We start from the raw sequence: 111,220 nt of genomic DNA on the forward strand, positions 1-111,220 counted from the left end.
AAACGCTTCCACGCCATCGCCGAGGGCTTCGCTCTTGCAAATCCAAACTAATCCCCGCCAAATCAGATGTGTGCGCACGCTAGCCCCCTGTGGGAGAAGGTGGATCGGCGCGCAGCGCCGAGCCGGATGAGGGGTGCCGGAAGGAACTCAGCTCGAAAAAATAAAATGATTTGAAGGGGTTACATCTTCAATGCCGCGATCCGTCCAGCACCCCTCATCCGACCGAGCTTCGCTCGGCCACCTTCTCCCACAAGGGGAGAAGGGGTCACCGACGTCGCCGCCTTCACGCCGCCGGCAAAATTCGCTGCGGGCACTCTTGGTGATCCGGCCCGGCGCTGATAGTCTGGCGGCAACTTGAACATGTAAAAGCGCCTGCTGCGTCCGATCTCGGTTCGCGCGGCGCCGGAAGGAACGACAGTGGAAGACCACGACGCCGGCGCTGGCGCGCCGGAAGTGGGCGTGTCCAGGGGTTCGCCGACGCCGTCCGGCCAGGCAAGCCCATCCACCGGACGCTACGGCCGTCAAGTGCAGCCCCGGTCCGGCAATGGACAGGCTGGCGACACGTCCCACGATTACAAGGGTCAGAACGGCCCGCATCAGAACGGCAAGCCCAAGAAGCGGCGCAAGCGCCGGCGCGGGCGCAAGGTTTTCGCACGCGACGAGGCTCGTCCCGTGGCTGCCGGCACTTCGCTGCCCGTCGCCAACGAGGCCCCGGCGCGCCTACCCCAGCCAGCGGCTTCGATCGCGCCCCAGTCCTCGATCGCGCAATCGGCTTCGATCGCGCAATTGCCTCCAGCCTCGCCAAGGCCGGGGCAAGGTGCCCGCACACCGCCGCCGCTGCAGGAATTACCGGTCTTTGCCGCGCTCGACCTCGGCACCAACAATTGCCGCCTGCTGGTCGCGGTGCCGACGCGTCATGGCCAGTTCCGCGTCATCGATGCGTTCTCGCGCATTGTCAGGCTGGGCGAGGGCCTCACCGCCAATGGTCGGCTTGGCGACGCCGCAATGGACCGCGCGGTCGAGGCGCTGAAGATCTGCGGTGACAAATTGCGCAACCGCAAGGTCAGGAAGGCCAGGCTGATCGCCACCGAGGCCTGCCGAACCGCCGCCAACGGCGTCGAGTTCCTCGAGCGCGTCGAGCGCGAGGCCGGCCTGAAGCTCGAGATCATCGACCGCCAGACCGAGGCGCGGCTGGCGGTGTCGGGCTGCGGCTCGCTGGTCGAGCGCGACACGCAAGGCGTCGTGCTGTTCGACATCGGCGGCGGCTCGTCCGAAATCGCGCTGATCGACCTCACTGGTCAGCGCTCGCCAAGGCTTGCCAACCATATCGTCTCGTGGACGTCGCTGCCGGTCGGCGTCGTCTCGCTGGCCGAGCGTTTTGGCGGCCGCACGGTCACGCGCGAGATCTTTGGCGCCATGGTCGAGGATGTCGCAATGCGGCTGCGCGCCTTCGACGAGCGCGACCGGCTGAGCCACCTCCTGTCCAGCCCGAAATTCCATCTGCTCGGCACCTCGGGCACGGTGACGACTCTGGCCGGCGTCCATCTCGATCTCGAACGCTATGACCGCCGCCGCGTCGACGGGCTGTGGATGGATCGCGACAGCGTCGACCGCATGGTCGAAAAACTGGTCGGCTGGGATTTCCAGCAGCGCGTCGCCAACCCTTGCATCGGCGCCGACCGCGCCGACCTGGTTCTGGCCGGCTGCGCCATACTGGAGGCGATCCGTGCCGTCTGGCCGTCGGAGCGGCTGCGTGTCGCCGACCGTGGCCTGCGCGAGGGCATACTGAGCGAATTGATGGCCGATGACGGCGTCTGGCGCAACAGCGGGCGGGGCCGGCAATGACCAAAAAACCGGAAAGACCGAGCTCCGCCGGCATTCGCGTGCTGAAGACGAAGATCAAGAAGAAAAGCGGCTTGAAGGAATCGTCGCGCCGCTGGTTGCAGCGCCACATCAACGATCCCTATGTCCAGCGCTCGAAGGCCGACGGCTATCGCTCGCGCGCCGCCTACAAGCTGATCGAGATCGACGACAAGCACCATTTGCTCAAGCCCGGCATGAAGGTGATAGACCTTGGTGCGGCACCCGGCGGCTGGTGCCAGGTCGCCGCCGCGCGTACCAAGTCGACCGCGGAACACCCGAACGTCGTCGGCATCGACTATCTCGAGATGGACGCCGTGCCGGGCGCGCCGGTGCTGCTGATGGATTTCCTCGATCCGCAGGCACCCGAAAAGCTGGCCGAGACGCTGGGCGGCCAGCCCGACATCGTGCTCTCCGACATGGCTGCACCCACCACCGGCCACAAGCGGACCGACCACATCCGCACCATGCATCTTTGCGAGGTGGCGGCCGATTTCGCGCTGTCGGTATTGAAGCCTGGCGGACATTTCCTCGCCAAGACGTTTCAGGGCGGCGCCGAAAACGAATTGCTGGCCAGGCTGAAACGGAATTTCCGCTCGGTCCATCACGTCAAGCCGCCGGCCTCGCGCGACGAATCGGTGGAGCTGTATTTGCTGGCAAAGGATTTTAAGGGGTAGCGCCCTTCCCTTCTCCCCTTGTGGGAGAAGGTGGCCTCGCGAAGCGAGGTCGGATGAGGGGTGTTCCAGCTTGGCAACACGCTTGCAGTTATCATCGCCTCATTTCTTCCAACACCCCTCAACCGTCTCGGCGCTGCGCGCCGATCCACCTTCTCCCACAAGGGGAGAAGGGAAGGGGTCCTCAATTCCCCGGCGGGCTCACCGGCTCCAGCGTCTTCGGCGGCGTCAACCTGCCATGCCCCGACACGGCATTGCCGGCGTCCGGCGCCAGCCGCATGAACGACAGCGAGGCTGCCGCCGATACCGCCGCTACGATGAAGAAGGCGGTGTGGAAGTCGCTCAGCGTCAGCGGGCCGCCATGGATATTGGTCGACACTTCCAGGATGCCGCCGGCCAGCGCCACACCGAGTGCGATCGCCAACTGCTGGAACACCGCCGTGATCGGCGTCGCCTTGCTGGTGTCGGCCGCCGAAATCTCGGCGTAGGCTAGCGCATTGATGCCGGTGAAGAACATCGAACGGATGAAGCCCCCGGCGAGCAGCATGGCGAGGATCAGCCCGTAGGGCGTGTCGGGTGTGAACAGGCCGTTGATCGCGATGGACGCGGCAGCGATAAGCGAGCCTGAAATCAGCACCCGGCGGAAGCCGGCGACCCTGAAGATCAGGGCGGTAACGAATTTCATGCCTATGGCGCCGATTGCCGAGACGAAGGTGATCATGCCGGACTGAAATGGAGTCAGCCCGAAACCGATCTGGAACATCAGCGGCAACAGGAAAGGTACGGCACCAATGCCGATGCGGAACAGTCCGCCGCCGAGCACCGACGAGCGGAACACCCGATTGCGAAACAGCTCGAGCGCCAGCAGCGGATTCTTGGCGCGGCGCGCGTGCAGCAGGTAAAGCACCGCCGATGCCAGCCCGACGGCAACGGTGATAAAGCCGGCAACTGGCGGCAGAGCCGGCAGGCTGACCACCGACAGGCCGAACACAATGCCCGATGCCGCCAGCCCGCTTAGCACGAAACCGATGAGATCGAGCGGCGGCGTCTGCGCGGCGTCGGTCTTCGGCAGGAAACGCGTGGCCAGCCAGATGCCGATCAGCCCGATCGGCACATTGATCAGAAAAATCCAGTGCCAGGAGAAATAGGTCGTGATGAAGCCGCCGACCGGCGGGCCGACCAGGGGGCCGACCAGAGCCGGGACAGTCAGCCACGACATGGCGGCGACGAGCTCGCTTTTCGGCGTCGCGCGTACCAGCACCAGGCGTCCGACCGGCGTCATCATGGCGCCGCCAATGCCTTGCATGAAACGTGACACCACGAAAGCCGGCAGCGAATTGGAAATGGCGCACGCGACCGAACCGACGATGAACACGGCGATCGCGGCACGGAAGACATTCTTGGCGCCGAAGCGGTCGGCCATCCAGCCGCTTATCGGAATGAAGATCGCCAGCGATACCAGATAGGCGGTCAGCGCCAGCTTGAGCGCGATCGGGCTGGTGTGGATGTCGATGGCGATCGCCGGCAACGATGTCGCAATGACGGTCGAATCCATGTTTTCCATGAATAGAGCGACCGCCAGGATAAGCGGAATGGTGCGGTTCACGATGGATCCGGCCTTGAAATGTGCGTCGCGATTGCTTGCCGGCCTTGGGGGCCAAACCGACAGGTAGGGCGGTTATCATGGCTTGGCCCGGATGTCGCATTAATTTGCTGTCACGTTTGTGCGACCGCAAGTCTCGCAGCCCCTGGGGCAAAATGCAGCTTCGCCACTACACAACCATCGGCTTTTCAACGGCCACGGGACGTGTTACGAGCCAGCGCCAATCCTGAAAGGGAAGAAGACGAGTCGGCGCTGTCCATCAGGGCGAGCGCCTTTCCTGCATTCCGAGGGCTGGCCATGGCAAAAATCATCGAGACGTCCACCGGCGCATTGGCGCTGACCTTTGACGACGTGCTGCTGCAGCCGGGTCATTCCGAGGTCATGCCCGGCGAGACCGACATCCGCACCCGCATCGCCGGCGACATCGACCTCAACGTGCCGATCCTGTCGGCCGCCATGGACACGGTCACAGAGGCGCGGCTCGCCATCGCCATGGCCCAGGCCGGCGGCATTGGCGTCATCCACCGCAATTTCTCGCCGGCCGAACAGGCCGAGCAGGTGCGGCAGGTGAAGAAGTTCGAGTCCGGCATGGTGGTCAACCCGGTCACCATCGGTCCCGAAGCGACGCTTGCCGATGCGCTGGGTCTGATGCGCACCTACAGCATTTCGGGCATTCCGGTGGTCGAGAACGGCGGCACCGGCGGCCACACGGTCGGCCGGCTCGTCGGCATCCTGACCAACCGCGACGTCCGCTTCGCGTCCGATCCGGCGCAAAAGGTCTATGAGCTGATGACCCGCGAGAACCTGATCACGGTCAAGGAGAACGTCGATCAGGACGAGGCCAAGCGGCTGCTCCATCAGCACCGCATCGAGAAGCTTGTTGTGGTCGATCGGGACGGCAATTGCGTCGGGCTGATCACGGTCAAGGACATCGAGAAGTCGCAGCTCAACCCGCACGCCACCAAGGATGCGCAGGGGCGCTTGCGCGCCGCCGCCGCCACCAGCGTCGGCGATGACGGTTTCGAACGGGCCGAGCGCCTCATCGACGCCGGCGTCGACCTTCTGGTGATCGACACCGCGCACGGTCATTCGCAGCGCGTTCTGGATGCGGTGACGCGGGCCAAGAAGCTGTCCAACTCGGTTCGCATCCTGGCCGGCAACGTCGCCACCGCGGAAGGCACCTTGGCGCTGATCGATGCCGGCGCCGACGCGGTCAAGGTCGGCATCGGACCAGGCTCCATCTGCACCACCCGCATCGTCGCCGGCGTCGGCGTGCCGCAGCTCTCGGCGATCATGTCGGCGGTCGAGACGGCGCAGAAATCCGGCGTTTCGGTCATTGCCGATGGCGGCATCAAATATTCGGGCGATCTCGCCAAGGCACTGGCCGCCGGCGCCAGCGCGGCGATGATCGGCTCGCTGCTGGCCGGCACCGACGAGAGCCCGGGCGAGGTCTATCTGCACCAGGGCCGCTCCTTCAAAGCCTATCGCGGCATGGGCTCGGTCGGCGCGATGGCGCGCGGCTCCGCCGATCGTTATTTCCAGGCCGAGGTGCGCGACACGCTGAAACTGGTCCCCGAGGGCATCGAAGGGCAGGTGCCGTACAAAGGACCTGTGTCTGGCGTGCTGCACCAGCTTGCGGGCGGCCTGAAAGCCGCTATGGGTTATGTCGGTGGCCGCGACCTTGCCGATTTCCGCGAGCGCGCCACTTTTGTGCGGATATCCAATGCCGGACTTCGTGAAAGCCACGCCCATGACGTCACGATTACCCGCGAAAGCCCGAATTATCCTGGCGGAGCCTGATCGCCATGCGCTTTGGCGCAATCTGGCGGCAATGATCCTGCGGCTGTCGCGCCACGCGGCCGCACTCTGTGTCGCCACCGTGGCGGTTTTCATCATCATGACGGCGATGGAGTTCCTCTATTTTCGCCAATTGAGCGGCGGTCTGCCGTCGCTCGACATGCGCTATACCGGTTTCACCCCGGATGAGGGCATGGCCTGGCTAACAGCCCTCGGCCGGCGCGGCAGCGAAATTATTCTCGTCTGGCATTACCTGACCTTCGACCTGCTTTTTCCGGCGCTGCTATCGCTGACGATGGTCAGCCTGATCCTGGCCACGGGCCGGCGGCTGAAGAATTTCCGTGCACTGCCTGCGCAAACCCAGTCGATATTCGCGGTTGTGCTGGTGCTGCCTTACCTGCTTACCGACTATGCCCAGAATATCGCCGTGGCTCGTCTTTTGTCCGATTTTCTGTCGGCCAATCCGGATTCACTATCCTTCGCCTCGGCGCTGATCGTCACCAAATTCGCCCTACTGGCGATACCAGTGACTGTCATTGCGGCTTTCACTCTGATGGCTCAGAAACGGCCTTGAAGGCTGGGTGACAACGACAGGGGGCGTCTTGAACCAGACCGCGATCTTCTGGCCGATCCTGGCGCAGGTGCTGCTGGTCTATATCGTCTATATCGTAATGGGCCGGCGCCGCTATGGTGCGGTCAGGTCGGGCGAAGCCAAGACCGGCCAGTTCAAGACGCGCTCGACGGAGCCTGGGTCCAGTATCACCGTCGCCGACAATCTGAGCAACCAGTTCGAACTGCAGGTGCTTTTCTACGTCTTATGCTTGACGCTGCACGTGACCAATGGCGTCAATTATCTGACCTTGGCTCTGATGTGGATCTTTGTCGTCTCCCGCTATTTTCACGCGTCGGTCCACTTGACCAGGAATCGGCTAATCCTGCGCAGCAGGGCATTCTACCTGGGCGCGGTAGTTCTTGCACTTGGCTGGATATGGCTAGCGCTGCATCTGCTCGGCTTGGTCTGAGCAAGCTCAAGGCTACAAATCGAACACAGCGATCTTGCGCTTGTCGAACCTGATGGCGAGTTCACCGCGCACCAGCTTGAGCGCGGCCTCGCCGAAGACGGCACGCCGCCAGCCTTGCAATGCCGGCACGTCGGCTTCCTCGCCCTCGGCAGCGATGCGGTCGATGTCGTCACTGGAGGCGAGTACCTTCGATGCGACGCCTTCCTTTTCGGCAACGATCCGCAGCAGCACCTTCAGCAACTCCGCCGCGGCGCTCGACCCCTCCGGCGGCTGGAAGCTCTTCGGCAGCTTCGGCATCTCTTCCCTGGGCAGGGCAAGGGCAGCGTTTACCGCGCCAAGCAGTGCCGTCGCCGTCGACGAGCGCTCCCAGCCCTTTGGCGTGGTACGCAGCTTGCTCAGCGCCGCAGCGTCGCGCGGGGCCTGCTGCGCCACTTCGTAGATCGCATCGTCCTTGAGCACCCGGCCGCGCGGCACGTCGCGCTCGCGCGCTTCGCGTTCGCGCCAGGCGGCCACCGCCTGCACGATCGCCAGTTCCTGCGGCTTGCGCAGCCGCATCTTGAGCCGCTTCCAGGCATCCTCGGGATGCGGATCGTAGGTCTCGCGCGAGGTCAGCACGTCCATCTCCTCGTTCAGCCAGTGGGCGCGGTTTTCCCGCACCAACTCGGCGCTGAGATGCTTGTAGACCTCGATCAGGTGGGTGACGTCGGCGAGCGCGTAGTCGAGCTGCTTTTCGGACAGCGGACGGTGGCGCCAGTCGGTGAAGCGCGAGGACTTGTCGAGCCGCGCTCCGGTGATGCGCTGCACCAGTTGGTCGTAGGAGACGCTGTCGCCGAAGCCGCAGACCATTGCCGCGACCTGGGTGTCGAACACCGGATGCGGCACCAGATCGCCGAGATGCACGATGATTTCGATGTCCTGCCGCGCCGCATGGAAGACTTTGACGATCGCCTCGTTGGCCATCAGCCTGAAGAACGGTTTCAGGTCGATGTCGGGCGACAGCGGATCGATCAGCGCGGTCACCCCGGGCGCTGCCATCTGGATCAGGCACAGGATCGGCCAGAAGGTCGTTTCGCGAATGAATTCGGTATCGACGGTGACGAATTCCGCCTTTTCGAAAGCGGCAATAGCGGTCTCGAGTTCTTTCTGGGTGGTGATGACGTGCATCAAATCGCTTTTGGCAAGGGATAGGGTCTCTTTCAATTTCAGCCGCGCGCGCTTTCGTCAAGCGCAAGCACCTCTATCCAGGCTTTGCGGGTTCATCGGGATCGGCATTCCGCTTCGCCAACCGGGCAAAAACCGTCGACGTGCGCAACAGCGCCGTAAAACGGCTGCGATGGGTGGCCGGCACGGCGGAGCGCGCCTGCATCCGGTAAAGGATGACGGCCACGAAGATCGCATAGACGGTGGCGCTGAACACGAACAGCGCGCTCGGCCCGAAAAATTGCATCACCGTCGAGGCTGCAAACGGCCCGCCGATGGCGCCAAAGGAATAAAACAGCATCAAGGCAGCGTTGATCAGCACGAACTCGCCCTTGTCGGCGCGGTCGTTGGAATGCGCCGCTGACAACGAATAGAGCGGCATGGCGAAGCAGCCGAAGATGAAGACGAGCAGGAAGTTGAGAAACGGGCTGCCGCCTGCCACGAATGCCAGCGCCAGTGCCGCCACCATCGCACAGCACGTCGTCATCAGCAGCACCGAGCGCCGGTCCCAGCGGTCGGAGAGATAGCCAAGCGGGTATTGGATGATGGCGCCGCCGAAAATGCCGACGCTGACGAAGGTGACGACGTCGGCGACCGACATGCCGATCTGCTCGGCATAGACCGGCGACAGGGTGCGGAAGGCGCTGTTTGTGACGCCGACGGCGATACAGCCGAAGCAGCCGAGCGGCGAGATCCGCCAGACGCGCGCCAAATCGAGCTTGACGTCTTCCGGCGGCGTCGGATTGGAGCGGTCGCCAAGCGAAACCGGCACCAGCGAAACGGTGATCATCATCGATATGATGGCGAAGATGGCAAAGCCGCCGGCGCCAAAGATCGGGATCAGGAACTGGGCGCCCGTCACCGAGCCGATGTCGACCATCCGGTAGATGGCAAGCACCCGCGCCCGGTCGGTGTTGGTGACGCCGGAATTCAGCCAGGCTTCCATGATGGTGAACAGGCCGGCAAAGCAGAACCCGCCGGCAAAGCGCACGGCGCACCACATCACCGGATCGATGACCAGCACCAGAAGCAGCGTTCCCGCCGAGGCGATCGCCGCGAGTGCCGAAAAGGCGCGCACATGGCCGACGGACTTCATGATGCGGGTCACGGCAAGGCAGCCGAGCAGGAAGCCGGCGAAATAGAACGTGCCCATCAGGCCGATCGAGGAAGCGGGAAAACCTTCCTGCGCACCACGCAGCGCAATCAACGTGCTCTGCAGGCCGTTGCCGCCGAGCAGGATGCCGGCGGCGATCAGGAGGGGGATCAGCGGGCGGATGGAAGACATGAAGGAAAGCCTGTCGTTGATCCTTCTTGAACCATCGCCTTCGCCAATGCCAGCGGCAATTCCCGGTGGCGTTGGGGCCAGCCGGGGGCCTTAATGCATGTCGCGCAAAAGTGTGCAGCGGTTTTGCGATAACGACATGCATAAAAACAAGAACCTAAAGCGCGTCGCATGAGGCCGATCGAATGCGACACGCTTTAGGTGCATTACCGAGGGGGAACTTGCGCTACCGCGTGGCGCCGGACCCTCCGTGTTGGGAACCAAGGCGTATCTTTGTAGTTCAGTGCTGGTGGGCGAATACGCGTCTTGTGAGCTGCCGGTGTGCGGAGACGGTGTCAGGCATCGACGTCGTTTCTGCTGCCCGGCCTGAAGCTCCAAAGGGAGGTCCGCCATCATGAAATTTCATTCCGCATTTGCGGCATTTGCCGTGGCCGCAGTTCTGGCGGTCGGGCCGGCGCGGGCTGTCGACCTCGCCATGGTGTCCGGAGATACCGGCAACGGCCAGAGAATCCTTCGCGAGATCCTCGATCAATACGAGAAGAAGACCGGCAACAAGGTTAGCGTCGTTCCGCTGCCTCCCTCGGCGACGGACCAGTTTGGCCAATACCGGCTCTGGCTTGCCGCCGGAAGCAGCGACGTCGACGTCTATCAAACGGACATCATCTGGGCCCCCCAGCTTGCAAGGCAGTTCATCGACCTGACCGAAGCGACCAAGGATGTCGTTGGCGCCCATTTCCCATCGATCATCAAATCGCAGACCGTGGACGGCAAGCTCGTCGCCTTGCCGATATTCACCGACGCCCCGGCGCTCTACTACCGCAAGGATCTCCTCGACAAATACGGCGCCAGGGTCCCGGCCAGCTGGGCTGAACTTGCCGATACCGCCAAGCTTGTCATGGACAAGGAGCGCGCGGCCGGCAACAAGGACATGTGGGGTTTCGTTTTCCAGGGCAACGCCTATGAGGGGCTGACCTGCGATGCACTCGAATGGGTGAAGTCGAACGGCGGCGGCCAGATTATCGAGCCGGACGGCACGATCTCCATCAACAATCCGCAAGCAGCCGCGGCGCTGGAAATGGCGAGGAGCTGGGTGGGAACCATCTCGCCGCCCGGCGTTCTGGCCTACCAGGAAGAAGAGTCGCGCGGAGTCTGGCAGACCGGCAACGCCGTCTTCATGCGCAACTGGCCCTACGCCTACGCGCTTGGCAACAGCGAAAGCTCCCCCATCAAAGGCAAGTTCAAGGTGACCACGCTGCCGCCGGGGTCGGGTGAGGGCGCGCGCCCGGCAGCAACGCTTGGCGGCTGGAATCTCGCGGTTTCCAAATATTCGAAGAACCCGGATGCAGCGATCGAGCTGGTCAAATGGATCGCCTCGCCTCAGATGCAGAAGTACCGCGCCTTGAAGGGGGCATATCTGCCGACCATCCAGGCACTCTATGACGATGCCGACATCGCCAGCGCCCAGCCGGTGATTCCGCGCTGGAAGGAAGTCGTCCTCAACGCGGTGCCGCGTCCCTCGGCCCAGGCCAAGACCAGGTACAATGAGGCATCGAGCGAGTTCTGGACCGCCGTCCACAACACCATGTCCGGCGAGGGCACAGCCGCCGACAACCTTGCCGATCTGGAGTTCTCCTTGACCAGGCTCAAGGGCACCGCCTGGTGACCTCGCCGCGCTCAGGCTCGCTGCTGGCGCGTCAGCGTGTGCGCTCGGCATGGCTGCTGCTTGCTCCGATGCTCATCGTGCTCGCCGCCGTTGCCGCTTGGCCATTGATGCGCACGATCTATTTCGGCTTCACCGATGCCTCGCTCGCCGACCTCGAAGCCCGCCGCTGGGTTGGCTTCGCCAACTATTTCTCCGTCGTGCAAATGCCGAGCGGCCGCGTCGTCTATGACGGGCTGCTCGCCGATCCGGTCTGGTGGCGCGCCGTCTGGAACACGGTGCGCTTCGCGGTGATTTCGGTGACCTGCGAGACGGTGCTCGGCATGATCGTCGCGCTGGTGCTCAACGCCAAGTTTCGCGGCCGCGGCATCGTGCGCGCCGCGATCCTCATCCCTTGGGCGATCCCGACGATCGTCTCGGCGAAAATGTGGCAGTGGATGCTCAACGACCAGTTCGGCATCATCAACGACGTCCTGCTCAAGCTCGGCCTGGTCAGCACCAAGATCGCCTGGACGGCCAGCGCCGACACGGCGATGGTCGCCGTCCTTGTTGTCGACATCTGGAAGGCGACCCCCTTCATGGCGCTTCTCATTCTCGCCGGCCTCCAGATGCTTCCACAAGAAATCTACGAGGTCGCCAAGCTCGACGGCGTCGGCGCGTGGAGAATTTTCTGGAAGATCACCTTGCCGCTCATCCGACCGGCGTTGATGGTGGCCATGATCTTTCGCGGTCTCGATGCCCTGCGCATCTTCGATCTGATCTACGTGCTAACGCCAAACAACATACACACCAAGTCGATGTCGGTGTTTGCCCGCGAGAGCCTGTTTGAGTTCGACAAGTTCGCTTCCGGTTCCGCCGCCTCGACGCTGCTCTTCCTCATCCTCGCTCTGCTGACCATGCTCGTTCTGTGGCTCGGCCGGATAAGACTGGACAAGGACTATTGATCATGTGGGGCTGCTGACCATGTGGATCGTCAAGCGCACGGCTTTCTACCTCCTCGTCGCCGTTATCGTCGTCGTCGCGGTATTCCCATTTTACTACGCCATCATCACCAGCCTGAAATCCGGGACGGCGCTCTTCCAGATCGATTATTGGCCGAAGACGATTACCTTCAGCAATTACAAGACCGTTTTCACCGAGGGGACCTTCCTGCGCAACCTCGTGAACTCGCTGTTCATCTCGAGCGCCGTTGTCGTCATTTCGCTGTTCCTGGGCGTCACCGCTGCCTATGCGCTGGCGCGCATCCGCTTCAGAGGCCGCTCGGCTCTCCTCCTCATTATCCTGTCCGTCTCGATGTTCCCGCAATTGGCGGTGCTTGCCGGTCTTTTCGAGCTGATCCGCACCTTCGGCCTCTACAATTCGCCGTTCGCGCTGATCTTGTCCTACATGATCTTCACCTTGCCGTTCACCGTCTGGGTGCTCACCGCCTTCGTTCGCGACCTGCCGATCGAACTGGAGGAAGCGGCGATCCTCGATGGCGCCACGCCCTGGATCATCATCAGCCGCGTCTTCCTGCCGCTGATGTGGCCGGCGCTGGCGACCACCGGGCTACTCGCCTTCATCGGTGCTTGGAACGAGTTCCTGTTTGCCCTGACGTTTACCTCCAGCAACGAGCAGCGAACCGTGCCGGTCGCCATCGCCCTGCTCTCCGGCAGCTCTCAATTCGAGATCCCGTGGGGCAACATCATGGCCGCATCGGTGATCGTCACCGTGCCGCTCGTCGTCCTCGTTCTCATCTTCCAGCGCAAGATCGTCTCCGGCCTCACGGCGGGCGGGGTGAAGGGGTGAGTGCATAGTTGAACTGCCGGCACAGAGCAGCGAACTCAGATTGACGCCTCGAGCATAAATTGATGCCGGTGGGATAGGGCGGGAAGAACGCGAACTCGACCCGGCTGCCGCTTGCCTTGACAAATGCACCCTCTCATGTGCTTTTCGCGCAAATTTTCAGGCTGGGCCATCATGCCTCGGCCGCAACCCAACATCCGGACTTTAAGAATGACAATGCATCGTTACCGCAGCCATACCTGTGCCCAGTTGAGGAAGCTCGACGTCGGCTCGACCGTACGCCTGTCGGGCTGGGTGCATCGCGTGCGCGACCATGGCGGCCTGCTGTTCATCGATTTGCGCGACCATTACGGCCTGACCCAGATCGTTGCCGATCCGGATTCGCCGGCCTTCAAGATTGCCGAGACCCTGCGCGGCGAATGGGTCGTCCGCGTCGACGGCGAGGTCAAGGCGCGCCTCGCCGACACCGTGAATCCCAATTTGCCGACCGGCGAGATCGAAATCTTCGCGCGCGAGATCGAGGTGCTGTCGGCGGCCAAGGAATTGCCGCTGCCGGTCTTCGGCGAGCCGGATTACCCAGAGGACATCCGCCTCAAATACCGCTTTCTCGACCTGCGCCGCGACACGCTGCACAAGAACATCGTCGCGCGGACGAAAATCATCGCCGAGATGCGCAAGCTGATGGGCGACGTGGGCTTCACCGAATTCTCGACGCCGATCCTGACCGCCTCGTCGCCGGAAGGGGCGCGCGACTTCCTGGTGCCGTCGCGCATCCACCCCGGCACTTTCTATGCGCTGCCGCAGGCACCGCAGATATATAAGCAGCTGATCATGGTGTCCGGCTTCGACCGCTACTTCCAGATTGCGCCCTGCTTCCGCGACGAGGACCCGCGCGCCGACCGTCTGCCGGGTGAATTCTACCAGCTCGACGTTGAGATGAGCTTCGTCGAGCAGGAGGATGTGTTCACCACCATGGAGCCGGTGATGCGGGGGGTGTTCGAGACCTTTGCCGCCGGCAAGCCGGTGACGGAGAAGTTTCCGCGCATCGCCTATGATGTCGCCATGCGCAAATACGGCACCGACAAGCCGGACCTGCGCAACCCGATCGAGATGCAGGCCGTCTCGGATCATTTTCGCGACTCAGGCTTCAAGGTATTTGCCAACATCCTTGCCAACGATCCGAAGGCCGAGGTCTGGGCCATTCCGGCCAAGACCGGCGGGTCTCGCGCCTTCTGCGACCGCATGAACTCATGGGCGCAAAGCGAGGGCCAGCCCGGCCTCGGCTACATCTTCTGGCGCAAGGAGGGCGAGAAGCTTGAAGGCGCCGGGCCGCTGGCCAAGAACATCGGCGAGGAGCGCACCGACGCGATCCGACAACAACTCGGCCTTGCCGATGGCGATGCCGCCTTCTTCGTCGCCGGCGATCCGAAGAAATTCGTCTCCTTCGCGGGAGCGGCGCGCACCCGCGCCGGCGAGGAGCTCAATCTTGTCGACCGCGACCGCTTCGAATTGTGCTGGATCGTCGACTTCCCGTTCTTCGAATGGAACGAGGACGAGAAGAAGATCGATTTCGCGCACAATCCTTTCTCGATGCCGCAAGGCGGCATCGATGCGCTTAACGGCGAGGATCTGCTCGGCATCAAGGCGTTCCAGTACGACATGGTCTGTAACGGTTTCGAGATCGCCTCCGGCGGCATCCGCAACCATCTGCCCGAAACCATGGTCAAGGCGTTCGAAACCGTCGGGCTGGACCGCGCGACCATCGAAGAGCGCTTCGGCGGCCTTTATCGCGCCTTCCAGTATGGCGCGCCGCCGCATGGCGGCATGGCGGCCGGCATCGACCGCGTCGTCATGCTTCTGGTCGGCGCGAGGAACCTGCGCGAAGTGACCATGTTTCCGATGAACCAGCAGGCCTACGACCTGTTGATGAACGCGCCGTCGGAAGCCAGCCCGCAGCAGCTTCGCGAATTGTCGCTGCGCGTGGTGGCGACGAAGAAAGAGGTTTAGAAAACGCTCCGAACCGGTGCTGTTGATTCATAAAAAAGCCCGGCATCGCTGCCGGGCTTTTTGCTTGAAAGCTCGGTCAGTTTTCGTTCGCCGTAACCGTCACGCCGAGCGTTTTCGGCAGGTCGAGCGGGTTGGACATGGCGCCCGCCATGATCAGCGCGAACGGCACCGCTGCCGGCGGCTCGGCCGAGACCTCGATGCTTTGCGGGTCGTCGAGGAATTTGTTGACCGCGGCCGAAACCTGCGCGGTCAGTTCCGGATTGTTGAGCTGCGCCATGCCGAAGGGCACGATCGCCTTGGCCTGGTTGGCGATGTCCTTGCCGGACATGCCTTGCTGCTTGCCGGCATAATCGAGCACCTTTTTGGTCAGCGAATCGTCGTCGAAGCGGATCGAGGCGCTGTTGAACGAAAGCTGCTGCAGCAGCCCGAGCATGGCCATGCCTTGCGCCGAATTGTCCGCGCCTTCGGGCTGCGCTGCCATCTTCTTCTGCATCTCCTGCAGTGATTTGATGACGTCCAGCGTGTAGCCGCCGAGATCGAAGGTCATGCCGAGCGTGCCGGCATTGTCGACCGATATTTCGTATTTCGACAAGTCCATCCTGCCGTCGGTAGGCTGCCAGGTGCCTTCCATCTCAAGATTGCCTGATATGTTCTGGTAGCCGAGCGCGTTGATGACTTCCTTGGACTTCGGATCTTCGACCAGGGTCAGGTCGGCAGCGAATTTTTCCGTAGTGCCGGAAAACGCCATGGCCTTGCCGTCGGCCGGCGGCGTGATTGCGATGGCAAGCCCGTCCATCGAGAAAGCAGTTTTGTCAGCCACTTTGACTGTCATGTTGTCGAGCTCGGCCGATTTGTACATCATCAGCGAGCCCAGCGGACCGGTTGCGCCTTCGGCCGGAACCGTCATGTCGTGGATGACGAAGGGGCTGAGATTGAGCGTGACGCCATCTTCGCTGTGTTCGAACGGCGACGTCGATACGGTCGCGATTTGATAGCCGCCATTAGCTTCGGTCACACCTTCGAGCTTGACGTCGCCGATCTTGAGCGCCTCCTTTTCGGCCGCCGGTTTGACCGCTACGCCTTGCAGAACCATGCTGGAGGTGTCGCCGGTTACTCCGGTCCAGGAGAGGTCGACACCCTGCGCGGCGAGGGCAACCTTCAGCCGGTCGGCGACCGCGGTATCCTGCGCGAACGCCGCATTCAGCGGCAGCGTCAGCAAAAAGGTCGAAAAAGCCAGTCTCGTAATAAGTGTCGAGTGTCTGTTAATAAGTGTCGAGTGTCTGATCGTCATCGAGAGCTCCCCTGAGAGTGTCCTGAAATTCTTTTCAAATCGTCGCGTCGTCACCATTCGGTGACGAACTGGACCGGAAAAAGGCGGGACTCGGCACAATGGTCGAAAATCGCGGCCAAAGGCAAACCCGATCCATCAGCCTTGCGATAGAAGCAGGATGTAACGGATTGATGTTGGCCGGCGTCGCGACGCTTCCAATTCCTGTTGCATAATGGATGTCGCGCAAAAATGTGCAACGGTTTTGCGATAACGACATGCATCAAAACAAGGACCTAAAGCGTCGCATGGGGCCGGTCGAACGCGATGCGCTTTAGGAGCACGCATACCGGTGTGCCTCTTGCCGCGAATCACCCGCTCGGCTAGTGCCAGCCCATGGGAAAAAGGCTTTTGCCGCCTGAAACTGGCGGCGGCGACAATATCGAGCCGGTCGATCTGAAGAAGGCGCTGGAAGAGCGCTATCTCGCCTACGCGCTGTCGACCATCATGCATCGGGCGCTGCCGGACGTGCGCGACGGGTTGAAGCCGGTGCATCGCCGCATCATGCATGCCATGCGTCTGTTGCGGCTCAACCCCGACCAGGGCTTTGCCAAATGCGCCCGCATCGTCGGCGAGGTGATGGGCAAGTTCCATCCGCATGGCGACCAGTCGATTTATGACGCGTTGGTGCGGCTGGCGCAGGATTTTTCGATGCGCTACCCGCTGGTCGACGGCCAGGGCAATTTCGGCAATATCGACGGCGATAACGCCGCCGCCATGCGCTACACCGAAGCGCGCATGACCGAAGTGTCGACGCTGCTTTTGGAAGGCATCACCGAGGACGCGGTCGATTTCCGCCCGACCTATAACGAGGAAGACGAGGAGCCGGCCGTGCTGCCCGGCGCCTTCCCGAACCTGCTCGCCAACGGCTCGTCCGGCATCGCCGTCGGCATGGCGACCTCGATCCCGCCGCACAATGCGGCTGAGCTTTGCGATGCCGCGCTTCACCTGATCGATCATCCGGATGCGCCCGTCACCAAGCTGATGGATTTCGTGCAAGGTCCGGATTTCCCGACCGGCGGCATCATCGTCGACAGCCGTGCCTCGATCCTCGAAGCCTACGAAACGGGTCGCGGTGGTTTCCGCGTCAGGGCGAAGTGGAGCCAGGAGGACCAGGGCAGGGGCACCTGGAACATAGTCGTCACCGAAATCCCTTACGGCGTCCAGAAGGCCAGGCTGATCGAAAAGATCGCCGAGCTCTTGATGGCGCGCAAGCTGCCGCTGCTCGAGGATATCCGCGACGAGAGCGCCGAGGACATCCGCGTCGTGCTGGTGCCGAAAAGCCGCTCGGTCGATCCCGGCATCATGATGGAATCGCTGTTCAAGCTGACCGAGCTCGAAAGCCGCTTTCCGCTCAACATGAACGTGTTGTCGCGCGGCAAGGTGCCGAACGTGCTGTCGCTGAAAGGTGTGCTCAAGGAATGGCTGGAGCACCGCCGCGACGTCCTGATCCGCCGCTCCAAGCACCGCCTCGGCGAGATCGAAAGGCGGCTGGAGATCCTCGCCGGCTATTTGATCGCCTACCTCAACATCGACGAGGTGATCAGGATCATCCGCGAGGAGGACGAGCCCAAGCAGGTGATGATGGCCCGCTGGTCACTCACCGACACCCAGGCTGAAGCCATCCTCAACATGCGGCTGAGGGCGCTGCGCAAGCTCGAGGAATTCGAAATTCGCGAGGAATTCAATGGCCTGACCGGCGAGAAGAAGCAGATCGAGGCACTGCTTGCGTCCGACGCCAAGCAGTGGGCGACGATCAAGTGGGAAGTCGCCAATGTTCGCCAGAAATACGGGCCCGAGACCGACATCGGCAAGCGCCGCACCGAGTTCGCCGACGCACCCGAGCATGACCTGACCGATATCGCCCACGCCATGATCGAGCGCGAGCCGGTCACCGTGGTCGTTTCAGAAAAGGGCTGGCTGAGGGCCATGAAAGGTCATCTGACGGACCATTCGGCCCTGACCTTCAAGGAAGGCGACAGCCTCAAGCTCGCCTTCCACGCCCAGACGACCGACAAGGTGCTGGTCTCCACCACCGGCGGCAAGTTCTACACGATCGGCGCCGACCGGCTGCCTGGTGGGCGTGGCCACGGCGAGCCGATCCGCATCATCGTCGACATGGACAACGACCAGGATATCGTCACCGCCTTCGTCCATGATCCCAAGCGCAAGCTGCTGCTGGTGTCGCATGACGGCAACGGTTTCATCGTGCCGGAAGAAGAAGTCGTCGCCAACACCCGCAAGGGCAAGCAGGTGATGAACGTCAAGGCGCCCGACGAAGCCCAGCGCTGCATAAGCGTCGCCGGCGACCATCTCGCCATTGTCGGCGAGAATCGCAAGATGCTGGTATTCCCGCTGGCCGAGATCCCGGAGATGGGGCGCGGCAAGGGCGTGCGCCTGCAGAAATACAAAGATGGCGGCGTCCTCGACCTCAAGACCTTCACGCTCGCAAGCGGCCTGTCCTGGCAGGATTCGGCAGACCGCACCTTCACCAAATCGCGTGACGAGCTTGCCGAATGGATTGGCGCCCGCGCCTCGGCCGGCCGCATGGTGCCGAAGGGTTTCCCGAGGACTGGCAAGTTCGGGTGAAGCGGTAATCTCCCCCCTTGAGGGGGAGATGGCCGGCAGGCCAGAGGGGGTCCCCGCGCATGAAGCGCCAGCCTCCTTTGTTCGTGGTAAGGTCGCGTCAGGACGTCCCGACCCCCTCTGTCGCCTTCGGCGACATTCCCCCTCAAGGGGGGAGATTAGCAGCTCCACCCAAACATTTGGAATGTCGTCACGATTGCTGCACTATATCAGGGCATAAGCGATACGATGGGCCAGGGAGAGGTAGCCGCTTGAAGGAAGTCAGGATCCAGAAGCCGGAGCGGCAGCAGCGTCTGTTTGGCCTGTCGATGCCGCTCAGGGCCGCTGTCATTCCGCCGCTGTCGGCGGCGCGCTGGCTCCTGGTGCTGATCGTTGCCGCCGGCGTTTATTTCTTCCACGGCTTCCTGTTCCCGGTTCTTGCCGCCCTGGTTATCGCCTTCGCCAGCTGGCCGCTCTATCGGCGGCTGCTCGCCGGCGTCGGCGGCAACCGCACCATCGCTGCGACGCTTGCGATCTTGTTCATCCTGACTTTCCTGGTGGTGCCGATCGCGCTTGCCGGCACCTACGCCATCAATGAGGTGCGCGAGTGGGTCAACTGGGCGATCGAGACCAACCGCTACGGTGCGCCGACGCCGCACTGGATCGCCACCATGCCCGTGGTGGGCGAATGGCTCAATGAACAATGGACGGTCAACGTTGGCCACCCCGGCGGTATCGGCGAACTGATCCAGCTGATCAGTGGCGCCAATATCGGCAGCATCTATCGCGGCGTGCTTGCCGCCGGCGGCAGCGCCTTCGGCCTTTTGCTGACGCTGCTATTCATGATGATCGCGCTGTTCTTCGCCTATCGCGACGGCGAGCATTTCGCCGGACAGGTCGATCGCCTCGGCGAACGCATCCTGCCGGCCAGATGGGAACGGATCTCACGCGTGGTGCCTGCGACAATCTCCTCGACGGTGACCGGCATGACCGTTATCGCCATCGGCGAAGGGCTGGTGCTGGGTATCGCTTACTGGTTGGCCGGCGTGCCGTCGCCGGTGACGCTCGGCGCGCTGACCGGCATCATGGCGCTGATCCCCGGCGGCGCACCGCTGTCCTTCACGCTGGTGTCGATCTATCTCGCCGCCAGCGGCTCGCCGATGGCGGGGCTGGCGCTGTTCATCTGGGGCGCGGTCGAACTCTTCATCGTCGACAAGACATTGCGCCCGAAGCTGGTCGGCGGGCCGATAAAGCTGCCCTTCCTGCCAACCTTTTTCGGCCTGATTGGCGGCGTCAAGACAATGGGCTTTCTCGGCCTGTTCATTGGCCCGGTGCTGATGGCCCTGCTGGTCGCAATCTGGCGCGAATGGCTGCGCGAAGTGGAACTGACCGATGAGCTCGCTGCCGCCGAACCGGCGGAGCACGATGACGCACCGCCGCAGATCGAAATTGTCGCCGGACGCGCCGCCGCGAAAAAGAATCAGGCCGGGTGACTGACGGCGAACGTGGCGCGGCGCTTGCGCCCCTCGTGCAACTGCCAGAGCGAATGGCCGATCAAGGTCATGATGAGGATCGCGCCGCCGATCAGGCTGTTGCGCGACGGTGTTTCGGCGAAGATCATCCACACCCAGACCGGCGCCAGTACGGTTTCAAGCAGGTAGAACATCGCCACCTCCGGCCCGGAGATGTATTTCGGGCCGTTGGCGAGGCAGAAGAACGAGATCGGCATGATGACGGCACCGTTGAAGACGATCCACCATGGCGCGTTGACGTGAAAACCCACCTTGGAAACCATCAGGGTGGCGACGGCCAGCGGCAGGACGACTCCGATCAGCGCGGTGAAGCCCATATCCTTGCCGCTGGCGCGCGAGATGGTGATGGCCGCGGCGATCATGAAAGCCGAGCATAGCGCCATCAGGTCGCCGAAGAGATGTCCGGTTCCAACGGAATCGCCGACAATGATCGTCACGCCGACGATCATCAGTGCCAGCGCTGCAAGCGTCAGGGGCCGTGGCCTCTCCTTCAGGAACAGCCATGACAAAAGGCCCGCGAACATGGTTGTGAACGCCAGGATGAAAACGAGATTGGCTGTCGAGGTATTGTAGACACCGGTGATGAAGGCGATCGAGCCGAGCCCGTAGAGGCCGGCAACGATGAGCCCTGACCAGCCCGGCACAAGCTGCGGTGCCTTTGCGCTCAGCGAGCGCCAGGCGGCCCAGATGATAAGCGTGGCGACGAAGGTCGTGCCGGTGCGCAACAGCAGGATCGTCCACGCCTCGCCGTCGGCGAGCCGGATCAGCGGAATGTCGACGGTCAGCGTCAGCCCGCCGATGGCGGTGATCAGAAGGCCTCTCTGGTGGTCGTTGTGGGAAGACATGCGGCAATTCTCGCGTAGGCTTGGAGGCGCAAAATTGACCCGCCCGGTTTTCCAGCCGATCGGCCGGAAGCCCAGCGGCATCCTCCTCGAAACAATTTAAGAGTGAATACCGAAAGCGAAGATCAGCGCAAAACCGCTTCGTGATTGTAGCGTTCCCAGCCTTTCGGGCCGAGATGCTCCTGCGGCTGGAAGCGCATCTTATAATTCATCTTGCGCGAGCCGTTGACCCAGTAACCCAGGTAGACATGGGGCAGGCCCATCGCCCTGGCGCGGGCGATGTGGTCGAGGATCATGAAGGTGCCGAGCGAACGGTCCTCGAAGTCCGGATTGAAGTAGGAATAGACCATCGACAGGCCATCGGCCATCTTGTCGGTGAGCGCCACGGCGATCAGCTCGCCCTGGCCCTTGCCGGTGATGAAGCTGTCAGGTCCGCGGCGACGGTATTCGATGACCTTGGTGTCGACATGGGTATCCTCGACCATCATGGCGTAGTCGAGCACGGTCATGTCTGACATGCCGCCACGGCGGTGGCGGGCGTCGAGATAGCTGCGGAACAGCGAATACTGTTCGGTGGAGGGTTCGGCATCGTGCATGGCGCCGACCAGATCCGAATTATGCTGTATGACCCGTTTCATATTGCGGCTGGCGGTGAATTCCTGCGCCAGGATGCGCACCGACACACAGGCGCGGCAGGTCTCGCAGGCCGGCCTGTAGGCGATGTTCTGCGACCGCCTGAAACCGCCCTGCGTCAACAGATCGTTCATCTCCGGGGCCTTGTCGCCGACCAGGTGTGTGAACACCTTGCGCTCGAACTGGCCCTCGAGATAGGGACATGGCGAGGGCGCGGTCAGAAAGAACTGCGGCGACTGGGTCGGGTGCTGCGTCATCGAGCCTTGAAAACACTCCTGCGAATCGCTCTACCTTTGGCGCGGACGCCGAAAAATTCAACAGGATTGTGAAAGCCTGGTTGATTGGACGTCTTCACATTTGTGCGCAAAGGCTGCGGCCGCGCTTCAAAAGTCTGCTCAGCGGCCGCTGCGGCTGACGACGGTGCCGAGCAGCAGGTCGTGCAGCGTGCGCTTGCGGTCGGAAAACAGGCTCACCAGCAGGACCAGCGGCGAAAGGATGACATTGCCGGCCCAAAACAGCACCGAATGCACGACGGCGGTCAGCCCGTCGATGCGGCTGCCGTCGAGCCGGTCGAGCCGGATGCCCATCATCTTCATGCCGGTGGTGGCCTGGTCTTTACTGCCGAGCGTGTTCCAGATGTAGAGGATGGCGACGGCCGGCACGAGAATGGAAAACAGCATCCAGCCGAGGCCGAGCGTCAACAGCCCGAACAGGAACACCAGGATCGCGAATGGAATGGTGAGCAGCGCGACGATGAAATAATCGATGACAAAGGCGAGAATGCGCCGCGTGCGCACGCCCTCATAGGCGCGGACATCTTCGAGCCTGCTGGTGATGATTTCGCCGTCGAGAACGCGAGCGTTCATGTCATTTCCTCGTAATCGAACCCGGGTTAATGCACGGGGCCGCTTCTTGGTGAAATGGTGAAGGTTCGCGGCGGAATCAAGATCGAGCCTTTCGCCGCCGTGTAGATGGTGACGGAGTGCCTGGGGCCGTCTGACTTGTTGAATTCACGGCGCGGATAGCGTTAGTTTGCTGCGGCGCAACAAAGCGCGCCGAGCCGAGGGGACGGGGCGACATGGACTACGACATGCTGGTCATCGGCAGCGGCCCATCCGGGCGCCGCGCCGCGGTGCAGTCGGCCAAGCTCGGCAAGTCGGTGCTGGTGGTCGACAGAGGCCGGCGTCTCGGCGGCGTGTCGGTGCATACCGGCACCATACCGTCGAAGACGTTGCGCGAGACGGTGCTCAACCTCTCCGGCTGGCGTGAGCGCGGCTTTTATGGACGCGGCTACCGCGTCAAGCAGGACATTTCGGTCGGCGATCTGGTCGAGCGCCTGCACAAGACGCTCGACCATGAGGTCGAGGTGCTGCAGCATCAGTTCATGCGCAACACGGTCAAGAGCGCGCGCGCCGCGGCAAAATTCCTCGGCGCCAACAAGGTCAGCCTGACCACCGACACCGGCGACTACAGCGAGGCTGGCTTCTCCCATGCGCTGATCGCGGTCGGCACCCGGCCGCACCGGCCGCACGACGTGCCGTTCGACAAAACACGGATTTTCGACAGTGATGAGATGCTGGAGCTCGATCGCCTGCCGCGCACGCTGACGGTGATCGGCGCCGGTGTTATCGGTGTCGAGTATGCGACGATCTTTTCGGCGCTCGACGTGCCGGTGACGCTGGTCGAGCCGCGCAATACGATGTTGGATTTTGTCGACCGCGAGATCGTCGACGACTTCATCCATCAGATGCGCGACCGCGGCATGACCATCCGATTGGGCAGTGCCGTCAAGGAGATCGCCTCCAAACCCGACTATGCCGAGGTGACGCTGGCCGACGGCCGCACCATACGGTCCGAGATCGTGCTTTACGCCGCAGGGCGTACCGGCAATGTCGGCAGCCTGGGCTTGGAAACGGTCGGCATCGAGTCCGATTCCAGAGGCCGCATCAAGGTCGATCCGCAGACCTTCCAGACCAGCGCGTCCAACATCTATGCCGCCGGCGATGTTATCGGCTTTCCGAGCCTGGCCTCGACCTCGATGGAGCAGGGCAGGGTGGCCGCCTGCCATGCCTTCGGCGTGCCCTTGCCGCCGCCGCCCGAAACCTTTCCCTATGGCATCTACGCCGTGCCGGAAATCTCCACGGTCGGGCAATCCGAGGAGCAGGTGCGTGAGAGTGGTGCCGCCTACGAGGTCGGCGTGGCGCGGTTCCGCGAGACATCGCGCGGCCACATCATGGGCGTCAACACCGGCTTCCTGAAGCTTCTGTTCTCGATCGAAACACGCCGTCTGCTCGGCGCCCATATTGTCGGCGAGGGCGCGACCGAACTCATCCACATTGGCCAGGCGGTCATCAATCTCGGCGGCACCGTCGACTTCTTCGTCAACAACACCTTCAACTATCCGACGCTGGCCGAAGCCTACAAGATCGCCGGGCTGGACGCCTGGAACCGAATGGGGCGAGGGTAGACCATGATCCCGAATCGAAGGACCGCGTGGGCATCGGTTTTGCTGCGCGGACCTTCGGGATGGGGGCAGGACACTCAGCAGTGGCGCATTGCAACCGACATGGTGGCCGTTGCGTTTCAGCCAAACGGATTGCCGAACAGGGCAAAGCAATGACTGGGGCAGCGCCAAGGAAAACCTTCGCCTGGATTTCCCGAAACACGGTGCTTCTGGCGCTGGCGAGCCTGTTTGCCGACATTTCGACAGAGATGCTTTATCCGATCCTGCCGATCTTCCTAACCCAGACTCTGCACGCAAGCGGGAGCGTCGTCGGTCTGGTCGACGGAATCGCCCAGGCGACGCAGAACATCGTGCAAGGTTTTTCGGGCTGGCTCTCGGACAGGCTTCAGAAGCGGAAACCGATAGCCCTCATTGGCTATTTTCTGGCCTCTATCGCCAAACCGCTGATCGGCGTGGCCACGGTGTGGCCGATGGTCCTGGGCGCGCGGTTTGTGGATCGGCTCGGTGCAGGTTTCCGGTCCGCTCCGCGCGACGCGCTCCTTGCTTCGTCCGTGGCCGACGAGCACCGAGGCAAAGCATTCGGCCTAGAAGGCATTGGCGACAATCTGGGAGCGTTTCTGGGACCACTGCTCGCGGTGCTGCTTCTCATCGCGCTCAAAGTCGATATCCGCTGGATCTTCTATCTCGCGCTCATTCCCGGTCTCCTCGCCTTCCTCATGGTGGTGTTGGTGCACGAGCAGCCACTGGCCGTAGCCGCAAAGGCCAAGATCGACATCAATCTGCGGCAGTTTCCCAAAGCCTATTGGACCTATCTCTTGGTGACAGCTCTCTTCGGCATCGGCAATTCGAGCAATGCGTTTCTGATTCTGCAAACACAGGATATCGGTGCCTCTTTGGAGGCAACCATTCTTATCTATGCAGGCTTCAATCTCGTTGCGGCGCTGATTTCCTACCCGGCCGGCTTTCTATCGGACCGCTTCGGCCGCAAGGGCGTGTTACTGTCGTCCTTCGTCATCTTCCTGATCGCCTATCTCGGCTTCGTCTTGACCCGGAACATCTATCTGATCGGGTTGCTTTTTGCCTTCTACGGGTTCTATCAAGGCATCTTCCGCTCAGTCGGCAAGGCATTCGCCTCGGACTTCGTGCCGCAAGAGCTGCGTGCCAGCGGCATCGGCTGGTACAGCACCACGGTCGGCCTGCTGGAACTCGCGGCAAGCGTTGTCGCCGGACAGCTCTGGGATCGTGTAAGCCATGAGGCGGTGTTCATCTACGGCGCTGTCTTCGCCGTGGTCGGCAGTGCTGGTCTGCTTGCCCTGATCCCCTGGCGAACCGACGGTCATAGTGTGTCGGCGGCGTCGTAGTGCTGCCGGGGCGTTGCCGATGATGAGCAGCCTTTAATAAAACGTTCTACTCAAACTGAAAGGTCCCCGGTCATGACGCCCGTCAGTGTTCGCTATATTGTCGACGATGTCGCCGCTTCCATCGATTTCTACGTGAAGCATCTGGGCTTTGCCATTGAACGGGATGCGCGGCCGGCTTTCTGCTCGGTCACGCGCGGCGATCTGCGGCTTCTGCTGAGCGGGCCGGAGAGCTCGGGCGCACGGGCGATGCCGGATGGCCGCCGGCCGGTGCCGGGAGGGTGGAACCGCATCCTGCTGGTGGTGCCGGATCTGAAGCAAGAGGTTGCGCGCCTGAAGGGCGCCGGGCTCGCCTTCCGCAACGATATCATCAACGGCGTCGGCGGCTCGCAGACCCTGCTCGAAGACCCGTCCGGCAATGCGATCGAGCTATTCCAGCCCGCCGCACACTGACATTCGATGGTCGGGCCCGCGTTGTGCGTGCGCTCAATCCGCTCGTTCAGCGGTTGCCTGACCCCGCCAGCCACTGCCTGACGATTTCAGCATCCGCGTCGCCGATTTCATGGCCGGAGGCAATGGTGTGGGTCTCGACCTTGGCGCCATGCGAGCTCAGTAGAGCGGCCAACACGGGGGCGAAAGGCGCGTAGGTCAGGTCGGCGGCGCCGGCGACGATCAGAGCCCGCGCCTTCGACAGGTCGGCCGGCGGCACCTCGTCGAGCACCGGCATGGGGCGCAGCAATGCAGCGCGCTCGATGAGGCCCGGATGCAGCGGCATGACGCTTGAAACCAGATTGGCGCCGTTCGAATAGCCGAGAAAGGTCGCGCGGCGGAGATCGAGGCTGTGGCGCTTCGCGACGCCGGCGACGAAGCTTGCAAACGCATCTGCCTCCGCGCGGATACTTGCCTGCTCGAATCGCGTCGGGGTGATTCGCGTGAACCAGCGGAAACCGTCCTCCTGAGGGATGCGGCCACGGACCGTAACCAGCGCCGCATGCGGCGCGATTTGCCGACCAAGCGGCAGCAAGGTCGTCTCGTCGACACCCGATCCATGCAACAGGAACAGCCAGTCACCGGGTAAATTGGCGGATCGATGGAGCCGGTAGAAAAAGCCTGAATTCTCCTGCAAAATACCGTCTTCGAGGCTTTGCTCGGCCATAGTCACATCCTTTTGATTCCGCGTTACTTTCGTTAATTTGCCGGCTTCAAAACGGAATATTTTCAAGCTCCGCGAAAGTTGATTGAACCGGGCGCATTTCAGTCCGTTTCTTTGCCGATATAATCCCCGCGGGGGGATCGAAGCAGTGTGCGCCGGGTGGTCGCCCGAGGGATCGCATGCCGGGCATGAACAACCAGCTTTAAGGCCTTTTATCGATGACCATGCCAGTTTCGCCGGAACGCGATACGCGTATTGATGTGTTCCGGGCTCTCGCCCTCCTGACCATATTCGTCGACCACGTGCCTGGCACCGTTTTCGAAACCCTGACCTACAAGAATTTCGGGTTTTCGGATGCGGCCGAGGCCTTCGTGCTGATCTCCGGCATGTCCGTCGCTCTCGCCTACGGCACTAAGTTCCAGCCGGGAAACCGGCTGATTGCAACACTGAAAATGTGGCGCCGCGCCGGTGTGCTCTATGTCACCCACATCGTCACGACGATGGTGGTCATGGCTATCTTCTGCGCGGCGGCGGTGTTTGCGAAACGGCCGGATCTTCTGACGCTGATCAACATCGAGCCGCTCGTCAGGAACCCGCCACAAGTCCTGGTCGGCATCGTCACGCTCGGCCATCAGCTCGGTTACAACAACATACTGCCGGTCTATGCGGCGCTGCTGTTGATGGCTCCGGTCTTCCTGCTGTTCATCAGCTACCGGCCACTGGCGGCGCTCGCAGTATCCGCAGCCCTTTGGCTGATTGCCGGAATCTACCAGATCGCGCCGCCGAACTACCCGGAGCCCGGCTTCTGGTTCCTCAATCCGCTGTCATGGCAATTGCTGTTCAATATCGGCATGGCCAGCGTGTTGCATGTGCGGCGCGGCGGCACCATCCCTGTCAATCGCTGGCTGGTCGGCGCGGCCGCCGCCTATGTGCTGACGGCGCTCGTCTGGGTGCACAGCCCGCTGTGGGGGCATGTGTCGTGGCTCGACCTGCCGGTGGTGCTGACCGGTTTCGACAAGACGTTCCTGTCGTTGCCGCGGCTGCTGCACATCCTGGCGATGAGCTACCTAGTCGTCGCCTTGCCTTTCGTCTCGAACCTGTTCCGCACCGGCCGCGACAATCCGCTCGCCATATTGGGCAAACGCTCGCTGCCGGTTTTCATTGCCGGCACGGTGATTGCCATGGCGGCGCAGGTGATGAAGCTGGTCAACCCGGGCGGCTTTGCCTATGACAGTCTGCTGCTCGCCGCCGGCATCGCCATGCAGTTCGCGCTCGCCTTCTATCTGGAATGGCTGTCCGCTATCGGCTGGTCCGGCAAGGGCAAGCCGGTCCGCAACGAGGCGCCGCCGGTCCGTCCATCCTTTGGCATCGGTCCGATGGCGGCCAATCGATAAGATTTGGAGCCGATCTGCCCAGTCAACCTGTGCCTGGCGGCGGCCGGGACGACGCCCTGACGACAAGTTCGACGCCGAGCGTTTCTCGCCGCACCGTGCCGTCGAAGTCGAGGATTCTTCGCGCTGCCCGGCGGCCGATCTCGGCGATCGGCTGGGCGATGGTGGTGAGCGGAGGCTCGCAAATTGCGGCTTCAGGCACGCCGTCGAAGCCGACGACGGAAACATCGCGAGGAACCGCGATGCCCCGCGCGCTGAGCCATTCCAATGCTTCCATCGCGACCCGGTCCGACATCGCCAGGATGGCGGTCGGCGGTTCCGCCGAGGCGAAGAGGGTTTCGAGGCCGGCCTTTGTGCTGGCCTCATCGTTTTCAGTCTCGTAGACCGGCACCTTGGCGGTATCGACGCCGAACCGGGAAAGCTCTTCGAGATAGCCGAGGAGGCGGTCACGGGTTCCTGTATAGACTGCGGTCCGGACCTGCTCGGGCGAGACAAGTCCGGTGCTGTCGTCGGCGAAGGCCAGCGACAGCACGGCGAAGCGGCGATGTCCAAGTTCCGCCAGATGGCGCGCCGCGAGCCGGCCGCCGGCAACATTGTCGACGCCGATCGCGGAGACCGTGGCGTCCTGCGAGCCGAGCTCAAGCGCGACGAAGGGGAGCTTGCGTTCGCGCGTCAGCTCGACGAGGCGCGGACCGCCCTCGATGCAGAACAGGATGAAGCCGTCGACCAGGGCGCTCTGGATATTCCAGGCAAGTTTTTCCTCGTTGCCGGCCGACACGAGGGCTATTCCCGCGCCGGTGGCGTCGCATGCCTCCGAGATGCCGGCCATCATCACGCGCGCAAAGGGGTCGTCGAAGAAATAGGACAGCGGCTCGGTTGTGGCGACGCCGATCGCATTGACCTTGCCGGCGCGCAGCAGGCGGCCCTTTGGATCGGGGCCGGCGTAGCCCAGCGCCTCGGCCGCCGCCTTGACGCGCTCGCGGACTTCCTCACGCACGATTTCGGGACGGCTGAAGACATTGGAGGCGGTGCCGTGTGATACGCCCGCGGCTTTGGCGATGTCCGCCAGCCGGATGGGCCTCCTGCCTTCGGTGAGTGATGCCATTTGTTTGTCTCCGGGACTCCGGTCCAACAGTATCGCCGACTACCTAACACCTTCGTTGGATCGATTCAAATTTTTGCTTGACATTTGTGGTGCGATGCGTATTCTTTGAATCGATCCAAGAGCGGTTTTCGTCCCCAGATTGGATCGATACAAGAGGAGAGCGCCATGCACCCCGTCAATTATCTGTTCGAGGACATTTACCGGAACGACTGGAGCATCCGTTCGAGCGCGGAGGCCCGGAAGCGGCGAGACAGGACCGGTCCGTGGATTCGCGACCTGGGTTTCCTCGTAGGACGCAAGCGGAGCTGATCGGTGGCCTATTTTTGTGCCCGCTGATTGGATCGATTCAAAAAACTAGAGGAGATTAAGCCATGCACCCGATCAAGCATCTGTTCGAAGACATCTATCGCAATTATTGGGGCATCTCGCCGGCCACCGAACGGCCGGAGCGGCGGCGTGTAGTCAAGACGACCAACAGCGATGGCCAAGTCCGGCCCGAACGTCCGCGAGACTGAGCTGGCAAGACAGAGCTCGTGGATCGAGGGCGGCTGGCGAAGGAGCAGCGGCCGCCATTGGTTGCCGCATCAATGGCGGCGCGGGCGCACCAGCGCCGAGGCGGCCATCATCAGCCAGCCGCCGATGAGCAACGTGCCGCCGATCGGCGCCGACATCGGGAACAGCCGCGAGCCAAGGAAGTCGCGGGCCAAAAGATCTCCCGAGAATAGCAGAAGCCCGACGAGAAGGATGAGGCTTCCGGTTCGCAGGATGCTATTGCCACCGAGCAGCCCGACGGTAAGGAAGACCGGCGCATGCAAGAGCAGGAAGGATGCGGCCGTACCGACGAAAGCGCCGCCGAGATGTGCCGCCGCCGCCGAAAGCGCCACGCCGGTTGCGCCGCATAGGCCGCCGGCAAGAACCAGAATGCGGCCGCCTGCCGCGTGTTCATCCGTGCTCATTTCCACGCCTCCGTGATTCCTGGCGACCGCCTGAGATAGTGCCGCGAACCGTGTCAGGATTTGCCGGCTTCCGCCAGCATGTCGCGTTCGCGGCGCGACTGGACCAGCCAGTTATAGGCCGCTCCGCCCGCCATCAGAATGGATGTGCCGAGAAACACCGAGCGCATACCGAAATGGCCGCCGGCGAAGCCGCCGAGCAACGGTCCGGCGACCTGCCCGACATATTGCGCCGAGATCGACAAGCCCAGTACGTTGCCGCCGACCCCGTCGGGCACATTGTGGCGGATGACGCTGGTGATGCAGGGCAAAAGACCGCCAAGCGCCAGGCCCATCAGGAAACGCAGGCCGACGAGTTGCCAGCCCTGGGTAACGAAGGCCTGCGGGATCAGCAGCAGCGCCGAGACGGCGAGTGCGGCAACGATGACGTTCCAGTGGCCGATACGGTCGGCGAGCTTGCCGAGCCGCGACGCCGACAGGATGGCGCCGAGCGCTGCCGCGGACATGACGATGCCGGAGACCAGCGTGACCTGGCTCTGATCTTCGATGAGCTGCTGGACATAGACGGTGATGATCGGCTCGATCGACATGGTGGCGAAACTCAACAGCATGCCGGTCGCCAGCATGGCGACGACGCGGCGCTTGTCGGGAATCTGCGACCAGCCGTCTTTCACTTTTTCTTCTGACGCGGCCTTGGCGGCAACCGGGCGAGGGGCCTCCTTGATCAGCAAGGTGGTTGCCAGAAAAGCCAGGAAAATGACGCCGCCGGCGAGCAGGAATGTGGCGCGGATGCCAATCAGCGGCGGCAGCGCGCCGCCAAGCAGCGGACCGACCAGGGCACCGGCCGTGATTCCGGCCGACAGCACGCCCAGCGCCCAGCCGGAGCGATCCTTCGGCGTCTGCATGGCAACCAGGATGGTCGAGCCCGAAGAATAGCCGCCGGCAAAGCCTATCAGCAGGCGCAAGAGCACCAATTGCCAGACGGTCTGCACCATGCCGGTCAGCGACATGCACAGCGCCATGCCGAAACTGGCGCGCACCAGCATCAGTTTGCGGCCGTAGCGGTCGCCTAACCGCCCCCACAGCGGTGCGACCAGCGCGGCGGCAAGGAAGGTGGCGCCGTAGGCGATGCCCGACCACTGCACGATCGCCGCATGGCCCTTGGCGCCCAGCTGCTCGACGTAGAGCGGCAGGAAGGGCAACAGCAGCGTCATCGCCACAAGCGTGCTGAACGAGCCGGCAAAACACACGGCGAGATTGCGGCGCCAGTGAACGTTATATGTGCCTTGCACGGCGAGGGTGGCGTCTTGCGGCATGTCTGTCCTGTCCGGCCAGCTTGCATGAAAACTTGCTGTGGATACCGATTTGGGATACCAAGCTGGTATCTGTCATGAACGCAAGCCCCGTCGCTGTCAATGCGGGCCTCTCAAACATGATCGACAAAGGCCGGCGTGATCGGCCAACGCCGGCCAGTGACCCGATTGCCGGAACGAATGACCTGAACGGAACGCCAATGTCGCAGATGCAGAACGTCGAAAAGCAGCTTCGCGAGATGATCCTCGGGCTCGAGATCGGTCCCGGCGAGCGGCTGACGGAGCGCTGGGTTGAAAGCCGCTTCGGCGCCTCGCGCACGCCGGTCAGGGCTGCGTTGCTGCGGCTCGAGACCGAAGGCCTGATCTGCCGCGACGGCCGCGGCTGGATGGTCTCGCCCATCAATCTTGCCGAGCTGGAGCAGATCGCCGTCTATCGCGAGGCGGTCGAGGTCGCGGCACTCAGACTAACTTGCACCTTGCAGGACAGAAGTGCCGTCGAAATTATCGAGGCGATGCTCGATTCCTGCGACGACCAAACCCCGCGCGAGGAATGGCATCGTGTCGGCATGGATTTTCATATCGAGCTGGCACGCCTGTCAGGCAACGAGTTCCTGTTCAGAGCGGTTCGCGATGCGATGACGCGCCTGTCGCGCGCCCGCTGGCTCGAGGTTCGCGACGAGGCAGCGCTTGGCCGTGCCTGGGCCGAACACCATGCCATTCTGTCGGCGGTGCGGGCCGGCGATGCCGATAGCGCCGCCCGCCTGCTTTCGGCCCATATCATCGGCAGCCGCGACCGGCTGGTGACCTCGCTGCGCAACGACCGGCGCGGCCTGCGCGCCCGGGGATTTGCCGTCGTCGCCTGAGTGAGGATCGGCTGCCATTGATCACGAAAAGAGCAGATGAGCGAAGAATGCTACTTTCGGTCTCGCTTCGCAAATGCCGATGGCGTAAGAGCGGCGATGGAAAACAACCGATTTGACACACCCGTGACCGTCAAGGGCGCGGCGGGAAGCAATCAGCTCTTGCGTACGGCCCGCGAGGCTTCCGACTACCTCCTCAACAATTGGCCCGGCAAGCGCAGCCCCAAGCACCGCGAAGCGTTGCAAGCCTGTCATGATGCGCTGGCCGGCGACAAGCCGGCCATGAACGCAAGACGGGCCTTCATTGCCGCCGCTCGTGAAGTGAACGTCTTCGTTAGCGACAAGGCGCCCGCCTGAGGCATAGCGGGATTTGACCGAGGCCCGGACCGCCTGACAGGCCGGGCGTCATCACTCGGTCGTTTCGGTTTTGGTTTGGGACTCGCTCTCGCCCTCGGGCTTCGATCGCTCCTTGGCTGCGACCTTGGCAGCCTGCTTTTCCGCCTTCTTGGCAGCCTTCTGCCGGTCGCGTTCCTTGCGTTCCTGACCGTAGTTCGGTGCTCGTGCCATATCGGTTCCTTTCATTGTGCTTGGCCTTTGCCTAGGAGCATTGGACCGCAAACACAACACCGCAAGGCACGATCGGGCTCCATATCTCGGCGCAGTCCGGAGAGCCCGGCTTTTCAGGCGCCGTCGCGGTCGAGGACGAGATCGGCCGGACCGAACCGGTCCTTTGCGGTGAACTGCTGGTGCCAGTAGGGATAGAGCACGGGCGGCCTGCTGACCACGTCGAGGCGTGTGCGCTCCTCATCGCCAAGCACCAGGCTTGCAGCAGCGATATTGTCCTTGAACTGCGCTTCGGTTCGTCCGCCGATCACCAGCGAACTGACGGCGGGCCGACCAAGCAGCCAGGCAAGCGCCACTTGCGCTGCCGACACACCGTGGTTCTTGCCGATATCGATCAGCACGTCGACAATCCGCCACAGCCGGTCCTCGTCGCGGATCGGCGGTTCCGACCAGCCGCTGAGCTGGCGGGCGGTCGGCTGGTCACGGTGGTATTTGCCGGACAGCAACCCGCCGGCAAGCGGGCTCCAGACCAGCACGCCGAGCCCCTGGTCGACCGAGATCGGCAACAATTCGTACTCGGCCTCGCGCGCTTCCAGCGTGTAATGGATCTGCTGGGTGACGAAACGTGGCTGGTGCTGACGGTCGCTGATCCCCAGCCCCTTCATAACTTGCCAGCCGGAATAATTGGAGCAGCCGACATAACGGACCTTGCCCTGCGCGACCAGCGTGTCGAGCGCGGCGATGGTTTCCTCAAGCGGTGTCAGGCCATCCCACTCGTGCAGGAAATAGATGTCGATGACATCCGTCCTGAGCCGCTTAAGGCTCCTTTCGCATTCGCGGATCAGATGGTAGCGCGACAGGCCTTCATCATTGGGGCCTTTGCCGATCCGCATGCGCGCCTTGGAGGCGATCAGCACGTCGCCCTTGCGCTTGCCGCCGAGCGCCTCGCCAATGATCTCTTCCGACACCCCGTTCGAATAGACGTTGGCGGTGTCGATGACATTGACGCCGGCATCGATGCAAAGGTCGATCATCCGGCGCGCCTCGTCGAGGTCGGTCTTGCCGACCGCCGAAAACGCGCCGCCGCCGCCGAACGTCATGGTGCCCATGGTCAGCGTCGAAACCTTCAGCCCGGAACGGCCGAGAGTGCGGTATTCCATGTCGTATCCTCACGATTTATCGGGAAAGGGCGTTGCAGACGACAGCCCTCAATGAACCGGCTATTTGTAGGATAATTCGTTCCGCTTGTCGCCCGTTCCGCAGGACAAGCTCGATCACATCTTGCGGATTGAAACGCACAGCCAGCGCAGTAGTGGCTGCAATAAAACCGTCATTGCCGGCCTATACTAACATCGGTCCAGCGCTTCGATTTCCGGCCACCGGGCCGGGCGGCAGAGCGCCTGACAGCGGCCGGCAAGGCCTGTAAGCGGAGCAGCGCAAATGACCGAGATAAAACAGAATTCCCCGGCCAGGGACTGGCTGGAAGCGGAACTCGCCGACACGCTCGATGACGACTATGAGCTGGAAATCTCGGAGCCGGCGCTGTCGATGGAGATCGCCAAGATCTACAAGAATGCGCATCCGCCATCGATCGACCGCCTGCAGTATTTTCGCGATCTCATCACGCTGCAATCCGAATTGATCAAGCTGCAGTCCTGGGTCGCCTATCACAAGAAGAAGCTCGTTGTGGTCTTCGAGGGCCGCGACTCGGCGGGCAAGGGTGGCGTCATAAAGCGCATCACCCAGAGGCTTAATCCGCGCATCTGCCGCGTCGCAGCACTTCCGGCGCCGACCGAGCGCGAGAAGTCGCAATGGTATTTCCAGCGCTACGTTCCGCATCTGCCGGCCGGCGGCGAGATCGTGCTGTTCGACCGCTCCTGGTACAACCGCTCGGGCGTCGAGCGGGTAATGGGCTTTGCCCAGCCGGATCAGGTCGAGGAGTTCTTCCGTGACGTTCCGGATTTCGAACGCATGCTGGTCCGCTCAGGCATTACGCTTGTCAAATACTGGTTTTCGATCACTGACGAGGAGCAGCAGATGCGCTTTTTGAGGCGCATCCATGACCCGATGAAGCAATGGAAACTGTCGCCGATGGACCTCCAGTCGCGCGTGCGCTGGGAGCAGTACACCAAGGCCAAGGAAGAAACGTTCGCCCGCACCAATATCCCGGAAGCCCCGTGGTTCATCGTCGAGGGCAACGACAAGAAGCGGGCACGGCTGAACTGCATCGACCATCTCCTCAAGCAGATGCCCTATGAGGAGGTGCCGCACGAAGAGATCACACTGCCGGAGCGCGTCTTCAATCCCGAATACGAGCGCCAGGTACTGCCGCGCGAACTGTATGTGCCGGAGAAGTACTGACTAAAGCGGCGAGGAGGGCGGCGCCTCCATGGCGGCGCCCTGCAACAAGCTAGGTGCGCTCGATGATGACATGCGTGGCCTTCGGCGTCGCGACCTGCTCGCTGCAGCGATAGCCGAGCTTGGGCATGTCGATGCCGGCAAAAAGGCTCTCGCCGGCGCCTAGCAGGACCGGTGAGATCGCCAGATGCATTTCGTCGATGAGCTTTTCCTTGAGATATTGCCGGATCGTAGAAACGCCACCGCCCAGCCGTACATCCTTGCCGTCAGCCACTGCTTTCGCCTTCTCCAGCGCTGAGTGGATGCCGTCGGTCACGAAATAGAAGGTCGTGCCGCCCTCCATGACAATGGGATCACGTGGATGGTGCGTGAGCACGAAGACCGGCACATGGTAGGGCGGGTTGTCACCCCACCAGCCTTTCCAGCTGTCATCCGGCCATTCGCCGCGGATCGGCCCGAACATGTTGCGGCCCAGGATCCACGCGCCGATGTTTTCGAAGCTGTGCGCGGCGAACGCCTCGTCAGTGTCCGTGGTCCCGCCATCCTTGCCAAGGACCATCTTGCGGAAGGTGCGGGTGCCGAACATCCATTCGTGCAGGGCTTCTCCGCCAACACCCAGCGGGTTCTTCAGATCTTGGTCGGGACCGGCGCCGAAGCCGTCGATTGACAAGGTGAAAGCGCTGACGCGAAGTTTGGACATGAGAGCCTCCTCGATAACCAATTGTGAGATGCAAGCAGTTATCGGGGTAGCTTAACTGATTGTATTTTGCAAGCGGTATTTTGAATCGCCGACGGGGTAATCGCTTCCAAATCATGTTGGAATAACCAATCTCAATGTCGGCGCCGCCCGTCATCCGCCTGCCGGCAGCTTCTCCCCGTATAGTGACGGGGAGAAGGGGCTGGCCGCAACGTCGATGTTTTTGCAACGCTGGAGATTGGTGAAATCTTTTACGAACGCGTTTTTCTCCCTGCCACTTTACGGGGAGAAAATGCCCGGCAGGGCAACGAGGGGCAGCGTAAACTTGAAGCGATGTCCTGCGGCGTTCCATGTCGCGCTTTGGACGAACGAACACTGCTCGATGTAGACGCTACAAAGGCGCATCACCCCTTGAGCATCGCCGCCACTTCGGGCGCAAAGTAGGTGAGAATCCCGTCGCAGCCGGCGCGCTTGAAGGCGAGCAGCGATTCCAGCATCGCCTTTTCGCCGTCGATCCAGCCATTGGCGGCGGCGGCCCTGATCATCGAATATTCGCCCGAGACCTGATAGGCGAAGGTCGGCATCTGCAACTCGTCCTTCAGCCGCCGGATGATGTCGAGATAGGGCAGGCCGGGCTTGACCATCAGCATGTCGGCGCCCTCGGCGAGATCCTGCTCGGCCTCGCGCACCGCTTCGTCGGAATTGGCGTGATCGATATAATAGGTCTTCTTGTCGCCCTTGAGCAGGCCGGCGGTGCCGACCGCCTCACGATAGGGGCCGTAAAAAGCGGATGCGAACTTGGTCGCATAGGACATGATCGCTACATCCTGAAACCCATTGGCGTCGAGCGCATCGCGGATGGCACCGATACGGCCGTCCATCATGTCCGAGGGGGCAATGATGTCGGCCCCCGCCGCCGCCTGGATGACGGCCGCCGCCGTCACTTGCTCCACCGTTTCATCATTGACGATAATGCCTTCGCGCAAGATGCCGTCATGGCCATGCGAGGTGAACGGGTCAAGCGCGGCGTCGGTGATGATGCCGATCTCCGGCACTGCGTGCTTGATGGCGCGGGTGGCGCGGTTGATGATGTTTTCCGGATCGAGGATGTGCGAACCGGTCTGATCGCGCAGGCCGAGCTCCACATTGGGGAAAGTGGCGATCGCCGGAATGCCAAGCTTGGCCGCGCGCTCAGCCTCCTTGACGGCGAGGTCTAGCGACAGGCGGAACACGCCGGGCATGGCGGCGATCGGTTCGCGCAATTGTCTGCCGTCGACGACAAAGATCGGCCATATCAGATCGTCGACCGACAGCCGGTTCTCCTGGACAAGGCGGCGCGACCAATCGGCCTTGCGCATGCGCCGCAGCCGCCGGCTGCCGGTGATCTCGTCGACGCTGCGCGCGCCGGCAGGCTTTGCAGGGGTGAATTTGTTCATCGCAAAAACTCCGGATCGGGCGGCTTTTACCACGAGCCTGCGCTGCTGACCAATGCGACACGATTGTGCCAGCGGTCCTGTCGGGCGCTATTCTGGTTGGCCATTGCCCGACAGGATCTGCGCAGCACCCCGCATGGCGACGCGGAATGCCTCGTCGAAGCTGACGCCGCGCACTTGCCAATTGTAGCTCTTGCCATTCAAGGCAAGCCGCCAGTCGGCTATCCAGCCCAGTTCCTTGTCGCTCCAGACGATACTGCCGGCGAGCGCCTGGTCGGCTCCGGCCTTCCTGGCAAGCTGGTCCAGCGTCGTGATATCGGCATGGCGCAGGGCCTGGTCGTCAAGCTTCGAGGCCGACAGCAGCGACGCTTCGGGAAACACAATCCGCATGACCAGCGGACCGGTGGCATTGACGAAGGATTCGCGCATCGCCGCCCCGCGCTCATCGTCGGCGGTCAGCGCGAACTGCCTTGTGCCTTGCTCCGCCGCCAGGAAAATTGCCAGGCGTGGCCGCTCGCCAAGCCATGGTTTGCTGCCGAGCGTGGCAAGCACCGGATCGATAACGTCAGGCCTGTACAGACAAGTGAGATCATGCGGCCGGTCATGCGTGCCTTGTTCGTCATGGATTGGAATGCCTTCGAGACGGTCGCGATAGCGGAATTCGGCAACGAAGCTGCCGGCCTTGTCGCGCAGCGCCGCCATCTCAGTTTTCTTCGGCAGCCGCTGATCGCCGGACACACGAACCAGCACCGCATCGAGGCAGGCCTTGAAACCGATCTGCCTGTTGACCTCGCCCTGGCCGGTGACGATGGTCTGCGATTGATAGAGCTCGTCGACGGTTTCGGCCGATACGGGAGGAGTGTTCGCAGCGATCAGGCCGACCACCACAACAGCAAGGCGCGGCAACCAAGGCATGGTTCAACCTTCCGGTTCAAAGCGCCAGCATTAGCACTGGGTGACGCCGACGACCATGCAGCGGATTGGGCGCCGCCATTGACGCGGCCATGCGCCACGCTTTAGCACTTCACTCCCGGCGGGCGCGGGGAGGGATTCTCTGGCGATGGATTTTGGCGGAGGCGACGAGATTCGCTTCGAAAGATTGGGCAGGGCCGGCGTCGTCACGCTGACGCGGCCGCAGGCGCTCAATGCCGTAACCCACCGCATGGTCAAGGCGCTGGACAAGGCGCTGCGCAGTTGGGAGCGCGACGACGGCGTCGACGTTGTCGTCGTCAAGGCCGAGGGCAGGGCATTTTCGGCGGGCGGCGACATCCTCCACATCTACGAAGCCGGCCGCGCAGGAAGGCCTCCGGTCGATTTCTTCGCCGATGAATACCGGCTGAATGCCCGCATCGCCCGCTTCAAGAAACCCTATGTCGCGGTGATCGACGGCATCGTCATGGGCGGCGGCGTAGGTATCTCCTTCCATGGCTCGCAGCGAGTGCTGACCGAGAACGCCCAGTTTGCCATGCCCGAGGTCGGCATCGGCTTTTTCCCGGATGTCGGCGCCAGCCATCTGTTGCCGGATCTCGGCGGCAGCTTCGGCATGTATCTGGCGCTGACCGGCAACCGCATCCGCTATGGCGATGCTTTGTGGTCGGGCCTAGCCACCCATACGATCAAGGCGGAGGGCCAGGCCGGCTTCCTCGACCGTCTGGCGGAAAGCGGCGACCCGGAATCGGTGCTGCGCGGCTGCTTCGTCCCGGCCAGGCGCGAGACCGACAGGCCGACGCTGGAAGCCATCGCCCGGCATTTCGCGCAGCCGTCGCTGGCCGATATCGTCGCTAGCCTGGAGCGGGCAGCCGCTGCCGACGAGTTCGCGGCAAAGACGCTGGCCACCATCCGCACACGTTCACCGACCAGCTTGCATGTTGCATGGCGCCAGATCAGCGCCGGGCAGACGTTGTCGATGGACGAGTGCATGAAAATGGAGTTCCGTATCCTCAACCGCATGCTTGCCGGGCACGACTTCTATGAAGGTATCCGCGCCGCCATCATCGATAAAGGCTCGACGCCGCAATGGCGGCCGGCAGGCATCGATGACGTCAGCGCCGCCAACGTCGACGCCTATTTCGCACCGCTCGGCGAACGGGAACTGAAGCTGTGAGCGAGGTCGCCTCGAGACGCGTGGTGCTGCAGCCCTCGACGATCGAGGTCATCTTCGCCTGGTTCCAGCGCGTCATCGCCGGCTACTGTCTGCTGTTCGGCATCTTGTACTGGATCCGGCTGATCGGCTTTTACCCCGGCCCGTTGTGGCGCTTCGACCTGATGCCGGTGCACTGGCAGGTGGCGGCGGTGGTGCTGGCGGTGTTTTTTCCGTTCGCTGCCGCCGGCCTCTGGATGCTGGCGTCCTGGGGGCCGGTGATCTGGTTCATCTGCGCGGTGACCGAGTGCGTCATGTATGCCGGCTTCCCCGAGCTGTTCGGCCACCGGCCGCTGATCGTCGCCTCGCACCTTGCGGTGGCGCTGCTCTACATAGTGTTCCGCGTGGTGATCTGGATCCAGAAGCGGCAACCCCGGCGATAGCAATTCCGGCCAGGATCGTTGGCTAAATCTTTAGGTTAATTATCCTTGCTGGGGTGACCGTCCGTTAAGCCTCTTTCGAAACCCCTTACCGGTAAGCTCTTGTTAGCCTTGGCGTTTAAGTCGAATTTTATGAGTATTCGATAGTGTCGCGATCAAGGTGAAGAACAAAAAATCACCGGGCGACAAACGAGAGGCAAAGACAATGATCAATTCGCGTCCGGCGGCGAAGACCGCCAACGTATCCGATGACCGCCGCGAGGCGATCCGTTCGCTGTACATGGAATCGCTGCAGCTGGTCGAGCGGCTGCATCGCCGTCTGCTTGACGTGATCAAGGACGAATTCGACCGCAACGGTCGCTCCGACATCAACGCCATCCAGGCGCTGCTCCTGTTCAACATCGGCAATTCGGAGCTGACCGCCGGCGAACTGCGCTCGCGCGGCTATTATCTCGGCTCGAATGTCTCCTACAATCTGAAGAAGCTGGTCGATCTCGGCTTCATCAACCACCAGCGCTCGCGCATCGACCGCCGTTCGGTGCGGGTTTCGCTGACGCCGAAGGGCAATGAGGTGGCGGAAGTCGTCGCCGGCCTCTACGAGCGCCATGTCGGTTCGATCGAGCAGGTTGGCGGCATCAACACGGAAGAGTTCAAGCAGATGAACCGCGCCCTGCAGCGCCTGGATCGGTTCTGGAACGATACCATCGCCTACCGGATGTAATCGCATCCGCCGCATCAAGATCTGAAGCTGGACTACGGAAGTGCTGCCGCGGAGTCGACCAAAGGCCGGTGCCGAAAAGCACCGGTCTTGCCGTTTCGTCAGGCCGGCCGATCCAAATTCGAGCAACAGCCACGTTGCCGCCATATTCCAATGGAACCGAAGATGCGGGTGATGCTGGGGCCAAAGCCGTGCATTTGTCCTGTGCCCAAGTCACTTCCCCTGTGTTTTTACACCGAAGTGATGCGGGCCATGGTTGGCTAATTGTTAAGAAGCCAACTCTAGAGTGCGGGCGAGACCGCCCGGTGAGTGGAATTGTAGCAAGAATGTCTGGAACGTCCATGAGAACCAGCCGCCGTTTCTTCCTTTCAGGAGCCTCCGCGCTCGCAGCCGCTATCGTCGCCGGCCGCGCCAGTGCGCAGGATGTGATCGGGGATATCCTGAAATCCTCGGCCCGCGGCAACTGGGACGACCAGTTCGACGCCCGCCCCAGCCAGGGCGGCAAAGTGGCTTCGACGCTGCCGATCTTCAGCCTGCAGACCGTTTCGTTTACCGAGCAGGCGGTCGCGCAATACCAGAACATCGTCGCCCAGGGCGGCTGGGAGCCGGTTCCCGACACCAAGAAATTGCAGCTCGGCGTCGATGATCCCGACGTGGTCCCGCTGCGCAAGCGCCTGATGATTGCGGGCGATCTGGCGCAGAGCGCCGGCATTTCGACAGCCTTCGATTCCTATGTCGACTCGGCGGTCAAACGCTTCCAGGCGCGCCATGGCCTGCCTGCCGACGGGACGCTGGGCCAGTATTCTTATGCGGCGATGAATGTTTCGGCGCCAATTCGGCTCGGCCAGTTGCAGACCAATCTGCAGCGGCTGCGCGAGCGTGCCGGTACTCTAGGCAACCGTTACGTGCTGGTCGACATCCCGGGCGCACAGATCGAGGCGGTCGAGAACGATCGCGTCGTGCTGCGCCATACCGCGATCGTCGGCAAGATCGACCGCCAGACGCCGATCGTCAATTCCAAGATCAACGAGATCATCGTCAATCCCTACTGGAACGCGCCGGTCTCGATCGTGCGCAAGGACATCATTCCGCTGATGCGGAAGGACCCCAACTATCTCAAGGATAGCCACATCCGTCTGTTCGCACCGGATGGCAGCGAGGTTGATCCGCTGACCGTTGACTGGTCGACCGACGACGCCGAGAAGTACCGCTTCCGCCAGGATCCGGGCGCCGGCAACGCGATGGCCTCGGTCAAGATCAATTTCCCCAGCCCGGACGGCGTCTACATGCACGACACGCCGCAGCAGAGCCTGTTCGGCAAGCTGATGCGCTTCGATTCCTCTGGCTGCGTGCGGGTTCAGAACGTGCGCGACCTCGTCACCTGGATTCTGCGCGACACACCGGGCTGGGATCGCCAGCATTTCGAGGCGGCGATCAAGACCGGGGAGAACACGCCGGTGCAGGTCACCAATCCGGTGCCGGTTTATTTTCTCTACGTCTCGGCCTGGTCGACAGGGCCGGGCGTGGTCCAGTTCCGTGACGACATTTACGGCCTCGACGGGGCCAACGAGCTGCAGATCACATCCGCGCTCTAAGCAGCTGAGTTCATTTGCAAAAAGGCCGCCGGAAGGGCGGCCTTTTTTCGTTGCCGGGGTCTTTCGCGGAAAGCTTTGCTGGGCCGATTGCCGGAAAAAGGACGCGGCGCTGTAGTCGGAAATCGCATCATGCATGTCGCAATGTTCATTCTGGTCGTGCTCATCTTCGTCGCCGTTTCGGGCGCGCTGGTCCGGCTGGTGCGGGTGCCGCTGCCGGTACTGCAGATCGCCATCGGTGCAGCGCTCGCCTGGCCGGTGCGCGGCATGCATGTCGAGATCGATCCCGAGCTGTTCCTGCTGGTGTTCATCCCACCGCTGCTGTTCAGCGACGCCTATGGTGCGCCGAAGCGCGAACTGATCGCGCTGCGCGGGCCGATCCTCGACCTCGCCATCGGGCTGGTCTTCTTCACCATTGTCGGCTTCGGCTACGCTTTGCACTGGCTTGTCCCGAGCATCCCGCTCGTCGTCGCTTTCGCACTTGCTGCGGTGCTGTCCCCGACGGATGCGGTGGCCGTCTCCTCGATCGTCGACAAGAGCCTGGTCCCGGCCCGGCTGATGCACATCCTGGAGGGCGAGGCGCTGCTCAACGATGCGTCGGGCCTCGTGATGTTCCGCTTTGCGGTGGCAGCTGCCTTGACCGGCAGCTTCTCCTTCGTCGCGGCGTCCGTGACTTTCCTCTATGCCGTCGCTGCCGGCATCCTGGCCGGCGTGGCTGCCTTGTTCGTCGCCGCCAAGGCGCTGCAATTGCTGAACCGTATCGGCGGCGTGCCGGCCGAGGTGCAGGTGCTGGTCATGGTCCTGCTGCCGTTCATCGCCTATCTCGGCGCCGAGAATGTCGGCGCCTCGGGCATTCTGGCGGCGGTCACGGCCGGAGTGCTCACCGGCGGCTCCGGGATTTTCCGCTTTCTCGGCGTCTCGGCACGCATACAGACCGTATCGCTGTGGACGACGCTATCCTTCGTCTTCAACGGCGCGCTGTTCATCCTGCTCGGGTTGCAGCTTCCCGAAATCATCGGCAACGTGCCGCCTGAGCTCGGCAGCCGCTATCCGGTCATCCAGCCAATCGCCACGGTGGTCGCGCTGACACTATGCCTGATCGGGCTGCGCTTTCTGTGGATCTGGGTCGGCGACATCGCGACGCGCGTCTCAGCGCGATTACGCGAGCAGAAGGCCGAGCCGTTCGGGCTGCGCGTCCGGATCGCCGGCTCTGTTGCCGGCGTGCGCGGCGCCATCACGCTGGCCGGCATCCTGTCGCTGCCGCTCGCCATGCCGAATGGTTCGCCCTTTCCGGCGCGCGACGTGGTGATCTTCCTCGCCGCAGGCGTCATCATCTGCTCATTGCTCATTGCCAGCCTTGCCTTACCCAAGGTGGCACGAGGGCTGGTCGAGCCGGGCGAGGATCCTGGCGCTGCCGAGGAGCGTCTTGCGCGCGTGGGCGCGGCCAAGGCCGCCATCGCCCGCATCGAGAGCATGGCCGGCGCGACCGACGGCGATGAAGGGGAAACACCCGGCGCCCGGCTTGCCACCGCCGACAGCATCGTCGCCGGCTACCGTCGCCGCATCGCTGCCTCCGACGAAGCCGACGAGGCGCGCGCCGAGGCCCGCGAGGCCGGACGGCTGGAACTCGAATTGAGGCTGGCGGGCATTGAGGCCGAACGCGCAGCGGTTCGCGCAATGTTTCGCAGCGGCCGGATTAACGACCATACGATGCAGGCGCTGTTCACCGAGATCACGCTCACCGAGGCCCTGCTGAAGGGCCGGCAGGCAAGGAAATAGAGGCTGCCAGTCTCTCTGGCGCAATCCGGCCAGCAAATTTCGCGCTGCAAACGTGGCGGGCCGAAAGCAACTGTGTTAATGGCGCGACAGACTCCGAACCTTGAGGATTTCAGCCCATGGCAACAGCAGCGGCAGTGTCGAACAAATTCGAATCCTTTTTCGAAACCACGCTTGCCGATGCCGACCCCGAGATTTTCGGCGCAATCCGCAACGAACTCGGCCGCCAGCGCCACGAGATCGAGCTGATTGCCTCGGAAAATATCGTCTCGCGTGCCGTGCTCGAGGCACAGGGGTCGATCATGACCAACAAATATGCCGAGGGCTATCCGGGCAAGCGCTACTATGGCGGCTGCCAATTCGTCGATGTCGCCGAGGAACTGGCCATCGAACGCGCGAAAAAGCTGTTCGGCTGCAACTTCGCCAACGTCCAGCCGAATTCCGGTAGCCAGATGAACCAGGCGGTGTTCCTGGCGTTGCTGCAGCCCGGCGACACCTTCATGGGCCTCGACCTCAATTCCGGCGGACACCTGACACATGGCTCGCCGGTCAATATGAGCGGCAAATGGTTCAAGGTCGTCTCCTATGGCGTGCGCCGGGACGATCATCTGCTCGACATGGATGCGATCGAGAAGACCGCCCATGAGACCAGGCCGAAATTGATCCTGGCCGGCGGCACAGCCTATTCACGTGTCTGGGACTGGAAGCGTTTTCGCGAGATCGCCGATTCGATCGGTGCCTATCTGATGGTCGACATGGCCCACATCGCCGGCCTGGTCGCCGGCGGCATGCATCCGTCGCCGCTGCCGCATGCCCATGTGGTCACCACCACGACGCACAAATCGCTGCGCGGGCCGCGCGGCGGCATGATCCTTTGCAATGACGAGGATATTGCCAAGAAGATGAATTCGGCCGTCTTCCCCGGCCTGCAGGGCGGACCGCTGATGCATGTGATCGCCGCCAAGGCGGTGGCTCTGGGCGAGGCGCTGAAGCCGAGCTTCAAGATCTATGCGGAGAGCGTCGTCGCCAATGCCAAGGCGCTGGCCTCCAGTCTGCAGGAAACCGGTCTCGACATCGTCTCCGGCGGCACCGACAACCATCTGATGTTGGTCGACCTGCGTCCCAAGAACGCCACCGGCAAGCGCGCCGAGGCTGCCCTTGGCCGCGCCAACATCACCTGCAACAAGAACGGCATCCCCTTCGATCCGGAAAAGCCTTTCGTGACATCGGGCGTTCGGCTCGGCACGCCGGCCGGCACCACGCGCGGCTTCGGTCAGGCCGAGTTCCGCGAGATCGGCAAGCTGATCGCCGAAGTGCTGGATGGACTGAAGGTCGCCAATTCCGACGAAGGCAATGCGGCCGTCGAGGCAACCGCGAAGGCCAAGGTGGCGGCATTGACGGATCGTTTTCCGCTTTACCCGTATCTTGGTTGACGCAGGGCGTCGTTCCCCCAACTGTGACGGCGCCGATCAACTGGCCACGGTTGCATCTCGGAGACGCTTGATGATGATGCGAATTTTCCGTTTCACCAGTGTTGGCGCTGCCTTGCTCACCTTAGCGACCTCTCAGCTACTCGGCGCGGCGTTGGCGCAGACCGAGCCGACGCCGGCAGCACCCAAGACAGAGACCTTCGGCAGGTGGTCCACCACGGTGGACGAGGTCAACACCGGTGAGGATGTGCGCAAGACCTGCGCCGCCTCGACGGTCTTTTTCGACGCTAACGGCACCAGTGGCACCCTCACGCTGGCCATCTCGAATGGCGACGTACTGCCACCCGAGGGCTATCCGAGCCTCATCATCGCCGTGAGAAACAGTGACTTGCCCAAGGGGGACAACATCCCGGCGGTGTTCCGCGACGTCAACGACAAGATCAAGGCTGGTTTTCATATTATCGCCGACGGACAGTGGATGATGGACAACAAACCCGAGACCACGCTTGCCATACTGCGTGCCATGCGCCGTACCAGCGCCCTCGATGTCAGCTTCGCCGACAAGCCGGTCGCGACCATATCGATGGACGGCTTCACCAAGGCCTATCGCTATCTCGGCACGTCCTGCGGCTTCCCGACCGGCGACGTCGCTCCCTGATTGGCGTATTGCCGTCCAACTGATTGCCGCTCTCGCAATTTTCCTCGTGCCTCGCTATCTCTGAGGCGCGATCGGTCGTCGGCCATACTTTGCCATCGTGGCAAAAACCTCTAAGCCGTTCGCACTACGAGAATCGCGAACCGAAGGCTCTCCATGCGCTGTCCCTACTGTCAGTCCGAAGATACGCAGGTGAAGGATTCGCGCCCTGCCGAAGACGGTGCAGCGATCCGCAGGCGGCGCGTCTGCCCGGATTGCGGCGGCCGCTTCACCACTTTCGAGCGCGTCCAATTGCGCGATCTCGTCGTGGTGAAGAAGTCTGGACGCAAGGTGCCGTTCGACCGCGACAAGTTGCTGCGCTCTGTCGAGATCGCGGTACGCAAGCGCAATGTCGACCCGGAACGTATCGACCGGGCGGTGACCGGCATCGTGCGCCAGCTCGAAAGCTCGGGCGAGACCGAGGTGGCCTCGGGGGAAGTCGGCCGGCTGGTCATGGAGGCGCTTAAGTCGCTCGATGATGTCGCCTATGTGCGCTTTGCCTCCGTCTACCGCAATTTCCGCGAGGCCAAGGATTTCCACGACGTGTTGGGCGAACTCAAAGGCGACGAGCTCAAAACCGACGAGCCCAAGGGCGAAGAGCTGAAGAGCGAAGAGGACGCCAGCTGAGCATGGCAGGGTCCGAACGCAGCACGGCTGAGCAAGAGGTCCTCGATCGCCGCTATATGGCGGCAGCCCTCAGGCTGTCGCGCAAGAATGCCGGGCGGACCTCGACCAACCCTTCCGTCGGCACGCTGATCGTGCGCGATGACGGCGACGGGCCGATGATCGTCGGCAGCGGTGTCACTGCCGTCGGTGGCCGGCCGCATGCCGAAACCGGGGCTTTGGCAGAGGCCGGCGAACTGGCGCGCGGCGCCACCGCCTATGTGACGCTGGAGCCCTGCGCTCATCACGGCCGCACGCCGCCTTGCGCCAATGCGCTGGTCAGTGCCGGCGTGGCGCGTGTGGTCGGCGCTGCCAGCGATCCGGACCCGCGTGTTTCCGGCAAGGGCTATGCAATCTTGCGTGCCGCCGGCGTCGAAGTGGTGGAAAAAGTGTTGGCGGCCGAGGCCGCGGAGCAGATGGCCGGCTATTTAATTCGATCTCTGAAAAAACGCCCGGAAGTGATCCTGAAACTTGCGCTTTCGAGCGACAACAAGATCGGCGTGAAAGGCGAGGGACAGGTCTCCATCACCGGCGATATCGCCCGACGCGAAGTCTATCTGATGCGCGCCGAAGCGGACGGCATATTGATCGGCATCGGCACCGCGCTGGAGGACGATCCGGCACTGACGGTGCGGCTGCCGGGACTTGAGAACCGTTCGCCGGCGCGCATCGTGCTCGACCGCCAGATCAGGCTGCCGGAGACCTCGAAACTGGTTTCCGGCGTCGACCGGGTCCCGCTCTATGTCGCCGCTTGTGCCGAGGCCGATCCACGTCGGCGGGCCGCGCTCGAACGCACCGGCGTGCGCTTCATCGGCACTGAGACGTATGAAGGCGATATTGCGTTGCCGGAACTGCTCGAGGATCTGGCGGCGCTCGGCATGGCCAGCGTGCTGGTCGAGGGCGGCGCCGAGGTGGCCAAGGCGTTCCTTGAGGAAGGCCTAGTCGACCGCATCGTGCTGTTTCAGGGGCCGGATGCGATCGGCGGGGACGGCATTGCATCGCCGGTCGATGCCAACCATATCTCGCCGGGGTTTCGTAAATTGCGCGACATGCGTTTCGGCGAAGACACGTATGCCGAATGGACAAGAGACATCTAGGACCGAACTGATGTTCACTGGGCCAAAGTAATGTTTACAGGAATTGTCACCGACGTCGGCACCGTTGCCGCCGTGAAGCCGCTCAGGGAAGGCGTCGGTTTGCGTATCGACACCGCTTACGATCCGCAGACCATTGCCATCGGCGCCTCGATTTCCTGCGGCGGCGTCTGCCTGACGGTGACGGGATTGCCGGAAGACGGCGCCAACGCACGCTGGTTCGAGGTCGAGGCCTGGGAAGAAGCACTCAGGCTGACGACCGCGATGGGCTGGAAATCCGGCACGCGCATCAACCTGGAGCGGGCTCTGAAGATCGGCGACGAGCTTGGCGGCCATATAGTGTCCGGCCATGTCGACGGCATGGCCGAGATCGTGGCGCGTAAGGAAGAGGGCGACGCCGTTCGCTTCACCCTGGAAGCACCGCGCGAGCTTGCCAAATTCATCGCCCCCAAGGGTTCCGTCGCGCTCGACGGCACTTCGCTCACCGTCAACAAGGTCGAGGGCACCCGCTTCGACGTGCTGTTGATCCACCATTCGCTGACCGTCACCACCTGGGGCGAGCGACAGGTCGGCGACCGCGTCAACCTCGAGATCGACACCATGGCCCGCTACGCGGCGCGACTGGTGGAGGCGGCGAAGGAGGGACTTTGAGGCGCTCGTCCATAAAGCCCATTCCCTGATGCGACCGCCGCCGAGTTGGCCTTGAAAGTTCCTTCGGCAATCTTCCGCTTGCGATCAAACCGGCTTCGGCCTAAGTCACCGGCGATCCCCGGAGACATCTATGGCAGGCACATCCCAACACGGCAAAGCGTTCATCCGTCCGAAGAAGAAGGCCCACCTTCTTGTCATCGAGGCGCGCTTTCACGACGACCTTGCCGACGCGTTGCTCGAAGGCGCGACAAAGGCCCTCGAGGAAGCGGGCGCGACATACGATGTCGTCACTGTTCCGGGCTCGCTCGAAATCCCGGCGGTGATTTCCTTCGCGCTCGACGGTGCCTCCGAAGGCGGGACGAACTATGACGGCTTCGTCGCCCTCGGCACGGTGGTCCGCGGCGACACCTATCATTTCGATATCGTCGCCAATGAATCCAGCCGTGCCCTGATGGACCTGTCCGTGCAGGATGCGGTCTGCATCGGCAACGGCATCCTGACCACCGAAAACGACGAACAGGCATGGACGCGAGCAAGACGTTCGGAAGGCGACAAGGGCGGCTTTGCCGCGCGTGCGGCGCTGACCATGATCGCCCTAAAGGAACAACTGGGAGAGCGATCGTGAGCGAACCCGCTTCGCCCGGCCAGCCTGCGGTTCGCCACGCCAACAAGCGCGGTGCTGCCCGTCTGGCGGCCGTGCAGGCGCTCTACCAGATGGATGTCGCCGGCAGCGGCGTGTTCGAGATCACCGCCGAGTACGAGGCGTTCAGGCTCGGCAAGGAAGTCGATGGCGCGCTCTATCGCGAAGCCGATGCGCAATGGTTTCGCGCCATTCTTGCCGGCGTTGTCGAGCACCAGAAGACCATCGATCCAGTCATCCGACAGGCGCTGACCGAGGACTGGCCTCTGTCGAGGCTCGATTCCACATTGCGCGCCATATTGCGCGCCGGCGTCTACGAGCTGATGCAGCGCGAGGACGTGCCGGTGGCGGTCATCGTCTCCGAATATGTCGACATCGCCAAGGCATTTTACGAGGAAGACGAGCCGAAACTGGTCAATGCGGTGCTTGATCGCGTGTCGCGCCGGGTGCGTGGCGAGGGCCGTGGCAAGGACGCCTCATGACTGCTATCGTCGCCGTTGGGGCGGGCAAGGAAGCGCGTCGCACCGCCTTCATCCTCGCAGCCTCGCAGGCGATCATCGGCTCGGCCGCACCCATCGCCATTTCCATGGGCGGATTGGCCGGGCAGTACCTGCTCGATGCTGACAAGTCGCTGGCAACCGCGCCGATCACCGGTTTCAATGTCGGCGTGGCGCTCGGTTCCCTGCCGGCCGCGGCGATCATCCGCCGGCTCGGCCAGCGCGACGGCTTCATGACCGGCACAGCGGTCACGGCGCTTGGCGGGCTGGTCGCCACGCTGGCGCTGTTTCATGCCAGCTTCTGGCTATTCGCTTTCGGCTTGGCCGTGATCGGCATCGGGGGCGCTTTCGTCCAGCAGTTCCGCTTTGCCGCCGCCGACAATGCGCCGCCTGAATTCAAGGCGCGTGCCATCTCCTTCGTGCTTGCCGGCGGCATCGTCACCGCCATACTCGGGCCGCAGATCGTCATCTTCACCGGCGATCTGTTCTCGCCGGTGAAGTTTGCCGGCTCGTTTGCGTCCATCCTGGTGCTGGCGGCGGTCGGCGCCGCCATTCTCTCTTTGTTGCGCATCCCGGCCAAGGCAACCGACAAGGTGGAAATCGCCGACAGCGACGCCCGCCCGCTCTCGGAAATCGTCACCAGGCCGCGCTTCGTCGCAGCGCTGTTTTGCGCCGTCGGCAGCTACGCACTGATGAGCTTCGTGATGACCGGCGCGCCGCTGGCCATGGTCGGCTGCGGCCTTTCGACCGACGACGCCACGCTCGGCATTTCCTGGCATGTGATGGCGATGTTCGCGCCGAGCTTCTTCACGGGGTCGCTGATCTATCGCTTCGGCGCGGAGCGGATCGTGGCCATCGGCCTGGTGCTGCTGATTGGCTGCGCCATAGTGGCGCTGTCAGGGTTGGCACTGTGGCAGTTCTGGACGGCGCTGATCCTGCTCGGCCTTGGCTGGAACTTCAGCTTCATCGGTGCCACCGCCATGGTGGCCGACAGCTACCAGTCATCCGAAAAAGGCAAGGTCCAGGGGTTCCACGATTTCGTCCTGTTCGGCTCCGTCGCCTTCGCCTCGCTGATGTCGGGCGCGGTCTACAATGCCTGGGGCTGGGAGATGCTGAACTGGATGATTTTCCCGGTCGTCGCGCTGTGCTTCGTGGCACTGGGCGTGTTGAAGATGACGGGCTTGCGTGCGGCCAACTGACGTCACGCTGTCGGGACGTCGCGGCAGCGGATTCACTCACATCTGAACAAAATTATTGCGCCCATCCCCCCTCTTATGAAACCGTGTACCCCGACGGGGCATCGAAGCCATGCTCATATGCGGCAGCCGTATTCCGGTTCACAGCAAGGGATTTGTGAGATGTTTTCAATCAAGGTTCTGGCCGGCGCTGTACTAGCGCTCGGAATTGCGTTGGCCTCGGCGAGTGCCCAGGTGGTGGTGTCGTCGAAGATCGACACCGAGGGCGGTGTGCTCGGCAATATCATCCAACTGGTGCTGAACGCCAATAATATCCAGACCACCGACCGCATCCAACTCGGCGGCACACCTGTGGTGCGCAAGGCGATTACAGCCGGCGAGATAGACATCTATCCGGAATACACCGGCAACGCCGCCTTCTTCTTCGAGAAGGCCGACGATCCGGTGTGGAAAGACGCCGCCAAGGCCTACGAGACTGCCAAGAAGCTCGACTACGACTCCAACAAGATCGTCTGGCTGTCACCGTCACCGGCCAACAACACCTGGGCGATCGCCCTGCGCAAGGAGGTCGCCGATACCAATAAGCTCGTCACTCTTTCCGACTTCGGCAAATATGTCTCGGGCGGCGGCAAGGTGGTGCTGGCGGCCTCCGCCGAGTTCGTCAATTCGGCGGCCGCGCTGCCCGCTTTCCAGAAGACCTATGGCTTCACGCTAAAGCCGGACCAGTTGATCACGCTGTCCGGCGGCGACACGGCGGCCACCATTGCCGCCGCAGCCAACCAGACTAACGGCGCCAACGCCGCCATGGTCTATGGCACCGACGGCGGCATCGCGCCCTCCGGCCTCATCGTGCTTGAGGACGACAAGGGTGTGCAGCCGGTCTACCAGCCGGCGCCGATCATCCGCGAGGCGGTGCTGAAGGAGCATCCCGAAATCGAGACGCTGCTGAAGCCGGTCTTCGCCAAGCTCGACCTTGTCACGCTGCAGGAGTTGAACGGCCGAGTGCAGGTCGGCGGCGAACCGGTCAAGGGCGTCGCCGAGGACTTTTTGAAAAAGAACGGCTTCCTCAAGTAAGGCGATTCCGGCGCGCCGCTTTCGAGGTGCGCCGGATCGGCCGATGGGGGAGGGCGTGCGCATCCGGTTCGACAAGCTCGGCGTGGTCATCGCGGCGATATCAGCCTATGCGGCTTTTGCGGCACCATTCGCCACGTTCCGCGCCAATCGCATCGTACCCGGCGAGGCGCGCTCGATCCTCGAATCTTTGCCTGCGATGGTCGGTCCGCTGTTGATGGCGATTGTCGTCGCAGCGGCGCTCATTGCGCTGCTGAAAACGCCGCTTGTTCTGCGCCTCGCCGCCAGTGTGGTTGCGCTTGCAGCGCTGGCGCTGCTGATCGGCGTCGCCGGCAGTTTCCTGACACCTGCCGGCAACACCTTCGCCCGTATCTCGCCGGCTTCGGGCTTTTGGCTGCTTATCTTCGCCTTCACGCTTCTGCTCGCCGACGTGCTTACTAGGCTGAACCTGTCGCCTCAGGCACGGATCGGCGTGCTTGTTGCCGCCGCAGCGGCGATCGGGCTGCTGCTCGTCTCGGGAAGCTGGAATAGCCTGTCGATCCTCAAGGAATATTTCAATCGCGCCGATAGTTTTTGGGCGGAAGGCTCCAAGCACGTGACGCTGGCGCTGGGTTCGCTGGCGGCAGCGGTGATTATCGGCCTGCCGCTCGGCATCCTCTGCCACCGCGTCGAGAAATTGCGGGCCGGTGTGCTCAACGTGCTGAACATCATCCAGACCATTCCTTCGATTGCGCTGTTCGGCCTCTTGATTGCACCGCTCGGCTGGGTCGCTTCGCATGTGCCGGGAGCTGCCGCGCTCGGCATTCGCGGCATCGGCACGGCGCCGGCTTTCGTCGCTTTGTTCCTCTATTCACTGCTGCCGGTAGTGGCCAACACCGTGGTCGGCCTCGCCGGTGTGTCGCGTGCCGCCAACGACGCAGCGCGCGGCATGGGCATGACCGACCGCCAGCGGCTGTTCGGCGTCGAGTTTCCGCTGGCTTTCCCGGTGATCCTCACCGGCATCCGCATCGTGCTGGTGCAGAATATCGGCCTCGCCACGATTGCCGCGTTGATCGGCGGCGGCGGCTTTGGCGTGTTCGTATTCCAGGGGGTCGGCCAGACGGCGATGGACCTGGTGCTGCTCGGTGCTGTTCCCACGGTGGTGCTGGCCTTCGCCGCTGCCATCATCCTCGATGCAGTGATCGAAATGAGCGCCAGCAAGCGCAGGGTTGAAACGGCATGATCGAGATCGAAGGCATCACCAAGCGCTACGGCGAGACGACAGTCGTCGACGACGTGTCGATAGTAATCGAGCCGCGCAGCATCGCCGTCATCGTCGGCACCTCCGGCTCCGGCAAGACGACGCTGCTTCGCATGATCAACCGGCTGGTCGAGCCGACATCGGGCGTGATCAAGCTCGACGGCGTCGATAACCGCTCGGTCCCGGATTATGAGCTGCGTCGCAGCATCGGCTATGCCATCCAGGGCCACGGCCTGTTTCCGCATCGCACGGTGGCGCAGAACATCGCCACTGTGCCGGTATTGCTCGGCTGGGGCGCCAACCGCATCAAGGCCCGCGTCGACGAGCTGATGACGCTATACCAGCTCGACCCGCAAGCCTACGGGCCACGCTATCCGCATGAGCTTTCCGGCGGTCAGCAGCAGCGCGTCGGCGTCGCCCGGGCGCTTGCCGCGGAACCCAACGTGCTGTTGATGGATGAGCCGTTCGGTGCGCTCGATCCGATCATCCGCAACAAGGCGCAGGAGGATCTGCTGGCGATCCAGAAACGCTTCGGCACCACCATCATCCTAGTCACCCATGACATGGAAGAGGCCGTTCACATGGGCGACAAGATCGCGGTGATGGATGGCGGCAAAGTAGTGCAATATGCCGCGCCGGCCGAGATACTGGCGAAACCGGCCAGCGCGTTTGTCGAGACCCTGGTTGGCGCCAGCGAAAAACCGTTCCGGCTGTTGTCGCTTGGCCGGGTGCGCGACGCGGTGGAAAAAGGCACGGCCGAAGGCGAGGCGATCCCCGGTGACGCCAGCCAACGCGACGCGTTGGCCGAACTCCTGTGGTCGGGCCGCCCGGCACTTCCGGTGAAAGATTCTGACGGCAAATCGCTTGGCCGCGTCACTGTAGACGGGCTGGTTAAGCGCGCGGCGAGGCCGGCATGAAAGCCTGGCTTCCGTCGCTGCTCAGGCTGGCCTTGGTAGTAGTGCTTATTGCCTTCGTCGCCAATCCCGGCTGGTTCGAACCGCTGCTGAAGCCGCTGACAGAGAACAACGCGCCGGTAATCTACAATCAGGGCAGCCTTTTGACGTTGACGCTGCTGCATCTGCGGACCGTGCTGATCGCGACGGTTGCCGCGACGATCGTTGCGGTCGCGCTCGCCATTCTGGTCACCAGGCCAGCCGGCGCCGAATTCCTGCCGCTGTCGCGCAGTCTGGTCAATATAGGCCAGACCTTTCCGCCGGTGGCGGTGCTGGCGCTTGCCGTGCCGGCGGTCGGCTTCGGCGAAAAGCCGACGCTGATTGCGCTGTTTCTCTACGGACTGCTGCCGATCTTTGAGAATGCGCTGACCGGCCTGACGACGCTGCCGGCCAACGTAGTCGAGGCGGCGCGTGGCGCCGGCATGACCGGCTGGCAAAGACTGGTCAAGGTCGAGCTGCCGCTCAGCGCGCCGATCATTCTCGGTGGTATCCGGCTGTCGGTGGTGATCAGCCTTGCCACCGCGACCATCGGCTCGACGGTAGCGGCGAGGACACTGGGCGAGGTGATCATCGCAGGCCTGCTGTCGAACAACCTCGCCTTCATCCTGCAGGGTGGCCTGATCGTCGCCGCCCTTGCCGTGCTGATCTATGACGGGCTGTCGGCGGTCGAGCGCTATACCGCCCGGCGCATGGGACGCGAGCCCGAGTAGCGTCTCGGGGCGAAGTTCGCTCTTTTTTCAGTGGCCGGTCGACCGCGTCGGATGATCGAGCGTCAGTTCCAGCGTTGTGCCCGTCTCGCCGGTGATCCAGCGGCGGCGGATGATGGCGAAATCGTGCTGTGTGTCGGCTCTAACCACAGAGACCAAGTCGCCCACCGCGCAATCACTGTCGAGATCGAGGGCTTCGACAGTCTCGGCAATATCTTGCTTGCCGGCATAATGTCTCGCAATGGCTGTGAGCACGATGATCACTGGCCCACCCGTTGCGCGATCTTCGGGACTCGGCGATTGATGAGTGCGATGCCCCGATCTTTCAGCAGGAGTTCTTGCCATGACCGCGCGTTTCTCCAAGATCGTCATGTGTTTGTGTCTGGCGGCTTTCGCCTTCCTCGTCGCCTTCGGCAACATCACCGATTACGGCTCAAACTTCGTCTTTGTCCAGCATGTGCTGAGCATGGACACGACCTTTCCCGGCAATGCACTGATGTACCGCTCGATCACCAACCCGTCGCTGTGGACGGCTGGCTACTGGCTGATCATCATTGGCGAGGCGCTGACCTGCCTGCTTTACCTAATCGCCGCCTGGCAACTCTGGCAGGCGCGCAAAGCCAGCGGACAGGCATTCAACGATGCCAAGAAGTTCGTCATCATAGCCGCCACCATGGGTTTCCTTGTTTGGTATTTCGGCTTCATGGTCGTTGGCGGCGAGTGGTTCGCCATGTGGCAGTCTTCGATTTGGAATGGTCAGGAGGCGGCGTTCAAATTCTACATGACCATGCTGGTGGTGCTGGTCTTCGTCGTCCAGCCGGACGGCGACCCGCGTAAAGCCTGACCGCCGTTCGTCGATTTCAACCGATCTAACCGGATGGCAGTGTCGACAGGCGCACACTGCCGTCCAGCCTTTTGGACGAAACCCGGGATCTTTTGGGCGAAAGCCGGACAGGAACGGAACAATATCTTGACGTTCCGAGCCCTGTTTCGCATAAGCCGCTGCGAAGGGACGGATTCCGGTTGCGGAAAATTCGTCCCCTGTCTCAACGGCCCGGGGAGGGGTTCTTTTGGGCCACCAATCGAGGAAAATTCGGCAATGACCATACTTTCAGCTGTCATCGCCTGCGGTCTGCTTTCAGTCCTTTACGCCATCTGGGCGACACGTTCGGTCCTCGCGGCCGATCAGGGCAATGCACGCATGCAGGAAATTTCCGCGGCCATCCGCGAAGGCGCGCAGGCCTATCTGGCGCGCCAGTACACCACTATCGCCATCGTCGGCGTCGTGGTCCTGCTGCTCGCCTGGTGGCTGCTTTCGATCACCGCCGCCATCGGCTTCCTGATCGGCGCCGTTCTATCGGGCGCCGCTGGCTTCATCGGTATGCACGTCTCGGTGCGCGCCAATGTGCGCACCGCGCAGGCGGCTTCCAACAGCCTCGCTGCCGGCCTCGAGATCGCCTTCAAGTCGGGCGCCATCACTGGCATGCTGGTTGCTGGCCTGGCCCTGCTCGGCGTCTCGATCTACTACCTGATCCTGACCCAGTTCATGGGTCTGCAGCCCGACGATCGCGTCGTCATCGACTCGCTTGTTTCGCTCGGCTTCGGCGCCTCGCTGATCTCGATCTTCGCCCGTCTCGGCGGCGGCATCTTCACCAAGGGCGCCGACGTCGGCGGCGATCTCGTCGGCAAGGTTGAAGCCGGCATTCCCGAAGACGATCCACGCAATCCGGCCACCATCGCCGACAATGTCGGCGACAATGTCGGCGATTGCGCCGGCATGGCCGCCGACCTGTTCGAGACCTATGCGGTGACCGTCGTCGCCACCATGGTCCTCGCCGCCATCTTCTTCGGTGGCACCGCCGTTCTCGGCGCGGCCATGCTCTATCCGCTGGCCATCTGCGGCGCCTGCATCCTCACCTCGATCGTCGGCACCTTCTTCGTCAAGCTCGGTTCCAGCGGCTCGATCATGGGCGCGCTCTACAAGGGCCTTATCGTCACCGGCTTGCTGTCGATTGTCGGCCTTGCCGTCGCCACTTCGGCATGCATCGGCTGGGGTGAGATCGGTACTGTCGCCGGCATGGCCATCACCGGCACGAACCTGTTCATCTGCGGCCTGGTCGGCCTTGTGGTGACCGGCCTCATCGTGGTGATCACCGAATACTATACCGGCACCAGCAAGCGTCCGGTGAACTCCATCGCCCAGGCCTCGGTCACCGGTCACGGCACCAACGTCATCCAGGGCCTCGCGGTCTCGCTGGAAGCGACGGCGTTGCCGGCGATCGTCATCGTCGGCGGCATCATCTCGACATACCAGCTCGCCGGTCTCTATGGCACGGCGATCGCGGTGACGACGATGCTTGGCCTCGCCGGCATGATCGTCGCGCTCGATGCCTTCGGCCCGGTCACCGACAATGCCGGCGGCATTGCCGAAATGGCCGGCCTGCCCAAGGAAGTGCGCCAGTCAACCGACGCGCTTGACGCTGTCGGCAACACCACCAAGGCGGTAACCAAGGGCTACGCCATCGGCTCGGCCGGCCTCGGCGCGCTGGTGCTGTTCGCGGCCTACTCTAACGACCTGAAGTTCTTTGCCGCCAATGGCGACAAATACCCGTACTTCCAGGGCATGGGCGACGTCTCCTTCGACCTCTCCAATCCTTACGTCGTCGCCGGCCTGATCTTCGGTGGCCTGATCCCGTATCTGTTCGGCGGCATCGCCATGACCGCCGTGGGCCGCGCCGCGGGTGCTATCGTCCAGGAGGTGCGCAAGCAGTTCCGCGAGGATCCGGGCATCATGGCCGGCACCTCGAAGCCGAACTATGCGCGCGCCGTCGACCTTCTGACCAAGGCAGCGATCCGGGAGATGATCGTTCCATCATTGCTGCCGGTGCTGGCGCCGCTGGTGGTTTATTTCGGCGTCCTCCTGATCTCCGGTTCGAAGGCATCCGCCTTTGCCGCGCTCGGCGCCTCGCTGCTCGGCGTCATCGTCAACGGCCTGTTCGTTGCCATCTCGATGACCTCCGGCGGCGGCGCCTGGGACAACGCCAAGAAGTCGTTCGAAGACGGTTTCGTCGACAAGGACGGCCTCAAGCACCTCAAGGGCTCCGAAGCGCACAAGGCTTCGGTGACCGGCGACACGGTCGGCGATCCCTACAAGGATACTGCCGGCCCAGCGGTCAACCCGGCGATCAAGATCACCAACATCGTCGCGCTGCTGTTGCTGGCCGTTCTCGCGCACGGCTAAGCTCGGTCGCTATGGCCTTAAGACAAAAACCCGCGGGATCGCTCCCGCGGGTTTTTCATTGCCTGAGATATGCCGCTTACAGGGAAGCGAAAGGAACGGAAGGAAGCCGACACCCTCGGGTGGATCAGGTGCCGCCGAGCGTGCTGCCGCCGCTGGCGCCGGGAACACCAGGCGCCAGCTTGCTGGCGCCACTGATGATCTGGCTGAGGAAGTTCTGGTCCTTGCCGGCGGTCGGCGTGGTGCGCGAGATGAAGTCGAACACCTTGCCGTCCTTCAAGCCGTAATTGGCGATCTGGGTGACGCGCCCGTCATCGCCAAAATAGACCGCCAGCACATGTTGGTCGACCAGCCGCGGCTTGTCGAAGGCGACATAGCGCTTGCGCGTCTGAGAAATGTAATAAAAGGCCTCGTTATCGAAGGTCGCCTTCGTCGAGGGAGTGCCGAGCGCCAGCAGCACCTGTTCGCGGCTTGAGCCGACCGGCACCAGGTCGATCGCCTGCTGGTCGATGACGTAGCCTTGCGTCAGCGTCTCGCTCGGATTGAGATCGCCGATCATCTTGGACGAATTGCAGGCGGAAAGCGCCGCAGCGATCACCAGCAGCGAAACCGCACCGCCGGGCCTGGGCAGGAAAGTCGACTTGAATTTCAGCGCGCGCAACTACAACTCCATAAGCTGGCCGCAACTTGCGCTGGGCCGCAAAACCGGTAAACCAGCTTGCTTGCCGATGCAACAAGGCCACTTCAACAAACGGTCCCGGGAGACCACCCTCAAATGTTCCAGCGCCTCTTTGGCCGCGAACGACATGCCAACCGCGCCATCACCGAGGCGCTTTACGCACAAATCGTGGCGGCGGCGCGGCAAACGGTGTTTTATTCCGCCTGGAACGTCCCGGACACGCCGCTCGGCCGCTTCGAGATGCTGTCGTTGCACATGTTCCTGTTCCAGCACCGGTTGCGCGGCGAGGGCGGTGCTGCGGCAGAGGTTGCGCAGGTGCTGATCGACGAGTTCTTCATGGATGTCGAACATTCGTTGCGTGAATTGGGCATTGGCGACGTCGGTGTGCCGAAGCGAATGCGGAAACTGGCGAAGATGTTCTATGGCCGTACCGCCGCCTATGATGATGCGCTGCAACGAAATGACCATGATGCACTCGCCGCCGCCCTTGCCCGCAATGTCAGGCCGGATGCCGGCGCCTGGCCGCAAGCGTCGCAACTGGCACTCTATGCCGCCGATGCATCAAGGCAACTCGCGGAACAGCCGACCGAATCGATCGTTTCCGGAACGGTGGCATTTCCCGTGGCCAACGCTTGAGCGACGGCTGGCCGATGAAGGTGGCGAAGTGGAGGCGAAGATGAAACACCCTGATACCCACAGCCCAGTGTCATTCCTGGCAAATGTCGCCCGGCTGCCGCAAAAGGGGCTGCCGGTGGTCATCGATGCCGACGCTGGGCAGCGCGCCCTGCTGGCCGTCGAGCACGAGCTGCTTTCGGTCGAGAACTATCGCGCCGAACTCCTGGTCGAGCCCTGGAAGCGCAACGGCGTGAAAGTCAGCGGTCATGTCGAGGCCGATATAACGCAGGCCTGCATCGTCACCCTCGACCCGGTCGAGGCGCATATCGATGAGCCGGTCGAAGCGCTGTTCCTGCCGGAGCAATCCAAGCTCGGGCGGCAAGGTTTCGACGGCGGCGGTGAGATCCTGCTCGACGCCGAAGGCCCGGACAGCCCGGAAACCTTTTCCGGCGATGCGATCGACGTCGGGGCGCTTGCCGAGCAGTTCTTTGGCTTGGCGATCGATCCATATCCGCGCAAGCCGGGTGTATCGCTGCAGGCCGCCGGCGATGCCGAGCCTGTGGAGAATGAATTCCAGCAAAAGCTCAGATCACTGTTGGGAAAATCCTGATAGCTGACCCAATTTGAGAAAAGTTGGTTGTGCGGCAGCCCAAAACCGTTATTTTCGCCGAACCTTCGCGAGCCCCGCACCTTGGCAAGCCCGCTGGCCAAGCAACCGTGAGATGAACACCGCGTGATCAGGATTTCCATCGATGCCATGGGCGGCGATCACGGGCCAAGCGTGGTCATCCCGGCGCTCATGACTGTCGCCACCCGCCGTCCGGATATACGCTTCGTCATTTATGGGCGCGAAGAAGTGGTACGGCCCGAACTCGCCAAATTCCCCAAGCTGGCGGAAGTGAGCGAGTTCATCCACTGCGAGATCGCAGTGCGGATGGACGACAAGCCGAGCCAGGCGCTGCGCCATGGCCGCTGGAAGTCATCGATGTGGAAGGCCGTCGAGGCGGTCAAGGCAGGCACTGCCGACGCCTGCATCTCGGCCGGCAATACCGGCGCGCTGATGGCAATGTCCAGATTCTGCCTTCGCACCATGGCGACCATCGATCGCCCGGCAATCGCGGCGCTCTGGCCGACATTGCGCGGCGAGAGCGTGGTGCTGGACGTCGGCGCCACCATTGGCGCGGATGCGCATCAACTGGTTGATTTTGCCATTCTGGGCACCGGCATGGCGCGCTCGGTTTTCGGCATCGAACGGCCGAGCGTCGGCCTGCTCAATGTCGGCGTCGAGGAGATCAAGGGCCAGGAAGAGGTCAAGGAGGCGGGTCGTATGTTGCGCGAGGCCAACATGGCCTCGATGAACTACCACGGCTTTGTCGAGGGTGACGACATCGGCAAGGGCAGTGTCGACGTCGTCGTTACCGAAGGATTTGCCGGCAACATCGCGCTGAAGACGGCGGAAGGCACCGTCAGGCAGATCGCCGGCTATCTGCGCGCGGCGATGAACCGGACGCTGATGGCCAGGATCGGCTATATCTTCGCCAAGACCGCCTTCGATCGCCTGCGCGAGAAGATGGATGTCGGCCGCTCCAATGGCGGCGTCTTCCTCGGATTGAACGGCATCGTGGTGAAAAGCCATGGCGGGGCTGATTCGGATGGCTTCGCGGCGGCGATCGAGCTTGGCTACGACATGGTGCGCAACAATCTGCTTGACCGCATCGAAGCCGATCTCGACCTGTTCCATGCCCGCAATCCGAATGCCCAGACAATCCGGAAATCCGACGTCGTCATCGACGCAAAGGAATAGGAAAGAGCATTGATCAGATCAGTCGTGCGCGGCACGGGCGCCGCGCTGCCCCGCCGCATTATGAAGAATGCCGATTTCGAAGGCATGGTCGAGACGTCGGACGAGTGGATCGTCCAGCGCACCGGCATTCGCCAGCGCCACATTGCGGCCGACGACGAGACGACGGCCTCGCTGGGCGAGGCGGCAGCGCGCGCGGCCCTCGACAGCGCCGGCCTGACGGCTGACGACATCGACCTGATCGTGCTGGCGACCTCGACGCCCAACAACACCTTTCCCGCGACCGCGGTCGAGATCCAGAATCGGCTCGGCATGCACCACGGTTTTGCCTTCGACCTGCAGGCGGTCTGCTCCGGCTTCGTCTATGCAGTGACGACCGCCGACCTCTATATCCGCGGCGGCTTGGCCAGACGGGTATTGGTGATCGGCTCGGAAACATTTTCGCGTATTCTCGACTGGAACGACCGCTCGACCTGCGTTTTGTTCGGCGACGGCGCCGGCGCGATGGTGCTGGAAGCAGGCACGGGGGCAGGCGGCATCGCCGACCGAGGCGTTCTGGCGGCCAGCCTGCGCTCCGACGGCATCCATAAGGACAAGCTTTTTGTCGACGGTGGGCCGTCGACCACCGGAACGGTCGGGCACCTCAGGATGGAAGGCCGCGAAGTGTTCAAGCATGCGGTCGGCATGATCACCGACGTCATCGAGGCGACGTTCGCACAGGCCGGCATCGGCGCCGCCGATCTCGACTGGTTCGTGCCGCATCAAGCCAATAAACGAATTATTGACGCTTCGGCCAAAAAGCTCGGGATAGAGGAGCGGAAGGTGGTGGTGACCGTCGATTTGCACGGTAATACCTCGGCGGCTTCCGTGCCGCTGGCACTGTCCGCAGCCGTCGCCGACGGTCGCATCAAAAAGGGTGACCTGGTACTGCTCGAGGCGATGGGCGGCGGCTTCACCTGGGGTGCCGTCCTGCTCCGCTGGTAAGTGCCGAACTATCGGGTTCGGGTCCCTTGACCTTGACGGATCAATTACTTAGGTTCTGCCGTTGCTTGTATCGATTTATGTTTTTGAGCTGATGGGACGGTTCGTATGGGGGGAAAGACACTTACGCGCGCCGACCTCGCCGAAGCCGTTTACCGCAAGGTTGGGCTGTCGCGTACTGAATCGGCCGAGCTTGTCGAGGCGGTGCTGAATGAGATCTGCGAGGCGATCGTTCGCGGCGAGACGGTGAAGCTGTCGTCCTTCGCGACCTTCCACGTGCGCTCCAAAAACGAGCGCATCGGGCGCAATCCCAAGACCGGTGAGGAAGTGCCGATCCTGCCGCGCCGGGTGATGACCTTCAAGTCGTCGAACGTGCTGAAGAATCGTATCCTGCGCTCCCATCAAAACAGCAAAGCCAAGGGCAGCAAGTAGCCGCCCAATCCCCCTTTGCCAAGAATCATGCTCCAGGCTTCGGTTGAAAAGCGAACCCTGCTTTTGCGCCGGGCTTGAATATTGTTTCATAAACCGCTGAAATAAGATGCGATTCGGTACGCCGGATCGGTATTTGGGTGTGATCCGTTCCGGCGGGACGGAAAGCTGCTCTCCTTGTTAAGCGTGATGTCGCCCGAACCCGGTTCCCGCCTTTCGCGATCATGCTCTAGCGTGAGGATTCGCCCATGGACAAGAGCCCTGATGCTTTCCGCACCATCAGCGAGGTCGCGGAGGATCTGGATTTGCCGCAGCACGTGCTGCGCTTCTGGGAGACGCGTTTCAACCAGATCAAGCCGATGAAGCGCGGCGGCGGCCGCCGCTACTACCGTCCGCAGGACGTCGAACTGATCAAGGGTATTCGTCATATGCTCTACGACCAGGGCTATACGATCAAGGGCGTGCAGAAGCTGTTGCGCGAGAACGGCAACCAGTTTCTGATCGCCGTCGGCAGTGGCGACATGGCGGCGGTCGAGGCGATCTCGCAGCGCCGGCAGGCCGACACGGTACCGCTGACGCAAGCGGCGCAGCCGCGCGGCACGGACGACGAAATGCTGGTTGGCCAGCCGAGGGTGAAACCCAGCCGTCGTTTTTTCGGTATAGGCAAGACCGACGAGGAAGGTCCGGTTCCGCCGGACACGTCAAAACTTTCCCGTGACAATCGCGCATTGCTGCAGGAGGCGCTGTTCGACCTGCTGGAATGCAAGCGCCTGCTCGATCAGGTTCGCTAGAGCCCGCCGGGCTGACCGGAACGGTCTTCAGGGTCATGCGTTAGGCTTCCTTCTACAGATGAAGGAAGCACGTCATGGCATCGCTTTCGAGCATCTCCGACACCGATCTGGACAAACAGGTCGCGGCCCTGACCAGGGAACTGGCCACCTTGAAGAAAGCCGTGTTAAAGCGGGGCGGCGCCTTTTACGAAGACGGGCGCGATACCGCGTCGGATTATTATTCGGATATCACTGAGCGCCTCGGCGACGCCTTGCCGGCAATCAGAAGGCAAGGCCGGGCGATCGAGAAGACCGCCCGAGATCACCCGGCGACGGCGGCCGCTGTCGGGCTGGTTCTGGTCGGGCTCGTCGCCAGTCTGTTCCTCGGCGGCCGGCAGCAACAAGCACCGCGAGCGCGTTCAAGATCGGCACGTTGAGATAAGCAAATGGCGGTGGTCAGCGGACCGCCGCCATTTTTCGCCGACACGGAAAGCCCGGCAAGCGCGCCGCCCTTGATCAAGCACCAGAACGCCTGATTGCGGGTTGTTCGCCCGAGGGTGTTTTCAGTACTTCTTCGCGACAACCTTCTTGTGATGGTGGCGGTAGTGGTGGACGCGGTGATGGTAGTGATGGCGGTGATGCTTCTTGACGGTGGTGTGCATCGTCGTTGCATTCGCGCTGCTTGCGCCGATGATCGGCATCGAGAGGGCAAGTGCGATTGCAAGTCCAAGGGCGGAGAGAAGAGGCTTCTTCATGACATCGTTTCCTTTTTGCGCAGGCGGAATTTGAGCGTCACTGATTCAGGTCGGTGACTCGAGCGCTGCGGTTGGGACTATCGCCTTGGAGTTTTTCGGCAGTTTTTCCGGCCTGTAGAATTTTGTTTCCGAACTGTGTCTGCTGACGAACCGGCCAGATGTCGGCGCGCCGGCATCCGCCATTCATTCCGGCGTCGGTTCACGATGCCGTGACGCTATCTTTGATGCTTGGCAAATCACCGGCGAGCGGGCATTCTCCCGATCGTCTCAGGCAACAACATGATTTGATCTAACTCTTTCATCCCACGGAGTTGCCAATGCCCCAAATAGCAAAACGCGAACCTTACTCCGAACTGGCGGCGAGCGCGGTTACGCCTGAACGCAGTGCCGTCCGAACCGCCCGGGAAGCCCGTGGATACAGCATCGAAGAGCTGTCCCTGGCGTGCGGGCTGGCAGCCTATGAGATTGCCGACATTGAAAGCGGCAAGGATGCCGATCCCTCGAAACGTCGGCGTATTGCCTCCGCGCTTCAACTTCCGGAAAGCGCTCTGTTTGACGAAGCCGTGTTGCCTGCCAAAAGGCGATCCGTGTCGTAGCGACGTGTCATGCTTTTATTCCACGAGCTCGCCATGGGTCGCCCTGGCGGGCTTCGTTTTTTACGGCCACGTAGTGGACTTGCCGGCCGCCACGGCGACGCCAGACGGAAATTGCCGGAGATGAGCCTCGAATCCGTTCGCGCCTTTTTCGCCGCACACGCGCCCGACATTGATGTCATCGTCACGGAGGCAAGCTCGGCGACGGTGCCTTTGGCCGCCGAAGCGCATGGCGTAGCGCCGGCGCAGATTGCCAAGACGATCTGCTTGCGCGCCGGCGACCAGACGATGCTGATCGTGGCCAGCGGGATCTCCAGGCTGGACAATCGCAAATTCAAGGACCGGTTTGGTGGCAAGGCGCGAATGCTGGACGCCGAGCAGGTGCTCGCCGCGACCGATCATCCCGTCGGTGGGGTGTGCCCGTTCGGCCTACCGGCGCCGCTCCCGGTCTACTGCGACATCTCGCTGCGCGCCTTTGACGAGGTCGTCCCGGCGGCAGGCGCGACGAATGCCGCCGTACGGCTCAGCCCGCAACGCCTGGCCGAACTCGTCGACGCCGAGTGGGTGGATGTGTGCCAGTAGCCATTTATCCGGGTCGTGGGATCCGCTGAGCGTTACCGCTACTCGGTCTTCTGTGGCTCTTCTTTTTTGATCGTCTGAGCGTCCGTGACAGTCGACATATCGGCCTTCTCGACGCTTGCTGTCTTCGTCTGCGTGTCGACCGATGCCTGGACCTTGGAATGCGCGGGGCAATCCGCAGAGGCAGCTGATATGGACATGGTCAGTGCCGCGGCTATTGCGAGGAATGTCTTCATGATCATTCTCCTCTTTCGTTCGATGGGTAAAGTTAGCCCGTCTGGCACCGACCGCAAAATCACATTTGTTCACACGCGCTCCTGCGCACACGGAAGCCGACGCTGGGCCAGTAATTCAAATGGTTGCGCGGATAGCCGCTTGCCGTATCAAAGCCCACTGGCTCCGGCCGGACGATTTTTGGCGTTAAAGATCTCGCCGCTCAGAGCCAGTCTCAAATCTTCGGCGCTGAGCTGACCACTTTCAAATAAATCCATCACCCTGCGGCCGAGCAGTTCTCTGCCTGGATCTCCATCAGCGAGGCCTAGTTCACGGCATCGGGCATCGAGTGCCTTGGTCAACATGGTCAGATCGGCAGGACAGGCAACCCCTTGAAGCGACATTGCATCTCTCCCGGACAGGGCGAAAGCGCGTGGCATCTTCGAAGCGTCCGCTCGCCCTTACAACTGCGGACGACGGCAATTCAACTACAGCCAACCTTTTTCGAACTCAACATTCAAACGTACCAAAACGCCGCGCGCTCCAATGGGAGGATCCTGCTACAATACGGTATGGCCGTCCGAATAGCGGTTGTCCTCGCGCTTCTTTTCGCCTTCGCCTACGGTTTCGCAAAACTCGCGGAACATTATGGCAGCGTTGGCGACAGGCCCTCTCCGTGTGAAGAATTGCCCTATCCTGATTGTCCTGACCAAAAAGCTCCTCCCCGGGAAGAAACTGAGCCTTGAGCGCGCGCCTGTTCAGGCCAGGCCAGCCGTCGGGATTGAATTAGTTCTTTCCAACCGACGGTTGGTGGACGCATTGCAGCTGATGCGCCTAGGGTTCACTACGATCCGCGCGCACCGGGCATGCCCAACCCCCGAGTCACCCCTGCCTGATGCAAGGCGCCTGATCGAGTCCCGCCGTTCTGGCATGTGCGGCGGGACCTTTTCTTGTTGAAGCTGGAATACGGGCTCACGATAAAGGTTGGCGTACGCAGCAAAGCTTACCTAGCCGTTACCGCGCGGTTTCTCGGTGGGCTTCTGGCTAGACGCCAGCCTCCGTGCCTCGCGCACGAGTGATGCGTGATCGGTTCCCTCGATGAGATCACGCCTGCGTATGTTGCGCTGGCTGCAGTGCGGCTATTGTCTGTACAGCCAGTTTTGGGGGAAAACTGGCTAAGCCTTTGGATTTTAATGGTCGGAGTGGCCGGATTCGAACCGACGACCCCTTGACCCCCAGTCAAGTGCGCTACCGGGCTGCGCTACACTCCGGACCGGTCGCGATGTATCGTGATAGACCGGGTCCGGTCAACCGAATTCGGTTGCTGTCCTGCCTGAAGCAACCGCGACGGGGATTGCCGGTCGCTGCGCCGCCCGCAGTTGCCACTGGTGGCGGTATTCGAGCGCGATGGCACCCCAGATCAAGCCAAGCAGCAGGTAGACATGGCGCCAGTGGTCGATGTCGATGAAGGTGCCGAGCCCGATATTGCCGATGAAGGCGACGTAGGCGCATAGAAGATAAGGCTGCCACGGCCGGTCGCGCAGCAGAATGCGGAAGCCGGCGGCGATCGTCCAGCACGTCAGCGTCAGGAACGACACGAAGCCGAGCCAGCCGTAATCCATCAGCATCTTCAGCCAGATGTCGTGCGTGTCCTCGCCGAACATCTTGCCGAAGACGAGCGGGCCGATGCCGAACGGATGCTCCAGTGCCATCTGAAAGCCGATCGTATAGCGGGCGAAGCGGCCGAGCCGGGCGGTGTCGTAGCTTTGTTCGAGCTGTGCGCGGTTCGAGAACATCTCGGCGACGCCTGGCAGTTGCAGGATGACGATCATTGCGATGACCAGCAGTCCGACGGCGGCGATGGTCATGACGACGACGCGCAGCTTGAACTTGCCGCTGGCGCTCTGCAGGAACAAGGCACCGGTCAGCAGGATCGCCGAAACGGCGAACATGCCCCAGGCGCCGCGCGAAAAGGAAAAAAAGATGCCGGCGGTGATTATCAGCAACGGCATCGCCAATAGCGGCATGCGTGCAACCGAGCCGGTAAGCAGCAGGTAGAGCAGGTAGATGCCGGGCAGCACCAGGAACGGACCGAACACGTTCGGGTCCTGGAAGGCGCCGGCGGCACGGTCGTATTTGGTGAAGATCTCCGCTCCTGGAAAGGCATGGAAATAGCCGGCTATGCCGACCAGCGAAGTCAGCACTGCCGACACCACATAGGCGACGAAGATCACCCGGTAGAGACTGGGCCGGACGGCCGTTACCGAAGCGAAAAAAACCGCGGTTAAGGCCAGGAACAGCGAGACGGCGAGATAGAGCGGCGTGCCGGCGAGGTCCGACATCTGCGTCATCGAGATCATACCGCCGATGTTCATGATAACCAGCAGCACCAGAAGTGGCACCGCCGCGCGCTGTATACGCATGCCGAACAAGGGCCACACCACGATCAGCCCGATCATGTAGAGATCGTACGGCGCGGGCTCGGCAATGACGAAACCGGACAGGAAAACGCCGAGGAAAACCGCCCCCGACGCAATCAGTGCAATCAGCTTGGCGTTGACCGCCGCAGCCGGCAATTCATAGGCCGTCGCGATCAATACGCGTTTTCCGTATTGAGCAGGCGGATCGGCGTCAGGAACAGGATTCTGAGGTCGAACAAGAGCGACCAGTTCTCGATGTAATAGAGGTCGTATTCCGTCCGCATGCGAATCTTCTCGTTGGTGTCCATCTCGCCGCGCCAGCCATTGATCTGCGCCCAGCCGGTCACACCGGGTTTGACCTTGTGGCGGGCGAAATAGCCGTCGACCACTTCATTGTAGAGGAGGTTGTGCGACTGCGCGGCAATGGCGTGCGGGCGCGGCCCGACCAGCGACAGCGAACCGAACAGCGAATTGAAGAACTGCGGCAGTTCGTCGATCGAGGTCTTGCGGATGAAGCGGCCGACGCGGGTGACGCGCGGATCGTTCTTGGTCACGGTCTGCTTCGCCGTCGGGTCCGCCTTGTCGGTATACATCGAACGGAACTTGTAGACGTCGATAATCTCGTTGTTGAAGCCGTGCCGCTTCTGATGGAACAGCACCGGCCCCTTGCTGTCGAGTTTGATCGCGATTGCGGTCGCCAGCATCACCGGCGAGAACACGATGATGCCGATGATCGAAAAGACAATGTCGAAGGCGCGCTTGGCGACCGAATCCCAGTCGTTGATCGGCTTGTCGAAGATATCGAGCATCGGCACCGAGCCGATGTAGGAATAGGCGCGCGGCCTGAACTGCAGCGCGTTCGAATGCGCCGATAGCCGGATGTCGACCGGCAGCACCCACAGCTTCTTCAATAACTGCAGCACGCGCGATTCGGCGGTCAGCGGCAGCGATACGATCAGCATGTCGATGCGCGCGATGCGGGCAAATTCGATGAGTTCGGAAATTGTACCGAGCTTGGGATAACCGGCGACAACCGGCGGCGACCGCTTGTCGCCGCGGTCGTCGAAGATGCCGCAGATGCGGATGTCGTTGTAGGGCTGCCTTTCGACCGAGCGGATCAGTACCTCCGCCGCCTTGCCGCCACCGACGATGACGGCGCGGCGCTCCATCCGCCCGTCGCGCGCCCAGCGCCGGATCAGCTTCGACATCACCAGGCGGAGACCCAGGATCAACACGAAACCGACGACGAACCACGTGCCGAAGAGCAGGCGCGAATAGTCTTCCGACATTTTCATGGTGAAGGCGGTGAGCGCCATCAAGGCGAAGGTTCCGGCCCAGACCAGCAGGAGACGGCCGAAATTGGCGATCGGCCGCATCAGTGCGACGATCTGGTAGCAGTCGGTGACGTCGAACAGAACGACCGCGAGGAACGAGGTGGCGGCGATCGTCAGTGAGTACTGCCAGGCAAGATAGTTGAAAAAGCCGACATAATAGAAATAGACGGCAAGACCTGACACCAACAGCAGCGCGAATTCCACCATGCGCAGGACGCCGCTCACCATGATCGGCGACATCGTATCGCGCCGGTATTGCGAGGCGACCTGGCGGGCAACATCGGTCATGCCGCCGCCGGCCGTATTGTTCTCGGCAGGGGCGTCGAATTTGCGCACCGCGTCTAGCGAAAAACGGCGCGCTGGGTCGATTTCGTTCATGGGGCGTCCGCAGGTTTCCCTCAGGTGAATAGCAAAAGAGAGCTAAGAAACCCTTGAAACAACAGATGGCTTTGGAGACGCTTTCACCAGGAGCAGCCCGGTGGAAACCCGTTGCTCTATTTTTTGAGCGCGGCGAAATAAGCCTTTTCGATTTCGGCGGCCATTACATCGGCGCCGAAGCGTGCCTTGAGGTCGGCGAGGCCGGGCATCAGGCCTTTGTAGGTGTCGAGATCGGCCAATGCGGCGCTTATCTTGTCGCCAAGTTCGCGCGGGTCGGGCCGGATCAGGGCAGGCGAGCCGGTGTCGAAGATTTCCGGTATGCCGCCGACCGCCGTCGCGATGATCGGCTTGCCGGCGGCGAGCGCTTCCAGAACTATATAGGGCATGGCTTCCGCGCGCGAGGGAACGACGACCAGTTCGGCCAGCGTGAAGGCGAGCCTGGCCGGCATCGGCGCCAGGAAGCTGACCTCGAGGCCGAGCTGATTCACCTGGGCGCGATAGCGCGGCAGGTCGTCGCCGTCGCCGACCATCAGCGCTTTCAATGGGCGGCCGAGCCGTGTCGCGGCTAGCCCCAGCGCATCGATGAAGATGTCCGGGCCTTTGAGGTCTCGCATCATGCCGATATAGAGGAGGTCAACCGCATTGTGCTCGGTCCGCACCGGCTCGAACTCGGCGGCGCGCAGGCCGTTGTGGACGAGAGCGTTCGGAATGGGCGGCTCGCCGACCTTCCTGCGATAAGTCCGCCGCTCATAATCGGAAACAAACAGCAGGCAATCGGTGAAGCGAGCCATGAAGCGCTCGAGCGCGAAGAACAGCTTCCCCATGGCGGTGGTCTCGTCATAGTGAAGCGAGCCGCCATGCGGCGAATAAAGGCGGGCTACGCGAGACCTGGATACCCGCAACAATGAGCCGAACAGACGGGCATAGGCGCCACCTTTGGCGCCATGCCCGTGCAGCACGTCCGGCCGCAATTCTTTTATGATCCTATAGGTGCGCCGGGCCGAGGCGAGATCGCCTGGCCCGACATGCCGCTGCATCGGGGTGCGGTGAATGCCGAGCGCCAGGCTGCCTTTCATCTGTTCGAACAGCCGTTCCTCGAAATCGCCGCCCGTCGTCGAATCGCAGACGATGCCGACGGCATGGCCGGCGGCGACCTGAGCCTCGGTCAGGTCGCGCACATGCCGGAAGATGCCTCCGACCGGTGAGCGAAAGCAGTGGACGATCCTGAGTGTGTCCGCCACTTTGTCAGCACATCAAAACAGGCGTTCGCGAACATAGACTGTATCGCCGGGCAGTAGCGGGTCGGAGGTCACCACGCGTCCGGTTATCACCTTGCCGTTGATGTCGCGGGTAATGTCGACGCTTTCCTGGTTGGCGCGTGGCGTGAACCCGCCGGCGATGGCGACGGCTTTCTGCACGGTCAGGCCTGGAACGTAGGAATACTGCCCCGCCGCACCCACTTCACCCATGACGAAGATCGGCCGGTAGCGATCGATTTCGACCGAAACATCGGGATCCCGCAAATAACCCTGGCGCAGTTTCTCGGCGATCTCGCTTTCAAGCTGTTGGGCGGTGTGGCCGCGCGCCGGCACGTTGCCGACGAGCGGCAGCGAGAGATAGCCGGACTGGTCGACGCTGTAGGTATTGGTCAGTCCTTCCTGCTCGAACACGGTTACGCGGACGCGGTCGCCGGCGCCGAGGCGATAGGGCTGGTCGAGAACTTCATGGAATGCGGCCGGCGTCGGCCGGTAGCTGGAGCAGCCCGAAAGCATCGATACGGCAAGCAGCGCGCGGAAAAGGGGAGCAGTGCTTTTCATGAGCGGACACGTACCTTTGAATAGCCGGCGACTCTGCGGCAAACCTTAACGATCGAGCTCGGTTATCATCCTGTTAGGGTTAATGGCCGGTAAAGGCGCGCGGCCGATGCGGGCCGGATCGACAAATGCAGATGGTTTTCAGCCTCTTGTTTGCGGCTTGTTAGTAGAGCCTAACAGGTTCTTACCGCGATATTAACGGCTGAGTTACCATAGTTGTTTACGGTGCATGCTGACTCAGTACCGGAGCAGGGATGCATGTCCGTTCAATCCGCGGCCGCAGATGTCGACGTCGATCTCAGGCAGCTTTTCGCCAGCCTGGCGCGAAACTGGTTGCGCATCCTTGTCGTCGCACTGGTTGTAACCGGCCTGGCCTTTGCGCTCGCCTGGCTTGCAACGCCCGAATATAAGGCGGCAGCCAAGCTGGAGATCGGGCCTCGAGAATCGGAGTTCACGCGGCCAGCCGGGGCCAACGGCAACGAGCGGTCGATTCCCGACGAAGAGGCTGTGGCCACCGAGGTCCAGATCATCTCGTCCCCCGACATCCTCAAGCAGGTGGCGGCGAAGCTCAACCTGGCGAAATTGCCCGAATTCGACGAGGCGCTGAAGATGTCGGCGCTGAGCCGCGCCCTTGTCCTTGTTGGCTTGAAAAGCGATCCGTTCGAGATTCCGCTGGAAGAGCGCGTGCTGGACGCAATGCATGAGAAGCTCAACGTCTATGGCGTTGAAAAAACCCGCGCGATCGCAATCGAGTTCTCGTCAGAGGATCCTAAGCTTGCCGCCGCGATCCCAAACGCCATTGCAAACGCCTATATCGGCTCCAAGGGCAATGCCAAGCTCGAATCGAATTCCGCCGCCACCGACTTTCTGGCGCCGGAAATCGCGGATCTGCAGAATCGGGTGAAGGAGGCGGAAGCCAAGGTTGCCGCATTCCGTGCGCAGTCCGATCTTTTGATGGGCGGCAACAATTCGGTGCTTGCCACCCAGCAGCTGTCCGAATTGTCGAGCGAACTGTCACGCGTGCGCGCCAATCGCGCTTCGGCGGAAGCGACCGCTGACAGCGTGCGCAGGGCGTTGCGCAATGGCGGCTCGCTGGATGCCGTTCCGGAGGTGTTGTCTTCCGAACTGATCCAGCGCCTGCGCGAGCGGCAAGTCGAACTCAAGAACAACATCGCCGACCTTTCTACCACCTTGCTCGACAACCATCCGCGCATCCGCGCGCTGAAGTCGCAGCTCGCGGATCTCGACCGCCAGATCCGCAACGAAGCGGAAAAGATCATGAAAGGTCTGATGGCGCAGGCCGAGACGGCGAAGGCGCGAGAGGCCCAACTCGTGGCAGACGTCAACACGCTGAAGGCGGCGTCCGCCCGCGCCGGCGAAGAGCAGGTGGAACTCGATGCGCTGCAGCGTGATGCCGCGACCAAGCGTCAGCAGCTCGATCTCTATTCATCCAGCTATCTCCAGGCGGCCGCACGCAAGGATCGCAACTATCTGCCCGTCGACGCTCGCGTATTTTCGGAGGCCCAGGTGCCGGCCGAACCTTATTTCCCCAAGATTGGTCCGATTGTCAGTGCGGCCTTTGTCGGCTCGTTGCTCATCATGGCGATCGTCACGCTTCTGCAGGAACTGTTTTCCGGCCGCGCCATGCGTCCGGCCGCCGGTGCCCATTTCGAGCGCATCGAGCAGGTTGCGATGCCGGCTGTCCAGGCCGAACGCGTGATGGCCGACCCCGACCCGTCGGTTGGCCGGTCCGAACCGGCAGTCGTCGAGATCGATGAGGCCGACGACGACAATATCATTGAAAGCAAAGTGGAGCCGGAACCCGTCGCGGTGGCGGAAGCGGCTGCCGAGAAAATCGAACCGGAGTACTCTGAAATGGCCGCTGGAGACATTGAACCGGCACGTTCTATCCTCGGCGAGGTCGACATCGACAAGGCCGCGGAAAAACTGATCGCCACCGGTGCCGCCCGCGCCATATTCGTGTCGCCAGAAGGCGACGAGGCGGCCGCCTCGGCGGTGTTGGTGGCGCGCGCAGTCTCCGACGCCGGGCTACGCGTGCTGCTGCTTGATCTCACCGCTTCGGGTGCCGCCTCGCGGCCGATGCTGGACAGCGGGCTGTTTCCGGGCATCACCGATCTGCTCGCCTCGCAAGCGCAGTTCAGCGATGTGATCCACCCCGATCTCTATTCGGACTGCCACGTTATTCCCGTCGGCACAGCCGATCCGGTCCGCGCCATGCGCGCCGCCGACCGGCTGCCGATCATCATGCAGTCGCTGACCACCGCCTATGATTTGGTCGTGGTCGAATGCGGACCGGCCGACGCGCAAGGCATCAGCCGCCTAGTGGGCGAGGGGACCGAGGTCTTGCTCTCCATGCTTGAGCCGGACGACGAGGTGACGCAGGCCGCGGTCGCGCTCATCGAGAGTGGCTATCCCGACCTGACGCTGGTCACGCCCATCGGCCATGTGGCGCCGGGCCCAATGCCGGGACGGCGCTCGGCCGCCTGAGGCAGTTTCTCTAAAATCGAAATCAGCTGTCGTCTTCGCCTGCGGCCGGTGCTGTCCGCCCCACGGCTTTGCGGCGCAGCAGCTTGGTCAGCTTCCAGACCATTGGGCTGTGCTTGATGAATGCCTTCAGGCTTGCGCCGTGCCTGAGCGCAAGCGCCAGCGCACGACCTTTCAGCGTCAGCGGAACCAGCACCTCGAAATGCTGCGTTTCGACATCGCACCACAATCGCTTGTAGGGTTCGTCGCCGACCGAGAAATCATAGATTTCGAAACCCGCCTCGCAGGCTTCCTGGATGTTCTCGAAGAACAGGAAGTCGCCCGGGCTGGTGTGTGCGAGGTCGTCCTCGGCGATCGCCCCGAATTCGCAGATCAGCCGCTTGCCCGAGCGGCTCGATCCGGTGACTGCACGAAGTTTGCCGGCGACTTCCAGCCCATGCAGGACGAAGGACGGATCTTCCTCTTGAAGCGCGTCGGCAAACAGCGAGCGGAAAAAAGCGCGCACCTCCGCCTCACCGAAAACATTGGCGATGCCCATCTTGCGGAAGCGGAATTCCTTCATCTCGAAAAAGGCATCGAGCAGCATGTGCACTTCGTCCGCAGTCCTCGCCTCGATGCGACGATAGCTGCCAACGGCCTCGAACTTGCGCGCCTGCGAGCGATGCTTCTTGCGCCTGCGCTTGCCGCTCACGCGGGTGAGCAGTGCGTCAAATCCTCCCACAAGACCGGCGGCCAGCGACAGATTGGGGCTCGAAAAATGCGGCAAGGCGGAGAGCGGGTTGGCAACGCCGTCGAGATCGGGCAGCAGCCGCTCCAGCGCAACAAGATCGATGTCGCGCCGCGCCTTGGCAATCGCAGCCAGCATCGAGCGGATCGCCGCGCTATCGGCATTCGCCAGCCATTGCGGGTCGGCGGCGGCAAAATTGCCGTTTGCATGGCGGCCGCCCATGAACCGGGCGACGCGGAACGCTCCACTACAAGTGACCTCCAGCGCCAGTGAGAAAACCGGCCTGTCCTCGGCGCGCAGCGTCGCAACGACAACGTCGGCGCCGGTATGTGCGGCCCAGTTCAGGATCCAGCCTGCGCTTTGCGCAGGGGCAAAAAGCGCCGAACGGCAGAATTCTGCGTACGCCGCCAACGCCACACTATCGGCGACCGAGGTTGACAGGCCGGCTTTGCCGGCCGGCAAGGCACACGGCGACGCCTCGCTGCTTGCCAGCCGATTGCCGTCAAATGACGCGGTGGCGTCAACCATACCTCAATCCTTAGGGCGTATTCGTCGCGATTGGGGGTCCGCGCAGGCGCATTCCATGCTTGATGAGCTTAGGCGCAAAAGGTGAATGAATGATCGACGGGGGCGAGGCAATCCGCAAACTGGCGCTCAATCTCGCCCGCTATTCCGGTCTCGCTCCGCTGGCCAAGCCGTTTATCGGCGGTCTCGGCGCTATCCTGATGCTGCATCGGGTAACCGCGACACCGGAAAAGCCGAACGGCGTCAACCGCCACTTGAACATCGCGCCTGGGTTTCTCGACACCGTGATCGCCGACTTGAAGGCGAACGGCTACAGTTTCGTCACGCTTGACGAGGCGATCGAGCGCATCAAGGCTGGTGACAAGGACGGCCAGTTTGCGACGATCACCGCCGACGACGCCTATCGAGACAACATGACCGAGGCGCTGCCGGTGCTGGAGAAACACGGCGCGCCGATCACCATCTACGTCGCGCCGGGACTGATCGACGGCGCCGCCGATTTGTGGTGGGACGTGGTCGAGGACATCGTCAATGCGCGCGATCGCCTGACGCTGACGACGCCGGATGGCCCGGTGACAATCGACTGCTCGAGTCCGGGAAAAAAGGTCCAGGCCAATGCGCGCCTGCACGCTCATCTGACGCTGAAGGTGCGCGAGCAGGACCAGCGTGCGGTGTTGCGGGATCTGGCGCGCTCGAACGGCATCGAGTTGGGTGGTCCGCGCCCGAGCACGCTGATGAACTGGGACGAGATCCGCACCATGGCCGAGCACCCGCTGGTGACGATCGGCGCACATAGCGTCAATCACTGCAATCTGAAGCGGCTTTCCGAGAGCGATGCGCGACATGAGATCGGCGACGTCAAGCGCATATTGCAGGCCAAACTCGGCGAGGAGCCGCGCCATTTCGCCTATCCCTACGGTTATGCCAGTGCCGTCGGCCGCCGCGAAGTAGGCCTAGTCCGCGATGCCGGCTATGCCTCGGCGGTGACAACCCGCCACGGCATACTCCGCGCCGAGCATGCCGGCTTCCTGCACGCCCTACCGCGCATTTCGGTCAATGGCCGCTATCAGAGCGTCGCCCACATCCGAACAATGTTGTCGGGCGTGACGACGCCGCTGGCCAATGCCGGCAAGACGGTGGTGACGATCTAACTGTTGCCTCGCCCCTTCGGCCGCGGCTCCAGGATCAGCCATTTGATGATGCCCATCGCCGGCAGCACCCACAAAAGCCCGCTGAGCAGGAAGAAGATGAAGTGCGCCAGCGGCCCGGACTGCGACAATTGGGCGACCGCCACGATCGAGGCGACCAGCGCATAGACTATGACCAGCACTACCAGCAGGAAGCTTCCGATCAGCTTTTTCAGGCGAATGGGCATGGCGCGATCTCGTTGATCGCTATCGCTTAGGCCGAACAGCCAATACGCGCAACCCGCCAGAAACGGCGCGACGGCGTGCCGCGCTGTCCGGTCTTGCAAGCCGGGTTGCGATGGTTCACCAATCCGCGACTTCAACTGCCGGGACAAATCCATGGCTGCTGCCATATCCGATGCCGCGCCTTTCGCCGCCCGCGATCGCGACCTTCGCAACCGCGCGCTGGTACGCGGTTGGCTCTATGTCGTGCTCCTGGTGCTGTTTGCGCTGGTACTGGTCGGCGGCGCTACAAGGCTCACCAATTCCGGCCTGTCGATCACCGAATGGCAGCCGATACACGGCGTCATCCCGCCGCTCAATGATGCCGAGTGGCAGGAGGAGTTCCTGCGCTACCAGCAAATTCCGCAATATGCCGAACTCAACAACGGCATGAGCATCGAGGCGTTCAAATCGATCTTCTGGTGGGAATGGGTGCACCGCATCCTGGCGCGTAGTGTCGGCGTGGTCTTCGCCCTGCCGCTGCTGTTCTTCTGGGCGACGCGCCGCATCGAGCGGGGCCTCGGCACGAAATTGTCGGGCATCCTCCTTCTCGGCGCCCTGCAGGGCGCGATAGGCTGGTGGATGGTGGCGTCCGGGTTGGTTGACCGGGTTTCGGTCAGCCAATATCGGCTGGCGACGCATCTGACGCTGGCGGCGCTGATCTTCACGGCGACCATGGTGGTCGCGCGTGGGCTGGCGCCGCACTCGGAACCTGCCGCCGACCGCTCGACGCAACGTCTGGCCGGCTTCCTGGTGCTGCTGGCGCTGGTCCAGATCTATCTCGGCGGGCTGGTCGCAGGGCTCGACGCCGGCTTGAGCTACAACACCTGGCCGCTGATGGACGGCAAGCTGGTCCCTGGCGACCTGCTGCTGCTCGAGCCGGCATGGCGCAATTTCTTCGAAAATCCGAAGACGGTGCAATTCGTCCACCGGGTCGGCGCCTACACGATCTTCGCGGTCGCGCTCTGGCACATGATCTCGACACGCCGGCGCCTGCCGGGCACGACGCATGCCCGACGCGCGACGCTTCTGTTCCTGATTGTCGTGGTGCAGGCATCGATCGGCATCGGCACACTATTGATGCATGTGCCGCTGCACATGGCCCTGACGCATCAGGCATTCGCGCTGTTCCTGCTCGGCTTCGCCGCCGCGCATTGGCGCGGCACCAAGGGCGCTTATCCGCTGCCTCATGAGATTGCTCTCAGAGGCTGAGCCGCACCCGCCGGATTGCTGTGGCAATCGCCAGCTCGCGGTTTTCGTCGACCGCATTGCGATCCTCATGATGCCATGCAGCCGACAGGCAGCCATAGGCGATGGCGTGGTCCAGTATCGCGGGCGGCGACTGGCCGAGCGTTGCGGAAAAGACATGCGCCATATGCGCGATCCGCCGCGGATCGAGGCAAAGATCGTCCCGGTCAAGTGGGTTGTAGAACATGTTGGCGGCGTCGAAGCCGGGGTCGCCGAGAACGCCCTTCGGGTCGATCGCCAGCCAGCCGCGCGGACCGTGCATGATGTTGTCATGATGCAGGTCGCCGTGCAGCGGCCGCACGTCGTGCGGATTGGACAGCAGCCGTTCCGCGATTTCCTTTCGCCGGCGGCGCGATCGGCCCTCGCTTTTTTGAATAGGCTGGAAAACCGGGTCCGCAACGGCTGAAGGTCCGGCGGGGCAGGGTGCTTCGACGGCGAGACCAGTCTTGCCATCACCCCCGCCGCGATCGCGGTGGCGGCATTGTCGCCGTGTTCGGCAAGATGGTGTGACAGCATCCTGTCGCCAGCGTATTCGAGCAGCATGCGGTGGCCGTCGCTGCCGAGCAGCCGCACCACGCCTTCGCCGCGTCGCCAGGCGAGGAAATGCTCGCCACGCAACTCGTCCTCGACATCGTCGAAAGGCTTTAGATCCTTGACGATTGCCGGCGAGCCGTCCTCGCGCGCAACCTTCCAGATGCGGCTGCTGAACGTGTCGGCGGTGAGTTCGGGCGCGCCGACCTTCCAGCGCTTTGGAAATGCCGGCACATCCATTCAGAGGCCGAGCATCAGATCCATGTTCTGCACGGCAGCGCCCGAGGCGCCCTTGCCGAGATTGTCATAGACCGCAAGCAGCAGCGCCTGCGCTCGATCGTCATTGGCGAAGACGTAGAGCTTCATCCGGTTGGTGCCATTATAGATCTCCGGATCGATGTCAGGCATGCGTTCCTGATGCAGATACGGCGCCACCTCGACCACGCCGCCATCGATGGAAGCGAAATGATCGGCGATCGCCGCGTGAAGCTCGGCGCCGGTCGGCACATGGTCGAGGCCGCCGAGTTGCAGCGGCACCACCGTGATCATGCCTTGCGCGAAATTGCCGACCGCCGGCTGCATGATCGGATCGTGCGAAAGCTTGGCATAGGTCCTGAGCTCAGGCACGTGCTTGTGCTGCAGCGTCAGCCCGTAAGGCAGGAATTCCGGCGCATCCTCGCCCTTGCCGACATAATCCTCGATCATCGGCCGGCCGCCGCCGGAATAGCCGGAAATGCCGTTGACGGTGACCGGAAAATCGGCCGGCAGCAGCCCCGCCGCAACCAGCGGCCGCAGCGTCGCGATCGGTCCTTGTGGCCAGCAGCCCGGATTGGCGACGCGCTTCGCCGAAGCGATCTTTTTCGCCTGGTCCTTGTCCATTTCGGCGAAACCATATTCCCACCCATCGGCGACGCGATGTGCCGTCGAGGCGTCGATCACTTTGGTGGTGTCATTGGCGATCAGCGAAACGCTTTCCTTGGCGGCTGCATCCGGCAGACAGAGGATCGCGACATCCGCAGCATTGAGGAACTCGGCGCGCGCTGCCGTTTCCTTGCGGCGCTCGGTCGGGATGGAGATGATTTCCAGGTCGCCACGCTCGGCAAGCAGCGCCCTTATCTGCAGACCGGTGGTGCCGTGCTCGCCGTCGATGAAGATTTTCGGTTTCATTGCTTGCCAAAATTCCTGTTATCTCAAAGCTATATGCCGCTTGCCTGATTCAATCCGGCAACGCCGTGATTGCCCTGGTTCATTTCTTCGAGTCGGGCCTTTCGTTCCGCCAACAGCCCGAGATAGTGCATGGCCACCATCGACCCGGCAATCGCCGTTATATCGGCGTGATCATAGGCTGGCGCAACCTCGACGACGTCGGCGCCGACGATATCGAGCTGGTTGATCTGGCGCAGCACCGACAGGATCTTTGCCGAAGACGGGCCTCCCGCGACCGGCGTTCCGGTGCCGGGCGCAAAAGCCGGGTCCAGGCAATCGATGTCGAAAGTGACGTAGGTCTTCTTGCCGCCCGTACGGTCGACGATGGCATAGGCGATGTCGGACGCACGCATTTCCTCCACTTCATGGCCATACAGGATCTTGATACCGAACGTGTCGGGCGCATGGGTGCGGATGCCGATCTGGATCGACCGGTCGGGGTCGATGATGCCCTCCTTGACTGCACGGCCGACGAAGGAGCCGTGATCGATGCGCTTGCCGTCGTCGGGCCAGGTGTCCTGGTGTGCGTCGAACTGCACCAGAGCCAGCGGGCCATGGATGGCGGCATGCGCCTTCAGCAGCGGCCAGGTGACGAAGTGATCGCCACCGAGTGACAGCAGAAAGGCGCCGGATTTCAGGATCTTCGCCGCTTCGCGTTCGATCGTGGCAGGCGTCTTCTGGTGATTGCCGCTGTCGAGCAGGCAGTCGCCATAATCGACCACGGCAAGCTGTTCGAACAGATCGCGCGAAAACGGATATTGCGGATCGTTGTCGAGGATGGCCGAGGCGCGGCGGATCGCCTGCGGTCCGAAACGGGCGCCCGGCCGATTGGTGACCGCAGCGTCGAAGGGAATGCCCCACACCACCGCATCGGCGTCCTTCACGTCCTTCGAATATTTGCGCCGCATGAACGACAGGGCGCCGGCATAGGTCGGCTCGAACGACGCACCCGTCCTGGAGCGGGTGGTGAAGGCATGATCGATGGTCCTTGGCGGCATGAAGCGATCTCCTGTGCGTCGACGCGCAACCTTATTGGACATAATTCTCAGAATTGCGACCCCTGCGGAGGATCATGGCCATTCGATCCGGTCACAAATCCTTGCTCGCCAGGCGAACCCGGCATGGCTCGCCAGGAGATTGCCTGGCAAGCAACCGAAAGTAGCCGCCGACGACTGCCTCGGCCGGCGCTGACCTGATTTTCCGGCATTTTGCAAGCCGGCTTCGTTCACCTGCCTGTCACGGGCATCGCTTAACCGGGGTGCGATCCCGGTACGGAGCGATTCTCGTGCGAACGACTTGTCTCATGCGAACGTTTTGGCTGAGCCTTCTGCTTTCCGCGGCGCTGGCGCTCTCCCTTGGCCAGGCATCGGCAGGCGAAACGCGCGCCAGGCAGATTCTCGACCGCTTCGAGCACGCCAACCAATGGCGCGACCATGTGCTAGTGGCCGCGCACCGCGCCGGCGGCATGCAATCCGGCAAGACGCTCTATCCCGAAAATTCGATCGCCGCCGTCGAGGCGTCGATCGCAACGGGCGCCGAAATCGTCGAGGTCGATATCAGGCGCTCGAAGGACGGACAGTTCGTCGTCATGCATGACAGTTGGCTCGACCGCACGACGAATTGCAAAGGTGAGGTCGACAAGCACACATTGGCCGAACTCAAGACTTGCCGGTTGGTGATCGAAGGCACCGGCGCCGTTACGGGCGAGACGGTCTCGACGTTGCGCGAGATGTTGATGACGACCAGGGACAGGATCCTCATCAATCTCGACAACAAGCTCGATACCGAAAGCCTCGTCGGCATGGTCGCGGTTGCGCGCGACCTCGGCATGGTCGAACAGGTGATCGTCAAGGAGAACCTGTGGAATGCGGAGCGGATTGCCAGTGTCAAGGCCGCCATGGACGCGATCGGCAGCGGCTTCCAGTTCATGCCCATTATCGCCGATGACGCGGTTCGCGACGCCATGTTTGCCGAGAAAGTGAGCCGGGCCTTCCCGATGCGCGCGGTCGAGATGATCAACTGGCGCACGGGATCAGAGACACTGACCGAGACCGGCGGCCCGCTGTTCAGCCCGCGCATGCGCGCGCTGGCGGTGAGGGGCGACTGGCACATCTGGGCCGACACCTATGCCATCGTCAACAAGCCGGGCGGCTTCCTCGCCGGCGGCCGCGGCGACGAGCTGGCGGTCGCGGCCAGCCTGCCGCGCGAGACCTACGGCTTCTGGGTCGAGCGCGGCGCCACCATCATCCAGACCGACGAACCGAAGGCCGCCATCGGTTGGCTGGCGGCGAACGGTTTTCGCGTGCCCTATGCCGGTGAGAAGCGCCCGGCCGAGCCGGCCAACACGGCCAGCATCAACTAGACCGGCGCGGCGAGAATTGGATCTCCCTCTTGTGGTGACGATGCCCGGCAGGGCAGAAGGGCGCTGTCCCGCCGACCCCAGGCCGGCAGCGCCAAACTTTCGAAGGAACCCAGAAACAGAAAACCCGCCTCCGTGGGCGGGTCGTTGGAGCCAATTAGCACCATACCCAGATTAGTAGCATAGCTGCCGGCACAAAGCAAGAACAAAATGTGGCGTAGTGGCAGAAAAATGCGACGATCCTTCAGCGTCTCGGCTGTCCCGCCTGCTAGGTCGCGCGCCTTCGCTGTCCTACCGGCAATCTCCCCCGCAAGGGAACCCATTTTGGGGGAGATTGGCTCATCACTGCCTTCGGTAATCTACTCGCAGGCCGCCATTGCCACACCATCCTGCTCCTTGATGACATCGTCCGACAGTTCGAGGTCGGCAGCGGCGAGGTTCTCCCTGAGATGCGCGACGGAAGACGTGCCGGGAATCAGAAGAATGTTGGGCGCGCGGCGAAGCAGCCAGGCGAGCGCGACCTGCATGGGCGTGGCGCCGAGGCGTGCGGCGACCTTGGACAAGGTCGACGACTGCAACGGGTTGAAGCCGCCAAGCGGGAAGAACGGCACATAGGCAATGCCGTCGCGGGCCAGATCGTCGATCGAGGCATCGTCGCCCCGATGCGCCAGATTGTACTGGTTCTGCACGCAGACGATCCTGCAAATCCTGCGGCCTTCGGCGATCTGTGCAGCGGTGACGTTGCTCAGCCCGATGTGGCGCACGAGGCCCTGTCGCTGGAGCTCGGCAAGCGTCGCAAGCGGCGCCTCGATCGACCCTTCGGCGGGGCCATGCGCATCGAACATGACCCGCAGGTTGACCACCTCCAGCGCGTCGAGCCCAAGATTGCGCAGATTGTCGTGCACCGCCTGTGTCAGCTCTTCTGCCGAGAAGGCCGGCAGCCACGATCCGCCCTGGCCGCGCCGGGCACCGATCTTGGTGACAATAACGAGGTCGTCGGGATAGGGTGCGAGCGCTTCGCGGATCAACAGGTTGGTCACGTGCGGGCCATAGAAGTCGCTGGTGTCGATGTGGTTGACGCCTTGTGCAACGGCTTCGCGCAGTACGGCCAATGCCGCGTCGTGGTCCTTTGGTGGGCCGAAGACGCCTGGCCCTGCGAGCTGCATGGCGCCGTAGCCGAGCCGTCTCACCTTGCGGTCGCCGAGGATGAATGTGCCGGACTGGTCGCCGCTGGACATGGTCTTTCTCCTTCAGGGATGGTGCAGAGATAGACGCTGTCCGATCTCATGATAATTGGGTACAATTCGCACGGGCTGTGCGGAATGACGAACAATGCAGATTGATCTCGCGGATCTGAACGCCTTCGTGGCCGTAGCGCGCGCCAAAGGCTTTCGCGGTGCGGCACGCGCCAGCGGCGGCAGTGCGTCCGGCTTGAGCGAGGCGGTGCGGCGCCTGGAGACGCAGCTCGGTGTCAGGCTGCTCAACCGGACGACCCGCAGCGTTGTCCTGACGGAAGCCGGCGAAGGCCTGCTGGCGCGGCTCGGTCCTGCCTTGACCGAGGTGGAGTCGGCCCTCGACGTAGTGAACGGCTTTCGCGACAGGCCGGCAGGTACGTTGCGCCTCAATGTGCCGGTCAGCGCGGCGCGGCTGGTGCTGCCCAGCATCGTTCCGCCTTTTCTCGCCGCCTATCCAGGCATTCGGTTGGAGGTGATCTCGGAGGAGAGCTTCGTCGATGTGCTGGCGGCGGGGTGCGACGCCGGCATCCGCTATGAGGAGCGGCTGGAGCAGGACATGATCGCTGTGCCGATCGGACCGCGCGTGCAGCGCTTCGCCACCGCCGCCAGCCCGGCCTACCTGGATCGTCATGGCCGGCCGCAACACCCGAGCGACCTGCTCGGCCACGCCTGCCTGCGCGGCCGCTTTGCCAGCCGTGCGATGCCGCCGTGGGAATTCGAGCGCGACGGCGAGGTGGTGCGGGTCGACCCGACGGGGCCGCTTCTCGTGACCCTGGGCGGGGCGACTGACCTCAAAGTCGATGCAGCCATCGCCGGCACCGGCATCATCAGCCTGTTCGAGGATTGGCTACGCCCTCACTTCGAGAGCGGGGCGCTCGAACCGCTGCTTGAATCCTGGTGGCAGAGCTTCTCCGGGCCCTTCCTCTACTATCCCGGCCGGCGCCTCGTGCCGGCGCCGTTGCGGGCGTTCATTGACTTCATCAAGGCCTGAAGTCTGCCACCATGCGTGCGAGCCGCGCCCGATGGGGTGATTGGTGCCCCTTTTTGTGGAAAAGGCCGCCCGGAGGCGGCCTTTCGAAAACGTGTAATTGCGCAGCGCTTAACGCTTGGAGAACTGGAAGCTCCGGCGGGCCTTTGCCTTGCCGTACTTCTTGCGCTCGACGACGCGGCTGTCGCGGGTCAGGAAGCCACCCTTCTTGAGCACGGCGCGCAGCGCCGGTTCGTAATAGGTCAGCGCCTTGGAGATGCCGTGGCGCACGGCACCGGCCTGGCCGGAGAGGCCGCCGCCGATGACGGTGGCAACGATGTCGTACTGGCCGGCGCGGTTGGCGGCGATGATCGGCTGGTTGAGGATCATCTGCAGCACCGGGCGCGCGAAATATTCGGCGAACACCTTGTCGTTGACGACGATCTTGCCGGAGCCGGGCTTCACCCAGACGCGGGCGATGGCGTTCTTGCGCTTGCCGGTGGCGTAGGCGCGGCCCGACTTATCGAGTTTCTGGACGTGGACGGGTGCGGCCGGCTGGGTGTTGGTATTGCCGGTGGCAGCTCCGAGTTCTGCGAGCGAGGAAAGCTCAGCCATCTTACGAAACCTTCTTGTTCTTGGCGTTCAGCTTGGCCACGTCGAGGACGACGGGCTGCTGGGCGACATGCGGATGTTCCGTGCCTGCATAGACGCGGAGGTTCTTCATCTGGCGACGGCCGAGCGGGCCACGCGGGATCATGCGTTCGACGGCCTTCTCGACGACACGTTCGGGAAAGCGGCCCTCGAGCAGCTGGCGCGCGGTGCGCTCCTTGACGCCGCCGGGGTGGCCGGTGTGCCAATAATAGACCTTGTCGGTGAACTTCTTGCCGGTGAACACCACTTTGTCGGCATTGATGACGATGACGTTGTCGCCGTCGTCGACGTGCGGGGTGAAGGTGGGCTTGTGCTTGCCGCGAAGATGATTGGCGATGACAGTGGCGAGACGGCCCACGACGAGACCCTCGGCGTCGATCAGCACCCACTTCTTCACCACATCCGCAGGCTTCTGCGAAAAGGTTGCCATGGATTGTTGCTTTCGGTTCGGACCTTCAAAAGAAGGCGTTTCTTGTTGCTTGGATTGGCGAAAGGCGCTTGCCCGCTGCCAATAACAAAACGGCGGCCTTTGCGGGCCGCTGTTCCGTGAGGGCTTATAGGAGAGGACGGCGACTGCGTCAAGGCGCGTGAAATGTCGGCGAGCTATCAAAATACAGCAAAAACAATGCTTTGGATGAAAGGTATTATTTTACCACACCATCAATCCGCTTTGGCGGGATCGAATAGGTGCCCGTTGCGTGCGCTACCGTGTGTCCCTCCGGGCCGGCGACGATGTCGATATCGAACACCATCAGGCTCTTGCCGAGCTTGAGGATGCGGCAATGGCCGTCGATCGGCCCGGCCTCGGCCTTGCGGACAAAATTGATGTTGAGACTGGTGGTGACCGAAAGCGCATCCGGTCCGGCATGCGAGAGCACGCAGACATAACCGCCTATGTCGGCCAGCGTGAACAGCGCCGAACCCGACACGGTGCCGCCGGGACGCAAATGGCGCTCGTCGGCGTTGAGCCGCACGATACAGCCGCCTGGAAACACCTCCAACGCCTCGTAGAAGGTGAACTGGTCGTTGAGCTGCGGGAAAATGGTCGCCATCAGCGCGTTGATTTCGGCAGCCGTCAGCACCGGCTTGAGGTTGCTTTGGGCAGGCATGTCGGTCCCTCGTTTGCGCCTGCCTGTATGAGCGCAGCATGCCGTTTCTGGCAACAGCCATTCATTATGGCAGAAGCGGGGTGTTGGACGAAGCGAGACCGGCATACTAGATTAGTCGATCACCGATCCGGAATCGCGGAGGAATGACCCCATGGCCGAAATCGTTGCCATCAAACCTGCCGTTGCCGAAGGGCCGGTCGTCTCCAGGCTGGACAAGGGCGTGCTGCGCCTGACGCTCGCCAATCCGCCGGCCAACGCTCTTTCGCTTGCAGTGATGGCGGCGCTGATGGCGGAACTCGACCGCGCCAAGGCCGACAAATCCGTCCGCGTCATCGTGCTTGGGGCGGCCGGCAAAGTGTTCTGCGCCGGGCACGACCTCAAGGAGTTGAGCACGCACCGCGCCGATGCCGATCGCGGCAGGGCCTTCTTCGAAAAGACGTTTTCCGCCTGCGCTTCACTGATGCAGGCGATCGTTCGCCATCCTAAGCCGGTGATCGCCGAAGTCGACGGCCTGGCGACGGCGGCCGGCTTGCAGCTGGTTGCCAGCTGCGATCTCGCCATCGCCTCGCACGAGGCGACCTTCTGCACGCCTGGCGTCAATATCGGACTGTTCTGCTCGACGCCGATGGTGGCGCTGTCGCGCAACGTCTCGCGCAAGCACGCCATGGAAATGCTTTTGACCGGCGAGACGATCGATGCGGCAACCGCCAAGGAATTCGGTCTCATCAACCGCGTCGTGCCGCGCGAATATCTGAATCAGATTGTCACCAAATACGCGCAGACCATTGCGTCCAAATCGTCCTTGGTCGTCAAGATCGGCAAGGAAGCCTTCTATGAGCAGGCGGAAATGGGGCTGGCCGAGGCCTATGATTACACCGGGCGCGTCATGGTCGAGAACATGCTGGCGCGCGACGCGGAAGAGGGCATTGGCGCCTTCATCGGCAAGCGCAAGCCGGAATGGCCGGAGGAATAGGAGGCGGATATGGAACCGCGCATCTCCATCATCACCATAGCTACCGACGATCTCGACCGCGCGGTGCGCTTCTACGAGGGCATGGGGCTGACCCGTCATGCCGGGATCACCGAGGGCGTTGCCTTCTTCCAGACGGGCGGCGCCATTCTCGGCCTGTTCCCGCGGCAAAGCGCCGAAGAGGATTCAGGCGTGACCTTCGGCAAAGCGCCGTCGGCGGTCTACCTTGCCTACAACACCCGCTCCGACGCCGAGGTCGATGCAGTGCTGGCGATGGCCGAGAGGGCCGGCGGCCGTATCGTCAAGCCGGCTGGCCGCGCATTCTGGGGCGGTTGGTACGGCTATTTCGCCGATGCCGACGGGCACATCTGGGAAGTGGCGCACAATCCGGCTTTTCCGATCGCGGAAGACGGATCGATTTCGCTGCCCGGCTGACGGCTTTCCCTGGCCCATTGCAAGCCACTGACGCGGCTGTTGGCACCTCACTCCGAAGCGCTGTATGACGAGGCATGAACCACGACGCCTACGACAACGCCTATATCGCCGGCATCCTCAATTCGGTGAAGACCATCGCCATGGTCGGCGCGTCGGCCAATGACGTGCGGCCGAGCTATTTCGTGCTGAAATATCTGCTCGGCAAAGGGTTTTCGGTGTTCCCGATCAATCCCGGCCAGGCCGGCAAGGCGATTCTAGGCCAGATGACCTATGCCAGACTCGCCGACGTTCCAGGATCTGTCGACATGGTCGACGTGTTTCGCGCTTCCGCTGTCGTGCCCGGCATTGTCGATGAGGTGCTGCGGCTCGATCCGCTGCCGAAGGTCATCTGGATGCAGCTTGGCATACGCCATGACGAGGCGGCCGCGCGCGCCGAAGTCGCCGGCATCAAGGTGGTGATGAACCGTTGCCCCAAGATCGAATATGGCAAGCTGTCCGGCGAGATCGGCTGGACCGGCGTCAATTCCGGCGTTTTGTCGTCGAAGAAGCCCCTGATGCGGCCGGGATTCCAGAGCTTCGGCGTTCGCCAGAAGTAGGTAGTGAATAGTGAATGGTGAATAGAAGGATTTTTCTGGAAGGCGGGCAAGGCGGCATATGAGCCGCTTGCAATCAGGGTGGGGCTGGCCGACTTTGCCATTCACCATTCACCATTCACCATTCACCATTTACCATTCACTATTGAGGGAGGTTTTCGATGGCCCGCACGCCCGGTTTCAACACGCTCGCCGTCCATGCCGGCGCCAAGCCGGATCCGGCGACCGGCGCCCGAGCGACGCCGATCTACCAGACGACCTCCTTCGTCTTCGACGATGCCGACCATGCCGCCTCGCTGTTCGGGCTGAAGGCGTTCGGCAACATCTACACCCGCATCATGAATCCGACTCAGGCAGTGCTGGAAGAGCGCATCGCGGCACTCGAAGGCGGCACGGCAGGCCTTGCGGTCGCCTCCGGCCATGCCGCGCAGGTGCTGGTCTTCCACAATCTGATGCAGCCCGGCGACAATTTCGTTTCAGCGACAAAGCTTTACGGCGGCTCGATCAACCAATTCGGCCACGCCTTCAAGAATTTCGGTTGGCAGGTGCGCTGGGCCGACACCAATGACATCTCGACCTTCGAGAGCCAAATCGACGACAGGACCAAGGCAATCTTCATCGAGAGCCTGGCCAATCCGGGCGGCGTCTTCGTCGATATCGAGAAGATCGGCGACATTGCCCGCAAGCACGGCCTGCCGCTGATCGTCGACAACACGCTGGCCTCGCCCTATCTGCTGCGGCCGATCGAACATGGCGCCGACATCGTCGTGCATTCGCTGACCAAGTTCATCGGCGGTCACGGCAACTCGATCGGCGGCGCCATTGTCGACGGCGGCACCTTCGATTGGTCGAAGTCGGGCAAATATCCGATGCTGTCGGAGCCGCGCCCCGAATATGGCGGCCTCGTCCTGCACGAGACCTTCGGCAATTTCGCCTTCGCCATCGCTGCTCGCGTGCTCGGCCTGCGCGATATCGGCGCGGCGATTTCGCCGTTCAACGCTTTCCTGATCCTGACCGGTCTGGAAACCTTGCCGCTCAGGATGCAGCGCCACTGCGACAATGCGGCGGCGGTCGCCGGATGGCTTTCCAACCATCCCAAGGTCGCCTGGGTGTCCTATCCCGGCCTGCCCAGCGACAAGAACAATGCGCTGCAGAAGAAGTACTCGCCGCTCGGCGCCGGCGCGGTGTTCACTTTCGGGCTGAAGGGCGGCTACGCGGCGGGCATCAAGTTCGTCGAGGCGCTCGAGCTGTTCTCGCACCTGGCCAATGTCGGCGACACCAAGTCGCTGGTCATCCATCCGGCATCGACAACGCATCGCCAGCTTTCAGACGAGCAGAAAATCAACGCCGGGGCAGGGCCGGACACGGTCAGGCTTTCGGTCGGTATCGAGGATGTCAACGACATCGTTGCCGATCTGGAACAGGCCCTCGCCAAGGTTTGATCGCCATGACCACGCCGAAACTTCTGTCCGTCGGCGTCGACATCGTCGAGCCGGAACTTGGCGCACCGGCGCCGGGTCGCCTGATTTCGGGCGATCCGAAGTTCCGCACCTGGAACGTCGAGGAACAGGACGGCGGCCTTTATGCCGGCATATGGGAAGCAACGCCGGGCAAATGGCGTATCGAATATGACGAGTGGGAGTTTTGCCACATTCTGTCGGGAGTCTCGGTGATCGCCGAAGACGGCGGGAAGGCGCGCACCGTCAAAGCCGGCGATAGTTTCGTGCTGAGGCCGGGTTTCAAGGGGAGCTGGGAAGTGCTTGAAACGACTCGCAAGGAGTATGTGATCAAGCTTTGATCTCGCATCGCGCCGGACCGAATGCTCAGAAGTGTACGGCGAGCGTTTCCAGGCCGTGGAAATGATAGGTGTCGCGGAAGCGCGGCTGTTCGGCAAGATGCAGCTGCGGTAGCCGGTCGAACAAGGTTTTCAGCGACACCTGCAGTTCGAGCCGGGCGAGCGGCGCGCCGATGCAGAAATGGATGCCGGCGCCGAACGATACGTTCTTCTGGTCGGCACGGTCCGGCCTGAAGGCGAGGGGCTCGGCAAACGCAGTAGGGTCGCGATTGGCCATGCCGAGCAACAGCCCGATCGTCTCGCCAGGCTGGACGATGATCCCCGGCCCGGCCTCGACCTCCTGATAGGCATAGCGCGTGAACATGTGCAGCGGCGCGTCGAAGCGCAGGCACTCTTCGACCGTCGCGGCTGTTGCTTCCGGTGAGGCGAAGAAGCGGCGCGGGTCGCCGCCTTGCGCAAGGATCGAGCGCACCGCATTGCCGGTCTGGTGGACAGTTGCCTCATGGCCGGCATTGAGCAAAAGGATGGCCGAGGATACCAGCTCGTCCTCCGACAGTTTCTGACCGTCCTCCTGTGCCCCAATCAGCAGCGACAGAAGATCCTCGCCCGGCCTCTTTCGCCGCTCGGCGACGTAGCCGCGCAGAAAATCGGAAAAGTCGCGCGCGGCGCGATTGGCCGTGTCCTCCGTCTCGCGGGTGCGGCCATGCATGTACATGGCGACGATCCGATGCGACCAGTCGAGCAGCTGCGGCCCCATGTCGACCGGCACGCCGAGCATCTCGGCAATGATGGTGATCGGCAAGGGAGCGGCGAAAGCCGGCAGCAAGTCGACTCTTCCTGGTTCGAAACGGTCGATCAGCTCGTTGGCCAGCGCTTCGACACGCGGCCTGAGCCGCTCGACCTGACGCGAGACGAAGGCGCGGTTGACCAGCGTTCTGAGCCGTGTGTGGACAGGCGGCTCCAGCTCCAGCATCGAATTGGCCTCGATGCCGTCGAAGGCGCTGAGATGCGCGCGATCCTGGCCGATGCCCCGGCTGTCCGGAATGCCGGCCGGGTTCTGGCGGCCGAAGCGGCGATCGCGCAGCAGCCGGTTGACGTCGTCGAAGCCGCCAAAGCACCAGAAACCAAACTCCTCCCAGAAGAAGGCGTTCGATGCGCCATGCAGGAAGGCATAGGCTTCGTAAGGGTTCTGGAAAAAAGCCGGTTCGTGCGGATCGAGCCGCAGGCGGCGGGAGGCTGGATCAAAGGCAAGATAGGGCGGCTTCAATTCGGTCATGCCAGATCATTAGCGCGGCTTGCCAGTCTGGTGCCAGACCGTATGTTGGCCCTCCCGTGAGGTGAGCCGCCGAAGCGGTTGCGGAAGGACGGTTTTCATGAATGTGATCGTGGTCGGTGCAGGCATTGCCGGGCTTTCCACGGCCTGGTCGCTGGTCAAGGCCGGGCACCTCGTCTCGATCGTCGAGCAGGGACCGATCCCCAATCCGCTCGCCGCGTCGGGCGACCATCATCGCATCATCCGCCGCGCCTACCGGGCCGGAACGGGCTACGGCCGGCTGATCACCGAAGCCTATGAAGCTTGGGATGAGATGTGGGCCGATCTCGGTGAAACCCATCTCGATCCGCGCGGCTTCATCTGCATTTCGCGCCAGCCCGGAGACGAGGCCGAGGAATACCGAGAAGGCATGGAAGCCGGGAACTACCCGTTCGAATTGTTCGAGCCGGACGCCGCGGTCGAACGCTGGCCGTTCCTGCAGCCCGGTTCATTCCGCTATGCGTATTTTTCGCCGGACGGCGGCGCGCTGCACTGCCGCAAGATCGCTGCCGGCCTCGCCAGGTGGCTGCGCGCGAACGGCGCCAATGTCTATGAGAACAGCAAGGTGGTCGAGATCGACGCCGAGGCCGGGCATGTCGTGCTGGCGGGCGGCGAAACGATGCAGGCCGACCGGATCGTCGTCGCTGCCGGCGCCTGGGTGCTAAAACTGTTCCCGGAGCTGGATGGCGAGCTGAAAACCTGGCGCACCGCGCTCGCCTATGTCGAACCGCCGGCGGACCTGAAAGCGGTCTGGCAGGCAGCACCGGTCGTCCTCAACATTGGCGGCAGCGTCGACGGCTACGTGATCCCGCCCTCCGGCGGCGCTGGCATGAAATTCGGCTCGGGCCTGCACAGGGTGCCGACCAGCGATGCCGACTGGAACCGCCAGCCGGTACCGGGCGAGGGGGAGGCAATCCGCAACCTGTTTTCACCGCCGATCGCTCGTATCGAGGAGCACAAGGTCACCGAAGTGGTCACCTGCGCCTACACCTTTACCGCCGACGAGAAATTTCTGGCCCACCAGAAAGGCAGATGCCTGATCGTCTCGGCCTGCTCCGGCCACGGCTACAAGTTCGGCGCGGCGGTCGGCAGAAGGGTTGCGGCCTGCGTCGGCAGCGGCGATGTCGGCGGCCTGAGGAAATGGCTCAGAGCAGAGGTGGCCTGAGCGCCTAGTATCGGCAATGCCTCGGAATATGCACGCGCCGCCAGCTGGATGAGCCCTCCCTGACCACCACGCGGCGAGGCACTGTCTGATAAGACGCCGGAATGTCGATGATGCGCCGTTGCTCCGGTCGCACGAGAACCTCTTCGGCGACGCTCTCGTATTCGGCGGGGAGGACAACGCGCCGTCGGCGTTCCGGCTCAACCACGACGATTTCGGCCACGCGTTCATAGCGCGCCCTGTGCCTGACCTTGCACAGCACCTTGCGGCCATGAATGATGCGCCATTCCCAGGAATAGCCGCCGTCATTGACCCTCACGGACCGGTAGATGGTGCGGGTGATGGCGGGCACGATCTCGTAGCTGACGCGCGCCGGTGCGATCTGCACCACGCGCTCGCGCGTCCCGTAGATCGGCGCTTCATACTGCACCTGCTGGCCGGCTGGGCTGACGAGCACATCCTCGTAGACGGTGTCGTAGACGGCCGGCCGATTGACCTGCTCGTAGCATTCGACCGCGCGTCCGCCGGCAGCCGTTTCGGACGCCATGCCGAGAACGCTGATGCCGGTAACGGCCAAGGAAGCAACTTTCTTGATCATCGCACTCCCCCTGTTTGAACTGCGTGAAGCGAGTTCAACGTTGAATTGTAGGGCAAGCCGTGGCCGGAAAAAGCGGTTTCACCACTTTTCGTTAAGCGATGCGGTTAAGAAACTGCTAAACAACGGCCAGGCATGAGCGCCCCTTCCCACGGCAGGAGAGCGGCTGCCGGCACGGCGACAAGCGAAACTGGTTTGGAAACCTTGATTCGACTTAACTGGATGGCTAGGAGAGGCGGCCTTGCGCTAGGGTGAGCCGGCATCCTATTTACACAATAACGATCCAGAACCGATTCTGCCCGATTGCAAATCTCCGGCGCCGGAATCCCATCCTCAAAAAGGGATAGTCCATGAAGAACCCCGTCGAAACCTACATGAACCTCGTTCCGATGGTGGTCGAACAGACCAATCGCGGCGAGCGGGCCTACGACATTTTCTCGCGGCTCCTCAAGGAGCGCATCATTTTTATCACCGGCCCGGTCGAGGATGGCATGGCGACGCTGGTCTGCGCGCAGCTGCTGTTCCTCGAGGCGGAGAATCCGAAGAAGGAAATCAACCTCTATATCAACTCACCCGGCGGCGTCGTCACCTCCGGCATGGCGATCTACGACACCATGCAGTTCATCAAGCCTGCGGTGTCGACGCTCTGCATCGGTCAGGCCGCCTCGATGGGCTCGCTGCTCTTGACGGCGGGCCACAAGGACATGCGCTTTGCCACGCCGAACGCCCGCATCATGGTCCACCAGCCTTCCGGCGGCTTCCAGGGCCAGGCTTCCGACATCGAGCGCCATGCCCAGGACATCATCAAGCTGAAGCGTCGCCTCAACGAGGTTTACGTCAAGCACACCGGCAAGAGCTACGATGAGATTGAAAAGACGCTCGACCGTGACCATTTCATGACTGCCGACGAGGCCAGGGATTTCGGCCTCATCGACAAGGTCATTTCGTCACGTGAGCCAGTCGAAGGTATTGCCTTATAGGCCCGCGGTGGCCCCGCGGTGGCAATGAGTGGCGGGATCACGCGCTTTTGGCGCAGCTTGCGGCATTTCGGCCACAATTGGCTGTTCCCTCGACGGGTGCAATTGCCTACGTTAAGGCTATGTTGATTTTCGACGGCTTAGCTTTGCGTGGGGTTGTTCGAATCATTGCCCCGTTTTCCGATTTGTGTTTCGTACGGAATGCGTTGCGGGAGCCGGGGCACTGGCGGCAGCGGATTCCCGCGATAGATTGAATATGCGCCCTTTCAACCAGACCATCGGCGGGCGGCCATGAAAGGACAGGAAAATGAGCAAGGTCGGCAACAACAGCGGTGATTCCAAGAACACGCTTTATTGCTCGTTTTGCGGCAAAAGCCAGCACGAAGTGCGCAAGCTGATCGCCGGGCCGACGGTGTTCATCTGCGACGAATGCGTCGAACTGTGCATGGACATCATCCGCGAGGAGAACAAGACCTCGATGGTGAAGTCGCGCGAGGGCGTGCCGACCCCGCAGGAAATCCTCAAGGTTCTCGACGACTACGTCATCGGCCAGCCCTACGCCAAGCGCGTGCTGTCGGTGGCCGTCCACAATCACTACAAGCGCCTCGCCCATGCCGGCAAGAACAACGACGTCGAGCTGGCGAAGTCGAACATCCTCCTGATCGGCCCGACCGGCTGCGGCAAGACGTTGCTGGCGCAGACGCTGGCCCGCATCATCGACGTCCCCTTCACCATGGCCGACGCGACGACGTTGACCGAGGCCGGCTATGTCGGCGAGGACGTCGAAAACATCATTCTGAAGCTGTTGCAGTCGGCCGACTACAATGTCGAGCGCGCCCAGCGCGGCATCGTCTATATCGACGAGATCGACAAGATCTCGCGCAAGTCGGACAATCCCTCGATCACCCGCGACGTGTCGGGCGAGGGCGTGCAGCAGGCACTTTTGAAGATCATGGAAGGCACCGTCGCCTCCGTGCCGCCGCAAGGCGGCAGGAAGCATCCGCAGCAGGAATTCCTGCAGGTCGACACCGCCAACATCCTGTTCATCTGCGGTGGCGCTTTCGCCGGCCTGGACAAGATCATCTCGGATCGCGGCAGGAAGACCTCGATCGGTTTCGGCGCCATCGTCGCTTCGCCCGAGGATCGCCGCACCGGCGATGTTTTCCGCCTGGTCGAGCCTGAGGATCTCTTGAAGTTCGGCCTCATTCCAGAGTTCGTCGGCCGTCTGCCTGTCCTGGCGACGCTGGAGGACCTCGACGAGCCGGCGCTGATCCAGATCCTGACCGAGCCGAAGAACGCGCTGGTCAAGCAGTATCAGCGGCTGTTCGAGATGGAGAATGTCGACCTGACCTTCCACGAGAACGCGCTCTCGGCGATCGCCAAGCGCGCCATCGAACGCAAGACCGGCGCGCGCGGCCTTCGTTCGATCATGGAAGCGATCCTGCTCGACACCATGTTCGAGCTGCCGGCGCTGGAAGGCGTGCGCGAAGTGGTTATTTCGGAAGAGGTGGTGTCAGGCAACGCCCGGCCGCTCTACATCTATTCCGAGCAGAAGGAAAAGAAGGGCAACGTCAGCGCCTGACGTGAGCCGGCAATGGATTTTTTTTCCGAAACGGCGCCGCAGGGCGCCGTTTTGCTGTCGCAGACCGCGTACGGCGCCGCGTAATGGCTGCGGATTGGAGGGACGGACCGTGTTGACCCTTGATCTTTACCCCCCGTGCCTCCAACTAATGGCAGAAGGCCGTGGTGCCGAATTCTGTGCTGTAAAACTCCCGTCACAAACGGTGGTAGGCGGAACGATCCCCGGTCGTTAATATGAGATTCGCGGTTGGCCGATTGGCAGCCGCGACATGAAAGGTTGGACAATGGCCAAATTATCCAAGGCTCCCAGCGACGGCGTCTTCGCAGTCCTCCCACTGCGCGACATCGTGGTGTTCCCGCACATGATCGTTCCGCTCTTCGTCGGGCGTGAAAAGTCGATCAAGGCGCTGGAAGAAGTGATGGGTCAGGAAAAGCAGATCCTGCTTGCGACCCAGATGAATGCCGCCGACGACGATCCGGAGCCCGATGCCATCTTTGACATCGGCACGCTCGCCAATGTGCTGCAATTGCTGAAACTGCCGGACGGCACCGTGAAGGTGCTGGTCGAAGGTGCCTCGCGCGCGAAAATCGTCGCGTTCACCGACCGTCCCGATTTCCATGAAGCCCGTGCTGCGGCGCTGGTCGAACCGGAGGAGGAAGAGGTCGAGGTCGAGGCCCTGGCCCGTTCCGTGGTCACCGACTTCGAGAACTACGTCAAGCTGAACAAGAAGATCTCGCCCGAAGTGGTGGGTGCCGCCAGCCAGATCGACGACTATTCCAAGCTCGCCGACACGGTCGCTTCGCATCTTGCCATCAAGATCCCCGAGAAGCAGGAGATGCTCGCCACGCTTTCCGTCAAGGAACGGCTGGAGAAGGCGATGGGCTTCATGGAAGCCGAAATCTCGGTGCTGCAGGTGGAGAAGCGCATCCGCTCGCGCGTCAAGCGCCAGATGGAGAAGACGCAGCGCGAATACTACCTCAACGAGCAGATGAAGGCGATCCAGAAGGAGCTCGGCGAGGGCGAGGACGGCCGCGACGAGGCCGCCGAGATCGAGGCGCGCATCAAGAAGACCAAGCTCTCCAAGGAGGCCCGCGAAAAAGCGGAAGCCGAACTGAAGAAGCTGCGGACGATGTCGCCGATGTCGGCTGAATCGACCGTCGTGCGCAACTATCTCGACTGGCTGCTGTCGATCCCGTGGGGCAGGAACTCCAAGGTCAAGCAGGATCTGGCCTTTGCCCAAAACGTGCTCGATACCGACCATTTCGGCCTCGACAAGGTCAAGGACCGCATCGTCGAATACCTCGCCGTGCAGAGCCGTCAGAAGAAGCTGAAGGGGCCGATCCTGTGCCTCGTCGGACCTCCCGGCGTCGGCAAGACCTCGCTCGGCAAGTCGATCGCCAAGGCGACCGGCCGTGAGTTCATCCGCATGGCGCTGGGCGGCGTGCGCGACGAGGCCGAGATCCGCGGTCACCGCCGCACCTATATCGGCTCGATGCCCGGCAAGGTCATCCAGTCGATGAAGAAGGCGAAGAAATCCAACCCGCTCTTCCTGCTCGACGAGATCGACAAGATGGGCCAGGATTTCCGCGGTGATCCGTCATCGGCTTTGCTCGAGGTGCTCGATCCCGAGCAGAATTCGACGTTCATGGACCATTACCTCGAGGTCGAATACGACCTGTCGAGCGTGATGTTCGTAACGACGGCGAACACGCTGAACATCCCTGCGCCCTTGATGGACCGCATGGAGATCATCCGTATCGCCGGCTACACCGAGGACGAGAAGATCGAGATCGCCAAGCGTCACCTGATGCCCAAGGTGATCCGCGACCACGCGTTGCAGCCGAAGGAATTCTCCGTCGGCGAGGACGCGATCCGCGGCATCATCCAGACCTACACCCGTGAAGCGGGCGTCAGGAGCCTGGAGCGCGAGCTGATGAAGCTCGGGCGCAAGGCGGTGACCGAGATCCTGAAGACGAAGAAGAAGACGATCAACATCACGGCGGACAATCTTGCCGATTATCTTGGTGTTCCGCGCTTCCGCTTCGGCCAGGTCGAGAGCGACGATCAGGTCGGCGTGGTCACCGGGCTCGCCTGGACGGAAGTCGGCGGCGAGCTGTTGACGGTGGAAGGTGTCATGATGCCCGGCAAGGGCCGCATGACCGTGACCGGCAATCTGCGCGACGTTATGAAGGAATCGATTTCGGCGGCGGCGTCCTACGTCCGCTCGCGGGCCATCGATTTCGGCGTCGAGCCGCCGCTGTTCGACAAGCGCGATATCCACGTCCACGTGCCGGAAGGCGCAACGCCCAAGGACGGACCGTCGGCTGGCGTGGCGATGGCGACGGCGATCGTCTCGGTGCTGACCGGAATCCCGGTCAAGGCCGATGTGGCGATGACCGGCGAGATCACGCTGCGCGGCAGGGTGCTGCCGATCGGCGGCCTCAAGGAGAAGCTGCTTGCCGCACTTCGCGGCGGCATCAAGAAGGTGCTGATCCCGGAAGAGAACGCCAAGGATCTGGCGGAGATTCCGGAGAACGTGAAGAGCGGCATGGAGATCATTCCGGTCTCACGCGTTGGCGAAGTGTTGCGCCATGCGCTGGTGCGCATGCCGGAACCGATCCAGTGGGTTGAACCCGTCAATGCGCCGGCCGTGGTCGATGTCGGGGACGAAGCTGGTAAATCGCTGGCGCATTAGCTCTTGCTAAAGTTGCAATGCACAAAGAGAGAGCCGGGCCTTGAGCCCGGCTTTTTCATGTGAAGAACCCCGGATTTCCGGGCTTTTTTCGACTTTCCCGGCGCTTTTCGACTTGGTTGCCGGAGCGCTTCTTTCTAAAGTCCGTTTCCTGCCGGATGAGTCGAGTGTTCCGGTTTTCTCATGGAAGGGAATTTTTATGAACAAGAACGAACTGGTGTCCGCTGTCGCCGATGCCGCGAGTATTTCGAAGGGTGACGCGCAGTCGGCGGTTGATGCGGTGTTTTCCGTCATCACCGGCGAACTGAAAAAGGGCGGCGATGTCCGGCTTGTCGGCTTCGGAAATTTCACCGTGTCACAACGCGCCGCGTCGACCGGCCGCAATCCGCAGACCGGTGCGGAAGTGAAGATCCCGGCGCGCACCGTGCCGAAGTTCTCGGCCGGCAAGGGCCTCAAGGACGCGGTCAACTAAGCGCCTCCTTAAGTCTTTCAGAGAAAAGAAAAGCCGGTATATCCGGTTTTTCTTTTCTGTGCCCGCAGCGTCGTTGGAAAAGGCGGCGCTATGCCGTCGGCGCGTCAGTGCGCATCAAGCCTTCCTTCTTGAGATCGGCCCACAGCGCCGATGGCGGTTTCGCGTCGAGCAGCGAGCGATTGCTTTCGACTTCGCCCGGCCGCTGGCCGCCGGGGATTACCGAGACGACCGAAGGATGCAGCAGCGGGAACTGCAGCGCCGCCTCGATCAGGCGCACGCCGTGGCGCTTGCAGACGGCCTCGATGCGGGTGACGCGGTCGATGATGTCCTGCGGCGCCTCCGAATAGTTGTAGTAGGCGCCGGGCTTCGGCCCGGTTGCCAGGATGCCGGAATTGTACGGCCCGCCGAGAACGATGCCGATGCCGCGTTGCTGGCATAGCGGCAGGAAAGACTGCAGCGCTTCCTGCTCCAGCAGCGTGTAACGCCCGGCAAGCAGGAACAGATCGAAATCGCCGCGCTCGGCCAGCGTCTGGGCAACCGGCCACTCGTTGATGCCGCCGCCGAACGCCTTGATCACGCCCTGGTCGCGCAATGCTAGCAATCCGTAATAGCCGGAGCTCATGAATTCCTGGATGCGCTGGTCCGAGGCTTCCTTGCTGCCATGGGTGAAGATGTCGACATCATGCACGAAGAGGATGTCGATGCGGTCGACGCCGAGTCGTTCCAGCGAGGCTTCGAAGGAGCGCATGACGCCGTCATAGCTGTAATCGTAGACCTCGCGGCGCGATGGGGTGTCGAAGAATTTGCCGATGCCGGTGCGCTGTTCCGGCGGGCAGGCGCGCATGATGCGCCCGACTTTGCTGGACAGCACGTAGTCGTCGCGCTTCTTCGAACGCAGGAACGGATTGAGTCGCGTTTCGGCTAGGCCCAGCCCATAGAGCGGCGCGGTATCGTAGTAGCGGCAGCCGACCCGCCATGCCGCCTCCAGCGTAGCATTGGCATCCTCGTCGGAGACGGCGCGGTAGAGATTGCCGAGCGGCGCAGTGCCGAAGCCGAGCTCGGTGAAGGTGATGCCGCCATTACCGATGCGGTCGAAATGCCGTGTCTTCATATGCTGTCGTTTCCTCATTTGGATTTGCCGTGACACTATCACGGCTGTAGCGCATCAAAAGCACTGCGTGTCGTTGGACACCGATTTTCGCGGTGATAGCATGAGTGAAAACAAGCTGTTCGGGGCAGAGGTGACTAAGATATTCAAATGGTTCTCCGGCACCTGCAAGCTGGTGCAAATGTTATGACGGACGCCGGCGAAAACCTGTTTGGGATTGCGCTGAACGAGCTTGGCACCGTGCTGGAGCGTATCGACGCAAGCCGCATCGACGCCGCTTGCGCCATCCTGGCTGGCGCGAAAAAGATCGTCACCTATGGCTGCGGCCGCGAGGCGCTGCAGGTCCAGGGTTTTGCCATGCGGCTCTACCATCTCGGTCTGCCGGTGTCGGTCGTCGGCGACATGACCACGCCGCCGCTGGGCGAGGCCGATGTCTTCCTCGCAAGTTCCGGCCCGGGTGAGACGTCGACCGTGCTGACCTTGATGCAGGTCGCGCGCGAGGCCGGTACCACAGTCCTGCTGCTCACCGCGCAAGCCGACAGCACTGCCGCGAAGCTGGCCGATTTCGCACTGCTTATCCCGGCTCAGACCATGGCCGACGACCAGGGTCCCGAAAAGACATCCGTCCTGCCGATGGGCTCGGTTTTCGAAGGCGCGCTGTTCGTCCTCTTCGAAGTGATGGTGCTGAAGCTCAGGGATCTGACCGGCGTCTCGCCGGAAGCGATGCGCGCCCGCCACACCAATATGGAGTAGGTGTCATGCGCTACGAATTGATGCTGCCGCATCAGATACGCAAGGTGATCGCCGAAAACTGGCCGGTCGTGTTGCCGCTCGGTGTGCTTGAATATCACGGCGAGCACATGGCCGTCGGCATGGACACGCTGGCGGTGGTCAAGAGCCTGGAACTGTTCGAAAAAGAAGCCGAGATCGTCATTCTGCCACCCTTCCATTACGGCGCGGCGAGCTATGCTGTTGCAGCACCGGAAGGCAGTGGTTCGGTGCAGGTCGGTGGCAATGTGCTGGCGCCATTTGCGGAAGAACTGTTCTACAGCCTGCTGCGCATCGGCTTCCGCAACATCCACGCCATCATTCACCACCAGACCGAAAATTTTGCCGCCGGCATGCCGACCGATCTCGCCTTCAAGGCCGCCGGCCGGCAGGCGATCTTCCGCTTCCTGGAGAAAGAACGTGGCGAAGGCTGGTGGGGCTCTCCGGCGATGGCCGACTATTATGCCGAGCACGACGAGGGCAGCAATTTCTTCAACTGGGTGCAAGTGCATCCGCTGATGCCGGCTTCAATGCACAGCCGGTACCCGTTCGACCATGCCGGCACCGGCGAGACGTCATTGATGCTGGCGCTGTGCCCGGAAGCGGTGGATGCCGGCCGCTTCGCCGACAACACCGGCTGGTACACGGCAAGTGCGCCCGAAGCCTCGGCGGAATTGGGGCAAAAAGGGGTGGCCATGATCCTCGAGCATTTGCGGGCAACACTTTCGGGTTAGCGCGCTTTTCCCTTCTCCCACAACAAGGGGAGAAGGGAGAGCCGGCGCAGTTATTTCACCGCGCCCGCTGTCATGCCCATGATCAGGTAACGCTCGAGCGCGATGCCGATGACGGCGAGCGGTGTGATGGCGGCGGTGGCAAGCGCTGCCATCGACCACCAGTTGATGCCTTGTGAGCCGGTCTGGCTGGCCACCATGACAGGAATGGTCTTTGCGTCGGTCGAGGTCAAAAGCGCGGCGAAGAAATACTCGTTCCAGCACAGCACCATCGCCAGGATGAAGGCGGCGACCATGCCCGGCAGCGCGATTGGCATGACGATGCGCAAGAAGGCGCCCCAGATCGACAGGCCGTCGACGAGTGCTGCCTCCTCCAACTCCACCGGGATGGAGTTGAACTGGTCGCGCATGATCCAGATGACGATCGGCAGCACCATCAGCGTGTAGAGCAGGATCAGCCCGACGCGCGTGTCGAGCAGGCCGACCTCCCGGTAAAGCACGAGGAAGGGCAGGGCCAAAACCACCGGCGGCAGGATCAGCTGCGACAGGAAGAAGAAGGAAATATCCTCGTTCCTGAACCAGGCGAACTTGTAACGATAGCGGGTCAGCCCATAGGCGGCGAGGCTGCCGATGACGATGGCGAGGGTCGAGGCGCCGACCGAAGTAATAACCGAATTCATGAAGCGCTTGATAAACTCGTCGCGAACCGTCGACGTCCGAAAGATCGAGTCCGGAGACAGGCCGAGCGACCGCCAGCCTTTCCAGTCGGGCTGGAAGTCGACGAACGGGATCAGATGACCCTGGGTGACGTCGACCGCAGTCTTGAACGAAGTGGTTATCGTCCAATAGATCGGGAACAGGCAGATGAAAGCCCAAAAGATGAGGGCGCCATAGATGAAGACGCGGTTGGCGACGAAGCTCGCCGGCGAGCGGATTTCGGAGGCGGCAAAGTCGGTGGTTTGAACGCTCATCTTGCCGGCCCGATCAATTGACGTTGCGCACGAAGCGGCTGGCGAACTTCAGCAGCCAGGTCACGAACACGATGATGATGATCAAATAGGCCATCGCCAGCATCGTGCCGTAGCCGACGTTCGAGCGGTCGCGATATTCGCGGTAGATGAAACTGGACACCGAATCGGTCGCGCCGCCCGGCCCGCCGGAGGTGACGGTGATGATGATGTCGGCGAGCTTCAGCTTGAAGATGATGCGCAGGATGACCGCTGTCACCGACACCGGCAGCATCAGCGGGAAGGTGACCTGCCAGAAGGTCTGCCAGGCAGTCGCGCCATCGACACGCGCTGCCTCGAGCACCTCGCGCGACATCGCCTGCAGGCCGGCGAGCAGCATGATCATCATGAACGGGATGAACGTCCACGCGTCGAGCACCATGATCGAGATGCGGGCGGTGATCGGGTTGGAGAAGAAGGCCGGGTTTTCCCAGCCGAGATGGCGCGCCAGCGTCGCGGCGGGCCCGAAGCGGTATTCCATCAGCGACTTGCCGATCATCCACGACACCGCGACCGGCGACAGCATCAGCGGCATGAGAAACACGACGCGGAAGAATTTTCGCGCCCGGATCTGCGCGTTGAGCAGCAGCGCCAGGCCGAAGGCGATGACATATTCGACGAACACCGCCAGCACGTAGAGCACCATGTTGAACAGCGCGTTGCGATAATAGGCGTCGTTCAGCATCTGCCAGAAATTGTCGAGCCCGTTGAACTGCCGTCCGCTGAAGGAACTGAGGTTCCAGTCGGTCAGCGCGATGTAGAAGCCGAACAGCGTCGGGAAGATCACCATAGCAATGGTAAACAGCAGCGCCGGCAGCAGGAACAGAGCGCGCTGGCCGTCCTCGCCGCGCGTCAGTACCTGGCCGATGCCGAGCGCGACACCCCACAGCACATAGGCGTAGACCACCGGCCGCCAGGTGTCGAAGCCGATAGTGTCGACCTCGCTCTTGTAGAGGATTTGCAGCGCGATCACCGCCAGAAGGCCGAGCGTCGCAGCAGCCATCAGCGCCCAGCCAAGCCGTTTGCGGCTCCGCGGTATCAGGTCGGATGGCACGGCGCCTGCCGGCCATTCACTTGTCGACAAAGTCTGGTCAGCCAGGGTCCGGTCAGCCACGCGTTCTTGCCCGTTCACAGGAGGCTCGATGACCGGCCGAGCCGGTCGAGGCCAAGTCGGTCAAGGTGAGGTCCGGCGGCTGTGCGCCGCCGAACCAGTTTCACTATCTCAGCCTACATGCCGAGCGAGGCCTTGTAGAGCTTGACCTGTTTGTCGCGGCCGATCTGGTCGGTGAGCTTCTCCCAGGCGGCTGCGATGGCGTCGGCGCCTTCCTGCGCCTTCATCTTGCCGGCAAAGGTGTTGGCCAAAATGTCCTCGGCGGCGCTGTAGTACTGGAAGATGCCGGGGATGCGCGGCTCGATCGCCGCGTTCGGATGGTTGTAGCTGTCGGCTTCCGACTTCAGATACGAGGTGATGAATGCCTCGTCGTAGCCCGCCGCCACCCATTCCGGAATGTTGAAATGCGAGTTGCGATAGGGCTGGAAACCCGACGGATAGGCCGCGCACCAGAGCGACAGGTCCTTGCCGCCGAGATGGGCAGCGGCAGACCATGCCGCCTTCTTCTTCTTTTCGTCGTTGTCGACGCGGGCCATGACATAAACGCCCCAGCCGAGATAGGCGCAGTTTGGCGCATGGTTCGGCCCGCTGGCGAGCTTGTCCCACTGCCCGGTCTTGGAGTTGTAGACGTCGTCCGAGCCCGGCAGGATCGAAAAGCCGGTGATGTCGCCGACGACCGAGGAATCGTTGGTCTTGACGTTCGAACCGACGTCGCCCCACCAGGTGACCATCGAACCGGTGCCTGCCAGGAATTGCTGGAAGGCGGTGGTGTTCGGGTCGGCATTGATCTGGTCGGCGGGTTCGGAGGGCAGGGCATCGATGACGTCCTGGATCGCCCGCACCCATGCCGGATTGTTGACGCGCGGCTTCATCGTGTCGGCATCGAACAGCCAGGCCTTGTCATCGGGATGCTTGGCGTAGGCGCTGGCGCGGCTGCCGAGGAAATAGAAGCCGAAACCGCCCCAGGGCTTGGGCGCATCGAGGTAGCCAAAGACATCCTGGCCCTTCACCTGCTTGCCCTTGAGGAATTTCGTCACCGCCTGCACCTGCTGCCAGGTCTTCGGCACGCCCCATTCGCCTTCTCCGCCGCCGTCCTTCCAGGCCTTGGCGAGGTCGGCATCGGCAAACACGTCGGTGCGGTAGTTGAAATTATGTGCGTCGCCGTCAACGGTCACGCGATATTGCTTGCCGTCCCATGTGCCCACCGGCGGCTGCAGATAGGCCACGACATCCTTCATGTCGATCTGGTCCTTGACCCAGTCCGGCATCTCGGAGGTGAGACCCTTGCCGCAGACGTCGCCTTCGAACGGTGCCCCCATTTCGATGATGTCGAAATCGACGGTGCCGGTCGCGATCGACTGCTGCAGGCGGGCGTTGTAGTCAGCCTGCGCCAGGTCGATCCAGTTGATCTTGGCGCCGGTATAGGTCTCCCACGGCTTCAGGAAGCCGCGAAACAGCACATTGTGCAGGTTCTGGTTGTTGAGACCCATGAAGGTGAGTTCGACACCGGCGAATTCGCCTTCCTTGACATTGGCCTTGGTGGCGCCAAGGCAAAGCTCGCCGACCTGCTGGAAGTCGGCATCGGTCGGCTGACCCTTGCCGACACCCGGGATCTGCAGGATCTGCGCACGCAGGTCGTCGGCGGCCGCAGCCGTGCGCGTCAGCGCACCAAGTCCGGCGCTTGAGGCCGCCGCGAGGGCGGCCATGCTGGCCGCTCCCTTCAGCACGTCGCGGCGGGTGGCCCCGGCGCGGACAAGTTGGTTATAAAGGCTGACTTTCATTTCGTTCCTCCCAGAAGGTCAATTGTGAATTGGTTCAGATGGTGGAGCGCCGATTATGTTCCCCAACGACAGCGACTCCCGTAAATAGCGGCCCGAATTCTCCCTCCCGCGACGCTTGGCATTCAGTGCCGGACAAGCGTACCGGTGCGCCCGGAACAGGGTCATAAGCCGGACACTGTCACTATTCGCACAACGAAGTGCGGTGTCAACGTGAATGGGTTTTTTATCTATAAGAGACTGACTTGCCCTCGCCGTTTGCGTTGTTTAGCTTCACGGCAACTGAAGGGGGAATGATGGCTCAAGTCGCGATCCGCAATGTGGCCAAGGCGTTCGGAACCGTCAAGGTTCTGCACGATGTCAGCGTCGACATCGCCGACGGGCAGTTCGTGGTGCTGGTCGGGCCTTCCGGCTGCGGCAAGTCCACGCTGCTGAGGATGGTGGCCGGGCTGGAAACGGTCTCCGGCGGCACCATCGCCATCGGCGAGCGCGTCGTCAACCATCTGCCGCCGGCCAAGCGCGACATCGCCATGGTGTTCCAGAACTACGCGCTCTATCCGCACAAGACGGTCGAGCAGAACATGGCCTTTGCTCTCAAGCTGCGCAAAACCGACCCGGCGGTGGTCACTGAGCGGGTCAAGCGTGCCGCCGACATCCTCGACCTCAATCCCTACCTCAAGCGCTATCCGCGCCAGCTCTCTGGCGGCCAGCGCCAGCGCGTCGCCATGGGCCGCGCCATCGTGCGCAACCCGCAGGTGTTCCTCTTCGACGAGCCGCTCTCCAATCTCGACGCCAAGCTGCGTGTCCAGATGCGCACCGAGATCAAGGAACTGCACCAGCGGCTGAAGACCACCACCATCTACGTCACCCACGACCAGATCGAGGCCATGACCATGGCCGACAAGATCGTGGTGATGCGCGACGGTCGCATCGAACAGGTCGGCGCGCCGCTGGAATTATTCGACCGGCCGGCCAACCTGTTTGTCGCCGGCTTCATCGGCTCGCCCTCGATGAACCTGCTCAAGGGCGTCGTGCGCAAGGGCGACAAGCCCGTCGTCGAGATCGCCGGGACGCCGTTCCCGATTGCGGCGACCAGTGCCGTCGAGGATGGCCGTAATGTCGTCTACGGCGTGCGGCCCGAGCATCTCGAAATCCATCCCGATGGTGTTCCGGCGAAGATTTCGGTGGTCGAGCCGACCGGTTCCGAGACTTTGGTGTTCCTGCGCTTCGGCGAGGGCGAGATGGTGGCGCTGTTCCGTGAGCGCCACGACTTCAAGCCGGGCGACACACTGCACCTGAAACCGCGGCTCGACCAGGTGCATCTCTTCGACGCAGAGACCGGCAAGCGTCTCTGATTTCGCCCCAGCAAACTTCGCGAGGAATACCATGCTCAAAGGAATCAATCCGCTGCTCAATGCCGATGTGCTGCAGGCGCTGCGGGCGATGGGCCACGGTGACGATCTGATTATCGCCGACACCAATTTCCCGTCCGATTCGGTGGCGCGCCAGACCGTGCTTGGCCGGCTGCTGCGCATCGACGCGTCGGCGGCCGACGTGGTCAAGGCGGTACTGTCGCTCTATCCGCTGGACACCTTCGTCGACGACGCGGCCGCGCGCATGGAGATCGTCGGCAAGCCGGACGACATTCCCGCCGTGCAGCAGGAAGTGCAGAAAGAGATCGATGCCGCCGAGGGCAAGGCCTGGCCGATGATCTCGGTCGAGCGCTACGCCTTCTACGAACGCGCCAAGAAGGCCTATTGCGTCATCCAGACCGGCGAGCGCCGCTTCTATGGCTGTTTTGCGTTCCGCAAGGGCGTCGTGCCACCGGATGCGGAGTAGCGGCATGCCGGCGAAACCGATCGTCATGAAGCCGGTTGTCATATTGGGCGTCTTCGTCGCCGATACGGCCTACCGCGCCGCCCGCCAGCCGCGCATGGGCGAGACGATCCTGGGCACGTCCTTCACGCTCGGCCCCGGCGGCAAGGGCTCGAACCAGGCGGTGGCAGCCGGCCGGCTCGGCGCCGATGTCACCTTCCTTACCCGCCTCGGCGTCGATCCCTTTGCCGATATGGCGAGACAGACCTGGTCGCACGCCGGCGTGAAGAGCGCCGTCATCGACACGCCGGAAAGCTACACCGGTGCCGCCTATATCTTCATCGAGGAGACGAGCGGCAACAACGCGATCATCGTCAGCCCTGGTGCGGCGATGCTGATCTCGCCCGCCGATATCGAGGCAAATGCCGGCCTGATCCGCGCGGCCGGCGTTTTCGTCACCCAGCTCGAACAGCCGATCGAGGCGGCGCTGGGGGCGCTGGAGATCGCGCGCAGGGCAGGGGTGACCACCATCCTCAACCCGGCGCCGGCGGCCAAGCTTCCGGACCGTATCTACACGCTTTGCGACTATATCACGCCGAACGAAACCGAGGCCGAAGAACTGACCGGCATCAAGGTGTCCTCGATCGACGATGCCCGCCGTGCCGCCGACAGCCTGCTTGAGAAGGGCGTTGGGGCAGTCATCGTGACGCTTGGCGAAAACGGTGCGCTGCTGCACACGGCCGACCGTTCCCAGCATGTCGCAGCGGTCGCCGCCGGCCCGGTGGTCGAGACCACAGGCGCGGGCGACGCCTTCAACGGCGGCCTGGCTGCCGCGCTGTCGAGGGGGATCGAACCTCTGGAAGCGGTGCGCATCGCCTGCGCCGTCGCCGGCATCTCGGTGACGCGCCCAGGCACCGCGCCGTCCATGCCGACGCTGCAAGAGGTCGAGGCGCTGCTCGCCGAGGGGTGAAGCCCGGCACTGCGGGATGAGACCGTAAGCTGGAGCGAATGGGTTAGACCCGACTCTTGTCCGAGAAGCTATTGTCTTCTGGCTCGACCACAAACAGGCGGGCAGGTCGATGGATGAGGATCAATGCCAGAATTCGAAAGGAATGGACCTAGACCGAGTCACGAAAGAAGATGATTTTTGACAAATCAACGTCGACATTTCTCCGACATCAAGGGGACGTGACCCCAAAGGAGAAATGGCGCGAGTGACGGGGCTCGAACCCGCGACCTCCGGCGTGACAGGCCGGCACTCTAACCAACTGAGCTACACCCGCGCATGGACGAGCACGTGTCAGCCGTGTTCGTCGTTGGGGCGGTGGATAAGGGGTAAGCCACCGGGTGTCAAGCGGACCCGGACAGCATAACAGCAAACAGGAGAAGGTTTTTTGACAAGCCGAACTTTGTTGCCGAAACCGGCTCCCGGCCAAGCCACTCGCCGCTCATTTGGCCTTGCGAAGCCGGTCCTAACTGCTTAAAGGTCCGGCCCGGGGCGGGCGATTAGCTCAGTTGGTAGAGCGCTTCGTTTACACCGAAGATGTCGGCGGTTCGAGCCCGTCATCGCCCACCATTTTCCTCGATGTGTTCAGTTTGGGCTACACCGCTCAAGCTGATCGCCCAGGTGAGACGCATCCGACCACTGTGCTACTCGGACTTTGGTCTGATTCGAACTGTCTTTCCGCAGGGACTTAAGTCTGATCTGCTTGCCTCTCATGAGGGAAACGATTGCCGAAAGCTACAACTTGCAGTATCTCAATTGCGTATGGGCATGGGCGGGAGCGAAAATATTCCTGGATGGCTTGCGAGTCATCTTCCGGACGATCCCGTGATCGCAGGAGATCTCGCGGATAAGATATCGAAGGAAGCTGAAAAAAACCGGCTTCCAGGCGAACGGGTTGTGAAGACAACCCGTAACGAAGAAGACACCTTCAAGAAAGAACAAGTCGAAGCTTATCCCGACGCCGCGGTTGCAGGAGTCTTTGCCAGCGGTTCATTCCTCGCCCTGTTGGTATTAGCCATTTATCTGCTTTATGTGCTCTCGATAGTGGCCGGGGGAACGGTCGCGGATGTTCCCCTGCCGCCCATACTGAACTAGTAGACGCTCCGCCAACACTTGAATTAGCCCCGCACCGTGTTGATGCTGGTGACTTTCGTGTCTGCGGTGGAGCACGCGACGAAGGTTTCGTTCCCGCGGCAAAGGTGTTCACGCGGGGCAACTGGCTGCTGCAGAACGGCAGCATTGTACTTCCATAGGCCTCCCGGTTCTTTGCAACTTGGGCGATTGGCTTGTCGCAGATCAGCCTGCAATCGCCGGAGCGTGAGCAATCCGTTTCGCCACATAAACACAACGCTTCGATGAATCAGCGTCCTGCACCACCTCAAATCCAATCGCCTTGTAGAACCTTAGCGCACCATCGTTCTCAGGCATGACTTCGAGGTGGATGCCGGTAGAGCCGCTCGCGGCAAGCCCCTGCTCGAGGAAGGCCATCGCGCGCCTGCCGATGCCTTTCCCGCGCGCTTGCGGCAACAGGTCGATATGGCCATGCGACGGATAGGCGGTCAGCGCAGGCGGAACAGCGAAATCGGGATGATGGACCCGATGCCGCGCCCAGTCGCTGCCGCGCCAGCGAGAGCTGTCGGGTCCCGGGTCTGCCACGCGCCGCTGAAGTCGGGATACCAGTCTGATGCCAGGCTGGCATTGAAAGCGCCCGTATCGGCCGCGCCAAGCAGGTAGCCGGCCGCACCTGCGGGACTATCGATAATGAAGGCCAGCTCGGGTTCGAGCACCTGGTAGGGAATAGTGTAGAGGAGGCCGAGCAGTTCCGGGTCGTCCTCGCGGCCGCTGGCGTCCTTGCCGGCATCGCCGGTCTTGAGACAGATCATCGCAAGCGCTGCATGATCGGCGGTGGTCGCCCGGCGCAGGAAGAAACCGCCGCCGAAATCGAGGATCATGGCGGCAGCAGCCGGAAATCCTTGCCCTCGGGCAAAAGCTGCCCGCCGTCGACGATGATGGTCGTGCCCGTGATGTAGCTGGCATCGTCAGAGGCCAGGAACAGGAAGGCATTGGCCACATCGCGAGGGCTGCCGAGACGGCCGAGCGGGATGGCGTCTTCCATGTTCTTGATGAAGGCCGCACCGCGATGCTGCTCTATGCCTTCAGTGAGGATGTTGCCGGGCTCGACGCCGTTGACTGTAATGCCGTAGCCCGAGAATTCGAGCGCAGCCGAACGGATCAGCCCATTGATGCCGGCCTTGGTCGCTGAATAATGGCCGTGGCCGGGGCTGGTGACATGCGGGCCGGTGATCGAGGAGGTGAACAGCATGCGGCCAAAATGCTGTGCCTTCATTGGCACCAGTGCGGCGCGAGCAGCGATGAAGCTGCCGCGCAAGTTCACCGCCATGACCCGGTCCCAATCGTCGGGACTGGTGTTTTCCAGCAATTGCCAGGGATAGATTCCGGCATTCTGCACCATGATGTCGAGTCGGCCGTGACGGTCGAGCGCCAGTGCAACAGCAGCCTCGGCATCAGCCATCTGCGAGATGTCGGTGCGGATGAAGGCGGCGCCGAGTTCGTTCGCGGTCGCTTGCCCCGCCTCGGCCTCGGTGTCGGCCAGGACCAGCTTCGCGCCCTCTTCGGCAAAACGCTGTGCGATGCCCTTGCCGATGCCACGTGCGCTGCCGACGATCAGCGCGACCTTATCTTCCAGACGGCCGGTCATGCGAGCCTCTGGCGGATGGTTTGCTTGAATGCGTCGAGCAGCACCGCGGCGAGGACGAGCAGGCCGTGGATCACCTGGGTGAAGTTGGCCGGCAGGCCCATCAAATTGATCGCCGTGTTGATGGCCGAGAGCAGCAGCACGCCGGCATAGACGCCGGGCAAGGTGCCGACGCCGCCCTTCAGGCTGACGCCGCCGATGACGACCGCGGCGAAGGCATTGAACAACAGGCCGACGCCGAGATTAGCTGTCGCGCCGGAGGTGCGGATCGCCAGCACCCAGCCGGCAAGGCCGGCAATGGCGCCGGCAAGGACAAAGGCTATGACAAGGTTGCGGTTGACGCGGATGCCGGCGCGGAAGGTCGCCGTCTCGTTGCCGCCGATCATGACCAGGTGCCGGCCGAAGGGCGTCTTGGCCATGATCAGCGAGAACACCACGAAACACGCAATGGCGATCCAGGCTGTCAGCGGCAGGCCACCCAGGCGCTGGATGCCGAACCAGCGGATCGCCGGCGCAAGGTCCTGCGCCGAGCGGCCGCCGGAGATGACCAGCACCAGGCCGCGCACCCAGATGTAAGACGCCAGGGTGATGATGAAGGCGCTCATCTTGACCCTGACCACCAGGTAGCCGTTGAAGGCGCCGAT

The 111,220-nt window shown here is 62.5% G+C and carries 111 protein-coding genes, 3 tRNA genes and 1 pseudogene (1 of these 115 cut by a window edge); 69 read left to right on the forward strand and 46 right to left on the reverse strand.

The window, feature by feature from the left end:
* Positions 1–417 precede the first annotated feature (417 nt).
* Both NKI54_RS23440 and NKI54_RS23445 read left to right on the forward strand, forming a co-directional pair.
* Positions 418–1,845 (forward strand): Ppx/GppA phosphatase family protein, encoded by a 1,428-nt coding sequence (locus NKI54_RS23440; protein ID WP_352636843.1) that lies wholly within the window; start codon positions 418–420, stop codon positions 1,843–1,845.
* Positions 1,842–2,537, forward strand: a complete 696-nt coding sequence (locus NKI54_RS23445; protein ID WP_023674449.1) for an RlmE family RNA methyltransferase — start codon at positions 1,842–1,844, stop codon at positions 2,535–2,537. The genes NKI54_RS23440 and NKI54_RS23445 overlap by 4 nt, the downstream gene beginning before the upstream one ends.
* A 181-nt stretch (positions 2,538–2,718) precedes the next feature.
* Here the strand turns inward: NKI54_RS23445 and NKI54_RS23450 are convergent, their stop codons facing one another.
* The gene (locus NKI54_RS23450; RefSeq protein WP_352692505.1) at positions 2,719–4,140 is read right to left on the reverse strand and encodes an MFS transporter; all 1,422 of its coding nucleotides are present in this window, start codon (positions 4,138–4,140) and stop codon (positions 2,719–2,721) included.
* 294 nt (positions 4,141–4,434) lie between these two features.
* Between NKI54_RS23450 and guaB the strand changes: the two genes are divergently transcribed.
* From guaB to NKI54_RS23465, 3 genes are read left to right on the forward strand one after another with little or no spacing between them, the layout of a single operon-like run.
* Positions 4,435–5,937, forward strand: a complete 1,503-nt coding sequence (gene guaB / locus NKI54_RS23455; protein WP_352458563.1) for an IMP dehydrogenase — start codon at positions 4,435–4,437, stop codon at positions 5,935–5,937.
* A 31-nt stretch (positions 5,938–5,968) separates the two neighbouring features.
* Positions 5,969–6,508: a hypothetical protein gene (locus tag NKI54_RS23460; protein ID WP_352692526.1), complete on the forward strand. Its 540-nt coding sequence runs from the start codon at positions 5,969–5,971 to the stop codon at positions 6,506–6,508.
* Positions 6,509–6,536: 28 nt separating this feature from the next.
* Entirely contained in the window at positions 6,537–6,956 is a 420-nt protein-coding gene (locus NKI54_RS23465) for an MAPEG family protein (RefSeq protein ID WP_352692506.1), read from the forward strand.
* A 12-nt stretch (positions 6,957–6,968) separates the two neighbouring features.
* Here the strand turns inward: NKI54_RS23465 and rnd are convergent, their stop codons facing one another.
* Together rnd and NKI54_RS23475 are read right to left on the reverse strand one after the other, a co-directional pair.
* Positions 6,969–8,120 carry a ribonuclease D gene (gene rnd / locus NKI54_RS23470; protein WP_023674454.1) on the reverse strand — a complete coding sequence of 384 codons (1,152 nt, stop codon included), beginning with the start codon at positions 8,118–8,120 and terminating at the stop codon, positions 6,969–6,971.
* A 73-nt stretch (positions 8,121–8,193) separates the two neighbouring features.
* Positions 8,194–9,441, reverse strand: a complete 1,248-nt coding sequence (locus NKI54_RS23475; protein WP_352692507.1) for an MFS transporter — start codon at positions 9,439–9,441, stop codon at positions 8,194–8,196.
* A 391-nt stretch (positions 9,442–9,832) separates the two neighbouring features.
* Here NKI54_RS23475 and NKI54_RS23480 point away from each other — a divergent pair, with 391 nt between their 5' ends.
* From NKI54_RS23480 to aspS, 4 genes are all read left to right on the forward strand, one after another.
* Positions 9,833–11,101 carry an ABC transporter substrate-binding protein gene (locus tag NKI54_RS23480; RefSeq protein ID WP_352692508.1) on the forward strand — a complete coding sequence of 423 codons (1,269 nt, stop codon included), beginning with the start codon at positions 9,833–9,835 and terminating at the stop codon, positions 11,099–11,101.
* A 68-nt stretch (positions 11,102–11,169) separates the two neighbouring features.
* Positions 11,170–12,042: a carbohydrate ABC transporter permease gene (locus tag NKI54_RS23485; RefSeq protein WP_156937283.1), complete on the forward strand. Its 873-nt coding sequence runs from the start codon at positions 11,170–11,172 to the stop codon at positions 12,040–12,042.
* A 19-nt stretch (positions 12,043–12,061) separates the two neighbouring features.
* The gene (locus NKI54_RS23490) at positions 12,062–12,886 is read left to right on the forward strand and encodes a carbohydrate ABC transporter permease (protein WP_352692527.1); all 825 of its coding nucleotides are present in this window, start codon (positions 12,062–12,064) and stop codon (positions 12,884–12,886) included.
* A gap of 213 nt (positions 12,887–13,099) precedes the next feature.
* Positions 13,100–14,890, forward strand: a complete 1,791-nt coding sequence (gene aspS / locus NKI54_RS23495) for an aspartate--tRNA ligase (RefSeq protein ID WP_352692528.1) — start codon at positions 13,100–13,102, stop codon at positions 14,888–14,890.
* Positions 14,891–14,966: 76 nt separating this feature from the next.
* On the opposite strand, the gene NKI54_RS23500 is transcribed toward aspS, so the two are convergent.
* On the reverse strand, positions 14,967–16,181 hold the full coding sequence (locus NKI54_RS23500; RefSeq protein ID WP_352692509.1) for an aq_1923 C-terminal domain: 1,215 nt from the start codon (positions 16,179–16,181) through the stop codon (positions 14,967–14,969).
* 372 nt (positions 16,182–16,553) lie between these two features.
* Here NKI54_RS23500 and parC point away from each other — a divergent pair, with 372 nt between their 5' ends.
* A complete protein-coding gene (gene parC, locus NKI54_RS23505; protein WP_352646583.1) occupies positions 16,554–18,806 on the forward strand; it encodes a DNA topoisomerase IV subunit A in 2,253 nt (750 codons plus the stop codon).
* Positions 18,807–19,054: 248 nt separating this feature from the next.
* Positions 19,055–20,275 carry an AI-2E family transporter gene (locus NKI54_RS23510; RefSeq protein WP_352571482.1) on the forward strand — a complete coding sequence of 407 codons (1,221 nt, stop codon included), beginning with the start codon at positions 19,055–19,057 and terminating at the stop codon, positions 20,273–20,275.
* Here NKI54_RS23510 and NKI54_RS23515 read toward each other — a convergent pair.
* The 3 genes from NKI54_RS23515 to NKI54_RS23525 all read right to left on the reverse strand — a co-directional run bounded on the left by NKI54_RS23515 (position 20,263) and on the right by NKI54_RS23525 (position 22,655).
* Complete coding sequence (locus NKI54_RS23515) at positions 20,263–21,159, reverse strand: DMT family transporter (protein WP_352636847.1); 897 nt, start codon at positions 21,157–21,159, stop codon at positions 20,263–20,265. The two genes, NKI54_RS23510 and NKI54_RS23515, sit on opposite strands and share 13 nt — an antisense overlap.
* 122 nt (positions 21,160–21,281) lie before the next feature.
* Positions 21,282–22,046: an arginyltransferase gene (locus NKI54_RS23520; RefSeq protein WP_352621047.1), complete on the reverse strand. Its 765-nt coding sequence runs from the start codon at positions 22,044–22,046 to the stop codon at positions 21,282–21,284.
* Positions 22,047–22,184: 138 nt separating this feature from the next.
* Positions 22,185–22,655, reverse strand: coding sequence for an RDD family protein (locus NKI54_RS23525; RefSeq protein ID WP_023674465.1), 471 nt, complete (start codon positions 22,653–22,655; stop codon positions 22,185–22,187).
* 212 nt (positions 22,656–22,867) lie between these two features.
* Between NKI54_RS23525 and sthA the strand changes: the two genes are divergently transcribed.
* The 3 genes from sthA to NKI54_RS23540 all read left to right on the forward strand — a co-directional run bounded on the left by sthA (position 22,868) and on the right by NKI54_RS23540 (position 26,064).
* On the forward strand, positions 22,868–24,256 hold the full coding sequence (gene sthA, locus NKI54_RS23530) for a Si-specific NAD(P)(+) transhydrogenase (RefSeq protein ID WP_352571479.1): 1,389 nt from the start codon (positions 22,868–22,870) through the stop codon (positions 24,254–24,256).
* Positions 24,257–24,405: 149 nt separating this feature from the next.
* The gene (locus tag NKI54_RS23535) at positions 24,406–25,614 is read left to right on the forward strand and encodes an MFS transporter (RefSeq protein WP_352571478.1); all 1,209 of its coding nucleotides are present in this window, start codon (positions 24,406–24,408) and stop codon (positions 25,612–25,614) included.
* A gap of 72 nt (positions 25,615–25,686) precedes the next feature.
* Positions 25,687–26,064, forward strand: a complete 378-nt coding sequence (locus NKI54_RS23540; protein ID WP_352636849.1) for a VOC family protein — start codon at positions 25,687–25,689, stop codon at positions 26,062–26,064.
* A 46-nt stretch (positions 26,065–26,110) separates the two neighbouring features.
* Here NKI54_RS23540 and NKI54_RS23545 read toward each other — a convergent pair whose 3' ends face one another.
* Entirely contained in the window at positions 26,111–26,767 is a 657-nt protein-coding gene (locus NKI54_RS23545) for an alpha/beta hydrolase (RefSeq protein WP_023674469.1), read from the reverse strand.
* Positions 26,768–26,982: 215 nt separating this feature from the next.
* Between NKI54_RS23545 and NKI54_RS23550 the strand changes: the two genes are divergently transcribed.
* Positions 26,983–28,158: an OpgC family protein gene (locus NKI54_RS23550; RefSeq protein ID WP_023674470.1), complete on the forward strand. Its 1,176-nt coding sequence runs from the start codon at positions 26,983–26,985 to the stop codon at positions 28,156–28,158.
* 22 nt (positions 28,159–28,180) lie between these two features.
* Here NKI54_RS23550 and NKI54_RS23555 read toward each other — a convergent pair whose 3' ends face one another.
* Entirely contained in the window at positions 28,181–29,260 is a 1,080-nt protein-coding gene (locus tag NKI54_RS23555) for a LacI family DNA-binding transcriptional regulator (protein ID WP_352571476.1), read from the reverse strand.
* A 371-nt stretch (positions 29,261–29,631) separates the two neighbouring features.
* Here NKI54_RS23555 and NKI54_RS23560 point away from each other — a divergent pair, with 371 nt between their 5' ends.
* Positions 29,632–29,775, forward strand: a complete 144-nt coding sequence (locus tag NKI54_RS23560; RefSeq protein ID WP_023674473.1) for a hypothetical protein — start codon at positions 29,632–29,634, stop codon at positions 29,773–29,775.
* Positions 29,776–29,844: 69 nt separating this feature from the next.
* On the opposite strand, the gene NKI54_RS23565 is transcribed toward NKI54_RS23560, so the two are convergent.
* Both NKI54_RS23565 and NKI54_RS23570 read right to left on the reverse strand, forming a co-directional pair.
* Positions 29,845–30,216 carry a DUF423 domain-containing protein gene (locus tag NKI54_RS23565; RefSeq protein WP_023674474.1) on the reverse strand — a complete coding sequence of 124 codons (372 nt, stop codon included), beginning with the start codon at positions 30,214–30,216 and terminating at the stop codon, positions 29,845–29,847.
* Between the two features lie 53 nt (positions 30,217–30,269).
* Positions 30,270–31,529, reverse strand: a complete 1,260-nt coding sequence (locus NKI54_RS23570; protein WP_352692510.1) for a multidrug efflux MFS transporter — start codon at positions 31,527–31,529, stop codon at positions 30,270–30,272.
* 197 nt (positions 31,530–31,726) lie between these two features.
* Between NKI54_RS23570 and NKI54_RS23575 the strand changes: the two genes are divergently transcribed.
* A complete protein-coding gene (locus NKI54_RS23575) occupies positions 31,727–32,389 on the forward strand; it encodes a GntR family transcriptional regulator (protein ID WP_352692511.1) in 663 nt (220 codons plus the stop codon).
* A gap of 96 nt (positions 32,390–32,485) precedes the next feature.
* Positions 32,486–32,743, forward strand: a complete 258-nt coding sequence (locus tag NKI54_RS23580) for a DUF982 domain-containing protein (protein ID WP_023674477.1) — start codon at positions 32,486–32,488, stop codon at positions 32,741–32,743.
* A 51-nt stretch (positions 32,744–32,794) separates the two neighbouring features.
* Here NKI54_RS23580 and NKI54_RS23585 read toward each other — a convergent pair whose 3' ends face one another.
* Both NKI54_RS23585 and NKI54_RS23590 read right to left on the reverse strand, forming a co-directional pair.
* The gene (locus NKI54_RS23585; RefSeq protein WP_352449291.1) at positions 32,795–32,953 is read right to left on the reverse strand and encodes a hypothetical protein; all 159 of its coding nucleotides are present in this window, start codon (positions 32,951–32,953) and stop codon (positions 32,795–32,797) included.
* Positions 32,954–33,066: 113 nt separating this feature from the next.
* Positions 33,067–34,110, reverse strand: a complete 1,044-nt coding sequence (locus NKI54_RS23590) for an aldo/keto reductase (RefSeq protein ID WP_352692512.1) — start codon at positions 34,108–34,110, stop codon at positions 33,067–33,069.
* 280 nt (positions 34,111–34,390) lie between these two features.
* Between NKI54_RS23590 and ppk2 the strand changes: the two genes are divergently transcribed.
* On the forward strand, positions 34,391–35,311 hold the full coding sequence (gene ppk2, locus NKI54_RS23595; RefSeq protein WP_352692513.1) for a polyphosphate kinase 2: 921 nt from the start codon (positions 34,391–34,393) through the stop codon (positions 35,309–35,311).
* 49 nt (positions 35,312–35,360) lie between these two features.
* On the opposite strand, the gene NKI54_RS23600 is transcribed toward ppk2, so the two are convergent.
* From NKI54_RS23600 to NKI54_RS23610, 3 genes are all read right to left on the reverse strand, one after another.
* Positions 35,361–36,008 carry a dihydrofolate reductase family protein gene (locus NKI54_RS23600; RefSeq protein ID WP_352692514.1) on the reverse strand — a complete coding sequence of 216 codons (648 nt, stop codon included), beginning with the start codon at positions 36,006–36,008 and terminating at the stop codon, positions 35,361–35,363.
* A gap of 401 nt (positions 36,009–36,409) precedes the next feature.
* Positions 36,410–37,441 carry a porphobilinogen synthase gene (hemB, locus tag NKI54_RS23605; RefSeq protein ID WP_352692515.1) on the reverse strand — a complete coding sequence of 344 codons (1,032 nt, stop codon included), beginning with the start codon at positions 37,439–37,441 and terminating at the stop codon, positions 36,410–36,412.
* Positions 37,442–37,528: 87 nt separating this feature from the next.
* The gene (locus NKI54_RS23610) at positions 37,529–38,353 is read right to left on the reverse strand and encodes a DUF8605 domain-containing protein (RefSeq protein ID WP_352636855.1); all 825 of its coding nucleotides are present in this window, start codon (positions 38,351–38,353) and stop codon (positions 37,529–37,531) included.
* Positions 38,354–38,498: 145 nt separating this feature from the next.
* On the opposite strand from NKI54_RS23610, the gene NKI54_RS23615 reads away from it, so the two are divergent.
* The 17 genes from NKI54_RS23615 to NKI54_RS23695 all read left to right on the forward strand — a co-directional run bounded on the left by NKI54_RS23615 (position 38,499) and on the right by NKI54_RS23695 (position 54,883).
* Positions 38,499–39,542, forward strand: a complete 1,044-nt coding sequence (locus tag NKI54_RS23615) for an enoyl-CoA hydratase/isomerase family protein (protein ID WP_023674484.1) — start codon at positions 38,499–38,501, stop codon at positions 39,540–39,542.
* A complete protein-coding gene (locus NKI54_RS23620; RefSeq protein WP_023674485.1) occupies positions 39,539–39,961 on the forward strand; it encodes a DUF6163 family protein in 423 nt (140 codons plus the stop codon). Before NKI54_RS23615 ends, NKI54_RS23620 begins: the two co-directional genes overlap by 4 nt.
* A 202-nt stretch (positions 39,962–40,163) precedes the next feature.
* Positions 40,164–40,679 (forward strand): transcriptional regulator LdtR, encoded by a 516-nt coding sequence (gene ldtR, locus NKI54_RS23625; RefSeq protein ID WP_023674486.1) that lies wholly within the window; start codon positions 40,164–40,166, stop codon positions 40,677–40,679.
* Between the two features lie 338 nt (positions 40,680–41,017).
* Complete coding sequence (locus NKI54_RS23630) at positions 41,018–42,271, forward strand: L,D-transpeptidase family protein (protein WP_352636856.1); 1,254 nt, start codon at positions 41,018–41,020, stop codon at positions 42,269–42,271.
* A 129-nt stretch (positions 42,272–42,400) separates the two neighbouring features.
* Complete coding sequence (locus NKI54_RS23635) at positions 42,401–44,047, forward strand: Na+/H+ antiporter (protein WP_352636857.1); 1,647 nt, start codon at positions 42,401–42,403, stop codon at positions 44,045–44,047.
* Positions 44,048–44,163: 116 nt separating this feature from the next.
* Complete coding sequence (gene glyA, locus NKI54_RS23640; RefSeq protein ID WP_352571468.1) at positions 44,164–45,477, forward strand: serine hydroxymethyltransferase; 1,314 nt, start codon at positions 44,164–44,166, stop codon at positions 45,475–45,477.
* A 76-nt stretch (positions 45,478–45,553) separates the two neighbouring features.
* The gene (locus NKI54_RS23645) at positions 45,554–46,132 is read left to right on the forward strand and encodes an invasion associated locus B family protein (protein ID WP_502896681.1); all 579 of its coding nucleotides are present in this window, start codon (positions 45,554–45,556) and stop codon (positions 46,130–46,132) included.
* A gap of 153 nt (positions 46,133–46,285) precedes the next feature.
* On the forward strand, positions 46,286–46,795 hold the full coding sequence (gene nrdR / locus NKI54_RS23650) for a transcriptional regulator NrdR (RefSeq protein WP_352571467.1): 510 nt from the start codon (positions 46,286–46,288) through the stop codon (positions 46,793–46,795).
* A 2-nt stretch (positions 46,796–46,797) separates the two neighbouring features.
* The gene (gene ribD / locus NKI54_RS23655) at positions 46,798–47,928 is read left to right on the forward strand and encodes a bifunctional diaminohydroxyphosphoribosylaminopyrimidine deaminase/5-amino-6-(5-phosphoribosylamino)uracil reductase RibD (protein ID WP_352571466.1); all 1,131 of its coding nucleotides are present in this window, start codon (positions 46,798–46,800) and stop codon (positions 47,926–47,928) included.
* A gap of 30 nt (positions 47,929–47,958) precedes the next feature.
* Complete coding sequence (locus tag NKI54_RS23660; protein ID WP_352449304.1) at positions 47,959–48,576, forward strand: riboflavin synthase; 618 nt, start codon at positions 47,959–47,961, stop codon at positions 48,574–48,576.
* A 130-nt stretch (positions 48,577–48,706) separates the two neighbouring features.
* On the forward strand, positions 48,707–49,201 hold the full coding sequence (gene ribH / locus NKI54_RS23665; RefSeq protein WP_352456583.1) for a 6,7-dimethyl-8-ribityllumazine synthase: 495 nt from the start codon (positions 48,707–48,709) through the stop codon (positions 49,199–49,201).
* Complete coding sequence (nusB, locus tag NKI54_RS23670) at positions 49,198–49,698, forward strand: transcription antitermination factor NusB (protein ID WP_352449306.1); 501 nt, start codon at positions 49,198–49,200, stop codon at positions 49,696–49,698. The genes ribH and nusB overlap by 4 nt, the downstream gene beginning before the upstream one ends.
* Entirely contained in the window at positions 49,695–50,912 is a 1,218-nt protein-coding gene (locus tag NKI54_RS23675) for an MFS transporter (protein ID WP_352622820.1), read from the forward strand. The genes nusB and NKI54_RS23675 overlap by 4 nt, the downstream gene beginning before the upstream one ends.
* Before the next feature lie 159 nt (positions 50,913–51,071).
* The gene (gene osmF / locus NKI54_RS23680) at positions 51,072–51,983 is read left to right on the forward strand and encodes a glycine betaine ABC transporter substrate-binding protein OsmF (protein ID WP_352636858.1); all 912 of its coding nucleotides are present in this window, start codon (positions 51,072–51,074) and stop codon (positions 51,981–51,983) included.
* Between the two features lie 43 nt (positions 51,984–52,026).
* Entirely contained in the window at positions 52,027–53,202 is a 1,176-nt protein-coding gene (locus NKI54_RS23685; protein WP_352692516.1) for an ABC transporter permease, read from the forward strand.
* Complete coding sequence (locus NKI54_RS23690; protein ID WP_023674500.1) at positions 53,199–54,137, forward strand: ABC transporter ATP-binding protein; 939 nt, start codon at positions 53,199–53,201, stop codon at positions 54,135–54,137. The genes NKI54_RS23685 and NKI54_RS23690 overlap by 4 nt, the downstream gene beginning before the upstream one ends.
* Entirely contained in the window at positions 54,134–54,883 is a 750-nt protein-coding gene (locus NKI54_RS23695) for an ABC transporter permease (protein ID WP_352636859.1), read from the forward strand. The genes NKI54_RS23690 and NKI54_RS23695 overlap by 4 nt, the downstream gene beginning before the upstream one ends.
* Before the next feature lie 27 nt (positions 54,884–54,910).
* Here the strand turns inward: NKI54_RS23695 and NKI54_RS23700 are convergent, their stop codons facing one another.
* Entirely contained in the window at positions 54,911–55,144 is a 234-nt protein-coding gene (locus NKI54_RS23700) for a hypothetical protein (RefSeq protein WP_023674502.1), read from the reverse strand.
* Positions 55,145–55,223: 79 nt separating this feature from the next.
* On the opposite strand from NKI54_RS23700, the gene NKI54_RS23705 reads away from it, so the two are divergent.
* Together NKI54_RS23705 and NKI54_RS23710 are read left to right on the forward strand one after the other, a co-directional pair.
* Positions 55,224–55,724 carry a DUF2165 family protein gene (locus tag NKI54_RS23705; protein WP_352636860.1) on the forward strand — a complete coding sequence of 167 codons (501 nt, stop codon included), beginning with the start codon at positions 55,224–55,226 and terminating at the stop codon, positions 55,722–55,724.
* Positions 55,725–55,979: 255 nt separating this feature from the next.
* The gene (locus NKI54_RS23710; RefSeq protein WP_023674504.1) at positions 55,980–58,121 is read left to right on the forward strand and encodes a sodium-translocating pyrophosphatase; all 2,142 of its coding nucleotides are present in this window, start codon (positions 55,980–55,982) and stop codon (positions 58,119–58,121) included.
* A 124-nt stretch (positions 58,122–58,245) separates the two neighbouring features.
* On the opposite strand, the gene NKI54_RS23715 is transcribed toward NKI54_RS23710, so the two are convergent.
* Positions 58,246–58,779 carry an outer membrane protein assembly factor BamE gene (locus NKI54_RS23715; RefSeq protein ID WP_352636861.1) on the reverse strand — a complete coding sequence of 178 codons (534 nt, stop codon included), beginning with the start codon at positions 58,777–58,779 and terminating at the stop codon, positions 58,246–58,248.
* Between the two features lie 114 nt (positions 58,780–58,893).
* Between NKI54_RS23715 and NKI54_RS23720 the strand changes: the two genes are divergently transcribed.
* The 7 genes from NKI54_RS23720 (at position 58,894) to NKI54_RS23750 (ending at position 63,830) form a co-directional block, all read left to right on the forward strand.
* Positions 58,894–59,433, forward strand: a complete 540-nt coding sequence (locus NKI54_RS23720; protein WP_023674506.1) for a ubiquinol-cytochrome C chaperone family protein — start codon at positions 58,894–58,896, stop codon at positions 59,431–59,433.
* Positions 59,434–59,473: 40 nt separating this feature from the next.
* The gene (locus NKI54_RS23725) at positions 59,474–60,022 is read left to right on the forward strand and encodes a YceD family protein (RefSeq protein ID WP_352575910.1); all 549 of its coding nucleotides are present in this window, start codon (positions 59,474–59,476) and stop codon (positions 60,020–60,022) included.
* 123 nt (positions 60,023–60,145) lie between these two features.
* The gene (gene plsX, locus NKI54_RS23730) at positions 60,146–61,216 is read left to right on the forward strand and encodes a phosphate acyltransferase PlsX (RefSeq protein ID WP_352449317.1); all 1,071 of its coding nucleotides are present in this window, start codon (positions 60,146–60,148) and stop codon (positions 61,214–61,216) included.
* Positions 61,217–61,225: 9 nt separating this feature from the next.
* A complete protein-coding gene (locus NKI54_RS23735; RefSeq protein WP_023674509.1) occupies positions 61,226–62,197 on the forward strand; it encodes a beta-ketoacyl-ACP synthase III in 972 nt (323 codons plus the stop codon).
* A gap of 105 nt (positions 62,198–62,302) precedes the next feature.
* Entirely contained in the window at positions 62,303–62,626 is a 324-nt protein-coding gene (locus NKI54_RS23740) for an integration host factor subunit alpha (RefSeq protein WP_023717292.1), read from the forward strand.
* A gap of 245 nt (positions 62,627–62,871) precedes the next feature.
* Complete coding sequence (locus NKI54_RS23745; protein ID WP_352575914.1) at positions 62,872–63,414, forward strand: MerR family transcriptional regulator; 543 nt, start codon at positions 62,872–62,874, stop codon at positions 63,412–63,414.
* Positions 63,415–63,488: 74 nt separating this feature from the next.
* On the forward strand, positions 63,489–63,830 hold the full coding sequence (locus tag NKI54_RS23750) for a hypothetical protein (protein ID WP_023674512.1): 342 nt from the start codon (positions 63,489–63,491) through the stop codon (positions 63,828–63,830).
* 126 nt (positions 63,831–63,956) lie between these two features.
* On the opposite strand, the gene NKI54_RS23755 is transcribed toward NKI54_RS23750, so the two are convergent.
* Positions 63,957–64,148 carry a hypothetical protein gene (locus tag NKI54_RS23755; protein ID WP_023674514.1) on the reverse strand — a complete coding sequence of 64 codons (192 nt, stop codon included), beginning with the start codon at positions 64,146–64,148 and terminating at the stop codon, positions 63,957–63,959.
* 317 nt (positions 64,149–64,465) lie between these two features.
* Between NKI54_RS23755 and NKI54_RS23760 the strand changes: the two genes are divergently transcribed.
* A complete protein-coding gene (locus NKI54_RS23760) occupies positions 64,466–64,744 on the forward strand; it encodes a helix-turn-helix domain-containing protein (RefSeq protein ID WP_023674515.1) in 279 nt (92 codons plus the stop codon).
* 120 nt (positions 64,745–64,864) lie between these two features.
* A complete protein-coding gene (locus NKI54_RS23765; protein WP_352449319.1) occupies positions 64,865–65,323 on the forward strand; it encodes a YbaK/EbsC family protein in 459 nt (152 codons plus the stop codon).
* A 38-nt stretch (positions 65,324–65,361) separates the two neighbouring features.
* On the opposite strand, the gene NKI54_RS23770 is transcribed toward NKI54_RS23765, so the two are convergent.
* The 7 genes from NKI54_RS23770 to NKI54_RS23800 form a co-directional block, all read right to left on the reverse strand.
* Positions 65,362–65,556: a hypothetical protein gene (locus NKI54_RS23770; RefSeq protein ID WP_023674517.1), complete on the reverse strand. Its 195-nt coding sequence runs from the start codon at positions 65,554–65,556 to the stop codon at positions 65,362–65,364.
* Positions 65,557–65,703: 147 nt separating this feature from the next.
* Entirely contained in the window at positions 65,704–65,937 is a 234-nt protein-coding gene (locus NKI54_RS23775) for a hypothetical protein (protein WP_023674518.1), read from the reverse strand.
* 790 nt (positions 65,938–66,727) lie between these two features.
* A tRNA-Pro gene (locus NKI54_RS23780) sits at positions 66,728–66,804 on the reverse strand.
* A gap of 36 nt (positions 66,805–66,840) precedes the next feature.
* Complete coding sequence (locus tag NKI54_RS23785) at positions 66,841–68,130, reverse strand: O-antigen ligase family protein (RefSeq protein ID WP_023674622.1); 1,290 nt, start codon at positions 68,128–68,130, stop codon at positions 66,841–66,843.
* On the reverse strand, positions 68,127–69,665 hold the full coding sequence (locus NKI54_RS23790) for an undecaprenyl-phosphate glucose phosphotransferase (protein ID WP_023674623.1): 1,539 nt from the start codon (positions 69,663–69,665) through the stop codon (positions 68,127–68,129). The genes NKI54_RS23785 and NKI54_RS23790 overlap by 4 nt, the downstream gene beginning before the upstream one ends.
* Positions 69,666–69,781: 116 nt before the next feature.
* On the reverse strand, positions 69,782–70,906 hold the full coding sequence (locus tag NKI54_RS23795; RefSeq protein WP_023674624.1) for a glycosyltransferase family 4 protein: 1,125 nt from the start codon (positions 70,904–70,906) through the stop codon (positions 69,782–69,784).
* 12 nt (positions 70,907–70,918) lie between these two features.
* Positions 70,919–71,482, reverse strand: coding sequence for a polysaccharide biosynthesis/export family protein (locus NKI54_RS23800; RefSeq protein ID WP_023674625.1), 564 nt, complete (start codon positions 71,480–71,482; stop codon positions 70,919–70,921).
* A gap of 255 nt (positions 71,483–71,737) precedes the next feature.
* Here NKI54_RS23800 and NKI54_RS23805 point away from each other — a divergent pair, with 255 nt between their 5' ends.
* Positions 71,738–73,987 (forward strand): GumC family protein, encoded by a 2,250-nt coding sequence (locus NKI54_RS23805; protein ID WP_352636864.1) that lies wholly within the window; start codon positions 71,738–71,740, stop codon positions 73,985–73,987.
* Positions 73,988–74,009: 22 nt separating this feature from the next.
* Here NKI54_RS23805 and NKI54_RS23810 read toward each other — a convergent pair whose 3' ends face one another.
* Positions 74,010–75,239 (reverse strand): GNAT family N-acetyltransferase, encoded by a 1,230-nt coding sequence (locus tag NKI54_RS23810; protein WP_352636865.1) that lies wholly within the window; start codon positions 75,237–75,239, stop codon positions 74,010–74,012.
* Positions 75,240–75,328: 89 nt separating this feature from the next.
* Between NKI54_RS23810 and NKI54_RS23815 the strand changes: the two genes are divergently transcribed.
* Positions 75,329–76,387: a polysaccharide deacetylase family protein gene (locus NKI54_RS23815; protein ID WP_352636866.1), complete on the forward strand. Its 1,059-nt coding sequence runs from the start codon at positions 75,329–75,331 to the stop codon at positions 76,385–76,387.
* On the opposite strand, the gene NKI54_RS23820 is transcribed toward NKI54_RS23815, so the two are convergent.
* On the reverse strand, positions 76,384–76,611 hold the full coding sequence (locus tag NKI54_RS23820) for a DUF2842 domain-containing protein (RefSeq protein WP_023674629.1): 228 nt from the start codon (positions 76,609–76,611) through the stop codon (positions 76,384–76,386). The genes NKI54_RS23815 and NKI54_RS23820 overlap by 4 nt on opposite strands.
* A gap of 151 nt (positions 76,612–76,762) precedes the next feature.
* On the opposite strand from NKI54_RS23820, the gene NKI54_RS23825 reads away from it, so the two are divergent.
* Positions 76,763–77,857, forward strand: a complete 1,095-nt coding sequence (locus NKI54_RS23825; protein WP_352636867.1) for a COX15/CtaA family protein — start codon at positions 76,763–76,765, stop codon at positions 77,855–77,857.
* Here NKI54_RS23825 and NKI54_RS23830 read toward each other — a convergent pair.
* From NKI54_RS23830 to speB, 3 genes and pseudogenes are all read right to left on the reverse strand, one after another.
* Positions 77,847–78,664, reverse strand: a pseudogene (locus tag NKI54_RS23830) (aminoglycoside phosphotransferase family protein). The gene NKI54_RS23825 and the pseudogene NKI54_RS23830 overlap by 11 nt on opposite strands.
* A complete protein-coding gene (gene argC / locus NKI54_RS23835) occupies positions 78,665–79,591 on the reverse strand; it encodes an N-acetyl-gamma-glutamyl-phosphate reductase (protein ID WP_352449330.1) in 927 nt (308 codons plus the stop codon). It abuts the pseudogene before it with no gap.
* 29 nt (positions 79,592–79,620) lie between these two features.
* The gene (gene speB / locus NKI54_RS23840; protein WP_352449331.1) at positions 79,621–80,628 is read right to left on the reverse strand and encodes an agmatinase; all 1,008 of its coding nucleotides are present in this window, start codon (positions 80,626–80,628) and stop codon (positions 79,621–79,623) included.
* 305 nt (positions 80,629–80,933) lie between these two features.
* Here speB and NKI54_RS23845 point away from each other — a divergent pair, with 305 nt between their 5' ends.
* Entirely contained in the window at positions 80,934–81,992 is a 1,059-nt protein-coding gene (locus tag NKI54_RS23845; protein WP_352692518.1) for a glycerophosphodiester phosphodiesterase family protein, read from the forward strand.
* 356 nt (positions 81,993–82,348) lie between these two features.
* Here NKI54_RS23845 and NKI54_RS23850 read toward each other — a convergent pair whose 3' ends face one another.
* A complete protein-coding gene (locus tag NKI54_RS23850) occupies positions 82,349–83,227 on the reverse strand; it encodes an aldo/keto reductase family oxidoreductase (RefSeq protein ID WP_352692519.1) in 879 nt (292 codons plus the stop codon).
* Between the two features lie 94 nt (positions 83,228–83,321).
* Between NKI54_RS23850 and NKI54_RS23855 the strand changes: the two genes are divergently transcribed.
* Entirely contained in the window at positions 83,322–84,215 is an 894-nt protein-coding gene (locus tag NKI54_RS23855; RefSeq protein WP_352636871.1) for a LysR family transcriptional regulator, read from the forward strand.
* Between the two features lie 108 nt (positions 84,216–84,323).
* Here NKI54_RS23855 and rpsI read toward each other — a convergent pair whose 3' ends face one another.
* From rpsI to NKI54_RS23870, 3 genes are all read right to left on the reverse strand, one after another.
* The gene (rpsI, locus tag NKI54_RS23860) at positions 84,324–84,806 is read right to left on the reverse strand and encodes a 30S ribosomal protein S9 (protein ID WP_023674644.1); all 483 of its coding nucleotides are present in this window, start codon (positions 84,804–84,806) and stop codon (positions 84,324–84,326) included.
* A gap of 1 nt (position 84,807) precedes the next feature.
* Positions 84,808–85,272, reverse strand: coding sequence for a 50S ribosomal protein L13 (gene rplM / locus NKI54_RS23865; protein WP_023674645.1), 465 nt, complete (start codon positions 85,270–85,272; stop codon positions 84,808–84,810).
* Positions 85,273–85,486: 214 nt separating this feature from the next.
* Positions 85,487–85,951, reverse strand: a complete 465-nt coding sequence (locus NKI54_RS23870; RefSeq protein ID WP_352692520.1) for a PaaI family thioesterase — start codon at positions 85,949–85,951, stop codon at positions 85,487–85,489.
* A gap of 151 nt (positions 85,952–86,102) precedes the next feature.
* Here NKI54_RS23870 and NKI54_RS23875 point away from each other — a divergent pair, with 151 nt between their 5' ends.
* The 5 genes from NKI54_RS23875 to NKI54_RS23895 all read left to right on the forward strand — a co-directional run bounded on the left by NKI54_RS23875 (position 86,103) and on the right by NKI54_RS23895 (position 89,747).
* Positions 86,103–86,924: an enoyl-CoA hydratase gene (locus NKI54_RS23875; RefSeq protein WP_352692521.1), complete on the forward strand. Its 822-nt coding sequence runs from the start codon at positions 86,103–86,105 to the stop codon at positions 86,922–86,924.
* A 9-nt stretch (positions 86,925–86,933) separates the two neighbouring features.
* Positions 86,934–87,356, forward strand: coding sequence for a VOC family protein (locus tag NKI54_RS23880; protein WP_023674648.1), 423 nt, complete (start codon positions 86,934–86,936; stop codon positions 87,354–87,356).
* A 74-nt stretch (positions 87,357–87,430) separates the two neighbouring features.
* Positions 87,431–87,952 carry a CoA-binding protein gene (locus NKI54_RS23885; protein ID WP_023674649.1) on the forward strand — a complete coding sequence of 174 codons (522 nt, stop codon included), beginning with the start codon at positions 87,431–87,433 and terminating at the stop codon, positions 87,950–87,952.
* Between the two features lie 158 nt (positions 87,953–88,110).
* Positions 88,111–89,391, forward strand: coding sequence for an O-acetylhomoserine aminocarboxypropyltransferase (locus tag NKI54_RS23890; RefSeq protein ID WP_023674650.1), 1,281 nt, complete (start codon positions 88,111–88,113; stop codon positions 89,389–89,391).
* 5 nt (positions 89,392–89,396) lie between these two features.
* Positions 89,397–89,747: a cupin domain-containing protein gene (locus NKI54_RS23895; RefSeq protein WP_023674651.1), complete on the forward strand. Its 351-nt coding sequence runs from the start codon at positions 89,397–89,399 to the stop codon at positions 89,745–89,747.
* A 25-nt stretch (positions 89,748–89,772) separates the two neighbouring features.
* On the opposite strand, the gene NKI54_RS23900 is transcribed toward NKI54_RS23895, so the two are convergent.
* On the reverse strand, positions 89,773–91,020 hold the full coding sequence (locus NKI54_RS23900) for a cytochrome P450 (protein WP_352692522.1): 1,248 nt from the start codon (positions 91,018–91,020) through the stop codon (positions 89,773–89,775).
* A 97-nt stretch (positions 91,021–91,117) separates the two neighbouring features.
* On the opposite strand from NKI54_RS23900, the gene NKI54_RS23905 reads away from it, so the two are divergent.
* Positions 91,118–92,221, forward strand: a complete 1,104-nt coding sequence (locus NKI54_RS23905) for an NAD(P)/FAD-dependent oxidoreductase (protein WP_352681566.1) — start codon at positions 91,118–91,120, stop codon at positions 92,219–92,221.
* A gap of 4 nt (positions 92,222–92,225) precedes the next feature.
* On the opposite strand, the gene NKI54_RS23910 is transcribed toward NKI54_RS23905, so the two are convergent.
* Positions 92,226–92,816 (reverse strand): hypothetical protein, encoded by a 591-nt coding sequence (locus tag NKI54_RS23910; protein ID WP_352692523.1) that lies wholly within the window; start codon positions 92,814–92,816, stop codon positions 92,226–92,228.
* A 347-nt stretch (positions 92,817–93,163) separates the two neighbouring features.
* On the opposite strand from NKI54_RS23910, the gene NKI54_RS23915 reads away from it, so the two are divergent.
* The 4 genes from NKI54_RS23915 to NKI54_RS23930 all read left to right on the forward strand — a co-directional run bounded on the left by NKI54_RS23915 (position 93,164) and on the right by NKI54_RS23930 (position 98,536).
* Positions 93,164–93,793 carry an ATP-dependent Clp protease proteolytic subunit gene (locus NKI54_RS23915; protein WP_023674655.1) on the forward strand — a complete coding sequence of 210 codons (630 nt, stop codon included), beginning with the start codon at positions 93,164–93,166 and terminating at the stop codon, positions 93,791–93,793.
* Between the two features lie 304 nt (positions 93,794–94,097).
* Entirely contained in the window at positions 94,098–95,372 is a 1,275-nt protein-coding gene (clpX, locus tag NKI54_RS23920; RefSeq protein WP_006332719.1) for an ATP-dependent Clp protease ATP-binding subunit ClpX, read from the forward strand.
* A gap of 283 nt (positions 95,373–95,655) precedes the next feature.
* Positions 95,656–98,067: an endopeptidase La gene (gene lon / locus NKI54_RS23925; protein WP_023674656.1), complete on the forward strand. Its 2,412-nt coding sequence runs from the start codon at positions 95,656–95,658 to the stop codon at positions 98,065–98,067.
* A 196-nt stretch (positions 98,068–98,263) separates the two neighbouring features.
* Complete coding sequence (locus NKI54_RS23930) at positions 98,264–98,536, forward strand: HU family DNA-binding protein (RefSeq protein ID WP_023674657.1); 273 nt, start codon at positions 98,264–98,266, stop codon at positions 98,534–98,536.
* 88 nt (positions 98,537–98,624) lie between these two features.
* Here NKI54_RS23930 and NKI54_RS23935 read toward each other — a convergent pair whose 3' ends face one another.
* Positions 98,625–99,647, reverse strand: coding sequence for an aldo/keto reductase (locus NKI54_RS23935; RefSeq protein WP_352465572.1), 1,023 nt, complete (start codon positions 99,645–99,647; stop codon positions 98,625–98,627).
* 183 nt (positions 99,648–99,830) lie between these two features.
* Between NKI54_RS23935 and NKI54_RS23940 the strand changes: the two genes are divergently transcribed.
* On the forward strand, positions 99,831–100,397 hold the full coding sequence (locus NKI54_RS23940) for an SIS domain-containing protein (RefSeq protein ID WP_352465573.1): 567 nt from the start codon (positions 99,831–99,833) through the stop codon (positions 100,395–100,397).
* 5 nt (positions 100,398–100,402) lie between these two features.
* Complete coding sequence (locus NKI54_RS23945) at positions 100,403–101,146, forward strand: creatininase family protein (protein ID WP_352636882.1); 744 nt, start codon at positions 100,403–100,405, stop codon at positions 101,144–101,146.
* Between the two features lie 50 nt (positions 101,147–101,196).
* On the opposite strand, the gene NKI54_RS23950 is transcribed toward NKI54_RS23945, so the two are convergent.
* The 3 genes from NKI54_RS23950 to NKI54_RS23960 form a co-directional block, all read right to left on the reverse strand.
* Entirely contained in the window at positions 101,197–102,114 is a 918-nt protein-coding gene (locus NKI54_RS23950; RefSeq protein ID WP_023674661.1) for a carbohydrate ABC transporter permease, read from the reverse strand.
* A gap of 13 nt (positions 102,115–102,127) precedes the next feature.
* Positions 102,128–103,249, reverse strand: coding sequence for a carbohydrate ABC transporter permease (locus tag NKI54_RS23955; RefSeq protein ID WP_352456633.1), 1,122 nt, complete (start codon positions 103,247–103,249; stop codon positions 102,128–102,130).
* A 128-nt stretch (positions 103,250–103,377) separates the two neighbouring features.
* Positions 103,378–105,042: an ABC transporter substrate-binding protein gene (locus tag NKI54_RS23960; RefSeq protein WP_352636883.1), complete on the reverse strand. Its 1,665-nt coding sequence runs from the start codon at positions 105,040–105,042 to the stop codon at positions 103,378–103,380.
* Positions 105,043–105,335: 293 nt separating this feature from the next.
* On the opposite strand from NKI54_RS23960, the gene NKI54_RS23965 reads away from it, so the two are divergent.
* The 3 genes from NKI54_RS23965 to rbsK are packed head-to-tail and all read left to right on the forward strand — an operon-like array spanning position 105,336 to position 107,824.
* Positions 105,336–106,394: an ABC transporter ATP-binding protein gene (locus NKI54_RS23965; protein WP_352456634.1), complete on the forward strand. Its 1,059-nt coding sequence runs from the start codon at positions 105,336–105,338 to the stop codon at positions 106,392–106,394.
* Between the two features lie 31 nt (positions 106,395–106,425).
* Positions 106,426–106,878: an RbsD/FucU family protein gene (locus tag NKI54_RS23970; RefSeq protein ID WP_023674665.1), complete on the forward strand. Its 453-nt coding sequence runs from the start codon at positions 106,426–106,428 to the stop codon at positions 106,876–106,878.
* 4 nt (positions 106,879–106,882) lie between these two features.
* Positions 106,883–107,824: a ribokinase gene (gene rbsK / locus NKI54_RS23975; RefSeq protein WP_352636884.1), complete on the forward strand. Its 942-nt coding sequence runs from the start codon at positions 106,883–106,885 to the stop codon at positions 107,822–107,824.
* Between the two features lie 236 nt (positions 107,825–108,060).
* Here the strand turns inward: rbsK and NKI54_RS23980 are convergent.
* Positions 108,061–108,137: transfer RNA gene (locus tag NKI54_RS23980), tRNA-Asp, on the reverse strand.
* Positions 108,138–108,354: 217 nt separating this feature from the next.
* Here NKI54_RS23980 and NKI54_RS23985 point away from each other — a divergent pair.
* Together NKI54_RS23985 and NKI54_RS23990 are read left to right on the forward strand one after the other, a co-directional pair.
* Positions 108,355–108,430, forward strand: a tRNA-Val gene (locus tag NKI54_RS23985).
* Between the two features lie 186 nt (positions 108,431–108,616).
* Positions 108,617–108,955 (forward strand): hypothetical protein, encoded by a 339-nt coding sequence (locus NKI54_RS23990; protein WP_352636885.1) that lies wholly within the window; start codon positions 108,617–108,619, stop codon positions 108,953–108,955.
* 201 nt (positions 108,956–109,156) lie between these two features.
* Here the strand turns inward: NKI54_RS23990 and NKI54_RS23995 are convergent, their stop codons facing one another.
* The 4 genes from NKI54_RS23995 to NKI54_RS24010 all read right to left on the reverse strand — a co-directional run.
* Positions 109,157–109,348 carry a GNAT family N-acetyltransferase gene (locus tag NKI54_RS23995; RefSeq protein WP_352636886.1) on the reverse strand — a complete coding sequence of 64 codons (192 nt, stop codon included), beginning with the start codon at positions 109,346–109,348 and terminating at the stop codon, positions 109,157–109,159.
* A gap of 71 nt (positions 109,349–109,419) precedes the next feature.
* The gene (locus NKI54_RS24000) at positions 109,420–109,812 is read right to left on the reverse strand and encodes a hypothetical protein (protein ID WP_352636887.1); all 393 of its coding nucleotides are present in this window, start codon (positions 109,810–109,812) and stop codon (positions 109,420–109,422) included.
* Positions 109,809–110,579 (reverse strand): SDR family oxidoreductase, encoded by a 771-nt coding sequence (locus tag NKI54_RS24005; protein ID WP_352575962.1) that lies wholly within the window; start codon positions 110,577–110,579, stop codon positions 109,809–109,811. Before NKI54_RS24005 ends, NKI54_RS24000 begins: the two co-directional genes overlap by 4 nt.
* A protein-coding gene (locus NKI54_RS24010; RefSeq protein WP_352575964.1) for an ABC transporter permease crosses the window boundary here: on the reverse strand, positions 110,576–111,220 show its 3' portion. It continues 351 nt past the right edge of the window; 645 of the gene's 996 nt are visible here — the last part of the coding sequence; its start codon lies beyond the right edge, outside the window; the stop codon is at positions 110,576–110,578. Before NKI54_RS24010 ends, NKI54_RS24005 begins: the two co-directional genes overlap by 4 nt.

The sequence above is a fragment of the Mesorhizobium sp. M0663 genome, assembly GCF_040320585.1.
In the GTDB taxonomy this organism is placed as follows: Bacteria; Pseudomonadota; Alphaproteobacteria; order Rhizobiales; family Rhizobiaceae; genus Mesorhizobium.

Coding starts and splice junctions, on each gene's coding strand:
- NKI54_RS23475 (WP_352692507.1), bottom strand. CDS start 9,441: ATGTCTTCCATCCGCCCGCTGATCCCCCTCCTGATCGCCGCCGGCATC.
- NKI54_RS23490 (WP_352692527.1), top strand. CDS start 12,062: ATGTGGATCGTCAAGCGCACGGCTTTCTACCTCCTCGTCGCCGTTATC.
- NKI54_RS23445 (WP_023674449.1), top strand. CDS start 1,842: ATGACCAAAAAACCGGAAAGACCGAGCTCCGCCGGCATTCGCGTGCTG.
- NKI54_RS23825 (WP_352636867.1), top strand. CDS start 76,763: ATGGCTGCTGCCATATCCGATGCCGCGCCTTTCGCCGCCCGCGATCGC.
- NKI54_RS23575 (WP_352692511.1), top strand. CDS start 31,727: ATGTCGCAGATGCAGAACGTCGAAAAGCAGCTTCGCGAGATGATCCTC.
- NKI54_RS23710 (WP_023674504.1), top strand. CDS start 55,980: ATGACCATACTTTCAGCTGTCATCGCCTGCGGTCTGCTTTCAGTCCTT.
- NKI54_RS23590 (WP_352692512.1), bottom strand. CDS start 34,110: ATGGAATACCGCACTCTCGGCCGTTCCGGGCTGAAGGTTTCGACGCTG.
- NKI54_RS23525 (WP_023674465.1), bottom strand. CDS start 22,655: ATGAACGCTCGCGTTCTCGACGGCGAAATCATCACCAGCAGGCTCGAA.
- NKI54_RS23870 (WP_352692520.1), bottom strand. CDS start 85,951: ATGCCTGCCCAAAGCAACCTCAAGCCGGTGCTGACGGCTGCCGAAATC.
- NKI54_RS23995 (WP_352636886.1), bottom strand. CDS start 109,348: ATGGCCTTCCTCGAGCAGGGGCTTGCCGCGAGCGGCTCTACCGGCATC.
- NKI54_RS23745 (WP_352575914.1), top strand. CDS start 62,872: ATGGACAAGAGCCCTGATGCTTTCCGCACCATCAGCGAGGTCGCGGAG.
- NKI54_RS23460 (WP_352692526.1), top strand. CDS start 5,969: ATGATCCTGCGGCTGTCGCGCCACGCGGCCGCACTCTGTGTCGCCACC.
- NKI54_RS23905 (WP_352681566.1), top strand. CDS start 91,118: ATGAATGTGATCGTGGTCGGTGCAGGCATTGCCGGGCTTTCCACGGCC.
- NKI54_RS23805 (WP_352636864.1), top strand. CDS start 71,738: ATGTCCGTTCAATCCGCGGCCGCAGATGTCGACGTCGATCTCAGGCAG.
- NKI54_RS23850 (WP_352692519.1), bottom strand. CDS start 83,227: ATGTCCAGCGGCGACCAGTCCGGCACATTCATCCTCGGCGACCGCAAG.
- NKI54_RS23845 (WP_352692518.1), top strand. CDS start 80,934: ATGCGAACGTTTTGGCTGAGCCTTCTGCTTTCCGCGGCGCTGGCGCTC.
- NKI54_RS23895 (WP_023674651.1), top strand. CDS start 89,397: ATGACCACGCCGAAACTTCTGTCCGTCGGCGTCGACATCGTCGAGCCG.
- NKI54_RS23930 (WP_023674657.1), top strand. CDS start 98,264: ATGAACAAGAACGAACTGGTGTCCGCTGTCGCCGATGCCGCGAGTATT.
- NKI54_RS23945 (WP_352636882.1), top strand. CDS start 100,403: ATGCGCTACGAATTGATGCTGCCGCATCAGATACGCAAGGTGATCGCC.
- NKI54_RS23675 (WP_352622820.1), top strand. CDS start 49,695: ATGACTGCTATCGTCGCCGTTGGGGCGGGCAAGGAAGCGCGTCGCACC.
- NKI54_RS23815 (WP_352636866.1), top strand. CDS start 75,329: ATGATCGACGGGGGCGAGGCAATCCGCAAACTGGCGCTCAATCTCGCC.
- NKI54_RS23720 (WP_023674506.1), top strand. CDS start 58,894: ATGTTCCAGCGCCTCTTTGGCCGCGAACGACATGCCAACCGCGCCATC.
- NKI54_RS23570 (WP_352692510.1), bottom strand. CDS start 31,529: ATGCCGCAAGACGCCACCCTCGCCGTGCAAGGCACATATAACGTTCAC.
- lon (WP_023674656.1), top strand. CDS start 95,656: ATGGCCAAATTATCCAAGGCTCCCAGCGACGGCGTCTTCGCAGTCCTC.
- rnd (WP_023674454.1), bottom strand. CDS start 8,120: ATGCACGTCATCACCACCCAGAAAGAACTCGAGACCGCTATTGCCGCT.
- NKI54_RS23890 (WP_023674650.1), top strand. CDS start 88,111: ATGGCCCGCACGCCCGGTTTCAACACGCTCGCCGTCCATGCCGGCGCC.
- NKI54_RS23560 (WP_023674473.1), top strand. CDS start 29,632: ATGCACCCGATCAAGCATCTGTTCGAAGACATCTATCGCAATTATTGG.
- nrdR (WP_352571467.1), top strand. CDS start 46,286: ATGCGCTGTCCCTACTGTCAGTCCGAAGATACGCAGGTGAAGGATTCG.
- NKI54_RS23580 (WP_023674477.1), top strand. CDS start 32,486: ATGGAAAACAACCGATTTGACACACCCGTGACCGTCAAGGGCGCGGCG.
- NKI54_RS23485 (WP_156937283.1), top strand. CDS start 11,170: ATGCTCATCGTGCTCGCCGCCGTTGCCGCTTGGCCATTGATGCGCACG.
- NKI54_RS23685 (WP_352692516.1), top strand. CDS start 52,027: ATGGGGGAGGGCGTGCGCATCCGGTTCGACAAGCTCGGCGTGGTCATC.
- rplM (WP_023674645.1), bottom strand. CDS start 85,272: ATGGCAACCTTTTCGCAGAAGCCTGCGGATGTGGTGAAGAAGTGGGTG.
- NKI54_RS23755 (WP_023674514.1), bottom strand. CDS start 64,148: ATGAAGAAGCCTCTTCTCTCCGCCCTTGGACTTGCAATCGCACTTGCC.
- NKI54_RS23515 (WP_352636847.1), bottom strand. CDS start 21,159: ATGTCTTCCCACAACGACCACCAGAGAGGCCTTCTGATCACCGCCATC.
- parC (WP_352646583.1), top strand. CDS start 16,554: ATGGGAAAAAGGCTTTTGCCGCCTGAAACTGGCGGCGGCGACAATATC.
- aspS (WP_352692528.1), top strand. CDS start 13,100: ATGCATCGTTACCGCAGCCATACCTGTGCCCAGTTGAGGAAGCTCGAC.
- NKI54_RS23775 (WP_023674518.1), bottom strand. CDS start 65,937: ATGTCGCTTCAAGGGGTTGCCTGTCCTGCCGATCTGACCATGTTGACC.
- NKI54_RS23935 (WP_352465572.1), bottom strand. CDS start 99,647: ATGAAGACACGGCATTTCGACCGCATCGGTAATGGCGGCATCACCTTC.
- NKI54_RS23910 (WP_352692523.1), bottom strand. CDS start 92,816: ATGATCAAGAAAGTTGCTTCCTTGGCCGTTACCGGCATCAGCGTTCTC.
- NKI54_RS24005 (WP_352575962.1), bottom strand. CDS start 110,579: ATGACCGGCCGTCTGGAAGATAAGGTCGCGCTGATCGTCGGCAGCGCA.
- osmF (WP_352636858.1), top strand. CDS start 51,072: ATGTTTTCAATCAAGGTTCTGGCCGGCGCTGTACTAGCGCTCGGAATT.
- NKI54_RS23790 (WP_023674623.1), bottom strand. CDS start 69,665: ATGAACGAAATCGACCCAGCGCGCCGTTTTTCGCTAGACGCGGTGCGC.
- NKI54_RS23545 (WP_023674469.1), bottom strand. CDS start 26,767: ATGGCCGAGCAAAGCCTCGAAGACGGTATTTTGCAGGAGAATTCAGGC.
- guaB (WP_352458563.1), top strand. CDS start 4,435: ATGGCAAAAATCATCGAGACGTCCACCGGCGCATTGGCGCTGACCTTT.
- NKI54_RS23610 (WP_352636855.1), bottom strand. CDS start 38,353: ATGCCTTGGTTGCCGCGCCTTGCTGTTGTGGTGGTCGGCCTGATCGCT.
- NKI54_RS23875 (WP_352692521.1), top strand. CDS start 86,103: ATGGCCGAAATCGTTGCCATCAAACCTGCCGTTGCCGAAGGGCCGGTC.
- clpX (WP_006332719.1), top strand. CDS start 94,098: ATGAGCAAGGTCGGCAACAACAGCGGTGATTCCAAGAACACGCTTTAT.
- NKI54_RS23585 (WP_352449291.1), bottom strand. CDS start 32,953: ATGGCACGAGCACCGAACTACGGTCAGGAACGCAAGGAACGCGACCGG.
- ppk2 (WP_352692513.1), top strand. CDS start 34,391: ATGACCGAGATAAAACAGAATTCCCCGGCCAGGGACTGGCTGGAAGCG.
- NKI54_RS23800 (WP_023674625.1), bottom strand. CDS start 71,482: ATGAAAAGCACTGCTCCCCTTTTCCGCGCGCTGCTTGCCGTATCGATG.
- NKI54_RS23915 (WP_023674655.1), top strand. CDS start 93,164: ATGAAGAACCCCGTCGAAACCTACATGAACCTCGTTCCGATGGTGGTC.
- NKI54_RS23880 (WP_023674648.1), top strand. CDS start 86,934: ATGGAACCGCGCATCTCCATCATCACCATAGCTACCGACGATCTCGAC.
- rbsK (WP_352636884.1), top strand. CDS start 106,883: ATGCCGGCGAAACCGATCGTCATGAAGCCGGTTGTCATATTGGGCGTC.
- NKI54_RS23765 (WP_352449319.1), top strand. CDS start 64,865: ATGAGCCTCGAATCCGTTCGCGCCTTTTTCGCCGCACACGCGCCCGAC.
- NKI54_RS23810 (WP_352636865.1), bottom strand. CDS start 75,239: ATGGTTGACGCCACCGCGTCATTTGACGGCAATCGGCTGGCAAGCAGC.
- rpsI (WP_023674644.1), bottom strand. CDS start 84,806: ATGGCTGAGCTTTCCTCGCTCGCAGAACTCGGAGCTGCCACCGGCAAT.
- NKI54_RS23820 (WP_023674629.1), bottom strand. CDS start 76,611: ATGCCCATTCGCCTGAAAAAGCTGATCGGAAGCTTCCTGCTGGTAGTG.
- NKI54_RS23970 (WP_023674665.1), top strand. CDS start 106,426: ATGCTCAAAGGAATCAATCCGCTGCTCAATGCCGATGTGCTGCAGGCG.
- ribH (WP_352456583.1), top strand. CDS start 48,707: ATGGCAGGCACATCCCAACACGGCAAAGCGTTCATCCGTCCGAAGAAG.
- NKI54_RS23740 (WP_023717292.1), top strand. CDS start 62,303: ATGGGGGGAAAGACACTTACGCGCGCCGACCTCGCCGAAGCCGTTTAC.
- NKI54_RS23940 (WP_352465573.1), top strand. CDS start 99,831: ATGACGGACGCCGGCGAAAACCTGTTTGGGATTGCGCTGAACGAGCTT.
- NKI54_RS23900 (WP_352692522.1), bottom strand. CDS start 91,020: ATGACCGAATTGAAGCCGCCCTATCTTGCCTTTGATCCAGCCTCCCGC.
- NKI54_RS23750 (WP_023674512.1), top strand. CDS start 63,489: ATGGCATCGCTTTCGAGCATCTCCGACACCGATCTGGACAAACAGGTC.
- NKI54_RS23550 (WP_023674470.1), top strand. CDS start 26,983: ATGACCATGCCAGTTTCGCCGGAACGCGATACGCGTATTGATGTGTTC.
- NKI54_RS23705 (WP_352636860.1), top strand. CDS start 55,224: ATGACCGCGCGTTTCTCCAAGATCGTCATGTGTTTGTGTCTGGCGGCT.
- NKI54_RS23645 (WP_502896681.1), top strand. CDS start 45,554: ATGCGAATTTTCCGTTTCACCAGTGTTGGCGCTGCCTTGCTCACCTTA.
- NKI54_RS23565 (WP_023674474.1), bottom strand. CDS start 30,216: ATGAGCACGGATGAACACGCGGCAGGCGGCCGCATTCTGGTTCTTGCC.
- NKI54_RS23635 (WP_352636857.1), top strand. CDS start 42,401: ATGCATGTCGCAATGTTCATTCTGGTCGTGCTCATCTTCGTCGCCGTT.
- NKI54_RS23540 (WP_352636849.1), top strand. CDS start 25,687: ATGACGCCCGTCAGTGTTCGCTATATTGTCGACGATGTCGCCGCTTCC.
- hemB (WP_352692515.1), bottom strand. CDS start 37,441: ATGAACAAATTCACCCCTGCAAAGCCTGCCGGCGCGCGCAGCGTCGAC.
- NKI54_RS23480 (WP_352692508.1), top strand. CDS start 9,833: ATGAAATTTCATTCCGCATTTGCGGCATTTGCCGTGGCCGCAGTTCTG.
- NKI54_RS23725 (WP_352575910.1), top strand. CDS start 59,474: ATGAAACACCCTGATACCCACAGCCCAGTGTCATTCCTGGCAAATGTC.
- ldtR (WP_023674486.1), top strand. CDS start 40,164: ATGATCAATTCGCGTCCGGCGGCGAAGACCGCCAACGTATCCGATGAC.
- speB (WP_352449331.1), bottom strand. CDS start 80,628: ATGCCGCCAAGGACCATCGATCATGCCTTCACCACCCGCTCCAGGACG.
- NKI54_RS23600 (WP_352692514.1), bottom strand. CDS start 36,008: ATGTCCAAACTTCGCGTCAGCGCTTTCACCTTGTCAATCGACGGCTTC.
- NKI54_RS23760 (WP_023674515.1), top strand. CDS start 64,466: ATGCCCCAAATAGCAAAACGCGAACCTTACTCCGAACTGGCGGCGAGC.
- NKI54_RS23535 (WP_352571478.1), top strand. CDS start 24,406: ATGACTGGGGCAGCGCCAAGGAAAACCTTCGCCTGGATTTCCCGAAAC.
- glyA (WP_352571468.1), top strand. CDS start 44,164: ATGGCAACAGCAGCGGCAGTGTCGAACAAATTCGAATCCTTTTTCGAA.
- NKI54_RS23660 (WP_352449304.1), top strand. CDS start 47,959: ATGTTTACAGGAATTGTCACCGACGTCGGCACCGTTGCCGCCGTGAAG.
- NKI54_RS23630 (WP_352636856.1), top strand. CDS start 41,018: ATGAGAACCAGCCGCCGTTTCTTCCTTTCAGGAGCCTCCGCGCTCGCA.
- NKI54_RS23555 (WP_352571476.1), bottom strand. CDS start 29,260: ATGGCATCACTCACCGAAGGCAGGAGGCCCATCCGGCTGGCGGACATC.
- NKI54_RS23855 (WP_352636871.1), top strand. CDS start 83,322: ATGCAGATTGATCTCGCGGATCTGAACGCCTTCGTGGCCGTAGCGCGC.
- NKI54_RS23950 (WP_023674661.1), bottom strand. CDS start 102,114: ATGAGCGTTCAAACCACCGACTTTGCCGCCTCCGAAATCCGCTCGCCG.
- NKI54_RS23965 (WP_352456634.1), top strand. CDS start 105,336: ATGGCTCAAGTCGCGATCCGCAATGTGGCCAAGGCGTTCGGAACCGTC.
- NKI54_RS24000 (WP_352636887.1), bottom strand. CDS start 109,812: ATGATCCTCGATTTCGGCGGCGGTTTCTTCCTGCGCCGGGCGACCACC.
- ribD (WP_352571466.1), top strand. CDS start 46,798: ATGGCAGGGTCCGAACGCAGCACGGCTGAGCAAGAGGTCCTCGATCGC.
- NKI54_RS23770 (WP_023674517.1), bottom strand. CDS start 65,556: ATGAAGACATTCCTCGCAATAGCCGCGGCACTGACCATGTCCATATCA.
- NKI54_RS23690 (WP_023674500.1), top strand. CDS start 53,199: ATGATCGAGATCGAAGGCATCACCAAGCGCTACGGCGAGACGACAGTC.
- argC (WP_352449330.1), bottom strand. CDS start 79,591: ATGAAACCGAAAATCTTCATCGACGGCGAGCACGGCACCACCGGTCTG.
- NKI54_RS23960 (WP_352636883.1), bottom strand. CDS start 105,042: ATGAAAGTCAGCCTTTATAACCAACTTGTCCGCGCCGGGGCCACCCGC.
- NKI54_RS23520 (WP_352621047.1), bottom strand. CDS start 22,046: ATGACGCAGCACCCGACCCAGTCGCCGCAGTTCTTTCTGACCGCGCCC.
- sthA (WP_352571479.1), top strand. CDS start 22,868: ATGGACTACGACATGCTGGTCATCGGCAGCGGCCCATCCGGGCGCCGC.
- NKI54_RS23885 (WP_023674649.1), top strand. CDS start 87,431: ATGAACCACGACGCCTACGACAACGCCTATATCGCCGGCATCCTCAAT.
- NKI54_RS23695 (WP_352636859.1), top strand. CDS start 54,134: ATGAAAGCCTGGCTTCCGTCGCTGCTCAGGCTGGCCTTGGTAGTAGTG.
- NKI54_RS23615 (WP_023674484.1), top strand. CDS start 38,499: ATGGATTTTGGCGGAGGCGACGAGATTCGCTTCGAAAGATTGGGCAGG.
- NKI54_RS23500 (WP_352692509.1), bottom strand. CDS start 16,181: ATGACGATCAGACACTCGACACTTATTAACAGACACTCGACACTTATT.